Genomic DNA, 115,058 nt, shown 5'->3' with positions numbered 1-115,058 from the left:
CGACGGTGATCACCAGCGACATTATGGCCAGGGTGAGGTAACGTCCGTCGGCCTTCTCAAACGGATTCCGGAGTTCGAGTGGCGGCTGGGTCAGCGGTTCCCAGACAACAATAAAGAACGTGGCCACCGGCCCGAGAAACAGCGAGAGAACGAACCAGTTCCAGCGGGAACGGTTCTTCTGTTCGGCCAGGCCCGCATTCACCAGGGCTAACACGAACCACCCGCCACCGTTCAGCCACCAGTTGTTTTGCTGCACAGTCTGGGTGACGATCTCGCTTACGAAGTTGGGCATGCGTCATGCTCCCACGAATGGCGTCTCACGTGGGCGGGTCAATCCCTTCAGCGCACCACCCGATACGTCACGTGGGTGACCAGCTCTCGCTCCACCGAGCTGACCTGTTCCAGGTTGAGGTGTTCCAGTCCCGCCAGCAAGGGCTCGCCGGCGCCGAGCACCGCCGCCGCTACGTGCAGCCGCAATTCGTCGATCAGCCCGGCGGACAGAAATTGCCGCGCCGTCGCGGCCCCACCCGCAATCGCCACCTCGCGATGGCCCGCAACGGCGCGAGCCTGCTCCAGCGCCGCCAGGATGCCAGCGGTCACGAACGTGAAGGTCGTGCCGCCTTGCATCACGAGCGGAGCCCGCGGGTAGTGCGTCAGTACGAACACCGGCGCGTGGTACGGCGGGTCGTCGCCCCACCAGCCCGTCCACTCGTCGTCCCACTCGCCACGGCCAGGCCCGAACATGTTGCGCCCCATGATGCAGGCGCCCGCGGTCGCTATGGCGGCGATCTCGGCGGCGTTCTCATCGGGCCGCTCGAAACGCCAGCGGGCTAGTCGTTCGCCGTCCTCGCCCAGCGGATGCTGCAGGCTCTGATTCACGCCGGCCGCGTAGCCGTCCTCCGAGACCATCATGTCGCAGGTCACTGTCATTTTTGTGTGCTCCTTTTTATGTGGTGCGGAACGCTTATCGCGGCGTTCGCAACCGAATTGCACCCTTGGCGGTTGACGGGTCGACCACGACGCCGCCCTGGGTGATCTGTAATTCGCCGCGGGCGACCATGCGTCGTGCGGCTCGTCGGGCAGGCTCCATCAGGTCGCGCCACTCCTCGCCGCCGATGGCGCGCGCCGCGTCAGACGGACAGATCGTGGCATCGTGCGCGCTTTTGTGCAGCAATGACACGATGGTCGTTTCGAGCTGGAGGTCTGTCGTGTTGATCCCGTGTGAGCGGCAGGCTGCCGAGCAGTACTTCACCGAGTCCCAATTGTTGGCCCACTTCGCACGCCACTCGATGCGTCGCCCACACGACGCGCAGGTCTTATCCGCCCGGTCGGTTACGGGGTCAGCATCGGAACGGTGCCGTTGACGGTGGGCCATGGCCTCTATCTTGCCCGGAGTCCTGCAATCGTGCCACGTGTGTCTCCCGCACCGTGCCCGGCACGGGCGACCTGCGAGAATGGAACCACCATGAAGACCCTTCTCAACATCATCTGGCTCGTGCTGTCAGGCTTCTGGCTGTTTCTCGGCTACATGCTGGCAGCCGCAATCATGTGCATTCTCATCGTGACGATCCCCTGGGGAATCGCCGCGGCACGCATCGGCGTCTACGCGCTCTGGCCGTTCGGCAAGACCGTGGTCGACGCCCCGGGCGCCGGAGCCGCGTCACTGTTCGGCAATGTCGTCTGGGTGATTCTGGCCGGCTGGTGGATCGCCCTCGAGCACCTGCTCTCGGGCATCGCCCTCTGCGTGACGATCATCGGCATCCCGTTCGGCATCGCCAACTTCAAGCTGATTCCGGTCGCGCTCATGCCGCTCGGCAAGCAGATCGTCGACACGCCCTAACAAAGCGGATGCCGCCTGCTCCGTCGCCAAATCACGCCGGAGCCGGCGAACAACCGGAAGTCAGCGCAGAGGGAACGCCCCCGCCAGCCGGGCCAGGGCGGCCTCTCCCACGATCGGAATTCCGTAGTCGCGGGCCTTGCGCGCCTTGCCCGAGAGCGAGTCCGGGTCGGCGGCCACGAGCAGCGTCACCTTTTTGGTCACCGCACTTTTCGGCGCGAAGCCGCGGGCCAGCAACTCCGACTCCCAGTCGCTGCGGGGTCGGGTCATCTCGCCGGTCAGTACCACGAGGTCGCCGAGGTGCAGTTCGAAGTGTGTACTCGTCACGGTGACGACTGCCGTTTCCGGCTGGTCGAGTGCGGCGTCAAGGGCATCCGCTGAGATGTCGAGCAGGTTGGCGACGTCGACGAGGTCGGCCATCTCATCCGTTGTGAGCACGCCGTCGGCCCAGGCGATGCGGGCGAGCGCGGCGAAATACTCCCCGTGCAGCAGCTCGCACCGGTGGCGGCTGAGGCCGAGCTCCTCGGCGAGCTGTACGAGCGCCTGCGCTTCGTGGGCGGAGAGCTTTCGGTCCAGCAGGCAGCGGTCGAGCAGGGCGAGGTAGTCCTGGTGTTCGGCCGGCCCGGTGATCTCGGGCAGCCGCACACTGATGCGTTCCAGAAAAGCGGATGCCGTCTGCTCTGTCGCGAAATCCGGCCGCGGGTACCACGGGCGCTCCGGCAACGACAGGGTCGGCCAGCGGTAGGCGGCGGCACGGTCGAGGGCGTCGGCCCACAGGATCGGATCGGCGGCACCGGTGATGTAGTGGCTGAGCAGTTGGGCGGTGGCGCAGGTATCAACCGAGGCTCGGTGGGCACCGGTGAGATCGATGTCGTAGGCGGCGCAGCAGTCGGCGAGCGACCGGCCGGTGCCGGGTAGAAAGTCGCGGGCGAGCTGCATAGTGCACAGGCTGATCACCGGTTCGAAAATCGGGTAGCCGGCGCGGGCGAGTTCGGCGAGTAAAAAGCGGGTGTCGAACGCGGCGTTGTGGGCCACAATGACGCGGCCGTCCAGCAGCGCCACGAGCTGTGGGGCAATCTCGACGAAGCTGGGCGCATTCATGACATCGGCGGCGCGCACGCGGTGAATATCCTGACGACCGAGGTCCCGCCCGGGGTTAATGAGCGTCTCCCACTGCCCTTCGATCTGTCCGTCAGCGCTGACATGCGCGACGGCGACCTCGATGGCGCGGTCTTGGCCACCCGCGAAGAGTCCGGTGGTCTCGAAGTCGATGACGGCGAAACCGGGCATGGTACTCCTGAGCTGAGGGTGGTGGTTCTAAGACTGTAGCGAGGAGGCAGGCGCAACCGCGGCCCACAGACGAGGGGCGTCAGCGATTGCGGCGGGGAATTCCACGTTGTCGAAGAATTCGCGGCACTCAGCCGTTTCTCGCCCGAGGTGGTTCTCGTTGTCAGCAATGACGACGTGCCGGTCATTCGACCAAGGGGCAATCGTCTCGGCAATGTCGGCAGACTGGGCGTCAATATGAGGGCGCACGACTTCGTCGTCGAGCAGTTGGCTGAACCCGATGGCAGCGTTGCGGTCCGCCCATTGGGTGCTGAATTCGGCGGTGATCCAGCCTTTGATCTGCAGGTGTTTCGCGAGCGCGACAGTGAAGCCGCTTAGCCAAGGCTCGCTCGGTGGGCCGCCGCATCGAACTCCGCGGTGCGCTGCCGAAGTTGCAGCGACTTAAGTGACTCGGCGAAGGCTCGTTCAAACGCGGCAGCGTCCTTCGAGCGGATGCCGTAGAGCCGACTCGCCCACTCCCCCACGTGCAGCTCGATCCCGCTCCAGAGCAGGCCGCGGGTGACGGTGACAATCTCGACGTCCTCGACCGCGGTCACGATAGGGACGCCGCCCAGGGTGACCGTGATGGTGTCGCCGTGGAGGGCGAGTTTCCAGTCGCCGGAGCTGGTGAGGGCCTTGCCCCAGGCGGACGGCTGCCAAGTCGGCGGCATGCTGGCTGTCCTCTCGCTAGCGCGACGCGCTCGATCCGATTGCATGACGCGGCTGAATGGCCGTGCATTCCAACAATCGTCTTGAGTGCGCGAGGCGGGCTTCAACCCGCACTCCGCACTCTAGTCGACACGTAGCCGGCCCGCGGCCCTCGGACAGGGCTGATTTAGGGAGGTTCTGGCGAATCAGAGCGCCACGGCCTTGATCCCCGCCGACAGGCCCGCAGGCCGCTCATCGCGGAACGGCGCTGGCGCTCACGTAGACGTCGGCGGGCATTTCTCGTTGGAGGCCCCAGGTAATGGCGATCGGTTTTTCGCCCTCATGCTTGAGGTAGTCCACGGGACCGAGACAGGTGTATGTACCGATTATACCCTCGTCGTCTCTGCCGCTGCGGCGGGTGAAAAGTAGGACGCTCGACCCGCCCGGCCGGCCATTGAGGTATCGACTTCCGGTCGCGCTCGCGACCGTCGTCGCATTTTGCGATTCCCAGTGGAACCGGGATGAGTTGAGGGCATAGTCGCGATACATCGTGTTGGGCGAGAAGTCCTTCTCGGACTTATGGAGCGTGACGAGCAGGGCATCCGTCGACGTCTCGGAGCACCACGCAACACCCTCACGGTGGCTGTCGACTCGTCCGCCAGTCTCCAAGTTCGCGTAGCCGAGCGCCGCCAGAATCTCCTCGCGCCGGTATGACGCGTGGCTGAACATGGGTACGTCCTCCAAGCCAGCGCCAAGAGCCAGCGGCACACGCCGAGATGCGTCGGCGCTAAAGGCCACGATCTGTTGAATCTCCGAGCACACCGCTGATGTGGCCCGAAGTTGAACTAGAGCCGCCTCATAGGATGCGAACTTATTGCCGTCGGGCCACAGAGTGAAGACGAGCATGCGCGCATACCGCTGTTCCCGTGTCGACAGCTCCACGTAAGGCGGGCACCCCGGCGTTGACAGGCGCGTGTAGGCATCCGCTCGCTCGGGGTCGTCGACGTGAACGAGGGCAGCCATTCGTTTGAGAAGCGCCTCCTCGACAGCAGACCTGACCGTGTCGTCATCAGTCGGCCCGCTCAGACCGGCTTCGCGGGACAAGTCGGTCCAGGTCCACTTACTGTAAATCTCGCGAATGCCCCGCTCGGCGTCTTCGAGGTACTCCGCGAGCAGGTACTCGTGTGCTGACGGTCGGGTCGCTGCGTGTGAGCGGATGTCCGCCACGACGTCCTTCTTGAACTTGAGTTGGGAGCTGATGCTCTCCAGCACGACTTTGCGCGCGACCCGGTCGAGAACGAGCTGCGACCCCGAGGGCAGAAAAGGGAATCCTGCTGCGGCTTCGCGCTTGAGGCGGCTGCGGCCAAAACCCGTCAATGCCCGATAGCGCGTATCGAGACGATATTCACGCCGGTGCTGCCCAATGTAGTCCAGCACGGTCAAGACGGCCTTGCCGTGCGCACGCCGCAATCCACGCCCGAGCTGTTGCAGGAAAATCGTCGCGCTCTGAGTAGGGCGCAACATCAGGATCGTGTCCACGACCGGTATATCGAGGCCCTCATTGAGCACGTCGACCGCGAAAATGCAATTGATCTCGCCATTGCGCAGGCGGCGCAGGGAGTCCTCGCGCTCCGCAGACGGGGTCGCACCGGTGACGAACGTCGATGTGATGTTCGCCTCGTTGAATTTGCGTGACATGTACGCGGCGTGGGCCACCGAAACGCAGAATCCAAGTGCCCGCATCTGGCGGACATCCGTCACTTTGTCGGCCAGCGTAACCAGAATCTTGGCCGTTCGGGCGTCGTTACCGGTATAAACGGCGTCGAGACCAGCATCGCTGTAACTTCCACGCTTCCATTCAACAGAGGTGAGATCCACGTCGTCGGAGATGCCGAAGTAATGGAACGGGACCAGAATGTCTGCTTCAAGGGCATCCCACAGCCGGAGTTCGGCTGCGGCACGACCCGCAAAGAAGTCATTCTTAACGTCGACGCCATCGGCTCGCTCAGGAGTTGCGGTCAGGCCGAGCAATTCCTTGGGCTTAAGGTGTTCCAGGAGTCGGCGGTAGGTCTTGGCGTCCGCGTGGTGGAACTCGTCGATGACGACAACGTCGAAATGCTGAGGGTCGATATTATCGACCCCGTAGGAAGTCAGGGACTGCACGCTCGCGAAGACGTGGTTCCAACGCTCCGGCTTATCGCCACCGACGAAGAGCTCGCCGAAGGTGCCGTCCATGGGGATTTGGCGGAAGACCCGCTGTGATTGTTGAAGGATCTCCTGCCTGTGTGCAACGAACAAAATCTTCAGGTCTGCGCCTTGAGTCCGAAGCAGATTCTGATAATCGAGCCCGGCGACAATTGTCTTTCCGGTGCCGGTCGCGGCAATGATCAGATTTCGGTGATGGCCGTGCACGTTGCGCTCGGCCTCGAGCGATTCGAGCATTGCCTGCTGGTACGGGTACGGTCGGACTTCGATGTTTGAAAGGTCGACGGAATCGCCGCGGCCATAGTTGGCGCTTCGTCCGAGGGCTTTGTCGAGGCGTTCGGAATCACGGCTCGGATCGTAATTCTCGAACGACGGGTCGTTCCAATAACTGTCGAATGTTGCCGAGAATTTGTGGATTAGTGCCGGCGTGCTGATCTGCGACAGCCGCACGTTCCACTCCAGCCCGTCAATGAGGGCTGAATGGGACAGGTTGGAACTCCCGACGTACGCGGTGTTGAAGCCGGTCTTCCGCCGAAAAAGCCACGCCTTGGCGTGCAAACGTGTGGACTGGGTCTCATAGTTGACTTGCACTTCGGCGCCATATTTGGCTACGAGCTTGTCCAGCGCCTTGCGTTCGGTCGCGCCGACGTAGGTCGTCGTGATGACTCGGAAGGGTATTTCGCGATCGTGCAGTTCGATGAGCGCATCTTCGAGAACACGGATGCCGTGCCAGCGCACGAAAGCACAAAGAAGGTCGACTTCATCCGCGCTCGCGAGCTCGGCCCGTAGTTCAGCGCCAAGACTGGGCTCGTCTCGAGCATTGGTTAGAAGGGCTGAATCGCTCAGCGCCGTCGACGGGCGCTCGATCGCTTTTGCGTCGGTATGGGGAGCACTCAGCTGGAGCAGCTGAAGCAACTCCCCGGCTTCAAAGGATTCATCGGATTGGAGTTCGGCAAGCACACGGTTGACGAGCGCAACACGATCTGCCGGATTGATCCCGGTCAGCGCCCGACGGGCGGCATGAGCGATGAACCGGGCCAGAAACTCCGGAGCTTCCGCGTCGTCGACCTTGTCGGTCGTTTTGTGGGCGGATTCGTCACGGGCTGCCAGTTCCCTCGTGAGAGAACCGGTGAGCAGCGACTCGTAGAGCCCGAAGGGCATCGGCTCGGTCACTGGGTAATTTTCCGACGACCCGCGAGGTCTACCGGTGCAGGCTCGTGGTCGCGGCTCGTTCTCGTACGCGCACTTCTCATGTCGGCATCCCCCAAGAATTTCTTCAGCCCGCTACATCTGCCTACGACCATAGCAACGACCAGGCATTGGCCTCTGTCTAGCCCAACTCTGGTATCCGGGCGCCCTCTTTCAGTTCCGTTGCTGGTACAAATTCAGGTTTCTTTGAGGCATCAGAAATTTCTCATGACGTATTCCGCCAGCGCTATTAGCTGTGGAAGGACAACGAAGACTCCGATAGCGGCCACGGTCGCGATGCTGAGCAGCTTCCAGCTGATGCGCCGAATGCGCGCCGATCGAAACTCGCCGTCCAGCTTCATGTATTGCGCCATCAGACTCGGGGTCGGCGGGGACGTGGAGGCAGACCAGGTAGCTGGCGCATCGACGATCGCAGCGAGCTCGACAATTTCGGCTTCGGCGAGGACCACGGGCCGTTTCAGAAGCCAACGCCGCAAGTTGTTCGCATCCATGACATCGACCCCGCCGGGCTGTTTCTTGATCGTGATCGACGCGGGGCTGACCAGCGCGATCACGGCCTGCGCGGGAGGGAACTGCGGCATCCGTTCTCGGAGCATTTTGGTAACGCGAGTGGCCTCGAATTTGGAGTTGCGAATGTACGGCTGCGTCTGGCCGTTGACTTGGAACGAACCTCCGGCGACCCAGATCTTTTTGCCTCGGTGGTGCTTGGTGTTGATGGTGCAGATTCCGCCCGGGCCGAGCACGAGGTGGTCGATGTCGGCGCCGGCGGTGCCAATGGGGAGAGCGTGGAAGACTCGCCACTCGGGCGGGAGCCGGCTGAGAATCCTGCCGACCTCGATCTCGCCCAAGGCGCCGAGGTACCAGGAGACGCTGTCGGCGGTCAGCGGGGAGTATCCCCAGAACCGGGCAAACGCGGAGCGCGGCGGCACTGACTGCTGCTGGCGTAGCAATTCTTCGATGGCGGATTGGGCGGCGACACGCTCGCGCATGCCCGGTACTTGTGCTGTCATACATCCCCGATTGTTGAGTGCCAATCTAACGGCTGCGGCGCCACCGCTAGGCTCCGAAGATGGCAGACGCAATTGAATGGTTAGTTCCACCCGTGCTGAAAGCCCTCACCGGCCAGCTGAAATTTCTCGGGCTACCCGAGGCCAGGGTGGAAGACTTCTGGCAGTTTGCTCTCGGCGATCTGCGCATGAACAATGCCCGCGGATATCTGGCCGAATATCTCGTGGGCACGGCTCTTGGCATCAAAAAGCTACAACGCATTGAGTGGAATGCGTACGACCTCTTGATGAGCGACATCACGATTGAGGTGAAGTCATCGGCGTAACTGCAGTTGTGGGATCAGAAGAGGCTGAGCACGCTGAAATTTTCGGGTCTGCAAGGCACGCGGTTCAATCCGCACGCACCGGGTGAAGGTGGAGATCCCCTGGGGCGACGTCTGAATGCCGTGGTCTACGTCTTCTGCGTGCAGACGGCGACTGAGCATGATTTGTACGACCAGCTTGATGTGGCCCAGTGGACGTTTTATGTGGTGTCTCGGAGCGACCTTGCCATGACCGGATTAAAGAGTCTCGGGATCGCGCGCGTGGAATTGTTGTCGGGCGGCGCGACCGCCTGGGAGAATCTGAAAGCGGCGGTCACCGCTGCAGCGGTTGGTCAGGGGCGCGAGGATGACGGCGATTGGTGGACCGCATAGGTCTATCGGTGCCGACGTCGAATTGGTCCGTAGGTGCGGTCCAACACCAAGACTGTCCCGACGAGTGCGAAAGCAGTTGGCTAAGACCCGAAATCGTGCATCCCGTACTGGGCAACGCGCTCACCAAGCTGGTTATCCAGGCACAGAAATGGGATCCCGCGCTGTTGCAGTCACGACTGCAGGAGCTCCTCACGTAGCCATTTAGAGGGCGGCAGCTCGGCTGCCCCAAACGTTGAACAGACCGTTGACCAATGCCACGGCTGGGTGGCAAGATCAGCAACAGACGATTAGTAAACTGACCGATAGCACCTGTGTGGCCCCGACCTGGAGCCCTTGGGAAATGGCGAGCTCATGTTGAGCCCGCGTTGTGCCAATGGGGGGTGCGTTTCTGTGCTTGAGTCCGGTAGCTCTGATCCAATTCTGTTGAAGAAGGCCATTCAGCTGTTCAGCTTTCTTGGCAGCGCGCAGAGGCTGAAAGAGCGGCCCGTCTACAGAACTGAAAATTTCGAGAGCTGCTCCTGGTTCGATTCTTTTCCATCCCACCCCGCCATCAGCCTGGGCGCACCGGACGAAGACTCGCCAGGCAACGGGATCATCGCATCGTTCAAGCGCGTGCCACATCTCGTTCCTCCTGAGCCGGGTGACGAGGTGATCAGATGGATAGAGGGCCATTGCACGGACCCCGCCAACCGTCCGAGGATTCGCAACACGATCTACTCCACCTCGGCCCAAGAGAGTGACGACGTCACCCCGCTGATTGAGGATTACTCCGAACACGAGGCCGACGAGGAATCCGCACATGCGGAGTCAATGAACCGCATCGGTACCCGCGCGATCAGTCTCAAAGACCGTCCAGAGGAGCAGACACTTCTTGACACCTGGGCTGCCGAGTGGGACCTCTGGGCTGCGCAGGAATTGCGAAACCGCCCCGCACGGGAGCTTTACGGCTCGATGTTCTCGACGATGGAAAAGGTCGGGAATCACGGTGACGAGTTCGAAGTCGTGCTCGGGATGGTCTGCCTCGCGTGGACCCCTGAAGAACACGAGCCTGTCAGCCGACATCTCCTCACTGCTCCCGTGAGCTTCGAGTGTGACGACGAGACTGGTGAAATCGTCATTGTCCACGACGATTCGCGCGACCCCCTCGCCGTCGAGGTCGACATGCTCGACGCGCGGCTCATCACCAATCCGGAATCCATCGACGAAGTGAAGTCGCTCGCGCGGGCCTTCAGCGGGCATCCGCTAGATCGGAGCGCGGTCGGCGCGATCGCTCGACGGCTCGTCCACCGTCTTGATGCAGAGGCGGAATATGACGAGGAGGCGTTCGCTCGGCCCCAGAGCAAGACACCGAAGGCAGCATTCGCCCCGGCAATCGTTCTGCGTCAGCGTTCTCAGCGCGGTATTGTCGATATCTACGAACGGATCGTCGCACACCTCACCGAATCAGGACAGGTTCCCGACGGCGTCCTTCCGTTGATTGACCCGAATCATCGGCCAGCGGCTTCTCCGGATGTATCCGAGGGTGCCGTCGTTGCACTCGGTACTGACACCTACCTGCCATTACCGGTCAATGAGAAACAACTCCAGGTCATCGAGCACGTCGATCGATTCGCTCAGACATTGGTTCAGGGCCCGCCCGGCACGGGAAAAACCCACACGGCCGCTGCACTGGTATCGCATCTCCTAGCGCAGGGCAAGAGGGTCTTGATCACTGCTCAGACGGATCAGGCTCTCAAGGAGGTGCGTGACAAGCTCCCCCACGACATTCGGCCGCTCGCTGTTTCTGTGATCGGTCAGTCTCGGTCTGACATGTCCGATCTGAAGGTTGCCGTCGAGCGCATTTCGACGAATGCGTCTGAACATGACCCGCGCGCTTCTACAAAACGTATCGAGGCCCTCACCCGCGAAATCGATGTCTTGTATCGAAAGCGCGCAAGCGCATACTCAGAAATGGTCATGGCCCGTGTATCGGAAGTGACTTCCAACGAGCATGCCCGTTATGAAGGGACCCTCGCTGCGATAGCTCGGCAGCACCAAACCGCTAAGCCACTGCATGGCTGGATCAGGGCGTATGAGCCACTTGCCGCCGCGACATCCGCACCGCTTTCGAATGAATCGGCATCAACGTGGCTCCGCCTCCTCAACGATGACGAGCTGATGGGCGACGAGGACGAATCCCAGCTCCAGCTCATCGGCATCACGGATATCCCCGATGGCGAGACGTTCAGTGCGCAAACGCAGCTAGAACGAGATGCTGCGGGTCGAGCACAGGAGCATGAGCATCTAATTGCTCACGTCGCGTTTCAGGCCGTGAGCGAACTCCCAGGCGGAACCCGGACCGAGCTTCAGGATCGAATGCGTCAAGTCTCCAGCGTCGCTCAATCCCTGGAAAGCCGTCGTGAAAGCTGGATGAGCCAGGCTCTGACCGACGTTCGAACGGGACGGGCCTCAATCTGGGATGCTCGCGCACGCGAAGTCGAGCAGCTCCTGGCTCAGGTGATGCCGCTACTCAGCGAAATTGGGTCGACGTCGCAGATCCAAGTCAGTAGCGGCGAGCACGCGGTCCATAAGGGTCAGGCATTGACCCTCCTCGCATATCTGGTAGATGGCGGTAAAATCAAGATTCAGCCTGATGGAACCCCTAGGATCGGCGCTTTCACTGGCAAGGCGATCAAAAACGCCGAATCATTCTTCACTGCAGTTCGGGTCGACGGACTTCCCGCAACAGCCCCTGCAGCAATCCAACTGTTTCTGACGTGGGTTGAGGCTGACAATACGATCGATGCGCTCGATCGAGCCTGGCCAGCTAACGTCGTCATTCCACCTGAAGACACGCTGCGGGAACGAGCGCAGTGGCATCAGACCGAGCTTGAGCAGTTGCGAAAGGTCGTGGCCCTCGGCCGGCAGCTCGACATAGACGCTCGCTGGCTCGATGAACTTGAAATACCGGTGCCCAGCTGGACCGACCTGGGAGAGATCAAGACCTACGCGTCCATGGTGGAGGCCGCTGCCGCGGGCGAAGACTGGGCCGGTGCCACGCTGCCGATTAGGGAGCTTGAGTCCCGGATCGAGGCACTCACGCGCTTGGGAACGTCAGCGCCTGCAGTCCAGACCCTATTGGAAGCCGTGCGCACCCGCAACGAGAGCCTGTATTCGGCAACGCGCAACCGCTTGGGTCGACTGCACCTAGCCCACGACCTCGTGCAAACACGGGATAACTTAGGTCGGCAGCTTCGGAAAGCCGCTCCGGATCTCTTTCACGCGGTCAAGGCCAGCCGTGCGACTCCCGAATGGCGCACGCAGTTCGGCTCTTTCTCCGAAGCTTGGGACTGGATGACGACGGGGACCTGGATTCTTAACCAGGACTCCATAGACGTCAATGTACTTCAAACCCAGATGAATCTGATCGACGGCCGCATCGGCCACAAAGTCGAGGCCCTCGCAGCCGAACGAGCCTGGAACCACGCAGTTTCCACCGATCGGATTGACGGAAGCTCCAGGGCAGCGCTCACTCAGTATGCGCAACTCGTGCAGCGACTGGGCAAGGGGACAGGCAAATACGCCGACGCGCGACGCAAGGAGATCCGCGACGCCATGGATCGCTGCCGATCCTCTGTGCCGGTGTGGATCATGCCCACCTATCGCATTGCAGAACAATTGCGCGTTGAGCCGAACATGTTTGACGTCGTCATTGTGGACGAGGCCTCGCAGGCTGGGCTGGATGCCACCTTCCTTCAATACCTCGCGCCTCGGATAGTCGTAATCGGTGATGACAAGCAGGTGTCACCCACGGCAGTCGGCACCGATCAGCAGAAACTCAGGGATCTCGCTCACCAATACATTGCCGGTGACCCGTACATCGCCTCCTGGCAGGACCCACAACGGAGCCTGTTCGATGAGGCGAAGATGCGATTCGGAGGGCTCATCACCCTCGTCGAGCACCGCCGATGCGTCCCCGAAATCATCGGGTTCTCCAACCGCATCGCCTATGAACCGGACGGCATCCGTCTAATCCCGGTGCGTCAGTATGGCGCAGATCGCCTCGAACCGATTAGACCGGTTCACGTGACCGACGGCTACGAGCAGGGCAAGATCAATCCCGCTGAAGCCGAGGCGATCGTCGAGCAGATCGTCGCGTGCATCGCTGATCCCCGCTACGACGGCAAGTCCTTCGGGGTTATCTCTCTGCTGGGCAAGGACCAATCGAACTACATCAGCAACCTCCTCCTGGATCGAATCGGGCCTGATGAATGGTTCAGCCGCGATCTTCGTTGCGGCGACGCCCCTGACTTCCAAGGGTCAGAGCGCGACGTGATTTTCCTTTCGATGGTCAAGGCGCCGATGGCTGACAAGCGGATCGGTGCGCTCACCCAGAACATGTACGTGCAACGGTTCAACGTCGCGGCGTCCCGCGCGAAGGATCAGCTCTGGGTGTTTCACTCGATGAGCCTGAGTGATCTTGGGAACCCAGAAGACATGCGCTTCGCGCTCCTCGACTATTGCTACGGAGTCCTTGGCCGAAGCGACAATCCGGATGAGCTGGCACTGAGCGAGGTGGTTCCCGAGGATCTGATCGTGGATCCCTTTGACTCGCTGTTCGAACAACGGGTATTCAACCGTTTAATCGACCGCGGCCTCACGGTGATCCCGCAGTTCGACTCAAACGGATACCGCATCGACCTTGTGGTGGTCGGGGGCAAGAACCGACTCGCCATTGAGTGTGACGGCGACCACTGGCATGGGCCCGAACAGTACGAAAAGGACCTGGCACGTCAACGCGACCTGGAAAGATGCGGCTGGACGTTCTTCCGCATTCGGGAGTCCAGTTTCTACGTCGACACAAACGCAGTTCTCGCCAAGCTCTGGGCGAAACTTGAGGAGATGGGTATTAGGCCCTCGTCGTGGGTCGAAGAAGTCAACACCGCCATCGGGCGGGGAGAGTCCAACACTGATCAGTTGAAAGGGAACTTCACGAAAATCCAGATGGATTCGAGCGACGAATCCAATGGCCGCGCGAGATCGATGGACGAACCCACCGACGATGAACGCCGGGTCAGAGCCGATCCCGACCCAGCAGAAGCGCCGGAAGACCTCCTCCGTGCAGCCGCCTCTGAGGACGTTGGTCGAGTGGTTCCCCGTCAGGCTACCTCGCCCGCCTTAAAACTGGATTACTATGAGGAATTCACCAGTTGTCTCCCTCCAGCCTCGACAGCGACAGCTGACGACGTTATCGCAGGCATCCTTCAAATCGTTGAATGCGAAGGCCCAATTGTCGGCCATCGGATTCATGACGTGTACGTTGGAGCGTCAGGCGGCCGGAGAGTGGGCAGCGAGCTGGCGCGGACATTGAATCAAGCCGTGACCACAGCTGTCAAGACGGGTCAACTTATCGCAGACAATCCACTTGGGGAAGCAGGCGTCAAACCCAAGACCTTTAGATTGCCCGGGCAACCCGTCGTTCGACTTCGAGACGTGGGGCCTCGGCCGATCGATCACATGCCACCGTCTGAAACTGCGGCTTTAATGACGCGCCTTGCAAAGCTGTACGGCTGCGAAGGCGAAGCGCTCATGAGAGCGACACTCGAGGAACTGGGCCTGAAGCGCCTAACGTCCAACGTCCAAGAACGGCTTTCGGACATCATGTCTTTGGTCGACGATGACAACGAGATGGACTGGCCGGACGAGCCGGACGATCCGGAGGAGCCGGACGAATCAGACGAAGCAGATGAATTGCGTCTAAGCGCGGAGTCTCTCAAAACGGAAGAATTGCTGAAGAAGAGAACAGCGGGGGCGCTCAAGGCTCTTGAACGCCTTCATGACAGGTCGTCTGAGTTGAATGCGGAGCTGAACTCCGCCCCTTCCGTGTTTGAACAGAAAGCCATTGCCCTGCGACGCGTGGAGCATAACTCCAAAGTTCAGGCGGCCGTCGAAGAGTTCCAGCAATTGCAGATGGCCTCGCTCAACAAGACCACCAAGAGGGAAAGAAGGCTTGTGCGTGAGGAGGCGGCTTACCTCAAGAAAGCTGAGCTGGAAGACAACTTGCTCATCGAGGAGGCCAGAGTCGAAGAAGCTCACTTTCTGGAGGAGAACGAGCGAGACGAAATCCGGTTGTTTGGGACTGCCAGCCAAGATATTGCCTTAGCGCTCGAGGGTCTTTCCCTCAAAGAAGTGAAACTCGAGGGAGCTCGCCTTCTGAAGGAGTCGAAGAGGAGACAAGCGCTGTTGCTTGAGGAGACCAAACGTGAGAACGCGATGTTAATCCAGGAAGCCAATGGAAGGCTTGCTGAGGCAAGGCGCCAGGCGGCGCTTTCGGGGGATGAGTCCAAACGCCGACTCCAGGAGTCCAGGCGCAGGCTCGACGAGGTGAAGCGCGAAACGCGTCGCGGCTACTGACGCTCCGCGAGTGAAGTCTTGTCACCACGGAGCGCTTCCGTGCAGTCTCCCGCATCCCGAATCACAGATCGCCATGTCCTGCACTGGGTGTTCGTAATCCACCCGCTCGACCGACGAACTCACCGCAAGCTTCTCCCCGGGTACGCCGCCATCAACGGCCTCTCGCACCCTTCGCGGTAGATGTCGATGTGGACCCCACTTATTCGGCGGATCTCCGAGCAGCGCGTCGTGCAGGACATCGTGGAGGAATGTCCAAACGAAAAGTTGGACGCCTCGCGCAGTACCCGCCGGCTTTTCGCCGGGTTCTAGTCTCCTTCACTTTCCAACTACGTGATATCGGTGCCGCCCGGTGAACCATTGGCCGGTACTACTCGAGCGCCGGAAGGTACCCAAGATACCAACCGGTCTGACGATAACGTCGACTCGCCAGAAACTTTGACCGATGTCAGGCAATTTCTTCGCTTTCTTCTGCAGCTCGAAGTACCAGGCGTCCATGGTGTTCGTCAGAAATACGGCCCGTCGGTCGCTGCGTGAAAGCACCGAAATCGTCGAAGTCGGGTCGGGCTCCTTGCCCTTCCGGAGTGGCCGGTCAATTGCAGTGGATCCGCCCCTCCTTGAAAGCACTTCGATCCCGACTGCTCCGAGACCGCTTGGACCTCGCTGAGCTCGTATTCCAGCGAGATTGGGCCGCTGTCCCAGCCTTGCCCGGTGAGCCGGACGGGGGCTTCGAGGGCCAGCCGCTAAAATCATCGAACTGGCGGTTGACACTCTGCGTGCGTCGTATCGCGCCGCTCTCGACCCCGAGCGGCCTCTCGGCCCGGAATTCACGCTACCCGAGCTGTTGCGGCTGCACTCCGCGATCGCGGGCGAACCTATCGGCAAGGACACGTTCCGCCGGTGGGTACTGGGCCAGCTCATTGAAACTGATGCTTACAAGCCCGGCCTGATCGGCAAGCCGCGAAGCTGTTTCGGCACGCGGAGCCCTGAACCGCCCGACCAACCGAGTCGTGGTCATGTCGGGGCCGACTCCGGCGGGATGCTGCCAGTCGAACTTGGGAGATACACAAGGGTGGTCTTCTACTACCGAAAGCGCCTGCTGGCTACCGGGCTCATCGAACGCGCGGGGTACGGCAAAGCGGCCTGCGCCATACCGGTCTACGGGAACGCCGATTGACTCGCGTCCCTGACCGCCCTGCATCTGTTGACATTTTATTGTCAATCACTCTATTCACGATCTGTTGCTCCCCGCCGTCCTCACAGATTGGCGGGGCTTTTTTTACGTCGGGATGGGTCAGATACAGCGGCGCTCGGCGTCGGAGCGCTTGTCGTCGGATTGCGGGACGACTGGGAGGCTTTGCTCAGGCGCGGCTAGGCACAATAGAAACCCCAGCCAAACCGAAGGGCCCCCAATGAGCAATTTCCAGCGCATTCTGAGCATGGCAGCAAAAGCCCTTGAACAGAAAGGGCAGCCGTCCTCCGGCGGGTCAGGCAAGACGGATTGGCGCGAGATGGTGCGCACCGCAGCCGACAAGGTCACCGGAGGCAGCAAGCCCCCGGCGAACAACGTGCAGCGCAGCGCCGCTCCCATTGCTGGTTCGAACGTGAACGCCCAAGACCGCGCGGCCATCGCCCGTTACGACTACCTGCTGCAGACCGCGCAGCCGCAGCAGCTCGAGCAGGTTCACCGCGACGCGTTCGCGCGGCTCACGCCGGCGCAACGCGACGAGGTCAACGCTCAGTTGCGCGCAGAGCTGCCCGCCAACGAATATCCGGCATCGACCAGCCCGGACGACTTGGCCCGATCGGCCACCCGCGGCGAAGCCCAGAATCCCGGCTTCCTGAAGAAACTGTTCGCCAAACCGTCCGGCCGAGGAGCTGCCGGCGCACTTGCCGGAGCGGGTGTCGCCGCTGTCGGGATCGGTGCCGGCGGGCTACTCGCCGCCATCGCCGGTGGCGCGGTGCTCAGCACTGTGGCCGGGCCCCTCCTTGAACAGGCGGCGGGATTGGGCGTCGATTTTGAGAGCCTCGCCGGCGGACTCGACGGCGTCACCGGCAGTCTCGAGGGCGTCACCGGCGGACTCGACGGCATCACCGGCGGTCTCGAGGGAGTCACCCAGGGCGTCACCGACGGGGCGGGCGAGTACGCGACCGGCCTCGGCGAGCAGGTGTCCGATCTGGGGTCGAACTTTGAGATCCCCGGTCTCTCAGCACTCGGCAACCTGTTTGGCCGCGACTAGGCAGTACCGCCGAAGGCGGCTTCGCTAGCAGCCGGCCGGGACTTGGCCGGGGTCTCAACCCCAAGGCTCTCGTCTTCTTCCTCGCGTTCATGCCGCAGTTCATCCAGCCGGAACAGCCGCCGCGCCCCCAATATCTCGCACTGACCGTCAGCGTAGTACTGATCGACATCGTCGTGATGTGGCTGTTCTTCGCGGTGGCGGCGAGATCGTTCCAGCGCTTCACGAACACCACTCGCGGCCAGCTCATTCTCAACCGCACGTTCGGCCTGCTGTTCATATCCGTCGCGCTGCTGCTGGCGCTGGTGCACTGAGCGGGTTTACCCGGGCGCGCCTGACCATCAGCGCTCTCGGAATGAGCCAGCCGGTCGTCGTCGGGTCCCCCCGCGGATCGCCGAGCAAGCCTCCGCCCGACCGGTTCCCTACAACGCGAGCGCAGGCTCCCCCAGCGCCCGCATGACCGAGTACAGGTCGGCTTTTCCCTCGAAGCCGATCCCGGGCAGGTTCGGCATCGTGATGAAGCCGTTTACTACTTCCGATCCATCAGGAAAACCGCCGAAGGGCTGGAACAGGTCGGGATAGCTCTCGTTGCCACCGAGGCCGAGGCCGGCCGCGATGTTGAGGGACATCTGGTGGCCGCCGTGCGGGATGCAGCGCGAGCGGGACCATCCGTTCTGCTCGAGCATATTGAGGGTGCGCAGGTATTCCACGAGCCCGTAACTGAGCGCGCAGTCGAACTGCAGCCAGTCTTTCTCGGGTCGCAGGCCTCCGTAGCGAATGAGGTTGCGGGCGTCCTGCATGGAGAACAGGTTCTCGCCGGTAGCGATGGGCTTGTCACATGCGGCGGCAACCGCCGCCTGCGCCTCGAAGTCTAGGGGATCGACGGGCTCTTCGTACCAGAACAGGTCGTACTGCGAGAGCGCCCGAGCGTATTCCACGGCGGTCGCCTGGTCGAAACGACCGTTGGCGTCTACGGCCAGCCGCTGATGCGGTTCAAGCATGCCCAGCACGGCTTCGATGCGCTGCAGGTCGTCGGCAAGCGGCGCTCCGCCGATCTTGGCCTTCACTACGGTGTAGCCGCGGTCGAAATAGCTCTGCATCTCATCGGTCAGGCCGGTGAGGCCGCGCCCGGGCTGGTAGTAGCCGCCGGCGGCGTAGACGAAGACCTCACGGTTGGGCGTTCCCGTACCGAAACGCTCGGCCAGCAGCTGAAACAGCGGCTTCTCCTCGATCTTGGCCACGGCATCCCAGACGGCCATGTCAACCGCGCCCACCGCGACGGATCGCTCACCATGCCCGCCGGGCTTTTCGTTGGCCATCAGGGTGTTCCAGATGCGTTCCGGTTCGAAGTTGTCGCGCACCGGGTCGAGCAGGTCGACCGGGTCGGCCTCGAGCAGGCGCGGCAACAGACGCTCGCGAATGATGGCACCCTGGCCGTAACGCCCGTTGGAGTTGAAGCCATAGCCCACGACCGAGCGGCCATCGCGCACGACGTCGGTGACAACGGCGACCACGCTCAGGGTCATCTTGCTGAAGTCGATGAAGGCGTTGCGAATCGGCGAGCTGATCGGCATGGTTTCTTCGCGTACGTCGACGATTCTCATCGCAGCACAGCCTCGGCGGTCACGGTAGCGAATGCATCGGCGAGGGCGTCGGAAACCTCTTCGGTGGTGGCGCGTCCGCCGAGATCGGGAGTGCGCACATCCGTTTCGAGCAGCACGTGGCCCATGGTGTCGACGAGCGCGGCGCCCGCTTCGGGGTGGCCGAGGTGGTCGAGCATCATCGACGCCGCCCAGACCTGACCGAGCGGGTTGGCCTTTCCTTGACCGGCAATGTCCGGTGCCGAGCCGTGCACCGGCTCGAACATCGAGGGGAACTCGCCCTCGGGGTTGAGGTTGGCCGAGGGCGCGATGCCGATGCTGCCGATGATGGCCGCGCCGAGGTCGGTGAGAATGTCGCCGAACAGGTTGGAGGCCACAATTACGTCGAAGCGGCCCGGGTCCAGCACGAACAAGGCTGCGAGGGCGTCAATGTGGTATTCCGAGATCTCCAGCAACGGATGCTCCTGCCCGAGTTCGCGCAGAATCTCGTCCCAGAACGGCATGGTGTGAATGATGCCGTTGGACTTGGTGGCGCTGGCGAGTCGTCCCTCGCGCTGTTCGGCGAGGTTGATGGCATAGTTCATGGCTCGGGTCACGCCGAATCGGGTGAAGATCGATTCTTGAATAGCGACCTCCTGCGGCAGGCCGCGGTAGAGGCGACCGCCGCTTTCGGAGTACTCGCCCTCGTTGTTTTCGCGCACCACCTGAAAGTCGATGCCCCCGGCGGGCACCTTGCGCAGTGGGCTTTCAATGCCCGGGAGCAGCTTGATGGGACGCAGGTTGATGTATTGCTGGAAGGCGCGGCGGATGGGTATGAGCAGGCCCCACAGCGAGACGTGGTCTGGTACACCGGGAAACCCGACCGCGCCGAGCAAAATCTGGTCGCACTCGGCGAGCTGTTCGATGCCATCGGCGGGCATCATGGCGCCGGTGCGGGCGTAGTACTCGCAGCTCCAGTCAAAATTTTGCCATTCGAAGGCGAACCCGAAACGGTGGCCGGCCAGCTCGAGCAGGCGCTGTGCCGGGGGCATCACTTCGGTGCCGATTCCGTCGCCGGGAATGACGGCGATGCGGTGGGTGGGAATGGTCATGGGGTTACCTCCGAGTTTGGATAGTTCGTTTGGGAAGGGTGAAGATCTGAATGCGCCACATTTCTTAGGCGCCGGCGCCCGAACCACCCTCGTGCACGCTCACGGTCGGCTCGATGCCGTCGGCACCGACCACCTCGCGCCAGGCCTCGAACCCGCCCTGGAACGCTACGATTCCAGCCTCGGGCAGCGAGATCTCGATCGCTTCCAGAATCTCGGTCGCCGACACCCCGAGGTCCAGAGCCACCCTGATGTGGCTTTGGATGTGCCCCTTCGCCGCGCGCATCACCGTGAGGCTCACGATGAAGATGAGCTCCTTGGTGCGCCGGTCCAGGGTGCGCTGGTCGAGGTACGCGGCCGACACCAGGTGGTTCGCGGCCTGCAGCACTGGAAAATCCTGTTTCGCCATCACCTTGTGGTAATCGAGCACATAACCACGCTTGCGGGCCATCTCGTCGATGTAGTCCTGCGGGTTCTCAGACATGATTCACTCCTTCATTTCAGATCGAAGCTCGACCTGGTTGACGACTTCGACATAACGCACGACCTCGGTGTGGTCTAAGGGCACAGTGTGGTCTGACGGCACGGGGTCACCGAGCACCCGGCGGGCCTCGGCGAGCACCCCCACGGTCGTGTCCGTGATCGGCGTGCTCATTCCGGCACCGAGCGCCTGGGCGATCGCCACGTCCTTGAGCATGAGGTCGAGCGAGAAACCGGAATCGAACGTGCCGTTCAATACGTGTTTGGCGTACTTCACCTCGGTGGCCTGGCTGCGCCCGGTCGACGAATTCACTACGTCCAGCATTACCGCAGCGTGGATGCCGAAGCTGCGTGCCACCGTGAAGATCTCGGCCGCAGCCGCGAGATTGGTGGCCGACAACAAATTATTGAGCGCCTTCGCGGCGTGCCCCGACCCGCTCGGCCCCACCACGGTGATGCGGGTGCCGAGCGGAGCCAGGTGCTCCATCGCCCGCTCCCGATCAGCCGCGAGCCCACCCACCATGATCGACAGCTCCCCGATGCTGGCCTTTGCCACCCCGCCGGACACCGGGGCATCCACGAACGCGATCCCGGCGGAAGCGGCCTGCGCGGCCAGCCGTTGCGTGCTCGCCGGCTCTGACGAGCCCATGTCGATCACGAGGGCACCGGGCTCGAGCTGGGCGAGCAGCGCTACCACGACGGATTCGACGATGCGGCTGTTGGGGAGCATCAGGATCACCGTGCGGATGCCCGCCGGAAGCTCCTCGAGCCCGGCCAGTGCCCGACCGCCCACCGCGGCGGCGAGCGTGGCGCTCGCCGCCGCATCCACGTCGTAGAGCAACACGTCACGACCGGGCGCGTAGCGACGAACCATCGGGTCGCCCATTTTGCCGAGGCCGATGAACAGTGTGGTCATAATGTCTCCTTTGACAGTGTGGAAAAGTACAGTGCTCAGGCCACGGGCACCGGGGGCGGAGTGGTTCGAGCCAGCACCACGGCGATGTATCCGGCCACAATCTGCACGGCGCCCACAATGATCCACAGCGCGACCTCGGGCACCGCCGTGTAGAGGAGGCCGAATGCTAGCGGGCCGGCACCGCTGCCGACGTACGTACCGATCTGCATGATGCCCGTCGCGCTTGGCGTAGCCGGACCGGCCACGCGGGACACCACAAAGTGGGTGAGTCCGGGCCAGCCCCAGCCAATGCCGAGAGCCAGCAGCATGCCCACCACGAAGGTCCACTGGGTGTCGACGGCCATCAGCAGCACCCCCACGCCGCCAACACACATCATGGTGGCCACGGTCGCGAGCGCGAATTTGCTGTTTGCCCGATCAGCGATCCGTCCCACGATGACGCGCACGGTGACGCTGAGCAAACCGCCTACGCTCAAGAGGATGCCCGCCCACGCTAGCGGCAGGCCGCGCTCGATGCCGGTGATCACCGCATACGCGGTGACGGCGCCGGTGGCCGCGGCGGAGAGCGTGGTGACGCTCGTCATCAGCAGCAGGTACTTCATCAGCGCCGGCGTCAGCGGCACGTGTGAGCCGCCTCGTCGATGGCGCGAGAGCTCCCCGCGCGGCACCGACCACCAGAACAGCACGCCCACCGCGAGCGCGAACAGGCTCGCCAGACCGAATCCCCAATGCCACCCCAGGGTGAGCGCGAGCGCGGGCACGGCCAGCCCGGCCAGGAACGCGGAGAACGGGATCGCCGATTGCTTAATACCGAACGCGGTCGCGAGCATGCCGCGCCGCACCCGCAGGTTGATCAGCTGATTCGCCGCCGGGTGACTGATGCCATTGGACACCCCACCCACTCCAGCCCACACCAGCAGCCAGGCCCACGACGGCACTAAGAATGCGGCGCCCGCGAGGCTCAGCGCGCCGACGACCAACCCGAGGAGGGTTGCCGAGCGTATGCCCGACCACGACACGAGCCGGCCGGCCAGCAGGGACATCACCGCGGCCGCACCCCAGTAGCTGGCCACCGCCGCGCCGAGCACCCACTGTGGGGCCGGCACATCGCGCTGGATCTGCACGAACAGGGCGCCAAGCAAGAACACCGGCAGCCCGCCAGTGATGGTGGCGCCCGCCGCGAGCACCACCGCACGGGAGCCCGACTCGCGCCGGCGCATCACTTACGCACGAGAGGCAGTGAGGGTATCTCTGGGCACTGCTACGCCTCCGCCGAGCACTGTGGAGTCGTCGAGCTCGGACACGCTTGCGGCCAGTGCCTTCGCCGCGGGCGCCCCGATCAGCCCTTCCGCCTTCTGCACGATGTCGGCCCAGGTTGCCCGGTCGCCCGGCGCCCCACGGAAGGAATTTTCGCTCTTCTCGATCACGGTTCCGTTTCGGAGCACAACCTGCACTTCGGCCTGCCACCGAGCCGGGAATGCGGCCTCGAGCGAGTCGCTGCGATAGCACTCGACCTTTTCCATCCACTCCATGAGCTCCGCGGCCACGGCAGGTGCGTCGTCGAACTGGTCGACAGTGGCGCGCCCGGTTGCGAGCGCGACCGCCGCGCCGAACGGCATATTGAACTGGGCGTCCACCGGCGTGTTGACCACGAGTTTGCGTGCCGCGGGCTCAGAAACGAGCGAGGCACCGGCCCGGATCACGCCGACTCGGATGCGTGCGACATCGTCGATGCCGAGCTCAGGGTTCTGCTCGCGAATATCGCGCAGCAGATCGATGTTGCCGTGCATATAGCGGCAGCAGGGGTAGAACTTGATCGAGGTGTCGAGCGCGCTGCGGCCGAATTCGAGCGCCAGCTGTCGGCCCTCGACCACGCCCGCGCCGTACTGCACGAGAAAGCCGTCTCGGCCTTCGATGGCCGTGGCCGGTGCGGTGAATCCGGCGGCGGCGAGCTTCGCAGCGCGAATACCCGTGGCCGCGGCATGCCCGGCGTTGAGCCGTTTGGTCCATGAGCCGTCGGCCAGAAATTCGAGCGAACCAGACGCCATGTTCGCCGCCAGTCCGAGGGCATGCGCCGTCTGCTCCACCGTGAGACCGAGCAGCCGGGCCGCCGCCGCCGCGGCACCCAGGCAGCCGGCCACCCCCGTGGGGTGAAAGCCGCGCCCGTAGCTCTCGCGGGCACCGAGCAGCACGCCCACCGTGCACATCACGTCGTAGCCCACGATGGCGGCCCGTAGTACCTCACCGGTGAGCGACTGCCGCGTGCTGGCGAGAGCGAGCACTGCCGGGAAGATGACGACGCCGGGGTGCAGCGAGGACTCCTCAAAGGTGTCATCGAGTTCGAGGCCGTGTGCGGTGATGCCGTTCACCAGGGCGGCGCTTTCCACCGTGGCGAAGCCGCTCTTACCAGCTCCATCCACTCCGTGCAGGGCGGCCGGGAAGAAGGCCGTCGGCTGCTCCGATATTTCGACGGCAGCGCGGGCAGCCACCGCCGAGTCGCGGTGAAACCCGCCGCCGGTGATGGCGTGGTAGTCGAGCAGCAGCAGCCGCATCCACTCTGCAAGCTCGGGCGACACTGTGTGGTCGGCCACGGCGTGGACGGCGAGACGGTGTGAGACGGTACTCATGTCGGTGCCTTTCATAGCAATCACGGCAGCAGGCGGGTGGGGCTGAGCCCCACGAAGGTGCGGTCGTCTTTCTGGAAGAAGTCGTTTCCTTTGTCGTCGACCACCAGGAAGGCGGGAAAGTTCTCGACCTCCACGCGGAAGACGGCTTCCATGCCTAGCTCGGCGTAGTCGATGACCTCGACCGAGCGGATGCAGTCCTGCGCCAGCCGCGCGGCGGGGCCGCCAACCGAGCCGAGGTAGAACCCGCCGTTGGCATGGCAGGAGGCGGTGACGGCGGCGGAGCGGTTGCCCTTGGCGAGCATCACCAGCGAGGCCCCGAGCGCCTGAAACTCGGCCACGTAGCCGTCCATGCGGCCGGCCGTCGTTGGCCCAAACGACCCCGACGGCATTCCCTCCGGCGTCTTGGCCGGGCCGGCGTAATAGATGGGGTGCTTGAGCAGGTAGTCGGGCACGCCCTCGCCGCGCGCAATCCGCTCGCGAATCTTCGCGTGCACGATGTCGCGACCCACGATGAGTGTGCCGGTCAGCGAGAGCCGCATGCTCACCGTGCAGGCACTGAGCTGGGCGCGAATCTCCGCCATGGGCACCGTGAGGTCGATGGCAACGGATGCCGACGCGTCCGTTATTTCTGCCAGCCCGGTGCTCGGAATGAACCGGGCCGGGTCGCGTTCGAGTTCTTCGAGGAACACCCCCTCCGGGGTGATACGGCCGAGGACCTGACGGTCGGCCGAGCATGACACCGCGATCGCAATGGGCAGCGAGCCGCCGTGGCGCGGCAGGCGCACCACCCGCACGTCGTGGCAGAAGTACTTTCCGCCGAACTGGGCGCCGAAACCGAGCTGGGTCGTGAGCTCGAACACCTTCTGCTCGAAGTCTTGGTCGCGATAGCCGTGTCCAGCGTCGCTGCCCTGCTCGGGCAGGGTGTCAAGATAGTGGGCCGAGGCGAGCTTGGCGGTTTTCAGGGCGAATTCTGCGCTGGTTCCGCCGATCACGACGGCGAGATGGTACGGCGGGCAGGCCGCGGTTCCGATACTTTCGATCTTCGCCTTCAGGAACTCGAGCATTCTCTTCTCGTCGAGGATCGACTTGGTCTCCTGATAGAGGAACGACTTGTTGGCGCTGCCGCCACCCTTCGCCATGAAGAGAAACTCGTATTCCAGCCCCTGCCCGAGGCCGATCTCGATCTGCGCCGGCAGGTTGTTCTGCGTATTCGCCTCGGTCCACATATCGACCGGGGACATCTGGGAGTAGCGCAGGTTGAGGTCCTGGTACGCCTGATAGACGCCGTGGCTGAGGCTGCGAGCATCCGTTCCGTCGGTCTGGATGCGATGGCCCCGTTTGGCGGAGATGATGGCCGTTCCGGTGTCCTGGCACATGGGCAGCACTCCGCCGGAGGCGACGTTGGCGTTCTGCAGCAGGTCGAGTGCCACATATCGGTCGTTCGCCGAGGACTCCGGGTCGTCGATGATGCGGCGCAGCTGGGCCAGGTGGCTGGGACGCAGAAAGTGGGCCAGGTCGCGAAAGGCCGCATCGGCGAGGGCCTCGATCGCGGACTGGTCTACCTCGAGCACGGCCTCTTCTCCGCTGCCGCGCACCCTGTAGCCGGCCACGTCGAGGCGGCGCATCGGGGTGTCGGTGGGGCCGAGCGGCAACTGATCGACATAGCTGAACTCAGCCATCACAGCACGCCCGCGCCGGTGAGCTCGTCGATGGCGGCGGCGCTGTAGCCGAGGGCGCCAAGGATCGACCGGGTGTCGGCACCCACGTCGGGCACCCGGTCCATGCGCACCGCCTGGCCCACCACGGTCACGGCCGGGAGCAAAGCCCGCACTTGTCCAGCCGAAGTCTCGACGGTGCGCCAGCGGTTTCGCGCGCTGAGCTGCGGGTGAGTGAGGACGTCTTTCACTTCGCGCTGACGTGCAAAGGCCACCGTCGACTCGGCGAGGCGGCGTTCCATCTCCGGCCCATCGTGGGCGGCGAAGACCGCATCGACCACGGCATGCAGCTCGGTGCGGTGGGTTAGGCGCACACTGCTGGTGGCGAAGCGCTCGTCGTTGATCAGATCCGGCCGTTCCAGCACACCGGCGCAGAACGACGCCCACTCGCGGTCATTCTGCACCGAGAGCACGACGTCCACGCCGTCTCCGGCCCGGAACGTGCCGTAGGGGGCGATCGACGCATGGCTGGTGCCAGCACGGGCCGGGGCGGTTCCGCCGTATTCGGTGTAGTAGAGGGGAAAGCCCATCCACTCGACCACGGAATCGAAGAGGCTCACCTCGACCTCTGACCCTTCACCGGTGCGCTCGCGGTGAAACAGGGCGGTGAGAATTCCGGAGAGGGCGTACATGCCAGCGCCAATATCCGCCGTCGGAATACCAGTCTTGGCGGGAGCCTCCGCGGTGCCCGTGATCGCCACGAGTCCGGCCTCGCTCTGAATCAGCAGGTCATAGGCCTTAGCGTCTCGGTAGGGACCACTACTGCCATATCCGCTGATGGAACAGGTAATCAGGGTCGGGTAGCGCTCGCGCAACTCGGCGGCGCCGAGACCGAGGCGAGCCGCCGCATCCGGTGCCAGATTCTGCACGAAGACGTCGGCGGTGGCAAGCAGCTCGTGCATTATCGCCAGGGCCTCTGGCCGTTTCAGGTCGAGGGCGAGGCTCTCCTTGTTGCGGTTGAGCCAGACGAAGTGGCTGGACAGCCCGTTCACCGTCTCGTCGTAGCTGCGGGCGAAATCGCCTGTGCCTAGACGTTCGATCTTGATCACCCTGGCACCCTGGTCGGCGAGGTGGCGGGTGGCCAGGGGAGCAGCCACGGCGTGTTCGCAGGAGATCACCGTGATGCCCTCGAGGGGCAGAGTCTGGGACATATTCAACCTTCAACGCTGACGATAAAATGCATGATTCTCTAAATAATGTATCATTCTGAAACGGAGGCATCTACCCCTCGTCCGGTGGATGCGGTTCGGATAGAGTGAGGCCTTTGACCGCCACCCCGCGAAAAATGCAAGGAAATATGATGGGAATGACCGAGGCGCCCCCCACAAAGCGGGATCAGATCGTCGACGAACTCCGGCGCCTGATTCTCAGCGGTAATCTGCCCCGCGGCGCAAAGCTGCCCCAAGATGAACTAGCCCGCCAGTTCAGCAGCAGCATCACCCCGGTGCGCGAGGCGCTGCGCGCCCTCGAAGCCGAGAACCTTGTGGTGAGCGAACCTCGGCGCGGAGTGCGGGTGGCCGGTATCAATTTCGAGCGGGCCAAAGCGACTTATATTATTCGTCGGCTCACCGAGAGCTACGCCATGCGGCGCGCGGCGATCCGGCTTTCGCCGCTCGAACTGCGCCAGGTCGAACTGCTGCTCGACGAACTGAACGCGGCCACTGCCCGTCACGATTCGGATGCCGTCCGCCAATTGAATAAGCGCTTCCACTTCTTCTTCTACGAGCGCTGCGGCATCCCCAGCCTGGTCGAAGAGATCGATGCTCTCTGGAGAGTATTCCCGTGGGACTTGCTGCTCGACTCCCCCGAACCGGCCGAGGACTCCGAGGCCGAGCACCGAGCGATGCTCGAAGCCGTGCGCGCCGGAGACGCCGAAGCTGCGGGGCTGGCCCTTGAGCATCACGTGTCGCGCAGCTTCATTGCGCTGAACGCGCGTTACACCGGCAAGCCGCCCGCCGACCCTTTCGACATCGCCAACGACTGACGCGCGGTTCGTTGGCCAGGGCGACGAATGCCGTACGTTGTACTGGGCGCACCGCCCGGACACGTTCACGCTTGCGCGGCTTCTGCCCCGCGGCGGGCGAGGATGCGCTCGGCCCGCACGGTGACCGGGCGGTCGATCATCTGTCCGTTCACCTGAGCTGCACCCCCGGTGGCGCCGATCACGCTGCGTGCCCAGTCGATCTCGGCCGGCGTGGGGCGGAACGCGGCCGCCACCGGTTCGAGCTGGGCGGGGTGAATGCAGAGCTTGCCGCCGAAGCCGAACTGCCGGGCGAGGGCAGCCGAATCGGTCACTGCCCCGGTGTCACTAATTTGCACGCTCGGCGAGTCAAGCGGCGCTTCGAGGCCGGCCGCGCGCGAGGCGACGACGATAGCCGACCGGGCGTAGTCGAGCACGCGGTCGCCAGCACCGGCGTTGATATCGAGGGCGTAGTCGATGGCGCCGAAGGCCAACCGAGTCACGCCCGGCACCCGGGCCAGCTCGGGCGCGTTCTGCACGCCGGCGGCGGACTCAATCAGCGCCACGAGCGCGAGCGGCGGTCCGGCAACCCCGGCAAACGCGGCCGCGACCTCGCGGAGCAGTTCGGGGTTTTCGGCCTTGGGCACGACGAGACCGAGCAACCCGTGGCCGGGCCGCGCGGCGAGGTCACGGAGAGCTGCGAGCTCCGCGGGCAAGCTCACAGCCCCCGCGGCGTTGACGCGCACGAGGGCGCGAACCGGGTCGGGGCCGGCGGCAAGGTGCTCAAGGATGGCGGCCAGGGCATTCGCTTTGGACTCAGGCGCGACGGCGTCTTCGAGGTCGATAATCACGACGTCGGCCGCTGAACCGGTGGCCTTGCGAAAGCGCTCTGGCCGGTCGCCGGGCACGAACAGGGCGGTGACGGCGCTAGCCGTGGTGGTACGGGACATAGTGTCTCCTGGATTGATCGGCACGAGACCGGTGACGCTCAGTATGAGCGGGGCAGGCCGAGCACCTTGGTGGCCACGAAACTCTTGATCAGGTTGTTGCTCACCGGAGCGGTCTGGAACATGCGTGTCTCGCGGAACTTGCGCTCCACGTCGTACTCGTCCACGAAGCCGTAGCCGCCGTGGGTGTCGAGGCACGCATTGGCGGCGGCCCAGCTGGCCTCCGAGGAGAGGTGCTTGGCCATGTTGGCCTCGGCGCCGCACGGCGCGCCAGCGTCGAAGAGGCGGGCGGCTTCGTAGCGCATCAGGTCGGCCGCGCGCACCTTCATGTAGGCGTCGGCAATGGGAAACTGCACGCCCTGGTTGCTGCCGATCGGGCGGCCGAAGACCTCGCGGCTGTTCGCGTAGGCGCTGGCCCGGGCACTGAACCAGTAGCCGTCGCCGATAGCCTCGGCCGACAGCAGAATGCGCTCGGCGTTCCAGCCGTCCAGTACGTAGCGGAAGCCGCGGTCGACCTCACCGATCACCGCGCTTTTGGGCACCCGCATGCCGCGGTAGTGCACCTGGTTGGTGGCGTAGTTGAACATGGTACGCACCGGGATGGTTTCAAGGGTATGCGGCTGCTCGGCACGAACCTTGCGCAAGTCGACGAGGAACAGGGTGAGGCCCACGGTCTTGTCGGCGCCCCGGTCGCTCGTGCGGGCCAGCACCATGGCCAGGTCGGAGTCGTTGATGCGGCTGGTCCAGTTCTTGTGGCCGGTGATCACGAAATCATCGCCATCGGCCTCCGCGCGGGTGAGGATGCTCGTGGTGTCCAAACCAGCGACATCCTCGGTGACCGAAAACGCCTGCAGTCGCAGCCGGCCGGCCGCGATCTCCGGCAGATATTCGGCCTTCTGGGCTGCTGTGCCGTGGCGTAGCAGCGCGCCCATGATGTACATCTGGGCGTGACAGGCGGCGGAATGGCCGCCGGAGCGGTTGATCTCCTCCATAATCACGCTGGCCTGGGTGAGGGAGTAGCCGAGGCCACCGTACTCGGTAGGGATGAGGGCGCTGAGCAGGCGGGCCTGGGTGAGGGTCTCCACGAATTCCTGCGGGTAGCTGCGGTCGCGGTCGCTCTGGCGCCAATACTCGTCGGGGAAGCCGGCGCAGAGGTCCCTGGTGAACTGGCGAATTTCGTCGAGCGACAATCCCGGCGAGGCCTGCCGGGTGGCCGGTGCGGTGTCGAGCAGGTCTGTCATGAGGGCTCCTTGTCGAGTATCGGGCGGACCGGACGTTAATAGAGTACATAATATATTAAAACGGCGCCAGAGGTATTTGTCGTGCTTTGAGGAAGCAAATAGCTTGACTTGTCTGTGTTTCTCGCAGAAAATACCCCTAATAGATAATATATTCTGTACAAGGAGATCGACTCATGGCCGAGCACACCCTGACCCCCGAATCCACCGGACGCGTCGTCGCGGGCTGGACCGGACGCCTCTGGGAAGACTTCGCCGTCGGCGATATCTACTACCACCCGTTGGGTAAGACGGTCACCGAAGGTGACAATCAGATGTTCACGCTGATGACGCAAAACGTGGCCAAGACGCACATCGACAGCAACTTCGCGCTACGCACGGAGTACAAGCTGCCGCTCGTGAACTCCACCTTCATCCTCGCGCTCGTCACCGGGCAGTCCACGATCGACCTGTCGATGAACGTGTTCGCCAACCTCGGCTGGGACGAGGTACGAATGCCCAGCCCGGTCTTCGAGGGCGACACAATCTACTCGCGTTCCAAGGTGCTGGCTACGCGCGCCTCGAAGTCGCGCCCCACCCTAGGCCTCGTGACCGTGGCGACCGAGGGCTACAACCAGAACAGCGTCATCGTGATGAGCTACCAGCGCACGTTCATGGTCTACCGCGAGGGGCACCTGCCCGACTTGGAGGACACCCGACCGAACGAGGCGAGTCTGCCGGCGACGCTCGAAAAGAACTAGAGGATGCGCGCGCTGCCGCTGGCCGGGCTCACGGTCGTCTCCCTCGAACAAGCCGTCGCCGCGCCGTTCGCCACCCGGCAGCTCGCCGACCTCGGCGCTCGAGTGATCAAGGTGGAGCGGGACACCGGAGACTTCGCTCGCGGCTACGACGAGACCGTGCACGGCATGTCGAGCTACTTCGTGTGGCTCAACCGCAGCAAAGAAAGCATCGTGCTCGATCTGAAGAGCGACTCGGGCCTGGCCGTGCTGCGTGAACTGGTCAGCCGCGCCGACGTGCTGGTGCAAAATCTCGCTCCGGGGGCTGTGGAACGGCTCGGTCTCGGACCCGACGAGGCCCTCGCCTTCAACCCGCGGCTCATCCACGCCTCTATTTCGGGCTACGGCCGCGGCGGCAGCTATGAGCAGAAGAAAGCCTACGACCTGCTCGTGCAGTGCGAAGCCGGCCTGCTGAGCGTCACTGGCACACCCGAGGACCCTGCCAAGGTCGGCGTCTCCATCGCGGATATCTGCGCCGGCATGTACACCTTCTCGGGAATCCTCACCTCGCTGCTGCAGCGCGCCACGACCGGGCGCGGCGACGTGCTCGAGGTATCGATGCTCGAGGCGCTCGGCGAGTGGATGCAGCAGCCCTACTTCTTCGCCGAGTACGGCGGTACTCCCCCGCAGCGCAACGGCGCACAGCACGCGTCGATCGCGCCCTACGGCCCGTTCGATACTGCGGACGGCACGATCTTCTTCGGTATCCAGAACGAGCGCGAATGGGCGGCATTCTGCACTGATGTGCTGAAACGCCCGCTTCTCGGAGCGGACCCAAATTTTCTGGGCAACGCCCTGCGGGTGCAGAACCGGCCAGCGCTGCACGCCGTGATCCTCGATGTGCTGACCACCCTCACCTCCGTGGAGGTGCTCGCTCGACTGGACCGCGCGAACATCGCCAACGCGCAACTACGTAGCATGCACGACTTCTCGGCGCACCCGCAACTGGCCGAACGCGGCCGATGGCAGAACGTCGACTCACCGGTGGGGCCGGTGCGCAGCCTGATTCCGCCAGTGACGAGCCGTGAGACCGGGTTTCGCATGGACCCGGTGCCGGCGATCGGGCAGCACACCGAGCAGATCCTGGCTGAGCTCGGGCTCGCCCTCTGAACCAAGCATCGTGACCCTGGCTCGGCCCCGGTGATGCCGTAACTTAGGAGTGACCCTGCCCGAGAAAGGACCCGCGATGGCCTCCCGCCGCCCCTCGACCCGCGCGCGCCCCCAGCTGAGCGATGAGGCCTCAGGCTACGTGCGCGGCATGATCATGTCCGGTGAGTTGCCGCCCGGCACGGCCGTGCGCGCCGAGACCATCGGCGCGGCACTCGGCATTTCCACCACGCCGGCACGCGAGGCGCTGCAGGCGCTGCGGGTGGAAGGTTTCCTCGAGCTCGTGCCCCGGCGCGGGTTCCAGGTGGCCGCGCTCACCGGGCAAGACGTTCGGGACCTGTTCACCGTGCAGGCGCTGATCGCGGGCGAGCTCGCCGCACGGGCCGCCGTCGCCGCCACTCCCGAAGATCTCGCCGAGCTCGAGGCCCTGCACCACGAGCTGATCGCGGCGTCCGCGCGCGGCAACCTCGAGCTGCTCGAGGAGAAAAACCACGCCTTCCACCGAGAAATCAACCTGATCGCCGGTGCTCCCAAAATCATCTGGGCGCTCGGCCTGATGACGCGGTATGTGCCCCGGAAGTTCTATTCCAGCATTCCGGGCTGGCCCGAGGCCACGGCGAACGATCACGCCCAGCTCCTGACGGACATCCGTTCCCATGACGCACAGGCCACTCGCGTGGCCATGCAGGCGCACGTCGAGCACGCCGGCGAGTTGCTCGCCGCACACTTCGACGAGCGAACAAGCGCGGCGGCACTTGACGTGACGCCCGGGCCGCCCGATTGAGTCGGGTGGCCCAGGCGTCAACTTAGAGCGCGAAGGTCGAGAGCTGCGGTACAAAGGTCACGATGACGAGGGCGATCAACAACACGCCAACGCTCGGCATAGCCGCCTTCGCAACTCGGAGGATATTCATTCCCGTGAGCCCACTCGCGACGAACAGGTTGAGTCCGAGCGGTGGAGTCATCATGCCGATCTCCAGGTTGAGCACCATGATGATGCCGAAGTGGATCGGGTCGACGCCGAGTTCCATCGCCACCGGCAGCAGCACCGGGGCCAGGATGAGGATGGCGCTCGAGGTCTCCATGAACATGCCCACAACGAGCAGCAGCACGTTCACCATAATCAGGAACATCACCGGGGTGAGCTCTGACGCGAGCAGAGCTTCACTCACCTGGCCCGGGATGCGTTCGGCCGTGAGCACGAACGAGAACAGGATTCCAGAGGCCACGATGAACATCACCATCGACGACGTTCGCGCGGACGCCATCAGAATCGATGGAAGGTCCTTGAGCTTGATCTCCTTGTACACGAAAATCGATACGATCAGGGCGTAGAACACGGCCATGGCTGCGGCTTCGGTGGGGGTGAAGATCCCCGTGTAGATGCCGCCGAGCACGAAGATAGGCAGAAACAGGCTGAGTGAGGCGTCGCGCAGGGCTGTGAAGCGTTCGTATTTGCTCATGCGGATGGCATTCAGGCCCATGCCGTATTTTCTGCGTCTCGAGATGACCACGGCGAGGATGAGCAGCCCGATTCCGGCCATGATTCCCGGCCCGATGCCGGCGACGAACAGGTCGCCGATCGACTGTTCGGTGGAGATTCCATAGACGATGAGCGGAATCGACGGCGGGATCAGAATTCCGAGCGACCCGGAGGTCGTGACGAGCCCGGTGGAGAAGTCCTTGCCATAGCCGCTCTTGATCATGGCCGGAATGATGAGCGTTCCCACGGCCACCACGGTCGCCGGGCTCGAGCCGGAAATGGCCGCGAAGAACATACAGGCGAGCACGGCCGTCATAGCCAGGCCGCCGCGGAACTGACCCACGAGGGCATTGGAGGCCGCGATCAAACGCTTGCTGATTCCGCCGCGGCTCATGAGGTTCGCCGCCACGATGAAAAAGGGGATCGCCATCAAGGGGAACGCATTGAGCGCGTTGAAGAGCCGCTCGGGAACCTGGGTGAGCGGGATGGCCGTGAAGAAGTAGAAGTAGATGAATGATGTGAGCCCCATGGCGACCGCGATGGGTGCGGACGTGAGCAACAGGGCAAACAAGATAACCAGGAGGGCCAGCAGTCCTTCGATCACAGTTTCGCCTCCCCTTCTCCCAGGCCGAGCGCTTCTTCTTCTCGTTCGAACTCGCTTTTGTCTCCGTCAACGGATGCCGGCAGGCCCCGGATGAGTCGCACCAGAATCTCAATCGCTCGCAGCAGCATCAGCGTGAATCCCAGTGGAACAGAGAATTCGACCACCCACAGTGGCAGTTTGAGCGTGGGGGTGACCGTGGAGGTGGAGAACGGTTCGAAGAGCAGCAGCCACGCAAAGAAGCCCACGATGGCGAGGTAGGCAATGGTGACCAGAATGCCGAGGATGTCCATCCGGCGACGGCCGATTCTGCCGAGGAACGGTTCGAAGACCTTCACGGCGATGTGTTCGTTGTGGCGCAGGGTGATGATGGCACCGAGGAAGGTGGAGTAGATGATGAGGTAAACAATGGTCTCCTCACCCCACCAGAGGTGAATGTTAAAGATGGCCCTGAGCAGCACCTGGGCGATGGCAACGAGCGTTGCCACCGCCAGACAGGTGCAGACCAGGAAGTTTTCCACCCGAGTCAAAGCGTGGCTAAACCTGATAATGGGGGCGTCCTTAAGTTGAAGGGCAGCACGACGAAACCCGTGCCGACGGGTGAAAAACGAGGGCGATGGCTAGTCGCGGTTGGCGAGCAGTTCGGCCACGATGTCCGGGCCCAGCACTTCGGAATACTCTTCCCAGACGCTCGGGATGACCGTTGCCATCAGGGCATCGCGCTCCGCGTCGGTCAGCTGAATGATCTCGGTCGACCCTTCGGCGATGATCGCCTGCTTGGCCTCTTCGTTCACCTCGGCCGCGATCTCACGGTTGTAGACACTGGATTCGTCGACGGCGTCGAGAACAAGCTGCTGGAGGTCGTCGGGCAGCGACTCGAAGAAGTCATTGTTGATAGCCGGAATGTAGCCGATGTAGCCGTGGTTGGACTCGGTGATGAAGTCCTGAACCGTGTGCATGCTCTGCGTTTCCATGTTCGACCAGGTGTTCTCCTGACCGTTAATGACGCCCTGTTCAAGCGCGCTGTAGACCTCGGCGAAGGCGAGGATAGAGGGGATGGCGTCCCAGGTTTCGAACTGACTCACCAGCACATCGGCCGGCTGGATGCGAAAGCTCAGCCCGGCCATGTCCGCTGCGGCCCGGATCGGAACGTTGGCCCCCATCTGTTTGAAGCCATTGTCCCAGAGGCCGAGCGGCTTAATCTTCGCCGCGCGCAGGTCCTCGTTCTCGAAGATCGCCTTGCCCACGACGGAGTCACGAGAGGCGATCTCTGCGATGTCCTCGCTGCTCTCAAACAGGAATGGCAGGTCGAGCAGCTGCAGCTGCGGGGCGAGAGTGGTGAACTTGGCACTCGCCGGGGCGATCATCTGGATGCTGTTGGACTGCAAGGCCTGCAGCTCATCCTTGTCGCCGTACAGCGAAGAGTTGGGGTACAGCTCGACCTCGATGCGGCCATCCGAGGATGCCTCGAGGATCTCCTTGAATTTCTCGGCGGCGGCGCCTTTGGGCGTGTTCGTCGTCGTCACATGGGAGAAGCCGATCGTGTAGACCTCGTCCTCGTCTCCGCCCGACGCGGCAGACCCGCGGGCGGATGAACAGGACCCGAGAACGAGGACGACTCCGAGCGCGATGGCCGTTGCCCCGATCAGGCGGGATTTACGGGTATGTTGTTGCATTGTTTCTTCCTTATCGTCATTGATTAGGCGAAACGTGACGAGCATTGCGTCAAGTTCATCCAGAACAACGCTATCAAAAAAAATATGCTCCCAACCAAAATAATGCATTATTTTTATAACGAATGCATTGCTGCGGCTATCGAGTGGTGTGCACCTAGCAGGCGTTCAACGCTGTTTCGACAGCATCAGGTGAGGTGCCGACCACACCGACCTGGGCCAGTGTCTTCGCTGGTGACGCAAGCGGAGGCATCCGCCGTACCCGCGCTACGCTGACATGTGCAACTTTCCCTATGGCTGGCCCTCGTGGGCGCCGGCGTGCTGATCAGCTTCACCCCCGGCGCTGGCGCGATCAACACCATGAACAACTCGCTCACCAGCGGATTTCGCCGTTCGATCTGGGGAATTTTCGGGCAGCAGGCGGCGCTTGTCGTGCACGTGATCGTGGTGGCGCTCGGCGTTGGGGTGCTCGTCACCAGCTCACCCGTACTTTTCAACGTCATTCGGTATGCCGGGGCCGCCTACCTGGTGTTTCTGGGCATCCGTTTAATTCTGCAGAAACCCGACCCGTCTCGAGACCTGGCTGCACCGCGAGCCAGGGAACTCGCCTGGTCGATGTTTCGCCGCGGTCTGTGGGTCAACCTGCTCAACCCCAAGGCTCTCGTCTTCTTCCTCGCGTTCATGCCGCAGTTCATCCAGCCGGAGCAGCCGCTGCTCCCCCAGTATCTGGTACTGACCGTCACCGTGGTGCTGATTGACATCCTGGTGATGTGGTTCTTCTTCGCGGTCGCGGCCAAATCGTTTCAGCGCTTCACGAACACCACTCGCGGCCAGCTCATTCTCAACCGCTTGTTCGGCCTGCTGTTCATATCCGTCGCGCTGCTGCTGGCGCTGGTGCACTGAGCAGTTCACGAGCGGGAACATCGTGCGGGAGCGCGGCAGCTTGAGCGGGGGCGTGCCCAGCCTGGGCGAGGCAGAATAGAAGGATGAGCGACGCCGACGATTTCGTGGATCGCACGCTGCAGTACGAAGCAACCTGGGAACGCGCGGCCGAGTCGCGGGCTCGGTTCGGGACCGAACTGGAGTTCTACGGCGCCTCGGTCGGCGCCGTGCGCGGCACCATCCGCGATCTGGCCCGCCGATACAAGAACATGACGCACGACGAAGTAACGGCGCTGAGCTCTGAATTGTGGAAGTTTCCGGTCTTCGAACGCCGCCTCGCCGCCATCGTGCTGCTGCAATCCAACGTGACCCGACTCGACAACACCGATCTCACCCGCATTGAGGGGTTTCTACGCGGCGCGGTCCTGCCGGAGCTGGTCGATCCGCTCACCCTCGACGTCGTGTTCCCCATGGTGCGGGCGCTCAGCGGGCCGAGTCGTTTGAGAGCGGATGCCACCCTCGAACGTTGGGCGCACGACGGCGACCCCTGGCTGCGTCGCGCCGCCGACGGCGTTAGCGCGAGAATCACGCCATAGGTACAAGCCGGGTGCAGGGATTCCCCAGGCTTCGAAGGCGGCGATCGCCTCAGCGTTGAGCGAGGAACGCACCAGCGGAGTGTCGATGAAGCCAGGCCGACGGCGTTGGTGCGCACGTTCCCCGCGTCTACCGCAACGCCGGAGACCACACCGGTCGTTACAGGCGGGGTCGGCCAGCCCAGCGGGCGGCTTTGAGGGCCAGGTGCAGCTCGAGACGAGCATGCCCACCCAGTGGGTCAACACCCAGCAGAGAACGGATGCGCCGCAGCCTGTTGTACACACTGGTTCGATGCAGGTGCAGGTGCTCGGCGACCTCGGCCACGGAACCGTCCTTGTCGTAGAGCAGCTCGAGCACGGGCAGCAGTTCCCCGTTCCGGTCGAGATCCCTCAACTCGGAGAACAGCGATGACTCGAACGCCGACACCTCTCGACCCACAACGGCCAGAAATTGGTAGACCCCCAGCGCGCGAAACGAGACGACCCTGCCGAGTTGGGCATCCACCCGAGCCGCCTGCACGGCGCTCCGCGCCTCGGCGTAGGCGCCCGGCAGCCCGCGCAGGTCGGTGAAGGGTTCGCTCAGCCCAAGCAGAGCGGGCGCCGCCACCTGGCCCCCACGGCGCGCGACTTCGAGCTCGAACCGTCTCAGAACCTCGGACTGGTCGAAGCCGTCGATCTCGTCGTGCAGCAGCAGCACGGCATGCGTTTCGGTGCCGGCTGAGAACAGCACGGTGTCAATGCCGAGAGTGGAGTGAAGTGCGGAGAGCCGGTGCAGCAGACCACTCTCGGCAGGGTTGCGCTGAACATTGTCACCGCGCTCCAGCAGCGTGGCGAGACGCCAGGGTCCGCGCCCGTGCAAGCATGGCCAACCGCCCACCGCCACCACGGCGTCGCGGTCGCCCAAACAGGCGGCGAGAAATTGCCCTTCGCTGGCGAGACGCCCGTTAGAATCCGCGCTCGAGCGGTTGAGAAGCATCTCCGCGAGGGCATCCAGCTCCGGGCGAATGATGCCCAACTCACGCAGAATGGACTCCGGCGTCTGCTCGTCGTCGAGCTGGAGGACCCACAGATAGCCCACCCGGAATCCACGCGCCAGCAGCGGCACGCACACGCGGCCCAACATTCCGAGATCGGCATTGGCCGGAACGGGAACCGGTTTTACCGCCGTTGCGATACCGTGGCTCAGCTGCCAGGCGCTGACGTCGGGCGGAACCAGCTTGCTCAGCAGAAAATTCGTGCGCACGCGGTCAGCCGTAGGGCGATGCGCACTATACGCAAGCAGCCCGCCGTCGAGGTCTTCGAGCGAGAGAGCACGGCCCAGATGGGCAGCGATAATAACTACCGCCTGGTCGATATCGGCCGCTGTCATAGCTTCAATCCTACGGAGCCGTGTGGACGCCTGGCGACAATCAACGAGCCGTGACGCTACAAATGTCGAGTCGGCCGCGGGGTGTCTGCCGAGTGGGACACATCGGACCCCGGCGGCGACAGCGAAGAACCCCTGTAAAGGCGGCAAATTTGGGGTGGTGAGGCGTGCGAGGACCAGCCCACGGCATCCGCTGCCCGGCCGCCCCGCCGGGAGAGCCGCGAAAACCCGGGCTTATCGTTCTTACGCCGACCAAAGTCGATCGGCCTGCGTCTACCAGGAACAGGAGTTCCCCATGATCATTGGTGTTCCCACCGAAGTTAAGAACAACGAATTCCGTGTGGCCATCACCGCCGCCGGAGTGCACGAAGCCAAGCTGCACGGCCACACCGTGCTGGTGCAGGCCGGCGCCGGTATCGCCTCCGGCTTCGCCGACGCCGACTACATGGCTGCCGGTGCCGTGATCGCCCCGAGCGCCTTCGAGGTGTGGGCAAGCGCCGACATAATCCTCAAGGTGAAAGAGCCGGTCACCGCCGAGTACGCGTATTTTCGTGAGGGCCTGATCCTCTTCACCTACCTGCACCTCGCCGCCGAGCCCGCTCTCGCCGCCGCCCTGCTTGAGGCGGGCGTCACCGCCATCGCCTACGAGACCGTGCAGAAGGCCGACCGCACGCTGCCCCTGCTCGCCCCGATGAGCGAGGTCGCCGGACGCCTGGCCGTTCAGGTCGGCGCCGCGTCGATGACTCGCCCCGGCGGCGGCCCCGGCATGCTGATGGGCGGCGTACCCGGAGTGCGCGCCGCCAAGGTGACCGTCATCGGCGCCGGCGTCGCAGGCTCCAACGCCGCCGCCATGGCGCTCGGCATGGGCGCGGACGTCACCATCCTGGACATCAACATCGACCGCCTGCGCGAACTCGACGCCCTGTACGCCGGACGTCTCAAGACCATCGCCTCCAACGCCTACGAGATCGACCGCTCGCTGACCGAGGCCGACCTCGTAATAGGCTCCGTGCTGATCCCGGGCGCCAAGGCCCCAAAGCTCGTCACCAACGAGCTCGTGTCGCGCATGAAGCGGGGCTCGGTGCTCGTCGACATCGCGGTGGACCAGGGCGGCTGCTTCGAAGGCACCCACGCCACCACTCACGAGGACCCCACGTTCCCCGTGCACGGCTCGATCTTCTATTGCGTCGCCAACATGCCCGGCGCCGTTCCGCAGACCTCGACCCTTGCACTCACGAACGTCACCCTGCCCTACGCTCTGTCAATCGCCGACCGGGGCGTGCGCGCCGCGTTCGAGCGGGACGCCGCCCTCGCCGGAGGGCTTAATATCGCCGCCGGAAAGATCACGAACCGTTCGGTGAGCGTGGCCCTCGACCTGCCGCTCGCGGACTGGACCGATTTGATCAGTCGGGTCGAGCCCACGCTGGTCTGAGAGCGCTGTTTTCAAAGCGCTCTGCAGCGCTGTTTCAACGTGCTGCTCTAGCAGCGCTGCGTAGCGGATGCCGGGCGCGGGCCTATCGGCCGGCCCTGGCATCCGCTGCCCGCTTTGTCTCAGAGTTCGAAAGAACCCGACGCTCTGTCAATCGCCTGGACTACAAGGAAGTAACTCCGATGTCGCAATTGAAAACCAACACTCGACCCGCCCCGAACACGCAGCCACACCTGGCCCGATCGCTCTCGAACCGTCATATCCAGCTGATCGCCATCGGCGGCGCGATCGGAACGGGCCTGTTCATGGGCTCAGGAAAGACCATCTCCCTCGCGGGGCCGTCCGTGATCTTCGTCTATATGATCATCGGCTTCATGCTGTTCTTCGTCATGCGGGCCATGGGCGAGTTGTTGCTCTCCAATCTCGACTACAAGTCATTCAGCGACTTTGCTGGGGACCTGCTCGGGCCGTGGGCCGGCTTCTTCACGAGCTGGACGTACTGGCTTTGCTGGATCGTGACCGCCATCGCCGAGCTGATCGCGATCGCGCTGTATACGAGCTTCTGGTGGCCCGATCTGCCGCTGTGGATTCCGGCCCTCGGTGCCGTGTTGATTCTGCTTGGCTTCAACCTCACGAGCGTCAAGGCGTTCGGCGAGACCGAGTTCTGGTTCGCGCTGATCAAGATCGTCGCGATCGTCACGCTCATCATCGTGGGGCTCGTGATGGTGTTCACAAAGTTCCAGTCCCCCGGCGGCACGCCGGCGAGTTTCAGCAACCTGTGGAACGACGGCGGGATGTTTCCGACCGGTCCGATGGGGTTCATCGCAGGCTTCCAGCTCTCCGTGTTTGCGTTCCTCGGGGTCGAGCTCGTGGGCACGACGGCCGCCGAAGCGCAGCACCCGGAGAAGAACCTTCCCAAGGCCATCAACTCGATCCCCATTCGCATCATGCTGTTCTACGTGCTGGCCCTGATCGTGATCATGGCGGTCACTCCGTGGCGTGAGGTCACCGCCGATGTGAGCCCGTTCGTGGCGATGTTCGCCCTCGCGGGGCTCGGCGCGGCCGCAGCCGTGATCAATTTCGTCGTGCTCACCAGCGCGACATCCTCCGCGAACTCCGGCCTATATTCCACATCGAGAATGCTCTTCGGGCTGTCGGTCGAGGGTACGGCACCGGGGCGTTTTCAACGCCTGAGCCGCCACCGGGTGCCCGCCAACGCGCTGTTGTTCTCCTGCATGTTTTTGCTCGTATCCGCTGTTCTGCTGTACGCGAGCTCGTCGATCATCGCCGTGTTCACCGTGGTGACGACCATGGCATCGGTACTGTTCATCTTCGTGTGGTCCATCATCGTGGTGAGCTACATCGTGTACCGCAAGCGTCGCCCGGCACTGCACGCGGCCTCCAAGTTCAAAATGCCCGGCGGCGTCTACATGTGTTATGTCCTGCTCGCGTTCTTCGTCTTCCTGATCTGGGCGCTCACCCAGAAGGCCGATACCCTGCAGGCGCTGCTCGTGACGCCGGTGTGGTTCATCGGGCTCGGCGTCGTCTGGCTGATTATTCGCCGTCGCCCCGAACTGGCCGGCCATCAGGAACTTCACCGGGCAAATGTGCAGGCCGATCGGGCCGCGGCACTCGCCTTCCGGCGCTGATCCGGCCGGACCAGGGTCACCGTTCGTCACCAACTTCGGAGGGTCGGGCCGCGCCCGAATGATCGGTACGCTGGCGGCATGGAGAACACCGTGAAACCGCAACCGCGCCGCGCCGTCGTGGCGGCTGCCGCGGGCTTCGCGGCCGTGGCCGCCTACGCGATTGTGGGCGCCCTGCAGATTCTGGTGTGGAATCCGTTGGCGGCAGTTCCGGGCGCCACGCTCGGGCAGATCCGCGCTGAGATGGCGCGCGCGGATCAGCCGCTCACCGCGAACTGGGTTCTCGCCTGGGGCATGAGCGGAATCGTGCTCGCCACCGTCGTTCTGCTGGTGACGATCGTACGGATGAACAGCCGGGTCGGGCCGGTGGTCGCGGCCTACCTGGTGCTGTTGGTATTTGCAGCTCCCGGACACTTTTTCGCGGGTTTCGGGCCTGGCATGTCGCTCGCTGACACCTTTTTAGTCTCGGGCGCAGACCACGCGCCCTGGGGCATGTTGCTCTACGTCGTTAGCGCCGCCAGTCTGCTCGCTTTGATCGTGCTGATCATTCGGGCCGGGCGCTCCGCCACCGCTCACGCAGTGAAGCACGGGTAGTTCGAGTCTTCGTCAGTCGACGACTTCGATCTGGGTGCGAATGTATTCCTTCTCACTATCGGAGAGGGCGGCCGGGCCTGGCTCGATAGTCGCGTCACACAGGCGGGCCACTTCGTCCAACGCCTCCGTGCTCAAAGGGGCATCCAGGTTCGCCAGGATCTCGTGCTTGAAGTCGATGTCAAGGTGCGGCCACCAGCGGTCAATGGAGGGCAGAACGGTCGCACTCATGAGAATCTCCTGTTCAGCGGTCAGAGTCGTGAGCCGCAATTCCATGATGCGCCGAGTTCTGCCGTCCCGATAGGGGCGAAGCATCGGTGAAGCGGATGCCCGCCCGACACCTCGGCGCCGTTGGTCGTGTCGTACCCCACGCGTAGGCTGCGAGCATGCGCGCAATTATCGTGAACTCTCCCGGTGGTCCTGAAGCTCTCACCCTGACGACGGTGCCCGATCTCGTTGTCGGGGCCTACGACATCCGTTTGGCGGTGGCTGCGGCAGGTGTGAACCGTGCGGATATCGTGCAACGGCAGGGCCACTACCCCTCGCCGGCCGACGCGCCGCAGTGGCCGGGGCTGGAGGTGTCTGGTCTGGTCATCGAGGTGGGCGAGGACGTGACCCGGTTCGGCGTCGGCGACCGGGTGTGTGCGCTGCTCGCCGGCGGCGGGTATGCCACCGAAGCCGTGGTGCACGAAGATCTGGCACTGCTGGTTCCACTGTCGATGGACCTCATCGACGCCGCGGCCCTGCCGGAAGCCCTCGCCACGGTCTGGTCGAACGTGTTCATGAGCGCTGAACTCGCGCCCGGCGAGACGCTGCTCGTGCACGGCGGCGGGAGCGGAATCGGCACGACCGCCATTCAGCTCGCCCGACTCATGGACGCCCGTGTGGCCGTGACGGCCGGATCCGCCGAGAAACTCGCCGCGTGCGCGAGCCTCGGGGCACAGATTCTGATCAACTACCACGAGCAGGATTTCGTCGCCGAGATCAACACCGCCACCGACGGGCACGGCGCCGACGTGATCCTCGACATCATGGGCGGCGCCTATGCGGCGCGCAATATCGAGGCGGTCGCGGTGAACGGGCGCATCATGGTGCTCGCCAACCAGAGCGGCGAACCGGCCACGTTCGACCCGTTTCGCCTCATGCAGAAGCGCGCCCGCTATTGGGGCACCACCCTGCGATCGCGGCCGCTGGCCGAAAAGATCGCCATTCTGCGTTCCCTGGAGTCGGCGGTCTGGCCGTGGATCGCGTCGGGCGAGTTCCGACCGGTGATCGACGGCCGGTTTTCGTTTGCGAGTGCAGCAGATGCGCACCGGCGGCTGGAAGCATCCACTCACGTCGGCAAGATCGTGCTGGTGCCGTAGCCAGCGCTTACCGGCCGGCGGGCGGCATCCGTTATTGGGATCAGTCGTGCGGTCGAAAGCTGCTCGCGCGGCCGGCCTGCCGGGGGCGCGAGCAGCTTTCGGGCACGGCCCGTTCAGCGGGTGTAGTGCGACTCCTGCAGCTCGTACACCGGAGTGTCGAGCCCCTCCATGCGCGCTTTGATCTGCAGCGCGAGGTAGTTCGAGTAGTGCCGACTCTGGTGCAGGTTTCCGCCGTGAATCCACAGCTGAGGAACGTTTGTGGGCTTCCACATGTTGCGCAGCTCACCCTCCCAGGGCCCAGGATCCTTCGGCGTATCGGACCCGTAACCCCAGCAGCGGCCCACCTGATCGGCAACCTCTGTCGAGACCAGATCGGCTAGCCATCCGTTCATGGAGCCATACCCGGTGGCATACACGATCAGGTCAGCATCCAGCTCGGTGCCGTCCGCGAGCACCACGGACTTGGGCGTAATGTGGTCGAGTTGGCCCGATTTCACAGCGACGCGACCGTCAATGAGCAACTGCGATGCCCCCACATCGATGTAGTATCCCGACCCACGGCGCAGGTATTTCAGGAACAGGCCCGAGCCATCCGTTCCAAAATCCAAATCGAACCCGACTTCGCTGAGCTGGGCATAGAAGTCGGCATCGCGCTCGGCCATCTGCTCGAAGACCGGAATCTGCGCGGACGGCAATATTCGGTAGGGCAGTGACGCGAAAAGCAGGTCGGCCTTTTCCGTGGTCACCCCGTTCGCCAGCGCCTGCTCAGAGTACAGGCCGCCGAGCGCAAGGTCCATGAGCGAGTCGCTGCGGGAGATGTGCGTCGACGAGCGCTGCACCATGGTGACGTCGGCCCCGTGCTCCCAGAGGTCGGCACAGATGTCGTGGGCCGAGTTGTTGGACCCGATCACGACCGCCTTCTTGCCGGTATAGTCCCCTCCTCCCGGGTGCTTCGACGAGTGGTGTTGCTCCCCTTCAAACAACCCAGCGCCATCGAAGACCGGCGTATTTGGGTAGCCCGAGACACCAAGCGCAAAAACCAGTTGCTTGGGTCGCAAGGTGACCGGAGTGCCGTCTCGCACAACCTGCACGACCCACTCCTGGGCGTCCTCGTCGAACGCCGCCTTAGTGCATTCGGTGCTCGACCAATAGTTCACCTCCATGATGCTCGTGTAGTGCTCAAGCCAGTCGCCGATCTTGTCTTTCGAGGCGAAGACCGGCCAGTCCTCGGGAAACTTCAGGTACGGCAGGTGGTCGTACCATACCGGGTCGTGCAGATGCAGCGACTTGTAGCGGTTGCGCCACGAATCCCCGGCCTTCGCGTTCTTCTCGATCACAATCGTGGGAACACCGAGCCGGCGCATGCGGGCAGCCAGGCCAATGCCGCCCTGCCCACCACCCACGATGACGCAATAGGGCTGCTCTTCGTAGCCGAGGCGCGCCTCCTGTGCCGTCTTGTTCTCGAGCCAGGATGTGCGGCCCTTTGTGATTTTGTGGGAGACGCCCTGGTCGCGGTTTCGGCCTTTCTTCTCTTCAAAGCCTTTGAGTTCCTGCATCGTGGTGAGCAGGGTGTAACACAGGCCATCGTTGAGCCGTAGGTGCGCATAGCCGCGGGCCTGGCCGGTTTCAAAGGTCACCCACGCTTCGACGGCACCCGCCGCGCCGGTTGCGGGTTCGGCGAGCGCCCAGCTGTACGGGCGCACTTCGTCGAGGGTGACAGCGAGCATCCGCTCTATGTCGGCCTTGCCCTCGAGAGTTTTCAGGTTCCAGGTAAACGACACGAAATCGCGCCAATAGCACTCGTCCGCGAACAACGCCACTGCGCCATCGATATCGCGGTTTTGTAACGCGGAGTCAAACCGGGCGAGCCAGTTTTCGACCACGGTGGTCGGTGAATCGGGCATGTCACTCCTTTGTGAGCTAGCGGAAGGTGAGCCCATTGTCGGACGCGACCTGTATGTTCAAGTACACGGCCGCAGGGGTTACACAGGCGTTACACCCGGTGCTCCTGCTTGGCGCCATCGTCGGATCCAATGGAGGAGACATCGCATGACCCACGGCCCGAACACCACCGTTCTCACTGCTGACCAGCGTTTCTCCTCCCCCCATGAATACGAACGGATGCTGCGCGCGGCCCATGAGGTAACACTGGCCGGTTCGCCCCCGCTCGGGATCAGCACCGAGGTTTGGGAATCCTGGCAGCGTTCGCTGGCTGCGGGCATCGACCCCGACCGACACCTGCCCCGGCATCTGCACGAGGTGGCCGACGTCGTTGCGCTGCGCCGCGGCCATGCACTAGAGGCCGTGATGCCAGCCCTCAGTGAGCTTCTCTCTGATGAGAGCTCTGATGGGCAGCATCTGCTCGTACTCGCCGACGCGAGTGGAGAGGTGCTGTGGCGGGTCGGCAGCCGCGCGGCATTGCGGCAGGCCGACAGGCTCGAGTTCGTCGAGGGCGCTGACTGGTCCGAGGCCGGGGTAGGAACGAACGCGATCAGCGAAGTCGTCCTGAGTGGGCGCGCCGCACAGTTATTCTCGGCCGAACACCTCGTGCGCACTCACCACGACTGGGCGTGCACAGCTTCACCGATTCGGGACGCGGACAGCGGCGCGGTCATCGGCGTCTTGAATGTATCCGGGCCACTCAACACGGTCACGGCCGACAGCATGCGCATGGTGAAGTGCGGGGTGCGGCTCGCCGAGGAGTTGTTGCGGGCGGCGCGACGAGAACTCAGGCGCGGGTCGCAGTTGATGACTGCTGGGCGCTCAACTGCGGTCTTGTCGGTGGCCTCGTCTGCGCCCACCTCCGTGGCATCGCTCGCTCTGCTCGGTGATAGCCCAGGGGTGGTCGGCGGCGATGGACGCCGAGTGCCGCTCTCGCTGCGCCGCGCGGAGATTCTGGCCTTGCTCGACTCACGGGATCGCGGATGGAGCGCCGACGAACTTGCCTACGCCATTCACGGGGAAACAGGCTTAGCCGCCACCATCCGCATCGAGATGCACCGTATTCGCCACGTGCTCGGCGAGTCACTGGAGTCCACGCCGTATCGCCTCGGCTCCACCCTGCGAGGCTCGTCCGACGTGGGGCGGGTACTGCGGCTCGTGCGCGAGGGCCAGGTTGCCGCGGCCCTCGCGGCGTACTCTGCCCCACTGCTGGTGAGGTCGACCGCCGGGGCCATCGAACCGCTGCGCGCCGAACTCACAAGCGCGGTCGGAGCATCCGTTCGTGCAAGCGGAGACGCCGAGCTGCTGCGCCGCTGGTGCGCGACCGAGATGGGGAGCAATGATCGCGAGGCGGTGCAGGCCCTTGGCAGCTTGGCTGGCATCGACGATGCCGGCTACCTGGCATCGCTCGCGCGCCTGAGCCGCATCGACCGCGAGCTCGGCTGTTAGTTCTGTGGAGGTGACCAACGCTGTATAGACTCACGACACATGTCCGAGCCCTGACCCACAAATAAATCTAGGCAACCGGGTTCAGGTCCTGGGAAATGGACTCCACGGCGGCGCGCAGCGCGGGAATGGCGAGTTCTGCAAACGCATCATCGACCCGGGACACCGGCCCGGAGACGCTGACGGCGGTCGGCGTCGGCGCATCCGGAACCGCCATCGCGAAGCAGCGCACACCAATTTCCTGCTCACCATCGTCGATGGAGTAGCCGCGTTCCCGGATTCGGGCCAGGTCAGCCAGGAGATCGTTCACGCTGCCGATGCTCATCGTCGTGGGAGTGGGCATGCCAGCCCTGGCCACAATGGCGCGCACGGCGTCATCGCTCAGCTGGGCCAGAATCGCTTTGCCGACTCCTGTGGCATGAGTATGCGCGCGTCGGCCGACCTCCGTGAACATGCGCATGGAGTGTTTGGATGGAGCCTGGGCGATGTAAAGCGCCATGTCGGCATCGAGAACAGCCATGTTCGCCGTCTCCCCCAGTTGGTCGACAAGGGCCCGGAGTTGGGCCCCAGCCAGGGCGCCGAGCTGCTTACTGGCTGCCGTTCCGAGGCGAATGAGACCTGGGCCCAGCGCGTAACGCCGATTGGCGAGCTGACGAATGTATCCCTTCGCCACCAGCGTGCGCAGCAGCCGATGAATGGTCGGCAGGGGCAGCTCGGTGGAGGCCGCGAGCTCGCTCAGCATCACCTGCCCGCCAGCGGCCGTGATCAGCTCGAGGAGTTCAAAAACCCGCTCCACGGATTGCACACCGCTGCCAGCCGTGCGTTCTGCCATCTTTATGCCTCCAGGCCATACGTGGCAACGGATATCCGCATTGTGGAAATATCGCCAGGTTACCCAGATTACACAGAAGTTGACGCCGGGCCGCACTGACCGTAGTCTTTCCATATAACAGAAACTAACTTCCACAATACGAAACTTGGTGGAATCAAGTCGCATAATCATCAACTCGAGGAGCGAGGACGCCCCCATGCTGTACACCGTAAACTGCTCCATCCTGCTGACCGAACTGCCGTTGCTCCAGCGCCCAGCCGCGGCCAAAGCCGCCGGATTCGACGCGGTCGAGTTCTGGTGGCCCTTTGCCGCCGCCGTTCCCACCGAAACGCAGATTGCCGACTTTGAGAACGCAATCACGGATGCCGACGTTCGACTGACCGGTTTGAACTTTGCGGCCGGCGACATGCCGGCCGGTGATCGAGGTCTGGTGTCCTGGCCAGCCCGATCCGACGAGTTTCGCGACAATCTGGCCGTCGCCGCTGGCATCGGCGGGCACCTCGGCTGCACGTCCTTCAACGCCCTCTACGGAAACCGTATCGACGGCGTTGCCCCAGAGGAACAAGATGAGCTCGCTATCGAAAATCTCTCCCTCGCCGCACGATTCGTCGCCCCGATCGGTGGCACCGTGTTGCTGGAGCCGGTGAGCGGGGCACCGAAGTATCCCCTGCGCACGGCGGCCGACGTGCTGGCCGTGATCGAACGGGTGAGCATCCAGAGCGGCGACACGAACATCAAACTACTCGCCGATTTTTACCACCTGGCCGTCAACGGCGACGATGTCGAGGCCGTGATCTCCGAGCACGCGCACCGATTCGGACACATCCAGATTGCCGACGCACCCGGGCGCGGCGAACCAGGAACGGGCACGCTACCCATTCACGAATGGCTCGCGCACAGTCACGGTCTCGGCTATGACGGCCCCATCGGGCTGGAATACAAGACGGTCGCAACAAATCCGTTTGCCTGGCTTGAAACCGCCTAACCGACCGCTGCGCATCCAACACCCTTGAGAAAAGGACAAATAAAATGAATAATGTCGCCGTCATCGGCCTGGGAATAATGGGCCTGCCCATGGCAATCAATCTCGTGAAGGCTGGCCACAACGTCGTCGGTTTCAACCGCAGTTCGGCACGAATTGACGAGCTGGTCGCCGCGGGCGGTCGAGGCGCGGCGAGTATCCCCGACGCCGTGCGGGATGCCAACGTCGTGATCACGATGCTGCCAGACTCGCCCGATGTCGAAGACGTCGTCAGCGGCCCGGACGGTGTCTTCGCCCATACGCCGGCCGGCGCCTATTGGATTGACGCCAGCACCATCCGGCCCGACGTTGCCGTTCGCCTGGCCGGAGCTGCGAGGGACGCCGGGCTCAAGCCCGTCGACGCCCCGGTCTCCGGCGGCGAAGCCGGCGCAATTGAGGGCACCCTGTCGATCATGGTCGGCGGGGAGTTCGCCGACGTCGAGGCCATCCGTGGCGTACTCGACGCTATGGGCAGCACCGTGGTCCACGTCGGTCCGGCTGGATCCGGCCAAACGGTCAAGGCCGCCAACCAGCTCATCGTCGCCGGCACCATCCAGCTCGTCGCCGAGGCGCTCGTGTTTCTGGAGGCGCACTCGGTCGATACCGAAGCATCCGTCAAGGTTCTGGCTGGCGGGCTGGCCGGCAATCGCATCCTGGACCGCAAGGCCGCAGGTATGGTGGCGCGCACGTTCGAACCGGGTTTCCGGGTCGACCTGCACCACAAGGACCTCGGCATAGTCACCGCAGCGGCCCGCGCGGCCGGCGTCGCCATTCCGCTTGGTTCGATGGTGGCCCAGCTAATGGGCACCCTGCGCGCCGAAGGCCACGGCTCGCTCGACCACTCCGCATTGCTGCTGTTGGTCGAGCAGATGTCCGGCCGCTCGCACGCCTGAACACCAACTTTTCAGATTCAAGGAGAATCACATGTCTAAAATGCGCGCAGTAGACGTTGCCGTCGCCATCCTCGAAAAGGAGGGGGCCACCCAGACCTTCGGTGTACCGGGGGCTGCCATCAACCCGTTCTACTCGGCCATGCGCGCCCACGGCGGCATCGACCACATCCTCGCCCGCCACGTCGAGGGTGCCTCGCACATGGCCGAGGGATTCACGCGCACGAAGGCCGGAAACATCGGCGTGTGTATCGGTACCTCCGGACCGGCCGGCACCGATATGCTGACCGGCCTCTACTCCGCGTGGGCAGATTCCACGCCCATTCTCTGTATCACCGGCCAGGCTCCGGTGAGCAAGCTGCACAAGGAAGATTTTCAGGGCGTCGACATCGCCTCCATCGCGGCCCCCGTCACGAAGATGGCCGTTACAGTGCTCGAGGCCGGGCAGGTTCCCGGCGTCTTCCAGAAGGCGTTTTATCTGATGCGCTCCGGCCGCCCTGGCCCGGTGTTGATCGACCTGCCGATCGATGTGCAACTTACCGAGATCGAATTCGACATCGACACCTATGAGCCGCTTTCGGTAGCCAAGCCCGCAGCATCCGTTGCCCAGCTCGAAAAGGCGCTCGACATGCTGCTGCTCGCGAAGCGCCCGGTGATCATCGCCGGCGGCGGCGTGATAAACGCGGACGCCTCGGCGGAGCTGGTCGAGCTGGCCGAGGTGCTGAATATTCCGGTGATTCCCACGCTGATGGGCTGGGGCAGCATTCCCGACGACCACCGGCTCGCGGCCGGCATGGTGGGGCTGATGACGTCGCACCGCTACGGCAATGCAACCATGCTCGAATCGGATTTCGTACTCGGCATCGGTAACCGTTGGGCCAACCGGCACACCGGTGGCCTCGACACATATACGAAGGGCCGCACATTCGTCCACATCGACATTGAACCCACACAGATTGGGCGGATTTTCTCGCCGGACTTTGGCATCGTCTCCGACGCCGGTGCAGCACTGCGCGGTCTGGTTGAGCTCGCACGCGAACGCAAGGCCGCCAACGCCCTCCCCGATTGGGAGAGCTGGGTTGAAGACTGCGCGCACCGCAAGGCCACGCTTCAGCGCAAGACGCACTTCGAGAACGTGCCGATAAAACCGCAGCGCGTGTATGAGGAGATGAATCGGGCATTCGGCACCGAAACCCGCTACGTGACCACGATCGGGCTGTCGCAGATTGCGGGAGCACAATTTCTGAACGTCTTCCACCCGCGGCACTGGATCAATTGCGGCCAGGCCGGGCCACTCGGCTGGACGCTTCCCGCCGCCCTCGGCGTGGCCGTGGCCGACCCGTCGAAAACGGTCGTGGGGCTCAGCGGCGACTACGACTTTCAGTTCATGATCGAAGAACTCGCGGTGGGTGCCCAGTTCCACATCCCGTATATACATGTCGTCGTGAACAATTCCTATCTCGGCCTGATCCGTCAGGCGCAGCGCCGCTTCGATATGGATTACCAGGTGTCGCTCGCGTTCGAGAACATCAATTCGCCCGAACTTGAGGGCTATGGCGTCGACCACCTCAAGGTGGCCGAGGGCCTCGGCTGCAAGGCCATCCGGGTGCGCGAAGCCGACGATTTGCAGGCAGCGTTCGCGCAGGCCCAGGCGTGGATGGTCGAGTTCAGGGTTCCCGTTGTCGTCGAAATTATCCTCGAGCGGGTCACAAATATCTCGATGGCCGCCGCCGAGATCGACGCCGTAACCGAGTTCGAAGACCTGGCCGTGACAGCGGCCGATGCGCCCACCTCGCTCTCGCTCATTGTCAGCGCCACCGAATAGTCTGTTTGCACGTGCACGTCGAAAACAAGGGAGTTTTTGTGAGTACAACAACCGTTAGCTCCGAGACTGGCACCGCGATGTTCGGCGCGCTGCGTGCCGCCGTTGGCGACCCGGCTCGGGTGAAAACTCGGGCACTCGACCTCCACGCGAACGCCCACGATGCCTCACACTTTTTGCTTATTCCCCAGGCCGTGGTGGTGGCCACGGATGCCGCGGAGGTCGGCGCCTTGTTGCGCGCCGGCGCCGCGCAGGGCGTGCACCTCACGTTTCGCTCGGGCGGCACCAGCCTGAGCGGCCAGGCCATCACCGACGGTGTGCTGGTCGACGTGCGCCGGAACTTCAAGAACATCGACGTACTCGACGACGGCCTGCGCGTGCGCGTGCAGCCGGGCGTCACGGTGCGGGCGCTCAACACCCGCCTCGCCAAGTACGGGCGCAAGTTCGGACCCGACCCGGCGAGCGAATCCGCCGCCACCATCGGCGGCGTCGTGGCGAATAATTCCTCCGGCATGGCCTGCGGCACCGTGGACAACACCTACCAGACGCTCGAATCGGTCACCGTGGTGCTGCCAAGCGGCACGGTCATCGACACCGGGGCAGCGGATGCCGATGAGCAGTTGCTGAAGCACGAGCCGGTTTTATACAACGGCCTGCTCGAACTCGCGCGGCGCACCCGCGATAACGAGGCATCCGTCGCCACCATTCGTCAGCAATTCTCCATGAAGAACACCATGGGTTACGGCGTGAACTCGCTGCTCGACTTCGACCGTGCCGTGGATATGCTCGCGCACCTGATCGTGGGCAGCGAGGGCACGCTGGGATTCGTGGCCGAGGCGATATTTCGAACGGTTCCCAAACTGCCGCACGTCACCACCGCCCTGCTCGTGTTTCCCGGGCTCGAGGCGGCCACCGCCGCTCTGCCCGCCTTGGTAGCGACCGGTGCGGCCACCCTGGAACTCATGGACGCGCTCTCGCTCATTGTGGGGCAGAAGATGCCGGGGGCGCCCGCGATCGTGGTCGATCTCATGGTGGACCAGCACGCCGCCCTGCTCGTGGAGTACCACGCCGAGTCGCCAGAGAAACTGGCGCAGATGCTCGCGATCGGCATGCAGACCGTCAACACGCTCGGTCTCACCCTGCCAGCCGATTTTACGACCGATGCCGGCATCCGCGGCCAGCTGTGGTACCTGCGCAAGGGGATTATTCCGGCTGTGGGCGGTACCCGGCCGCAGGGCACGAACGCCCTGCTCGAAGACATCGTGGTTCCGGTGCCAGCGCTCGCCCGCACCTGCATGGAGCTCATTCGGCTGTTCGCCAAGTACGAGTATGAGAACTCTATGATTTTCGGTCATGCCAAAGACGGCAACGTGCACTTCATGCTCACCGACGATTTCGGCAGTGCCGTGGGTCTCGAGCGGTTCAGCCGGTTCACCGAAGATCTCGTCGACCTCGTGCTCGCCGAAGGCGGTTCGCTCAAGGCCGAGCATGGCACCGGGCGCGTAATGGCGCCGTATGTGCAGCGCCAGTTCGGCGACGAGCTCTATGACGTGATGCGCCGCATCAAGGTGCTCTTCGACCCGGCTGGCATGCTCAACCCCGGCGTACTCATCAACGACGACCCGAACGCCCACTTGAAAGATCTCAAGGCTATCCCGGCCGTGGCGAAAGAGGTCGACCGCTGCACCGAGTGCGGCTGGTGCGAGCCGGTGTGCCCGAGCCGCAACGTGACGCTCACGCCGCGGCAGCGCATCGTATCGTTGCGTGCAATCGAACAGGCCAGGCTCGACGGTAATCTCGCTCTCGTGGCCGAGATGGAGAAAGACTACGAGTACGACGCCGTGCAGACCTGCGCCGCCGACGGCATGTGTCAAACGGCCTGCCCGGTCAACATCAACACCGGCGACCTCATGAAGAGGCTGCGCCACGACGAGGCGAATCCACTGGAAAGCGCGCTGTGGAATGTGGCCGCCAACAACTGGGGCACGGTCACTCGCGGCGCGGGGCTCGCTCTCAAGGCGATCGCCTCGGTTCCGGTGCCGCTCGTACTCGGCCCCAACCGCCTCGCGCGCACCGTGCTCGGCACCGACACCGTGCCCCTCTACTCGCCCGACCTGCCCGGCGGGGGCCGACCCCGCCACGCCCACTCCGGTCAATCCCAGAAGGAGAATCACCATGGTTGATGCAGTAGTTGCCACCGAGCGGATGCGCCCTGCCCCGCGCCAGGCGCCGGCTGCCGTCTACTTTCCCGCCTGCGTGCAAACGATGTTCGGTCCGGCCGTTGCCGGAACTCCCGGCACGCAATACAGTTTCGAGCAGCTCTGCGAGCGTGCCGGCGTGACCCTACTCGTGCCCGACGGCATCGACGCGCTCTGTTGCGGTACCCCGTGGGCCTCCAAGGGTATGACCCGCGGACTCGCCACGATCGCGGCGAAGACCCTGGCCGCCCTGCGCACCGCGACCCGCGACGGCGAGCTGCTGGTGATCTGTGATGCTTCCTCATGCACCGAAGGGCTGCGGCACATCATCGAGGGTGACCGGAGCGAGCATCCGCTGACGGTCATGGACGCGGTCGAGTTCGCCGCAACGAGCATTCTGCCCGGCCTGCCCGAATATGTGAAGATCGAGTCACTCGCGCTGCACCCCACGTGCTCGTCAACACGGATGGGCGCCAACGCTGCCCTACAGACCGTGGCTTCCAGCGTGGCCGAGCACGTTGAGATACCCGAGAACTGGGGCTGCTGTGCCTTTGCCGGCGACCGCGGCATGCTGCACCCGGAGCTCACCAAATCGGCCACGAAGGCCCAGGCCACTGACGTGCTCGCCATGGACGCCGTGGCGCACGCTTCGTGCAATCGAACCTGCGAGCTCGGCATGACCCGTGCCACCGGCAAGCCGTACCGGCACGTGCTTGAACTGCTCGAAGAGGTCACTCGACCGTAACTTCCAGGGCGCAAAACCGGAGTAGCTGCACGCAGCTACTCCGGTTTTTCGTGTGCTGGGGTCTGACGCGCGCGGGTCCACAAGCCGTCGTCTGTTTCACCTGGCACGACAAAGCGGGCGACAACGGATGTCTCCGCTGCCGCCCGCTCTCGCCTGACTGACTTAGACGCGCTCAGGTTCGGGCGCCAGCACGGCCGCCTTCTGGCGCAGCATCCACCGCACGATGAATCCGAGCGTGCTCATCAGCAGCACGAGCATGATCGTGCCGAGGTTGAAGCCGAGCCCGTAGATAAAGATGAATGAGATCGCTCCCCCGGCGATGCAATAGTACAGCGTGACGAGAATTGTCTTGCGCAGCAGGTCGCCCTCGCGCCCGAGCAGCCCCACCGTGGCTGACGCGGCCACAATGTTGTGGATGGCGATCGGGTTACCGCCAGCGCCGCCGACGGCCTGGGCAGCCACCACCTGCTCCGGGTTCACCCCGATGGCGTTGCCCGTGGAGAACTGGAACTGCGAGAACGTAAGGTTGGACACCGTGTTGGAACCGGCGACGAAGGCTCCGAGCGCACCGATAAATGGGGCGATGAACGGCCACGAGCTGCCCGAGATGGCGGCAGCGCCCTCAGCGAGCGTCACCGGCATGCTCGAGAGACCGGATGCGTTGAGCTCCGGCCCCGACTGGATCAGCACGCGCACGAGCGGCACGGCAAAAAGCAGGGCCACGGCGGTTCCAGCGAGTTGCCTGCCCGATACCTTCCACGTCTCGCGAATCTGTTGGCCATTCATGCCATGAAGTCCATACGCGAACAGCGATGCCAGAATGAGCAGGAAGGCTGGCGAGTAGAACGGCTGCACGGCGGTGGAGATGTCGGTGCCGAGAATGTTGTTGAACGGGATGGCGATACCGGTGAGGAATTCCGTGACCGGTGTAATCACCCGGCTGCCGACCAGCAATACGGCCATCAGCACGTAGGGTGACCAGGCGCTCACGATGCCGATGCGGCGAACGGATGCGGCGGGTTCCGCCGGTTCTATTGTGCCCATCCAACGCGGGCTCCAACTGGCTCGTGGGCCGAAGTCGAAGGTTTTCTTCGGCATCAGGAAGCCCCTACTTGACGTGAACATCACGACGATCAGTCCGAAGAGGCCGCCGAACAACGAGGGGAATTCCGGGCCGAGAAAGCGGGCCACGAGCACGGAGGGAATCGTCATAGCGACCGAGGCGTAGAGCGCGAATGGCCAGATGGCCAGTCCGTCGCGGAAGCGCCGCTCTGGACCGAAGAACCCGGTAAGCATGCACACCAGAATCAACGGGATGAGCAGGCCAACGATCGCGTGGATCGAGGCCACCTGAAAGCCGATCGACGCTATGAACTCGGGCATCGTCACCCCTAGCAGGGAGATTCGCTCGGCGACGGCCGGATCACCGCCGAGCCCACCGCCGACACCCACGATGATCGGCGTGCCCACTGCTCCAAAGCTCACCGGTGTGCTCTGGATAATGAGGCCCACCATCACGGCGGCCATCGCTGGAAAGCCCATCGCCAGCAGCAGTGGGGCGACGACCGCGGCTGGCGTGCCGAAGCCAGATGCTCCCTCGATGAAGCTTCCGAATAGCCAGCCGATGATGACCGCCTGAATGCGCCGGTCGGGCGAGATATTGTTGAATCCGCCGCGGATGGTGGCCATTGCTCCACCGACGGTCAACGTTGACAGCAGCAGAAGCGCCCCGAACACGATGTACAGCAGGGTTGCGGCCGTGATGACACCTTCGAGGGAGGCCGCGATGACTCCCCGAAAGTCCATCTTCCACACCGCGAGGGCCACGATTACCGCGGCGATATAGCCCAGTGGCATGGCGTATTTGGCAGGCCACCGGAATCCGGCGAGCAGTACGCCCACCACAAGAATTGGTGCCAACGCCAGAAGGCTGAGCACAGCAAGATTATCCACGATTAGGTCCTCTCTGACCAATTTTCGCATGGTGAAATTTTATTATTGTGTGGTGGATATCATCGTAGGCGTAACAGCTCTCGGGGTCAACGAATGTGCTCGCTTCGCCACTCCTACCGATTCGCCCCAGCGCATCACGATGTTCCCAATGCGCCCGGACGCGTGGAGTCCAACCGCCTGCTGCACCTGACCGTGGATGCGGCCAATTCGTGGGTTTGTGCCCCAGGTCGTCATCGATGTGTAAGTTGCTTTCCGTGACCATAATTCGTCGCCCAGGGAGTTCTGGGCGCATTCGACCGCAGCCGGAGCCGCGTTTCAGAACGAGCGGTGCCGCCGTTCACGGGCACGGCAAACGTTCCCTGGCGGGCTCCCGCCGAGTTCCTCGTCGGCGGCCTTCGGAATTGATGATTCCCAGCTGAGCCGTGCTGCCGGGGATCTCGCAGCGCCGGTGCACACAGCCACCCTTGAGCTGGGTCCGCACTCTTGCGAGCCCTCGTCGTGGGCATGCTCGCGCTGGTTTGGGCCACCCTGGAGCTCATCGATGCGCATCGTCAGGCAGTGGTGTCCCGCAATCCAGCCTGATTCGATCGGAGTTTTTCGAATATTCATGAAGGCGACTGCTGCCACGGGCGAGAGAATCGCCGTGACGGCGGCTGTACTGGAAATGATCGTGGCCGTCTGAGCGTGAATGGTCGGCCGTCGGCGCTGCGCGGGGTGACCGTGGAGAACGTGGTGGCCGCGGCGCGGCGGGCGGTCGCGCGCAGCATCCGCTTATAAAGGCGGCGGGATCTGCGCGGCCGAAATCTGCTGGCGCACGCGGCCGGCCTGCCGTGCGCTCGAGCAGCTTTCGAGCGCACGCGCTCTCGGAGGCCACCAGAAAAGGGCTTAGCTGGTGCGGGTTGCGCCCCGACCCCTACGATCGAAGCTATGGCACTTCTCTACGACGCCGTCCTGCGGCCCTCCAAGTCTGAGCTCATCGCCGCGTGGGCTCCGACGCAAACGTGGTTTGTGGGCGACGTTGGGGCCGAGGTGGAGCGCGTCGCATCCTTCCGCTTCGACGATCCTGATGGAGGGGTCGGCATCGAAACCATCCTGGTGCGCTTTGGTACCGGGCCGCTGCTGCAGATTCCGCTGACCTATCGCGGCGCGCCACTCGAGGGTGGCGAGAATGAGCTCGTCGGCATTATGTCCCACTCCGTGCTCGGTGACCGCTGGGTCTACGACGCCACCGGCGACCCGGTCTATCTGGCGGCGGTCGCTGCCGCAGCCCTGACCGGCGCGCAGCAGGCCGACCAATTCACGCAAGGGAACGGTGAACTCATTCCGGTCGCACCGACCGCTACCGTGCGCGGCAGCGGCACCCCCGGAACCCCCGTTCCGCAGGGTGCTGCGACCATCGACACCGTCTCTACGGCGGGCACCACGATCGCAACGGCAGGCGCCCTGCGCGTCACCGTCGTGCGGGTACTCGACGGCACATCTGCCAGGGCCCTCGCAACGGATGCCGCCACGGTATTGGGTACTTGGGTCGAGCAGTCCCAGCCCCAGTTGCTCCTGACAGTCGGGGTATCGCCGGACTAAGACGCGGGCCGTCTCACTGCATCCGGGGTTCCAGGACGATTGTTGCCACGTTCTCCACCAGCGGATGCCGATGGTCGCCGGCCCGGACGACTCCCTTCTCCCACCGAATGGTGAGGCCGGCGGAGGTGTCGTCGAGGCTCGCCAGACAGTTGTCGAACCAGGGCCCCTTGATGCCCGCCCAGCGGAACGGCGGCGACGCGACTCCAGCGGAACGAGCCAGCCGGGCACTCAGTCGCGTGGCGATGCCGTAGGCGAGTACGGCGGAGAACGATCGCATGGCCATGGGGAGCGGATTGCGAATCGGCGAGCAGACGGCCTGCACGATGCGGCTCCCCGAGGTTCGCTCGACCTCGGAAACGGTGGAGTAGTGCACGTCGCCCGACAGGAACGTCACCGTATCGGGCGCCATCCCGCGTCGGCCGTCGGCCACCTCGGTGGCCATCCGTGCCACCTCGCGGAAGCTGCGCTGGAAGGCGCCCCAATGCTCCAGGTCGACCAGCTGACGCAGCCGTTCGCCGACCCGCGCGGCCGGCTTGCCCCAGGCTCCTTCGGAAATGGCTTCGTCCCAGGATTCCAGGTGGTGGAGGCCGGGCGGAAGCAGAAACGGCAGCGAGGTGCCGATTAAAAGGTGGCGGAAGCCGCCTCGCATCCGCTCATCGAGCCAGCCGATCTCGTCTTCGTCCAGAAGTGCCCGCCGGGCCGGGTCGAGTTCGCGGGCTGCGCGGGAGTCCACCACGATCAGCCGAACACCGCTGATGTCTCGACAATAACTCCATCGGTAGCTGGTGGGCTGCTGGTCACACCGTTCGGCAAATGCGTCGAGCGCGACGCTCAGGTCGAGTTCATCCGGGCCATCGTGGGCAGCGATCAGGCGCCAGATGTCATCGTCGGCTCGTTCGGCGGGTGACATATTGCCGAGATGCTGATAGACCCAGTAGGAGGCGAGCCCCGCGATGATCCTGCCCCGCCACCACGACGTCGCCTCCATTTGGCGCTTCCAGCTCTGCGAGGTATTCCAGTCGTCGCGAATGTCGTGGTCGTCGAAAATCATCGCGGTCGGCACTGTGGAGAGCAGCCAGCGGTTGGCCTCGTCCGACCAGGCCAGGCGATAGAGGTGCGCGTATTCCTCATAATCTGCCAGCTCTTTGCCGGGAGGCTTCGTGATATCACGCCGCGCCCTGATGAACTTTTGCATCTCCTCGGTAGTCAGGTTGGCATAAACCTGATCGCCCAGAAAGAGGATCAGATCCGGGCGCGGCACGTCGTTGTCGGGCGAGGCCAGGCGCAAAGCGCAGGCCCGCAGAGCGTCAACGCCATGCCTTCGGTTGCCGTCCTCGTCATGGGAAACACTGGTGCGGCAGGATCCAAAAGACATCCGAAGCGGATGCCCGCCGCCGAGCGTCGCGATGACCGCCGCCGGATACGAGGACTTCGAATCGGGCCAGACCGGACGTCCGTCGAACTCCACCGTGTACGGCAGGGTCGTGTTGGGGTGCAGACCGTCGACGTGCACGAGGGCGTAGTGGTGTGCATGCACGGCGAAGGTACGCGCCGCCCAGGAACGACCAGCCGCGGTGACCACGATCCGACCGGCATTTCGAGTCTCTAACCAGATGCTCGCCGAGACATTATCGACGTAGCGCATCATCGGTCCCAGAATCAGAGGTGAACTCGTCATGATTCAGTTGTACCGCTCCAGGAGCGGGTCGCGCGAGATTGCCGACTCGTCGGGGCCGGTAATACGCGGATTCGTGGGGCGTCGCGGCGGTTATACATGGGGGCCTGCACGGCTGCGGAGAATATTGGTCTCAGTGCCGAGAGCTGTTAAGTCGATTCTGACGAAAATCTCCGCTGTTCTGCACGGCAGGTCGGGCAGTCCGGCGCCGTCTAGACTCGGCGCATGCCCCGCCTCGTTGTCGTTCTGCCGCTCACTCCGCTGCAGACCGGCGAGAGCTTCACCGTCGGGAGTTGGCCGCTGCACATTACCGTGCTCGCTCCCTTCAAAACGGATGCTGCGCCCAGCGAGATTGCGCAGGTCATTGCCGCGACGATGGCTGGGTTTCCGGCGCTCACTGTGGCAGTCGGGCCGGACGCCCTGTTTGGCCGCCGACACGATATTCCGGTGACACTCATTGACGACAACGCTTCGCTGACGAGACTGCACGACCGGCTGGTCGAAGCGCTGCTCCCGTTGGCCACAGCCCCGAACGAGCAGGCCTTCTCGGGACCGGAGTTTCGGGCGCACGTCACGGTCAAGCAGCATCGGCGCGTGCACGCGGGCGATGAGCTCGTGCTGGCCCAGATCGCGCTCGTGGATATGGCGCCGCGCGCGGCAGCGAGCGGACGCACGGTGCTCGCGACATTGGACCTGGCTGGCTGAACTAGTCGGACGACCCGAGGCGGCACGGGCGGCGAGTACTCTCGAACTGTGCTGTCCCGCGATCTGATCCGTCTGTACCCCGAGCTCTACCACGTGGCCGCCGATGGCAGTTGGCCAGCCATCGAGCGCCACGGGCTGCTCAGTCCGGCCGCGCTCGTGACCCGCTGGGGAGTCAAACAGGGCGCGCCGCAGGTGGCAATTCTGGGCAAGCGGCGCGGTGAGTCACGCGTGCTCGAGCATGCGGAATTCGGAACCGCGGTCATCCGTCATCAAAAGGCGATTCACGAGCCGTCGCTGGAGGATGCCCTCGACGATATGACGCTCGCCGAGTGGTACTCCGCGCTGAACGACCGGGTGTTCTTTCACCTGCAGCCACGCTTTCTGCAGGAACTTCTGCAGGCCCGGTCGTATCGGGATGATGCCCACACCGTGATCACCCTGAGCACCAAGAGCCTGGTCGCGGCGCACGAAGACGAGATGGAGCTGAGCACGATCAACTCCGGCTTCGCTCAGCGCCACAGCAAAGAGCCGCGCGGGCGCGACACCTTTCGGTCGATCGCGGACTATCAGCATCCGACCCGGTCGCACGCCGCGACCAAGGGGCAGGATGTCGCCGAACTCGCGATCCCGCGCGGCGTGCGCGACCTGCGTGACCACGTCGTGCGCGTCGAACGGATGCGCGAGGGCACCGTTCTCGAGCGCCTCGCCTAAATCTTGCGCCGTCATGGTGGCTAAATCAGGATCTCTGGGTCGATCATGCAGGCGGTGGCCCGAAAACACCGGACACCAGGCTGCCGGTGGTCCCGATTTGCTGATCTAGCCACCATCGCACCCCGCTTCAGGTCACAACTTCTGCAATTTGGAGGAGCGGCAGAAAAGTTGGGCGGAATTCGGCGCATCCGCTTGCGGCCGACCACAATTTGCAGGAGTTATGCCGTCCGCGGCGCCATCAGGGCCAGCCGCGGACGGCGCGCGGCACTCGGGTTAGGGGGCGGCGAGGTACTGGACGGCGGAGACGATGACGGGCAGTGTCACGATCGCCAGCAGGCTGGCGCCCAAGGCGGCGGCGAGAACCGTGAACGTGGTGCGCCGGACGCCGGCGGCCGAAACCTCCTGTTCGAGCGCGGTGAAGCGTGCGTGCAGGTGGTCCGGCGCGCTCGTTCGCACCGGCGTGTGCCACGTGGTCGGGTCGTCAATGACCGCGGTCAGGGTCGCCTGCTGCTCCGCACTAAATTGCCGCGGACGCCCCACCAGCCACCGGCGCAGCCTGGGCGAATCGATGACGGTCACGACGTCGGGCTTGCGATTGAGCCGAATTTTATGCGGGTTGACCAGCACGATCATCGGCTGAACCACGGCCGTTGCCGGCATTGCCCCGGCCAGCAGTGCCGTGATCTGAGTCGACTCGAACCGCGCATCGCGCAGGTAGGGCATGGTGTGATCGCCGACCGGAATCGTGCGCACCGACCCGGTCAGGTCGTGATCCCAGCGTGTTTTGGAGCTCAGCGCGAAAATTCCGCCGGGCCCGACGATGAGGTGATCCACCCAGAACGCGGTATTGCGAATGGGCAGCGAGTGGAAGACGCTGTAGCCCTCGGGCAGCCGGGCGAGAATCTCGCCCACCACCATCTCGGCCTGTACCGCGCGCAACCAGGCCAGGCCATTGGCATCGAGCGGGGAGAGACCGAGGGTGCGGGCTAGCCGGGAGCGCGGAGCGCGATCCTCCTGTTGCCGCAACAATTCTTCCACGAGGGATTGCCCGGCGAACCGCCCGGTGGCCGGTGACGGGTCAGAACAGGGCAGCATCGACACGGCCGGCACCGCCAAAACCACTGGCGCCGGCTCGCTGTCGCCAGCGTGCACACCATTGCCCAGCGTTGCGTTGATCACGTTCTCGCCTCACCTCGGGCTTTCGCCCGATACCATTCTGTCGCCGAGGAGTCCCCGTTCAGGGGTAACAGTCGGCCGGCGCGCGACATTGGTTAGTAAATCGGAGTAATTCTCAGACCGGTTGAGGAAGTGGCGCGCGAGGCTGGCGCGGAGCATCCGCTTGTCAATATAGGGGTACGACCCCGACCGGCGCCTCCCCCACTAAATAGGCCAAGGTCGGCTAGCCTGACAGTCACCCCACCGATTGGATTTGCCCCGTGAAACACCTGACTTTCAACGTTTGCGCCATCGCGGGCCTCGGTTTCAGCGGGATGGCCGTGCTGCTGCTGGTGGGCAACCTGATCTCGGGCAATCAGTTCGTCGACTTCATTTTGCCGGCGGCCGTCGTTTCACTCGTGATCGGCGGCGCGTTCTCGGTGCGGGCGCGCCTGCTCTCCGCGAAGGGAAACGGGCCCAAAAAGCGCTAATTCCGCACGGTACCGGGCCGCGGCAGGATAGACGGACGGATGCCCCAGGTCAGCGGGTTGTCGATGGCGGCGGCCAGTTCCATGCGTTCGATCGGACGCAGCACCTGCGGCCGGGAAGCCAGCCAGTGGCCCAGAGCGCGCGCCCCGAGAACCGCCACCGGAGCAGGACGACCCGGCGCCGCCCAACTCTGCCCAGTTTGGCCCGGGGCCCAGAGCGCGCGGGCGCCGAGCACGACAACGACGGGCTGCACCGCGGTGCGCAGCGGTACCCGCCCGCGCAGCAGCGTGGTGAGTCGTTGCGCGCCAGCCTCGGCGGTGGCCAGGTCGGGGGCCCGACGCCCCGCGACGTGCACGGTCTGGCGATACACCCAGGCGATCCGCCCGTCGCAGAGCTGCGCGTGCAGCGCAAAAACGCCGCCGGGGCCGACGATGAGCCACGCCGCACTTGGGCCGTCGCCGGTCAGGGCAGGCGAGGTGAATGCCGCCCAATGTTCGGGCAGCGTCTCCAGAAAGGTGTCGACGGCCAGCTCGCTGCGGGCTCGTGCCAGCGCCAGGTCGGTGGGCGTGGGTTCGGGTCGGCGCGGGGCGCGATCGAGCAGCCAGGCCAGGCCGGGTGTTGATCGAAGCGCTCCGGTGCGATTCGATTCGGGCAATTCCGGGGGCGTCGCGAAACGCCGCCGCGTGGAGAGTATGTGAGTCATGAGTGCTCCTCGCCGGGTTCTATATCCTGCCAGTGCGGCCCCCGAAAGAAGACCCCCAGAATGGGTGTCTTTTCATCAAACGGATGCCGCGGCCTGACCCGACGGCCGCGGCGCACGCCGTATATTCGAGGGGTCGTGCCTTTGCGGCCAGAAGGAGCACCATGGCCGTCCGTCGCCCGAAGAAGACTTTCGTGATCACGGCGGTGATCGTGGCCGCCCTCGCGGCGATTCTCGTGGGAACGTCGCTCGCGGGGACATCCGTTTCACCGGATCTGGCCGACACCGGAAGTTCCGCAAGTGCGACGCCATCAACGCATGCCACTGCGGAACCGGCCACCGCACAGCCAGCGCCCACGTCCGACTCCGCAGCCCTCGCCGTGCTCGCAACCCTGCCGGTAAAGGGTCGCGCGCCGAAAACCGGCTATGACCGCGCGGAAAGCTTCGGATCAGCCTGGCAAGACGTCGACCAGAACGGATGCGATACCCGCAACGACATCCTGGCCCGCGACCTGACCGTGCTCGTCATTGCGGGCGACTGCGAGGTGCAGAGCGGCACCCTGGTCGGGCCGTTCACGGGCCGGGCCATCGATTTTGTGCGGGGCCAGGCGACCTCCTCGCTCGTGCAGATCGACCACCTCGTTGCCCTGTCGAATGCCTGGCAGACCGGGGCTCAGCAACTGTCGCAGGAGCAGCGGGTGGCGTTGGCGAACGATCCGCTCAATCTGCTCGCCGTCGACGGCGTGACCAATTCGCGCAAGGGAGACGGCGACGCGGCCACCTGGCTGCCGCCGCTGAAAAGCTACCGGTGCACCTACGTGGCCCGGCAGATCTCGGTGAAGGCGACCTACGCGCTGTGGGTGACCGCGGCCGAGCGCGACGCGATGACGCGCATCCTCTCGGATTGCCCCGACGAGCTCGCGAGTACCGGTGAGTCTGCAGTCGTCACGCCGGTCGAGGTCTATTTTCAGAACTGCACCGCCGCTCGGGAGGCCGGCGCGGCGCCGGTGCACTCCGGCGAACCCGGCTACGGCAGCCACCTCGACCGCGACGGTGACGGAACCGGCTGCGAATAGTCTCGGGCTAGGCGCGTGCCAGGGGTAGCGTCAGGACGAAGCGCGCACCCGTCGCGACCGGTTCGAGGCACTCGAGCGTACCGCCGTGCGCGCGGGCGAGGGCCCGGGCGATCGACAGGCCGAGGCCGGAGCCGCCGCGATTGCTGGCCCGTGACGGGTCGAGGCGCACGAACCGTTCGAAGATGCGCTCGCGGTCTGGCGCGGGAACGCCGGCGCCGGAGTCGTTGACCTCCAGCCGGGCGGTGCCATCAACGATTGCCAGGCTGGTGCGGATGCTGCCACCCGGCTCGGTCGCAGTGCGCGCGTTCCCGAGCAGGTTGGTCACGATCTGCGCCAGGCGCTGGGCGTCACCGCTCACCCAAACCTCGGCCGCGACCGCGAGGTCGAATTCGCGGCTGGCCCCGAGCATCCGCTGCTCGGCAACGACGTCGCGGGTGAGCGCGGACAGGTCGACCGGTTCGAAGGCCGCGCCCTCATCGCCCTGGTCCAACCGGGTCATCAGCAGCAGGTCATCGACCAGTCGGGCAGCCCTCTGGGTCTGCTGAATCATGCCGACCGTGAGGCTCTCGCGCTCAGCGCGGGCCGGATTGTCGCGCAGCAGCGTTTCAGCGCTGGCCTGCAGGCCAGCAACCGGGGTGCGCAGTTCGTGCGAGACATCGGCGAGAAGCCGGCGCATCCGTTCCTCGGCGGCAGCCGCGACCTGCGCGGCATCACGGGCCGTGATTTCTGCGGCCTGCGCATCGGCCGCGGCCTGGCGAGAGGTGTTTTCGGCGGTTTCGAGCGCCTGCAGCATGTCGTCGAAGGCGCCGGCGGTGCGCCCGATCTCGGTGCGCGGATTGCTCGGGCGCAGCCGGCCGCCGCGCCCTCCCTGGGTGATGGCGAGCGCGAGCTCGGTCATGCGGGTCAGTGGGCGCAGCGCCACCCCGACCACACCGGTCAGCAGCAGCCCGGTGACGACAATCGTGAGCGCACCGGCGACGACCTCGATCGTGCGCAGCTGGGCCAGGGCCGCGTCGATGCCGGCCTCACTCGAGCTGAGGGTGAGGGTTCCGCCGGCCACGGTCTGGGTGACCGAGAGGCGGTCGCCGCTTTGGGTGACGACGGCGCCCGGCACGGTCTCGGCGTGCGGCGGAGCGCCAGGGCCGCGGTCACCGCGGGGAGTGGGATCGGTGCGGCCATAGACGGTGTCGCCGCCGACCGAGTAGGTCACGGTGACGTCATCGCCGGTCAGCCGGTTGGCCAGGCTCTGCGCCGCCAGACCTTCCTCGGCCAGAATCTGCGCGTAGCCGGCCCGGTCGATCAGGCGCTGCTGCAGGTCGGCCCGCAGCTGGCCGCCGAGCACGACGTTGATCAGAATACCGACCGTGACCAGCACAATCGTGAGCATCGCCAGAACAGCGGCGACGACTCGCAATCGTAGGGACGTGGTCCGCATGAGGGGTGCTTTCTAATGGGAGCGGGAGATAAACGGATGCGGCGAGCAAACGGCATCCGCTGGCCGAGACGAGCCGGTCAGCCCGTGAGGCGGTAGCCGATTCCGCGCACGGTGTGGATGAGGCGCGGACCGTTGGCATCGAGTTTGCGGCGCAGGGTACTCACGTACGCCTCGACCAGGTTGGGATCGTAGTCGTCGTAGCCCCAGACCTGGGTGAGGATCTGGGTTTTGGAGAGGGTACGTCCGCGGTTGTGCACGAGGTAGGTGAGCAGGCGGCGTTCGGTCGCGGTGAGGTCGATCAGCTGGCCAGCCCGGGCGGCCGTGGCGGCCTCCTCATCGACGACGAGGTCGGCGACCTGCATGGTCGGTGAGACCAGGCGGCCGGTGCGGCGGAGCACAGCGGTGACGCGGGCAACAAGCTCGGCCAGCACGAACGGTTTTATGATGTAGTCGTCGGCACCGGCCTCAAAGGCGGCGAGCCGGTCATCGACCGCGTCGCGGGCGGTCACGAACAACACCGGGGTGTTGCCGGCTTCCCGTAGTCGCTGGGCCAGGTGCAGGCCGTTTTCACCGGGCAGCATAATGTCGAGCACCGCGGCATCCGGTCGAAAGCGGGCGATGCGTTCGGAGAAATTCGTGCCGTCCGGCGCGGTATCGACCACGAACCCGGCGTGAGTGAGGGCTTGGCCGATCGCGGTGCGCAGCACGTCTTCATCTTCGACGACGAGGACGCGGGCAGGTTCGGTGGGCACGGTTTAACAGTGCGGGGCCAAGCTGAGCGTTTGCTATGCGCCCGCTGACCGTTTGGCCGCGTCGGGCGGGATTCAGTTCGTCTTCAGATTCGCGCCAAAGGCTGAAAACAGATCCCCCCACTCACTTCATTTCGTCAGGAGACAGTATGACCCGCACCAACGATTCCCAGCCCACCGATCCCGCCGACGGTGCCGACGACACCGTCGAGCCCCGCACCACGCCCGACGCCTTGGACACCAGCGCGGACACGACAGACACTAAGAAGACAGACACTGCCCAGTCCAGTACCGATACCGCCGCGACCGAGGCCTTCGACGCGCAGTCGGACCTGCCGTACGACGCGCAGCAGACCCTGCCCTTTGACTCCAACGCGACTGTTCCCCTAATTGGAACGCCGGTCGACGCGAACGCGACGGTTCCGTTCGCGGCAGCCTCAACCGGCTACGCCACCCCGAGCGTGCCCTTCGATCCCGCCGCGCCGAAGCCCCGCGCCTGGTACCGCAAGCCGGTCGCTATCGGCGGAATCGCCGCCGCGGTCATCATCCTCGGTGGCGCCGGAATAGGCTTCGGCATTGCCGCGAATTCCGGTTCGAACGCCGAACTTGCGTCGAACAATTCCAGCATTTCCGATGGCCCCGGCCACGGTGGCTCCGACTCTGACGGCGGCCCGGGGTCGTCCACCGGAAGGGCCGCCCTCGACGCTTCCGGTCCGAGCATCTCGGGCACCGTGCTGACCGTGTCGGGCGACACCATCACGATCACCGACAACGACGGGTTCGTGCGCACGATCAACGTCACCGACGACACCGAGTACGGCGACGGGCTTGCAGCCGACCTCGACGATGGCACCGACATTCGCGCCACCGGAACGGTCAATGACGATGACACGAGCCTCGATGCGACGTCGATCACCACGGCCTCGGCGGGCCATGGTATCGACGGCGGTATGGGTGATCCCGGCATCGGTGGTCCCGGCATGGGCGGCGGTCACGGCGGCCCCCGGGGAGCGGATGTCGGCACCAGCGTCACCCCGCCGACCGACGGCACCGCACCCGTCGCCCCGACCGACACCCCGAGCACGCCCGCCGCGTAACCGCTCACCGTTTTGCGCCGCTCGGCGGCCCCTCGCCGGGCCGCCGAGCGGTTTCTATTGCCGCCGGGCGGGCAGCTGCAGCCAGGGAATTGGGCCTCCTGACTGGCGACCAGTGAATAGGCTATGGCTTGCTCTCTCACATTAGGGGGTGTATATTACTTCGCTTATGCTGAACCTAGCAACTTGGGCACGGCCGTTCGGTCTCCGGCTTCTGGGGGCACCGACGTAAGGCACTGCACCATGAACAAGAAGAATATTCTCATCGCCACCGCCGCTGGCGTGGTTCTGCTCCTCGGCGGCGCTGGCATTGCCCTCGCCGTGAGCGACAACGACAACGACGGCCCCCTTACCGGTGAGACCCTCGACCGCGCCAGCAACGCCGCCCTGGCCGAGGTCGGCCCCGGCACCGTGACGAACGCCGACCGCAACGACGACGGCGGAAGCGCCTACGACCTCGAGGTGCTTCTGGACGACGGCACGACCGTCGACGTTGAGCTCAACGACGCCTTCGACGTGGTTTGGGTCGGCGATTACGACACCGACGACAGCAACTCATCCTCGTCGAGCGCCGCCCCGAGCGCTTCCGCAATCGCCACTCCGAGTGCCACGGCCGACACCGGCTCCGCCGACCAGGCCGCCAGCGACCGTGCCAGCGCGGAGGCCGCAGCCCTCGCCGCGATCGGCAGCGGTCGCGTCACCGACTTCGACCGCGATGACGACTGGGACCACCTCTACGAGGTTGAGGTCACCCTCGACAACGGCGACGACCGGGACGTCGACCTCGACGCCAACTTCGTCGTCGTGAGCATCGACGACGTTCTGCAGTAATTCCCTTTTTTCCGTGAAGCGCTGAGCGAATTCGCTCAGCGCTTCACGCGTTTAAGGGGTCAGCGCTCGACCAGAATGCCGTCCTCGTCGCAGTACACCGTGCGCCCGGGGGTGAAGACGACGCCGGCGATCTCGACGACGGCATCCGCTACCCCCGAACCGGTCTTGGAACTCTTGCGCGGGTTGCTGCCGAGGGCCTTGACTCCGAGGTCGAGGGCTCCGATGGCGACCCGGTCGCGCACGGCGCCGTTAATGATCGCGCCAGACCAGCCGTTCGCCACGGCGAGGTCGGCGATCATGTCGCCCATGAGCGCTGAGCCCAGCGAACCACCCCCGTCGATGACGAGCACGGCGCCGTCGCCCGGCGTGGACAGGATCGACTTGAGCAGCGCATTGTCCTCGAAGCAGGTGACCGTGCGAATCGGGCCGCTGAACCGGGCCCGCCCGCCGATCGTCTGAAACTGCAGGGGTACGGATTGCAGCTCGTCGCCACGTTCGTCGTACAAATCGGCGGTCAACACGGTCATTGTTCCTCCAGGGTTTCGTTGCTTACAGAGTAGGCCCCGGTCAAGCGTGCGCGTCCACCGAGCTACATGACGCTGTCGAGGAATGCCTTGGTGCGCGGATTCTGCGGATGGTCGAGCACGCTCGCTGGCGGCCCGCTCTCCATGACGACCCCGCCGTCCATGAACACGACCTCGTCGGCGGCACCGCGGGCGAAGCCGATCTCGTGGGTGACCACGACCATCGTCATGCCATCGGCGGCGAGCGCCCGCATCACATCGAGCACATCACCGACCAGCTCCGGGTCGAGCGCGCTCGTCGGCTCATCGAACAGCAACAGCTTCGGATCCATGGCCAGGGCGCGGGCGATCGCGACGCGCTGCTGCTGCCCGCCTGAGAGTTGCGCGGGGTACGACTGCGCCAGGTCGGCGAGTCCGACCCGGTCGAGCAGCTCCCGGCCGCGAGCCAGGGCGGCCGGCTTGGCCAGCCCGCGCACCCCGATCGGCGCCGCCGTGATGTTCTCGAGGGCGGTCATGTGCGGGAACAGGTTGAATCGTTGGAACACCATGCCGATGCCGCCGCGCTGCTTGGCGACCTCGCGCCGGTTCATCTCGAAGATGCGGCCGTGTCTGGCCGCATAGCCGATGAGTTCGCCGTCGACGGAGATGCGGCCGCCGTCGATGCGCTCGAGATGGTTGATGCAGCGCAGAAACGTGCTCTTGCCGGAGCCGGATGGCCCGAGCAGGCACATCACCTGCCCGGCCGCGACCTCGAGCGAGATGCCCTTGAGTACCTCGACACCACCGAAACTCTTGCGAACCTTGCGCGCGCTCAACAAGGGTGCAGAAACGGATGCCGTCGGTACGGCTGTTGTGACGCGCGTATCGGTCATGGGGCATCCGCTCTCGGTGTGGTCGGGCGGGGCGTCGGGCGCAGGACCGCCCAGACCCGTCCGAGTGGGGTCGGCGGCAGCGTGCGGGCGTTGCCGCGGCCGTAGTGGCGTTCCAGGTAGTACTGCGGAATTGACAGCACCGAGGTGAGAAACAGATACCAGCAGCTGACGACCACGAGCAGTTCGACCTGGCGCAGGTTCTGCGAGGAGATCTGGGTGGCGACCGTGTACACCTCGAGTACCGCGATCACCGAGAGCAGCGAGGTGTTCTTGAGCATCGAGATGGTCTCGTTGCCCATCGGCGGAATAATCACCCGCATCGCCTGTGGCAGCACAACCTTGAACAGGGTGAAGGTGGGGCTCATACCGACCGAGTAGGCGGCCTCGTACTGGCCTTCGTCGACCGAGAGCATTCCGGCACGCACGATTTCGGCCGAGTACGCGGCCTGGTTAAGGGTGAGCGCGAGGAGCCCCGCGACAAAGGCTGGAATCAGCGTGTTCGTATCGACCGAGAACAGGCTGAAGTCGGTGAACGGAATTCCGAGCGTGATCTGCGCATAGAGCAGCCCGAGGTAACCCCAGAATACGATCTGAATCAACAGCGGCGTGCCGCGAAAAGCCCAGACGTACAGCCAGGACAGCGCGTTCATCACCGGGTTGTTGGAGAGCCGCATGACGGCCAGCAGCACGGCGAGCACCGTCGACACGACCATCGACACGACGGTGAGCACGAGCGTGAGTACGACGCCGTCGAGAATGCGCCGGTCGAAGATGAACTCGTTGATGGTCGGATGGTTCACATTGTCGTTCTGCCACAGCGACACGGCGACTCCGGCGAACGCGAGCAGGAGCAGCACCGCGATGACCCAACGCCACGGATGCCGCAGTGGCACCGCGTCGATGTCGTCAGGGTCGCGCGCCACTGGGGCTCGCGGGTTGAGCGGGTCCGGATCGCGAGAGTCTCTTTCGCGGGTGGCCACGGCGCGTGGGTTCGGCATCAGGTCACGACCCGAGGTTGAAGCCGGCCTCGTCGAGCCCGTAGTTGGTGAGGTCGTACTTGGCCAGAATCTCGGCGTAGGTGCCGTCGGCGATGGTCGCGACCAGGGCGAGACGGATGGCCTCGCTGAGTTCGCTGTTCTCCTTGAGAATGCCGATTCCGCTGTAGACCGGGCTGTACCCGTTCGGGTTGGCCTCGTCGGTGACGACCTCGAACATCTCACCGTCACCGGCGGTTTGCGCGGTGTAGGCGGCGACGGCGGAGTCGACGACCTCGGCAACGGCCCGGCCGGACCGCACTGCGGTTTGCACCTCAGTCTCGCCGGGCAATTCGGAGATGATCACCGGGCCGGGGCCGGCCGCGGTGCACTCTTCGTCGTAGCCGCGCAGAATATCCGCCTGCACGGTGGCCTTGGGCACTGCGACCTCCTTGCCGCACAGATCGAGCACCCCGGTGATGTTCTCGGGGTTGCCGGCGAGCACGAGAATCGAGAATCCGGCGTGGAAGTAGTCGACAAAGTCGAGGGTGCCCTGCCGTTCCTTGGTGTCGTTCATGCCCGACATGATCACGTCGTTCTTGCCGGCCTGCAGCGACGGAATCGCGGTCGCGAAGGACTGCTTCTGCAGTTCGAACCGCACGCCGAGCTTCACTCCGAGGGCGGCCGCGAGGTCATGGTCGAAACCGGTGATGTTCTGCTCGACGTCGTACATTTCCATCGGTGGGTAGGGAATGTCAGAGGCCGCCCTGATGATTCCGGCCGATTTGATCGATTCGGGCAGGGCGGCCGCGGCGGCCGGGTCGACGTCGCCGGTCACGGCGGCGGGTTCGGTACTGTCGACGGTGGCGGAGCATCCGCTCAGAGCCAGGCCCAGGGCCAGGCCGAGCACCGGCCAGGTCAGCCGGCGGTGCGAGCGAGTTTCGAGCTTCACGTGCAGGGTCATGACGGTCTCCTGTTGTTGGGTAAGGCTAGAAACGGATGCTGTCGGTGCTGGCGGTGACGCTGGCCAGCACCTCGGGCAATACCTCAACGCCGATGCCGGGCCCGGTGGGCACCCGCAGGTGCCCGTTTTCGAGCTCGAACGGTGCGGTGAGATCCTGCGCGAAGTAGCGGTTAGAGGCCGAGGTATCCCCCGGCAGCACGAAGTTCGGCAGCGCGGCGAGGGCCACGTTCGCGGCCCGACCGACGCCGGTTTCGAGCATGCCGCCACACCAGACCGGCACGCCGTGTGCCGCTGCGACATCGTGGATGCGCCGAGCTTCAAGGTAGCCGCCGACTCGGGCGGGCTTGACGTTGATAATGCTGCAGGCACCGAGGGTGATCGCCGTTGCGGCGTCTCTGGCCGATTCGATCGACTCGTCGAGGCAGATCGGCGTGGAGATGAGCTTGGCCAGATTGGCGTGGCCGAGCATGTCGTCCTCCTTCATCGGCTGTTCCATCAGCAGCAGGTCGAAGGGGTCGAGCAGGGCGAGGTGGCGGGCATCGGCGAGGGTGTACGCGGTGTTCGCGTCGACCTGCAGCAGAATGTCTGGCCCGAAGCGTTCGCGCACCGCGCGCACCGGGGCGAGGTCCCAACCCGGTTCGATTTTGAGTTTGATGCGTAGGTAGCCTTCGGCGAGGTAGCCGGCGACCGCGTCAAGCAGCTCGGGGATTGAGTCCATGATGCCGACAGAGACGCCGGCCGGAACGGTGTCCCGCACGGCGCCGAGGTAGCCGCCGAAGGACACCCCGGTGGTCTTGAGCTGCGCGTCGAGAATGGCCGTTTCGAGGACGGCCTTGCTCATCATGTGCCCCTTGACCGGTTCAAGCGCCGTGGCAACCAATTCGGCTGTGAGCCGGTTGCCGAGCGCCTGCAGCCGGGGCACAAGGTGGTCGCGAATGACCAGGTCGCTCGCGTCCAGAAATTCGGAGCTGTAGAGGGGGTGGGCGTCGGCGGCGCACTCGGCCCAGCCCTCGGCATCCGCTGTGATGACACGTACCAGCGTCACTTCACGCTCGGTCGACGTGCCGAACGAGGTACGGAACGGCCGCACCAGCGGCAGGTGTACACGGCGTAGCTCGATGGTCTCGATTTTCATGCTGTTCCTCCTGGTGCGAGTCGGTACCAGCCGTCACGGCTGACCCCACGGGCTATATGCCCCGAAGCGAATACGTCGGTAAAAATAGAACGGATGCTGCGCCGCCACTCGGCCGCGAGCTGCGGGTTTTGCGCGCGCAACGCCACAATGTCGGTCGGAACCCGGCACCACAGGGCGCCGGCCGCCATTACGAGCACGGGGTCGCCGTCGGGTCCTACTCCGAGCACATCGCTCGGGCCGTAGGAGGGGCCGTCGATCGGGGCCTGGCGGTTCTCGCTGCAGGCAGTCGATTGCGCGCTCGTGAGCGGCCAGACCGCGACCAGTCGGTCACTCTCGTCGTTCGCGTTCATCTCGCCCTGCATCGGGCCGTAAAAGTCGACGGCGTACTCGCCCGCCGAGGCGCCGAGTTTGGTGAGGTTGAAGCGCGCGTTGCGGCTGACCAGGGGGTCGAAGGTCCAGGTCATTTCGGTCAGGTCGCGCGCCAGGCCCCAGGCCCGCTGGTGCTGCTTTAGGGCGAAACCGACGCCGCGGTCGCTGATTCCGGGCAGAACCCCGGCAATAAGGGAGTACATCGACGCGGACTTCGGACTAACGATGGCCGCAGCGGCGCCCACGAGGCGGCCGGTCTGGTCGCGGGCCGCCGTCACGTTGCAGCCGGCGTGGCTAATGCTGCGCAAGAGTTCGGAGGGGATGGCGCTCTCGCCGGGCGGCAGCAGCCAGACCGTATTGAACAGCTGCTCGACCTCGAGAAAGCCAGCCAGGCTGGCCTCGTCACTCACCCGTACCCCGGCCGATTCGGCGGCGACCCGGGCCGCCTGCTGGGCCTGGTCCGTGAGTGCGGCGAGGGGCCGGTGCGGGGACATCTGCCTAGTGTGGTCGGGTCGCAGCCTCCGATCTTTAGCGGGCAGCACCAAGAAAGAGCATAGTTATGGTCGTGCAGCACAAAGCGGATGGGTATGGTGAACGAATGACTACCCTGGGATTGCCGGTCGGTGACCTGTTCGCGCTGGCAAATGCGATCGCCGCGATGGTCGGCGGCGCGACCGCGATCGAAGATCTGCAGACTCGGGTCCTCGCGTATTCCACGCTGCCAGACCAGCCGATCGATGACACCAGGCGCGACGGCATTCTGGGCCGTCAGGTGCCCGACCTACCCGATAACGCAGAGGCCTACGCCGCACTGTTTCGGGCATCCGGCGCGGTTCGGCTACCCGGAGCGATGACACCGAGCCTGCCCGGCGAACCCGCCGTGCCGGTGGGGCTGGCCCGACTGGCGGTCGCCGTGCGGGCCGGCGCCGAGCCCCTTGGGTCGATCTGGGTCGTCGACGTCACCGGCTCGCTCGACGATGCTGCTGCCACCGAGCTTGAACGCGCCGCAGCCATCGCGGCGCTGCATATTCTGCGCGCCCGCAGCGCGGCCGACCTGGCTCGGGCGCAACGCGCTGTGCTCCTGCGTCGGCTGCTCGACGGCGATGCGGATGCCCGACTCGTCGCCGCTCAGCTCGACCTCGACTTGGCCGGCCCGTTCGTGGCTCTGGCCTTTCAACCGCAGTTCGGCCCCGCGGGCGACGAGCTGCGCCTGAACCGGCTGGTTGATCTGGTGGCGATGGCCTGCGAAGCGCACCAGAGCGGCACGGAGTGTGTGGCCATCGGCACCACGGTCTATGCCCTTTTTTTCGGCGGTCAGCTCGACGACACGCAGCTGATCGGCATCGAGGCAATGGCAGCTCGATTGGTGACCCGGGCTACGGGAGCGATGCGGATCGTGCTGCGGGCATCCGTTGGGTCGCGGGTGACCGGTGTCGACACGATCAGCCGGTCGCGGCGGGACGCGGATTTGGTCCTCCTGTTGACGGACCATTCAGCCGATACCGGCCAGGTCGTCAGCGCGCGGAACGTCGGCAGCCGATTGAGTCTGCTCGAACTCGGGCAGGTTCTTCGGGATACCCCGCGGCTCTTTTCGGCACAGGCGCAGGCGGTGCTCAACCTCGATGCTCGCTCCGGCACCGAGTATGCCGCAACCCTGCGCAGCTACCTCGACTGCGGGCGAGACTCGGCCAGAACGGCCACCTTGCTGTCGGTGCACCAGAACACGCTGCGCTACCGACTGCGGCGGGTGCAGGAACTGTTCGGCATCGACCTCGACAACGCCGACGACACACTCATGCTGTGGCTGAGCCTGCGGGTGGGCGACTAGCTGTGCGGAGCAGAATAGTCCCGTGATACGTAAACGAGTGCTGGCCCACGGCGAGGTTCAGGGCGTCGGATTTCGTTACCACGCTACTGCCCAGGCCCGGCATCTGGGACTCGTCGGATATTGCCGCAACCGCCCGGACGGAACGGTGGAACTCGAGATCGAGGGTCGGGAGGCATCCGTTTCGCGCATGCTGCGCTGGCTCGAAACCGGCCCGCGATATGCCGTCGTGACGGCGCTCGACGTGAGCGACATCGCCGCGACCGGCGCAAGCGACTTTCAGATCACCGACTAGGGTCAAAACGCCCTTAACGCTGGCGTAGCGTTGCATTATGACCGCGCGCGAAAGCCCCGCCGGGGGACGCCAATGACGACGCGCACAGCGTTCGCTCTGGCGCGCCTCGGCCTGGCCGCAGCCGGAATATTCGCTCTGAGCGGTTATTTCTACTACACACTCGGTGTCGCAACCTTTGCCATCGCGAATTTCTTCAGCTATTTCACCGTGCAAAGCGCCATCGCAGCGGTCGCCGTGATCGTCACTGCAGCCATCGTGGCTCTGCGGCGACCGACCGACCCGGTCTGGGTCGACATGCTGCGCGCCATGGTAACGACCTACATTCTGGTCTCCGGAGTGGTCTACGGAATCATCGTCTGGCAGTCCTCCAGCGCCAATTACTCAATCGAGGTGCCGTGGTCGAGCCAACTGCTGCACTTCGTCATTCCGGCCTGCGCCCTGATCGACTGGATGGTCGACCCGTTCAAGGCTCGCCTGCCGTGGAAATATCTCGGCTGGGCCATCGTGTTTCCGGTGTTCTGGCTGTTGTTCACGCTCATTCGCGGGCCGATCGTCGGCTGGTATCCCTACTTCTTCCTCGACGCCCGGCAGGTCAGCGGCCCCGGTGAGACCGTGTTCTACTGTCTGATCATCGTGGCGATCATCACCGGAATCGCAGCGTTGCTCACCTGGATCACCCGATTGAAGCGGATGCCGCGGCACCTGCTGCCGCCGTGGGGTTCGTCCCTCTGAGCCGCGCGCCTATTCGTCAGAAACTGCCGCGTCGGGAACGGCCAGGAACGGCTCGAGCGCGGTGAGCGCCGCGGAGAGAAACTCGTCGTCATCGAGCTCGGACAGCCGAGTGGCGTTCTCGGCGGCCACGACCCCCATGAGAATGGGCTCCCCGGTGAGCGGCATCATGTTCACCCAGACCGGAAAATCGGCGTCTTCGCCGACGATGGTCCATAGCCGGGCCTCGGTGTCCCAGAACGGCTCGTCGAAGCGCAGCCAGACCTTGTCGAGTACCCCCATTCCCAGGGCAGCAATGGCACCGCGATGCGCGAAGGGCAGCGCCGGCGAAAATTCGATCGCGGCAGTCTGCAACACGCCAAGCGGCACTGTGAGAATGACCCGGTCGGCCGAGAGCGACTCGCCGGTGCCGAGACGCAGACTCACGCCACCGTCGTCGTGGGCGACCCGGTTGACCACGCTCGATAGCAATAGCTCCAGACCGTCGGCGTCACTTTTCAGCAGAGTGGAATAGCCGCCGATCACGATCTGGTCGTCGTCGGCGCTGCCCATGTCGGTGGTGTACCAGGCGGACTGCTGACTCGGCGTTGCCCCGGTTTCAACCTTGAGTTTCGTGGCGATCTCGTACTCGAGCCAGTCGGAATCCGACAGGCCGTCGGCGTTGGGCGTGCTCGAAAGTTTCGCTTCACCCGAATCGATCAGGGCACGTTCAACCGAGACATCCTGCTGCTGATCGGCTGCCCAGTCGAGGGCACCGGCGACAGCCTCGGCGCCCAGCGTCGACACCTCGACGACGGCCCCGGCCCGGGTGCGCACCTCCGGGGTGCGCACGAACGGCAGCAGGCTGACCCCGAGCGTGGTCAGTTCATCGTCGAGAAAATTGTCAGAAGTGCGGTGCACAAAAGAGGGCCCACGTTCGATCGGAAAGGGCCAGTCGCTGCTGACGGTGTCGATGCGCCCACCGATACGGTCGCGCGCCTCGACCACGACGACGTCGTAGCCGGCATTGACGAGTTGGCGGGCCGCTGTGATGCCGGCAATCCCGGCGCCGACGATGGTGATGCGTTCGCCGGGAGCCGCGACATCCTGCACCCGTCCGGCCGCAAGCAGGCCGGACGCGCGGGCGCCCTGCACCGTGCCGGGCGCGTCCACTGCTGTGGCTTCACCGGCGAAAAAAACCCGGGCATCGACGGCCTGACCGAGCGCAACGCGGTGTTCCGGGGTGGCCCCAACGGCGGCGTAGCTGAAGGATCCGCGCGAGAAGGGGTCGGTCGACCAGTTGGTGCGGGAGACGGCGAGCGGCTGAGGAACCAGTGAGGGCGTGAGCGTGGTTGGCGCCGGGGATGCCGTCGGAACCGGCGCCGGGGACACGCACGCGGCGAGAGCCAACACGGAAAAACCCGACGCCGTGCCGAGCAGAAAAGTGCGCCGCTTCACGATCGGTCTGCTTTAGAACGGCGGATCCCGGGCGCGCGCCCGCAGAGCTTCAGTACGGCGCCAGTCATGAGACCAAACTACCGCAGACCGTGCCGCTTGACATTTTCTTCTCGAGGGCGACTGGTTACCGTCGCTCCTCGGCCACGGAGTTACCGCCGTCGACGACGATCACCTGCCCGGTGACGTAGGCGGCTCCTGGCGAGGCAAGAAACGCGATGACGGAGGCGACCTCCCCCGGCGTGCCGCTTCGGCCGGCCGGAACCAGCGCACCCTCCAGAGCCTCGCTCGTGAGCTGGGAGCCGGTCGAGATCCAGCCGGGCGCGACGGCGTTCGCCGTGATGCCCACTTCGGCCTCGTCCACTGCGAGCGCCCGCACCAGCCCGACCAGCCCGGCCTTCGCTGCGGCGTAGGCGACATCATTGCGGCAGGCCATGATCGACCCGCTCACGCTCGACACCATCACGATACGACCCCATCCGGCCGCGCGCATGAACCGGATCACCGTGCGAGTGGCATGAAATGCTGTGGACAGGTTGATGGCGAGGCCGTGTTCCCACTCGGCCGGACTGGTCAGGATATCTCCGTGGCCCATCTCGGCGTCGCCGACCGCGACCATGCCCGCGTTGTTCACGAGAATCGTCGGCTCGCTCCCAGTCGCGGCGAGCGCCACCCGCAGTCCCTCGGCACCGTCGACCGAGTCGAGGGAACAGACGATTCCGCTCGCATCGAGTCCGTGTGCCGTCAGTTCGCGCGCCCGGTCGTGCACCCGCGCCGTCGTGCCGGTGAGGATCACCCGGCAACCGAGTTCACCCAGCATCCGTGCTGCGGCGAAGCCGATACCGGTGGCGCTGCCCGCCCCGGTGATGAGTGCGGTGTGCCCGCCGAGGTTGAAGGCGGCCGGGAGCGCGGGTGCGGGAGTCATGGCGTCAGGTTAGTGCCCTCTCACCGCAGACCGTGCCGGTTGACATTTTCCCCTGAAGGCAACTAGTTAGTCACATGACCAACTAACCAGTGAACCGGCGGGGGCTGGGAATCGGGCAGCAGCATCCACTGAAAGCAGACAGTCCTTGATCGAAGCGGGCAAACCGATCTTCGTGCAGATCGCGGAGCAGATCGAGAACGACATCGTTGATGGCGTCCTTGAGGAAGAAATATCCGTTCCGTCGACCAACGAATTCGCGGCCTTTCACCGCATCAATCCGGCGAGAGCTGACAAGGGCGTCAACCGTCTGGTCGAAGACGGCATTCTCTGCAAGAGGCGAGGAATAGGAATGTTTGTAGCAACCGGAGCTCGGCAACGACTGGTCGTCGCCCGCACCGAACAGTTTCGGGCCAACTTCGTCGGCCCCCTGCTGAGTGAAGCCGCCAAGCTCGGCATCACCCCGGAACAGGCAGGCCATCTCCTTCGGATTTCCGCTCGTGCTCGGTTTCGGCGTCACCCGCCGGGACTTCTACCTCGGAACAGCGCTGCTGTTCGTACTGATCTCGGCCGCCAACGCCCTCGCGTTCGCCCTGCTGACCCAGCTCGAACAGCTGACCGAGGAGTGGTTCATCGACACCTATATGTTCAACGCGCTCTGGCTCGGCATCGACGGGTTCTGGGTTGACCTTTTCTCGTTCTTCGTGATGCAGCTGCTCGTGTTCTTCATCGGGGCGTCGATCGCGACCATCTATATGCGCTGGCGCATGCCCGGCATGCTCGTGTTCTGGAGCTCGCTGGCCTTGGCCATCATCGGCGCGGTCACGATCATCACCTTCACGAGCAGCTGGCCGGCAGTTGCTATCTGGTTCGGCGCCCAGGGAATCGGCGGCATCTTCGCCTGGCTGCTTCTGCCCGCAGCAGTCGCCGGATTCGGCGGCTTCCTGGCTCTGCGCCGCGCGACCCCCAAGAACTAGCTACTTCAGGAAGCCGTCGACGAGCAGGGCGCGCACCTTGGGCAGCAGTTCGGCGGCAAGCGCTGGCTCGTCGGCGTCGAGCAGCTGGGCGAGCGCGCCGATGATGGCACCGACCGCGAGGTCGCCGTCGCAGGCACCGACCAATCCGGCCAGGGCCGTGTCGAGCGGAACCGAGCGGCCGAATCCGCTGCCCTGGTGCAGGGTCATGAGCGTCGGATCCGACTGGCCGGGCCAGTAGTGGCGCTCTTCGGTGACGTCGGAGGCCACTGTGAGGTTCGTGCGCAACAGGCGCGCATCATCCGTTTGAGCCTGCCAGTCGTGCGCGGCGAGACACTCGGCGAGGTGCGCGCCGAGCCCGGCCGGGTTGTGGCCCAGGGCATCGGGCAGGCGCTCGAGGCGACGCAGCGTCGGGGCGGAGATGGGCGCCTCACCGCCAGCGGCGGGTGCATCGCCGGCGGGCAGGCGCAACAGCAGGTATCCAAACCCGACGCGGCGCACGCCGCGCGCTTCGAAGTCGTTCAGCCAGGCGTTGTACAGCCGGTCGAAGTCGGGGCCGGGTCGGGTGCCGCCGTCGCGGATCCAAGTCTCGGCGTACTCGCCCGGCGTCTGCACCTCGCGCTCAATGATCCACGCGTCGAGGGCACCCGGCGTGAGCCAGCGCTCGAGTCGTTCGAAGGCATCCGTTTCATCGTGGTATTCCCAGTTGCCGAGCAGCTGCACGACGCCGCCGGGGGTGAGATGGTCGGCGGCCCCGCGCACGACGGCCTCGACCAGGGCGTCGCCGACCATTCCGCCGTCCCGATACTCGTAGCTCGGCACACCCTCGGCGCGCGGCGTGATCACGAACGGCGGGTTCGAGATAATGTGATCGAACCGCTCCCCCACCACCGGCTCGAACAGGCTGCCAAAGCGAAACTCGATATTGTCGATCTCGTTGAGCTCGACGTTCAGCGCCGCAAGCTCGAGCGCCCGCACCGAAATGTCGGTCGCGACGACCTGCTCGGCGTGCCGCGAGGCGTGCATGGCCTGGATTCCGCAGCCGGTTCCGATGTCGAGCGCCCGCTCCACCGCCGTCGGCATCATGAGTCCGCTGAGGGTGCGCGAGGCTCCGCCGATGCCGAGAACGTGCGTTTCGCCCAGCGGATGCCCGAGCGCCAGCTCCCCCAGATCGCTCACGATCCACCAGCTGCCGGCGCCGTGCGCGTCGATGAAGCTGTACGGGCGCAGGTCGACGAGCGGGCATACGTCGGCCGAACCGTCCGCCGCCACGAGACCGAGCTCCGCGGCGCCGACCGCCCCGAGCGTCGGAAGCGCGGCGTCGAGGTCGGCTCGCGGCACCGCGTCGCCGAGCAGGAACAGCCGGGCGAGGGTCGCGGCGGGCTCGTTCCGGCCGAGCTTCGCGGCGAGCGTGGCGAGCGCCCGCTGGGCCGGAACCCGCTGGTTGCGGCGGAGGGCAGCATCCGCTTCAATGCCCCATAATCCGGTCAGGCCGGGAACCGAGAAGTGGGCGGCAGCGAGGTCGGTGCGGAGGCGGGGAACGAGAGTTGCAGAAGTCACCCGTCTATTCAACTCGATCTGCGGCCCACGCCCGAACGTCAGGCCGGTGAATCTGCGCCCCGCTGAGCGGAGCCGGCATGTCGTGCATTAGACCGGCGACCTACCCGTCAGGTCACAGCCAGCGCATCGTGAACGCGCGGGCGACGAGTTCGTTGGCCGGCGGCAGGGTGAGCGAACGCACGAGGGCGTTGCGCGCACCGAGCCGCAGGCCACGGGCCGGCCGACCCATATTCATGTTGAATCCGGCCTGCACGGCCGCGCGGTGAGCGGCACTCCGGCGGGACCGGTCATAACCACCCAGAACGGATGCCGCCACCGCCGGCTCGAGCAGCGCCCGCTGCAGGGCCGGCGCGAGCGCAACGGCGTCGAGCCAGCCCAGGTTCATGCCCTGCCCGCCGATCGGACTAATCTGATGCGCTGCATCGCCGACCAGCACGATGCGGCCCGCCTGCATGCGCCCTGCAAGCCGCTGCTGCACTCCGAAGGCGCTCGCTGCCCCGAGCGGTTCGGCCACCCTGACGTCGGTTCGATGACGGACGAGCGCGGCCAGGTCGGCGCTGTCGGCTTCCGTGGCGAGAAAATCGGTCATCGCCACCCAACGGCGCCGGCCGCCGGGCAGTGGGAAGGACTCCACCACGCCGCCGCGCTCGAAATAGAGCACCGCACCGGTGTCGCCCGGATCAGGGTCGGCGAAGTCGCCCATGAGATAGGTTTCGCTGCGGCCGAGCTGCCGCCAGGTGATGCCGGCAGCCGCCCGCACCTGGCTGCGGGCGCCGTCCGCGCCAATCACATAGCGCGCCTCGATTGGGCCGGCGTCGGTCGAGAGCACGACGGCATCGCCGCGATCGTGCACTCCGGTGACCGTCACACCGCTGCGATACTGCCCCGGCCTGAGCTGGTCGAACCGGGCGCGCAACAGGGCCTCCGTCTCGTATTGCGGCACCGCGACCACGAATGGATATTCCGGCGCTGCCCGCTCGAACGACAGCTGCCCGAGCCTGCGGCCGTCGCAGCGTACCTCCCCATGGTGAATGCGTACCGCCCGGTCGAGCAGGGCGTCGGCGACACCGATAGAGGCGAGGGCGCGCAGCGACGGCGGGTGGATGCCGATCGCCCGCGAGCGCAGCGACGGCAGCTCGCGCTGCTCGACCACCTCAACATCGAGCCCGCCGACTGCGAATACGCAGGCGAGCATCGTACCGACCGGCCCGCCACCCACGATGACAACGTCACGCATCAGGCCGCATCCCAGCCCAGCACGAGCCGCGATGGCCTGCCGCGCGAAACGGTCCATCCGACCGGAACCGCGGCCCGCAGCTCGACGGCGGTGTAGCTGCGTTGAATCGAGGTGAGCCCGTCCGGCCGAATATAGGAGTGTCGAAAGAACGGCCAGGTAGCCGCCGCGAACCCGAGGTAGGCGAAGTTCGAGCGTTCGAGATCGGCGTGCAGCACCCGACGCCGTGCGAGCGATTCGGAGTCCACGAGCAGCCCCTTGAGCTCGTCGACGCTCAGGTGGTGCAGCACATGGTTGGAGACCACGAAGTCATAGTGCTCGCCCTCCGCGACAAGATCCGAGCTCAGCGCCCGCCGAAAAGTCAGCCCGGCAATCTTCGGCTGCGACGTCGCGAACACGTGCGCGCGGGCATCCGGGTCGATGCCGGTCACCCTCAGCCGCAGGCCGTCACGCACCGCCCAGCCGGCCAGCGCCCGCGACACATCGCCGCCGCCCGATCCGACATCGAGCAGCGTCAGTTCGGTCGTGGTTGACAGGGCGGGGCGGATGCTGCGGCGATAGATCCCCCACCAGCCCGAGACGACCGCATTGACCACCCGAAAATCCTGATAGGTGCGGGTGAGCATGGTCGGGTCACAGAGCGGGGAATCCATGATCTCCACCGCGTCGTGGGCGCGCACGCGCAGGGAGGGAAGGACCATTCAGCCCTCGATCACGGTCATCAGGCCGGACTCCACGGTGAGTCCGGGGCCGAACGCCATGGCGCAGACCCGCTCGCCGTCGGCCGTGGCCGGACCATCCAGAATAGCCTTCATCACGAACAAAATGGTCGCGCTGCTCATATTGCCGTTGGTGCGCAGCGTCTGGCGCGAAGGCAGCAGCTGGTCGGGGCGCAGCTCGAGCTTCGCCTCGGTCTTGTCGAGAATGCTGCGGCCGCCGGGGTGGATCGCCCAATGCTCGATCACCGAACTGAGCGAGGCGGGGGGCGCGAGGGTGAGCACTGCCGCGCCCAGAGTCGAGCCGACGGCATCCGCTTCGAGGGAAGCAGTGGCTGCGAGCTGCCCGGTGATCGACACATCGCGGGCGAACAGTGGGGCGAGCGCGCCCTCGATGTGCTCGTCGATGATGTGCGGAACGTAGGTGCTCAGAATCATCTCGAAGCCCTCGTCGCCGATTTTCCAGGCCATGTCGCCCTCGCCGACCGGCGTGATCACCGTTTCGAACAGGTCGAGGCCCAAGGCCTTCTCGCCCGCGAGCGGGGCCCGCGCGCTGACGATGCCGGCGGCCGCGCCGTCGGAGAATAGCGAGGAGGCAACGATGGTATCTGGATCGCTCGAGGTACGCAGGTGCAGCGAGCAGAGTTCGGCGCTGACCACCAGCACGACCGCGTTCGGGTCGGCCTCAACGAACTGCTTCGCGATGCGGAGGGCCGGCATCGCTGCGTAGCAGCCCATGAATCCCAGGTGATAGCGCTGCGTGCTGGCGTTCAGGCCAAGCTCCCGCACGAGCATATAGTCGGGGCCGGGCGCGTAGAATCCGGTGCAGGAAACGGTGACAACGTGCGTTATGTCTTCGGGACGAATGTCGGGGCAGGCGGCGAGCGCCCGGCGGCCGGCCTCGACGAACAGTTTGGTGGCCTCTTCGATGTAGAGCTCGTTGCGCACCCGGGTGCTCGGCATGAGCAGCAGCTGTTTGTGCGCGTCGAAGAACTGCGGTTCGGTCGAATCGTTGTCGAGGGTCAGCTCGGCGATCACGGTATGTCGCGTCTCGATACCCGACACGTTGAAACTGGTGCTGACCAGCCGTTGAGCTAGTCGGCTAAGTCCGGGCTGGGCGGCGAAGATATCGCGCACCTGCTCTTGGATCAGAATCGTCGGGGGTACTACGGTCTGGAGCGCTCTCAGCGTGACGGCCATAAATCAGTGTTGCACGCGACTTCTGTTCCGTACAGCCCTAGTGCGCCGAAAAATCGGCCCGCCACAGCTTTTCGGGGGCGCCAGGCCACAGAATTCCCAGCTGCCGTGCATAACTGCGGAGATTGTCGGAACACCCTCTGCGTCAAGCTGGTTGTGAACGGGCAGCGAGCGAAATCTACGGAAGGCGGGCGAACAGCCGCGTTCCGCTGAGCGCAAGCAGCAGGCCTGCGGTAACGATGGCCGCGACGCCACCGAAATAGGCGACGACGGTGCCCAGCGTTCCGACGCTGTCGAACAGGCTGCTGTTCACCACGAGGGTAGCGACAAAGGCCAGCACGGAGACAGCACCGAAGCCGACCGACAGCCAGCGAATAACGCGAATGGTGGATCGGCGCAGGCCGATGAAGGCGGGCCACCGTGAGCTGGAGCCGTCGCCGGCGGCGCGGGGCAGCGCCCCGACCCGCGGCCAGGCCAGCACGGCACCGGCCAGGCAGCCCCAGAAGGCAACCCAGAGCAGCCCGGCAATCACGTCACTGGGCCGATGCCACTGGTTGGCGAGCGTTGCGACCCCGGCCAGCACGGCGAAGGCGGTGCCCCAGCCGGCGACTATTGGCCGGGTGCGCGGGCTCGCCACCAGAAACACCACGAGAGCGGATGCCGCCGCCACCGTCGTATGCCCCGACGGGAAAGAGTTTCCGGCGTAGCCCTCGACGGCCAGATCGGGGCGGGCCAGGATGCCGTACTTGAGCAGCTGCGCGGTCGCCGTCGCTGCCCCGGCCGCCACCAGGGCGACGAGCAGGGTGCGCCAGTTGCGGCGCACGAGCGCGATGATCGCGGTCAGCACGACGCCGAACACCACGGCCACATCGGGCACAGAGTCGAGCACCCGACCGGTGAACGGGGTGATGCTGCGGCGGCCGAATTCGGCGCCGTTATAGGCGAGCTGGTCGGCCTCCTGGCCGGCATGGCCCCGCACGAAAAATAGGTAGAGACCGACGAATACGAGCGCGATCAGCGCGGCTCCGGCGAGGTAGCCATACGCCCCCTGTAGCGGAGCGTTCGGTTTGAATCTGGTGCGCACGGTCAAGCATGCCACAACCGGCTGGGAGCCCGAGCGGGTCGGCCTGGAACGGCCACGTCTCCGGAACAAATCGCAGACCAGCCAGCGCGCCGCGCCGGCGAGCCCCTTTCCCGGCCAGGAACGGCCGGACCGCGGCCCCGAGCACCCGGGACTCGCCTACCGGGTCGCGAGCACGACCTTGCCGCGCAGGTGCCCGGCCATCAGGTGACGGTAGGCGCCCTGCACCTGCTCGAGCGGAAACACCCGGTCGATCGGCAGCACGATCTCCCCGCTCCCGATCAGCGCGGAGAGGGCACGGAGGTCATCAATATCCGCGGCCTGACCGCCCACCTCGGTGATGCCGGCGCCAGCCCGGTGGCCACGCGCGGCGATCGTGTTGATCCGACCGCCGGGAACGCCCAGCTCGAGTGCCGCATCGATGGTCGCAGCGCCGTTGCAGTCGAGGGCGGCAGCCACAACCGGCGCGGCTGCTCGTCGTGCACGATGGTCAGAACGCTGGGCCACCAAATTCCTCAATGCGTACGTATCGAGCCATGCGGCCAGCCTCGGGTACGGATCCTGAGCACGATTCAATGACGGCACTTGCCCATTTACCCCGACCGATGCAGGATTAAGGTGTGGCGTACACCGGTTGTTCAAGTACATCTGATCGAATAGGTCCAAACATCGTGAAAGCGCGCCGGCAAAGCGCGTCCGCGACAAACGAATGGACGCTCCGTGAGCTTTCGAACGGCTGAATACCCCCGGCCGGATCATTTCCTGTTACACCTGAGCGACACCCACCTGCTGGCGGGGGGCTCGAAACTCTATGGCAGCGTCAACGTTGAAGCCCACCTGGCCGAGCTGTTCGCCGAGGTCGAGGCCTCCGGAGCCCAGCCAGAGGCCATCGTCGTCACCGGTGATCTCGCCGACAAGGGTGAGCCCGGCGCCTACCAGCTGCTGCGTCAGATCGTGGAGCCGGTCGCTGAGCGTCTCGGCGCCCGAATCGTCTGGGTCATGGGCAACCACGACAATCGCTCGGCTTTTCGCATCGAACTGTTCGGTGAGGTGGCCAGCGACGCGCCGATCGACCGGTCCTACGACCTCAACGGCCTGCGCCTGATCACCCTCGACACCTCGGTGCCCGGTCACCACTACGGAACAGTGACCGACCAACAGCTGCAGTGGCTCGCTGAAGAGCTGCGCGTACCGGCCCCCGACGGCACGATTCTGGCGATGCATCACCCGCCCATTCCGAGCGTGCTCGACCTGGCCACCGCCGTCGAGCTGCGCGACCAGGACCGTCTGGCCGACGTGCTGCGCGGCACCGATGTGCGCAGCATCATTGCCGGCCACCTGCACTATTCATCGATGGCCATGTTCGCCGGCATCCCCGTGTCGGTAGCGTCGGCAACCTGCTACACGCAAGACCTCAACGTTCCCATCGGCGGAACCCTCGGGCGCGATGGCGCCCGAGCGTTCAACCTGGTGCACGTCTACCCCGGCACGGTTTTGCACTCAGTTGTTCCGCTCGGCCACTACCCAACGCTCGACTACGTGGATGCCGCCGAAAGCGCGCGTCGTCTGCACGCTTCCGGCGTCGAGATTACGCCGTCGGAAACTCTGCCTGCACTGCGTGAGCCGCCAATGACACGGCCGATTCCGGTTCTGCGCTAGCGGCTAGGCTGGTCCGCTCCCACGGTGCCACGATCGGAAAGTACAGGTTCAGAAACGCAGTTACCGCGTCCCGGCGCACATCGGGCGTGATTTCCGGGTGGCTCCCATCATTGAGACAGAACATGTCCTGATCGCGGTGCTTGCGCAAATGGTTCATCTGCCGCAGGGCGATGCGCAGGGTCGTCTCGACGTAGAGCGAGCGCACCTGGGTCTGCGCAACCGCACGGCCGGTCATCAATGCGTAGTAGTGATACAGCGAATTGGTGACCGAGATGTCGGTCGCCGAGCGGAACCGGCTGGCTGCCGTGCGGCTGAAGTCCTCGGGAAACTCCCGCTCCAACTCAAGCAGCACGCTTTTGCGCATAGGCGCCGGCGTGTGCTCAAGGTGGCGGGTAGTGACTTTGCCGAAGCGGCCACGAAGCAGGGCACGGTTTACCCGTGCGGCGTTCTCAAACCCGCTGCGCGTCGGGTCGTTCTCGCCTAGACCGATTCGAGTGGCTGCTTCCACAAACTTGGTCACGCCGCCCGGCGAGAAGAACAGCTCGGGCCCGACCGGACGGCCGAAGAACATGTCATCGTTCGAATACAGAAAGTGCTCCGCAAGCCCCGGAATGTGCTGCAGCTGGCTTTCCACGGCGTGCGAATTGTGGATGGGCAGCACGCTCGTGTCGACGAAGAAATCTTCGCTGCGCATGATCGTCACGCGCGGATGCTCAGCGAGCCACTCCGGTGCCGGAGAATCGGTCGCGATGAAAATGCGACGAATCCACGGGGCGAACATGTAAACACTGCGGAGGGCGTACTTGAGCTCGTCGATCTGGCGAAAACGGGCATCCGAATCGTCGCCCTCGCCAACGACATAGGCCTGCATGCGCTTGGCACGTTCCCGCTGAAACTCGTCGCTCGAGCCGTCGACCCAGCTGAATACGAGATCGATGTCAAATGTGACGTCACTCGCCAGGTCGTCGAACATGTTTTGCAGGGTCAGCCAGGTGCGCCCGTACAGGTCGATCGTCGTTTCGCGGGCCTCGGAGCGCGGCAGCCGGGTGCGCATGAGTGCGTTCTCGACCGGCGCGATGATTTCGTCTTCACCGAAACGCCACAATTCGAGCTGAAACGCGGTCTGAGCCCCGTAGCGCAGGCGTCCAATCGGTTCGATCCGCGGGCGGTAGACCCGAAAAACCGACGACTTGCGTAACACCGTAAGAGCGCCGTCGGCGAGGAGAAATTGCTGGTTCACGTTGCCGCCCTGCGGCTTGGCGTAGAAGGGCTCATTGGCGAACGCCTCGCTAAGCACCTGGGTGATTTCCTTGCGACGCTTGCGGTCAACAGCGATGACCGGACGGTTGTGGTCGCCGCGCACGAGCAGAAAGTCGATTCCACCGCGGGTGAGGGCGTCGTAGACGGCGACGAGGTCTTTGACCATGGACTCGTGTGGCGTGTAGTGGCCATTGATCAACGCGATCTCGCCCTTGCGCACGACTACGTCATCCCGGTTGAAGCGGCGGGTGCGGGCATCCGGTGTGATCAACACCAATTCGGGCTCGTTGCTCAGGGAAAGAGTCGGGATCAAGCCGGTGTTCGTTGGCGGTTCGGGTTCGTTCGAGTCGTAGCCGACGGAGTCGGGGCGAAAAGCGTCGGTATCAAAAATGTCACCGCCGGAGGAATCGGGGTAACCGACTTTTGGGGATTCCGTGCGCGCATCCGGTTGTGCGTCTGGAATATCGAGTGTCGCCATGGTCCTCCTTGAAAAAGTGGAGCACTCAAACACGGGGCAATTCGAGCCTGTCCCGGGGAGTGCGGCCGAAAAAGCCGGCATGAACGCTGCTCTGCCTGTGTCTCGAACAGCTGATTCGCAGGAAACATGGTGCCGCCGAGATTCTCGATGAGCGACCAGCGGCCGGTGACACGCAGGGGCGTTCTCCTCAGTGTACGTCCCTGATGCCGGTAGTTTGCTGCACCCGCGCAACGGCGGGCGGGCCTCAAAAACGGATGCTGCGGCATCCGTTTCGCACAGTTGGTGCACGTTAGAGGGCGGAGATGCCGAACAGGCCGATAATCAAGGCCATGAGCAGAATGGTCACGAGTTCGTGGGCCAGGTTGAGCACGGTGAGGCCGGCCGGGCGGCGGTCGAAGGCGTCGTGGGTGACCATGCGGGCTGCGGTGAATCCGACCCAGAGGATGAGCCCGGTGAGCAGGGTGTTGAACAGAAAGTTGCCGCCGTAGAAGTTCTGGGCGATCGCCGCGGCGCCGGCCAGCACGGAGGCGGTGACGAAGCTGACGATGACCGTGATGATAATAGCGCCGGTGCCGCTGCCCTTCATGCTTTCCTGGGTGTGTCCGACGGCTTTCATCCAGTACCGGCCGAAGACCGCGCGGGTGTACCAGATCAAGCCGACGACCATGCTCGATGCGGTGGCCAGGAGCACAGCCCAGATGTTGATTTCGGGAACCATGAGGGATCCTTTCGGCTGGTCCTGAACGTGGGGCGTAGGCGGTATCCCGATGTTAGTGCTTGTGTGGCCCGCCCAATTGTTGCTGTTCAGCGGCAATTTTGGCCAGAAGCGCGGCGGTGGCGTCGATCGGCGGCAGTTGAGCCGGGTCGGTGACCGGCAGTTGGCAGACGAAGTCGCGGCAGAGGTACGCGGTGGGCTGGCCGGTCTGCGCTGTTCGCGCGGCAAAGAGATCGAATCCCGCGTCGTCGAAGGCGCAGGCCTGCGATTCGGTCACGGCGACGACTACGCCAGCCGGATGGCGCCGGGCGAGGTCGAGCAGGGTGGGGTTGAGGCCGGTGGCGCCGTGGGCGGTGGCGTCAGGGTTGGTGGGGTTGGTGGGGTCGGCGCGGACTCCGTCTGGCTCGTCTGGCTCGTCTGGCGAGACGATGACGAGCTGCTGGATCGGGGCGTTGAGCTCGTCGAAGAGGCGCAGCGCGGCGCCGAAGGCGAGCGGACGCTGCGGAGCGAGGGTGGCGACCAGGCTGAGTCCAGCCGTCGCGGCTCGGCGGTAGCGGTCGTCGCCGGTGAGCTGGTGGAGTAGTACGGCCGCGTCGACCGTGGCGGATAGTCCGGAGGGGTAGGCGCCCTCCGACGGGTCAATGGCGCTGACCAGGCCCTGCGCGGTGAGTACGGTATCCGAGCCGTGCGGCGGGCGAAAAGCGGGGCTCGATGCCGTCGTGCTGACACCGGGGTCGGTCACTGCACCGGCCCAATCAGCAGCGTCGGTGGTGTCCGATAGCGTTCTGTCGAGCAGGTGACGAGCCCGGGTGGCGTATGTGACGTCACCGGTGACGAGAGCAAGTTCAAGGAGTCCCCGTGAGTACATGCCGTAGTCCTCCAACGTGGCCTTCGCATCCGAGGAACGTTCGCCGGAGGCAGATCCGCTGACGGAGGCCCGTACCAGCGTGCCATCAGCGCGCTCGTGGCGCACGCGCAGATAGTCGGCCGCGCGGCGGGCGGCGGCGATCAGGTCGGGCTGGTCGAAGGCGAAGCCGGCTCGGGCCAGTGCTTGGATGGCGAGGCCGTTCCAGCCGGTGAGCACCTTCTCGTCGCGGGCTGGCGGGGTCTGCCGGAGGCGGTCGCTCGCTTCGAGGGCGTAGTAGCCGCCCTCGACGCGCTGGCCGTCGACTGTGCTCTCCGAATCCTGGGCACTCGCGAAACCGCCGCTCGGCAGCTGCATCACGTCGCAGAGAAAGCGTGCGATTCCCTCGGCGACGTGGCGTGCCCACGGCGCTTCGGTGAGCATCCAGGCGCGGGTGTAGAGGCCGAGCAGTTGAGCGTTGTCGTAGAGCATGCGTTCGTAGTGCGGATCGCTCCAATCGCGATTGACGGCGTACCGAAAGAAGCCGCCCTCGATCGGGTCCCGCAGGGGTGACGCTCCCATGAGTTTGAGCGTGCGCACGGCGAGCTCGGGGCCTGGGTCGTCGATCCCACCGTGCCCGAGCAGAAAGGAGAGTGCCGGCGCCACCGGAAACTTCGGCGCGCCGCCGAAGCCGCCGAACGAAGCGTCCTCGTAGGCGACCAGTTCGGCCACCGCCTGGTCGAGCCGGTCGGCATCGGGTCCAGCACCGGGCCCGCCGCCGGACGCGGAGCCGACTCCCGCGGCCAGGTCACGCGCCGACTCGGCGAGCATCTCTGCGACCCGAGCCGCGCCCGCAGTCAGGTCCGCGCGGCGCGTGAGCCACGCATCCGTCACCGCGGTCAGTACGTCGCGAAATGACGGATGCCCCGGCTGCCCGACCGGCGGAAAGTAGGTTCCGGCATGAAAGGCCCGCCCGTCGGGCGTGACGAACACGTTGAGCGGCCAGCCGAGCCCGTCGATAAACGCGCTTGCCGCGGCCAGGTAGCTCGCGTCGACGTCGGGGTGCTCCTCACGGTCGACCTTGATGCTCACGAAGTGGGCGTTGAGGTACTCCGCGATGGCCGGGTCGCTGAAGCTCTCCCTGGCCATGACATGACACCAATGGCAGGTGGAATAGCCGATCGAGACAAGCACCGGCACGTCCCGCTCGAGCGCTTCGGCGAAGGCCTGCTCGCCCCAGCCGAACCACTCCACCGGGTTGTCAGCGTGACTGCGGAGGTAGGGGCTGATGGCGTCGGCGAGGTGATTGGGCATGTTCCATTCTGCTCCCGCTTGGCCAATTCGAGCGAGCCGGGCCTAAACGACGCCGAGTAGTGCACTCCGGCGGCGTTGTACCCGCACCCAGACGATGAACCCGATGATGGTGAACGCCCCGTAGAACAGATACAGCACGGCGGATGCATAGTAGCCGGCGCTGATCAGCAGCGGCACCCCGACTACGTCGACGGCCACCCAGATCAGCCAGAACTCGGTCCACCCCTTGGCCATACCATAGGTCGCGAGCAGCGAACCCGTGAAGATCCAGGCATCTGCCCAGACCGGTTCGAACGAGCCGAGCGCACGAAAAATCGGGGTGAGCACGAGGGTGCCGGCGATCAGCCCAGCGGCGAGCAGAATGCGGGTGCGGTTGCCAGCCCAGTGCGGCGCGACGGCAACGTGCACGGCGGAATTGCGGCTGCGCTGCCACTGCACCCAGCCGAAGATCGACACGACGATGAACATGATCTGACGGCCGGCCTGCCCAAGCAGGTTGACCGGGTTCGGCGTCCCGAACACGGCGCCGAGGAACACTGTGAACAACAGCACGTTGCCGACGATCCCGACCGGCCAGGCCCAGATCTTGCGGCGCATGCCCCCGACGGCGCTCGCAATTCCGAAGGCGTTGCCGATGACCTCGCGCCAGAGAATGGTCTGGGTGCCAAGCTGCAGCTGCGCGTCGAATAGCCATTCAATAGGATTCATGGGATCTTTTCTGCCAAACGGCACGCGCTCGCGCACCGGCGCGGGGAAAACGCAGCACACCCCAATGTACGCCGTTGCACAGCCGTGGCCCCACGGACCGTCGGTCGCCGGGGCCACTCATAAGCGGATGCTGCGGGCTAGTTCACCTCGTTAAGGTGAGCCGAGTCGCGGGCCAACCCGCCGCGCTCCCGCGACCTGGCTAGTTCACCTCGTTGGGGTGAGCCGAGACTCGGCCGGCGCGCTCGAGCGCGGAGATCATGGTCACCTCGGTGTGGGTCAGTTCGAAGTCGAACACGTCGAAGTTCTCCGTCATGCGCGTGAGGCGGTTCGACTTGGGGAACAGAATGTTGCCGATCTGCAGGTGCCAGCGAATGACGACCTGCGCTGGCGACTTGCCGTGCGCGTCGGCAGCATCCGCTATCACCTGCTCGTCGAACAGGGGATACTTGCCCTGGCCGAGCGGGCCCCAGGCCTCAATGTTGATGCCGTTTTCGCGAGCGAAAGCGATGACCTCCGGCTGCTGATGTGCCGGGTGCAGCTCGATCTGGTTGACGGCGGGCACGATGCTGGTCTCGTGCAGCAGCCGGTCGAGGTGCGGCACCAGAAAGTTGGACACGCCGATGGAACGGGAACGGCCCGACTCCTGAATCTTTTCGAGGGCCTTCCAGCTCTCGACAAACTTGTCGTTGGCCGGAGCCGGCCAGTGAATGAGGTACAGGTCGACGTAGTCGAGGCCGAGCTTCTCGAGGCTCTCCTCGAAAGCGTCAAAGGCTGATTGGGCGCCCTGACGGTCGTTCCACAATTTGGTTGTGATGAACAGCTCGGAACGGTCGATGGCCGAAGCGGCGAGTGCCTTGCCCACACCCTCCTCGTTACCGTAGATGGCAGCGGTGTCGATGTGGCGGTACCCGACCGACAGCGCGTCGGCCACAATGCGGGTGGTTTCGTCGGGCTCGACCTTGAACACGCCGAAACCGAGCTGAGGAATCGTGTGGCCGTCGTTGAGGGTGATGGTGGGAACAGATTTCGTCATCGCCCCAGCCTATAAGCCGGGGTCCTCGACACTCTCTCCCAACCCCCAATGTTCACTGACCGCGAAAGCGCCCGCGCTGGCCAGCACGGGCACTTTCACGTCGCGGGTGGGGGCGAAGTAATATTGAGACTTCATGGAAACGCTCAATATCACCTTCCCGCCCGAACTGCCGGTCAGCCAGCGCCGGGAGGACATCGCCCGCGCGATTCGCGACAACCAGGTCGTGATCGTCGCCGGATCGACCGGGTCGGGCAAGACCACCCAGCTGCCCAAGATCTGCCTCGAGCTCGGCCGCAAGAACATCGGCCACACCCAGCCGCGCCGGCTCGCCGCGCGCACCATTGCCGAGCGCATTGCCGAGGAGCTCGGCCAGGAGGTCGGGCAGCTCGTCGGCTACCAGGTGCGGTTCACCGACAAGGTCGGCGCGGATACCCGCATTAAGTTGATGACCGACGGCATCCTCTTGAATGAAATTCACCGCGACCGGATGCTGCGCAAGTACGACACGATCATCATCGACGAGGCGCATGAGCGCAGCCTCAATATTGACTTTCTGCTCGGGTATTTGCGGCAGTTGCTGCCCAAGCGACCCGATCTCAAACTCATCATCACCTCGGCGACGATCGACCCGGCCAGTTTCGCGAAGCATTTCGCGGCCGCCGACGGTACCCCGGCGCCCGTCGTCGAGGTGTCAGGGCGCACCTTCCCGGTGGAGATTCGCTACCGCCCGCTCGTGGCCGAGCCCGGCATCGACGACGATGACGACACGACGGATGCCGCTCCCCCGGTTGACCGCGACTACATCGAGGGCATCACCACGGCTCTCGACGAGCTCGAGCGGGAGTCGAATGGTGACGTGCTGGTCTTCCTTTCCGGCGAGACCGAGATTCGCGACGCCGCCGACGCGCTGCAGGGCAAGTACGCCTCCTCTGCCAGCCGCAATCCCACCGAGGTGCTGCCGCTGTACGGCCGGTTGTCGTCGGCGGACCAGCACCGGGTGTTCCAGCCGTCGACCGTGGCCGGGGTCAAACGACGCATCGTGCTCGCGACCAACGTGGCCGAGACCAGTCTGACGGTGCCGGGCATCCGTTATGTGATCGACGCCGGAACGGCGCGGATCAGCCGCTACAGCGTGCGGTCCAAGGTGCAGCGGTTGCCGATCGAAGCGATCTCGCAGGCCTCTGGCAACCAGCGCAGCGGCCGCAGCGGCCGCACCAGCGACGGTATTGCGATTCGGTTATATTCCGAAGAAGACTATATGCGCCGCCCGGAATATACCGAGCCGGAGATTCTGCGCACGAACCTCGCCGCGGTCATTCTGCAGATGATCTCGCTCGGCCTCGGCGATATTGCCTCGTTCCCGTTTCTCACCCCGCCGGACAGCCGCAATATCAAGGACGGCCTCGACCTGCTCGCCGAACTAGGCGCCATCGAGGCGGAGGGTACCGGTCGCACCAAGAGCGGTCGCCGCCCGGTTGAAACGGATGCCGCCCACGCCACCGGCCCGGCCACCCCGCGCCTGACCCGCATCGGCCAGCAGCTCGCGCAGCTGCCGATCGATCCGCGCTTTGGCCGCATGGTGATCGAGTCGAAAACGCAGGGAACCAGTAGGGAAGTCATGGCGATCGTCGCCGGGCTGACCATTCAGGATCCGCGGGAGCGCCCACTCGAACGGCGCGCGCAAGCCGACCAGTTTCACGCTCGGTTCGCCGACCCGACGAGCGACTTTCTCAGCCTGCTCAACCTTTGGAACTACCTCGAGAAGCAACAGTCCGAACTCGGCTCGAGCGCCTTCCGTCGACTGTGCAAGAACGAGTACCTGAACTACCTGCGGGTGCGCGAATGGCAAGACGTCTTGCGCCAGTTGCGCCAGCTCGCCAAGCCGCTCGGCCTGCACCTCGGTGAACCGAGCGCCAACCCCGACGGCGTGCACAGGTCGCTGCTGGCCGGACTGCTCTCGCACATCGGGCTGAAGGACGTCGCCAAGAAGGACTATGTCGGCGCCAGACAGCAGCGCTTCGTGCTGTTTCCCGGCTCAACCCTGGCCAAGAAGCAGCCGAACGCGGTGATGAGCGCCGAACTGGTCGAAACCAGCCGGTTGTTCGCCCGCATGAACGCGGTCGTCGACCCGGCCTGGGCCGAACCGCTCGCCGGCAACCTGTGCAAACGCAGCTACTCCGAACCGCACTGGGAGATGAAGCAGGGCGCCGCCGTCGTCTACGAACGGGTCACCCTGTACGGCGTACCGATCGTGGCCCGCCGCCGGGTGCAGTTCTCCCGGATCGACCCGGCGTATGCCCGCGAGCTGTTCATTCGGCACGCGCTGGTCGAGGGCGAGTGGGACCGCGCGTCTGGACCGCAGTCTGCTTCCGCCGAGAAGGAAGCGGATCGTGGCTCCCGCGGACCATCCCGCAACGAACGCGTCAGCATCTCAACCGACGGCGGCGACGCCAGTGGTGGGCGCGGCGCTGGCCGCGCACCCGCCGTCGGCTCGAGCGCCAGCCGCGGCGGACGTCCCGGCCAGACGGGCGACCCCGGCATGTGGGCGTTCGAACGGGCCAATGCTCGGCTGCGGGAGGAACTGGCCGAGCTGGAGGAGCGCACCCGGCGCCGGGACATCCTCGTTGAGGATGAAGCGGTGTTCGACTTCTATCAGCGTCGCATTCCGGCCGACGTGTCGTCGACCAAGAGCTTCGAGGGCTGGTGGCGCACTGCCCGGTTCGACACCCCCGACCTCCTGACCATGACCGCCGACGCGCTCGTCGCCGAGGACTCCCCCGAGATCGACGAGGGGCTCTTTCCGCCGAGCTGGCAGCAGGGTGACCAGCGTCTGACCCTCGGCTACCGCTTCGAACCCGGCGAAGAAGACGACGGCGTGACCGTACGCATTCCGCTCGCGCTGCTCGCCCGCCTCTCGCCGAACGGTTTCGACTGGCAGGTGCCCGGCCTCCGCGCCGAGCTCGTGACCGCCATGATCAAGTCGCTGCCGAAAAGCATCCGGCGCAATGTCGTGCCCGCCGCCGACTGGGCAGCTCGGCTGCTCGGCGAGCTGCCGAGCGAGCCCGGAATCGTGGAGGCGCTGCCGACGCCGGTGCCGCAAGGCTCGTTCGCCGAGACGCTCGCCGCGCTGATTCAGAAGCTCACCTATGTGCCGGTTTCCGCGCGCGACTTCGAGCTGGGCCGGGTTCCGTCGCACCTGCGCATGACCTTCGTCGTCACCGACGAACGTGGGCGCACGGTCGCCGCCGACAAGGACCTCGCCGACCTGCAACGGCGGCTCGGTACCCGCGTTCGGGAGAGCGTCGCGAAGGCGACGAGCGCCGCGGCTCCCAGCAACGCGATCGAGCGCGGCGGCATCACCACCTGGGACCTCGGCGAGCTCCCGCGCTTTCTCGACACGAAGCAGGGTGACAACACGATTCGCGGGTATCCGACGCTGGTCGATGATGGGGCATCCGTTTCTATTCGCATGATGAGCACCGAGTTGGAGCAGGCGCGCGCGCTGCCCCGCGGGGTGCGCCGGCTGCTGCTGCTGGCGACGCCGTCGCCGGCCGCGTATGTGCAGCAACATCTGACCGCCGCCGAGAAGCTTTCGCTCGCGACCAGCCCGTATAAGAGCACGCAAGCCCTGTTCGAGGATTGCCTCGCCGCCGCGGTCGACGACGTGCTGTTTCGGGTGCGGCCCGACGGGCAGGTGTTCATGAAGGCCGAGTTCGACACCATCCGCGACCGGGTGTCGGGAGTCGTGATGGACTCCATGTTCGAAACGGTCGGCCTGGTCGCCCGCATTTTGACCGCTCATCGACTGGCCGACAAGGCGCTCAAGGCCACGACCAGCATGGCCTTGCTGCCCGGAATCAGCGATGCCCGCCAACAGCTGACGGCCCTGGTCTACCCGGGATTCGTCAGCGAGACCGGTCTGGCCCAGCTGCGGCACCTGCCGCGCTACCTCAGCGGAATCAGCGCCCGGGTGCCGAAACTGGTCGACAACCCCAGTCGCGACCGGGTCTGGATGAACGAGACCCAGGCCGCGACCACGCGGTTCGAGAACGCCGGCGGCTCGATGCCGCTCAAAGCGGATGCCGCGGCGCCGGTCCTGCGCGCCCGCTGGATGATCGAGGAGCTGCGCATCAGCCTGTTCGCGCAGGAACTCAAGGCCGCAGAATCCGTGTCGCTGCAGCGCATCCAAAAGGTGCTCGCCGGGTAGTTTGCCGCTACGGCCGTATTCTGCTGCCCAGGCCCACCTTACGAAACCGGGCCCGGGCCCGGAAAGGAGAGAGCGGGGGCTAGAGGACCTTGGAAAGGAAGGCCTGGGTGCGATGGTGCTGGGGGTTGGCGAGCACCTCGGTGGGGATACCGCTCTCGACGACGACTCCGCCGTCCATGAAGACAAGCGAGTCGGCGACCTCGCGGGCGAAGCCCATCTCGTGGGTGACCACGATCATGGTCATGCCATCGCGGGCCAGGCCCTGCATGACGTCAAGCACCTCACCGACGAGCTCGGGGTCGAGCGCGCTGGTCGGCTCGTCGAACAGCATGAGCTTGGGTTCCATCGCGAGGGCGCGGGCGATCGCGACCCGCTGCTGCTGGCCGCCGGAGAGGTGCGCAGGGTAGTAGTCGGCGCGGTTGGCGAGGCCTACCCGGGCCAGCAGTGCACGCGCGCTGGACTCCACGGCCGCTTTGGAGAGACCCTTGACCCGAATCGGTGCTTCCATCACGTTCTGCAGCGCCGTCATGTGCGGAAACAGGTTGAAGCGCTGAAAAACCATGCCGATGTTTCGGCGCTGCATGGCAGCGGCTTTCGGGTGCATCTCGAAGAGCTTTCCCTTGCTCTCCGTATACCCGATGAGTTCACCATCGACACTCAGTCGACCCGCCGACACCACCTCGAGGTGGTTGATGCAGCGCAGGAACGTTGACTTGCCCGACCCACTGGGTCCGACAAGGCACATCACCTCTCCACGCTTCACCTCGAGGGAAATGCTCTTGAGCACCTCGTTTGAGCCGAAGCTCTTGGAGACGGCCTCGGCGAGCACCATGGGAACGTCTGCGGTAGCGCGTGGCCCTGCCGTGGCAGTCATCGGGTGTCTCCGTTGTTCGTGGTGGGCGGGTTCTGGCCCGTCGGCGGCTGAACGACCGTGGGCTGGCCACCACCGATCACCGGCAGTACACCGGTCAGGGCACCGGTGGCGTCGTCTGCTTTGCGATCGGGACGTCGGTCGCCGATGCCGCGCGCAAAACGCTTCTCGAGAAAGTACTGGCCAACCATCAAAATGGAGGTGAAGAACAGGTACCAGATCGAGGCCACAATGAGGAGAGGAACCGGGTTGAAGATCGCGGCCGAAATGTCCCGAGACCGAGTGTAAAGCTCAAGAGTAAAAGGAATTGCCGTCACAAGCGAGGTCGTCTTGAGCATCGAAATGACTTCGTTGCCGGCAGGGGGAATGATCACGCGCATCGACTGCGGAATGATGACGCGCATCATCGTCTGTGCCCAGCTCATGCCCAGCGCGGTGGCTGCCTCCTCCTGACCGCCGTCCACCGACAGCAATCCGGCGCGCACGATCTCCGCCATATACGCGGCCTCATTCAGTGCCAGCCCAATCACGGCGAGCATGAACGCACTGACCGCCACTTTGGTGGGGAATGACGCCCAGGGCTCGGTGAACGGAAGGCCGATGTCGATCGTCTGGTAGATGGTTGCCACCAGGCCCCAGAATGCCAGTTGCACATAAACCGGAGTACCGCGAAAGATCCAGAGGTACACCCAGGCGATGCTGCTCACAACCGGGTTGGGAGACAGCCGCATTACGGCGAGCGTCACGCCGAGAATGATCGCGATAACCATGCTGTAAATCGTGAGTTGCAGGGTGACGAACGCGGCCTGCGAGATGCGCTGGTCGAAGAGAAACTTGCCGACGGACGGCCAGTCGTAGGCGGGGCGCTGTGCGGCATCGAGCACAAAGAGTGCCAGAACGAGCAGCAACACGACGGCGAAAACATTCCGCCACGGGTGACGAAGGCGAATCGCCTTGATTGCGGGAGAGCGGTCAGAGCCGTTGGGCGGGATTGACCCCGCCCAACGGTTCACAACTGTTTCGGCCATGATGTTGCTCGCTTACGCTCTAGCCGTTGGAAGCGGCGTTGATGGTGATCGTGTCGATGCCTCCGTCGGTGACACCCCACTTGTCGAGGATCTTGCCGTATGAACCGTCGTCAACCATGGACTGCAGCGCAGCCTGCACGGCCTTGGTGAGTTCGGAATCCTTGTTCACGACGATTCCGTAGGGGGCGACGTCAAAGCTCTCGCCAGCGGCCTCAAGCTTGCCCTCCGTCTTCGAGATGGCGTACAGGGCCACCGGGGAGTCGGCGCTGAGCGCATCCGCTTTGCCGAGCACGACGGCGTTGGTCGCTTCGTCCTGCGAGGTATAGGGCAAGACCTCGATGGCGGGCTTGCCGGCCGCGGCGCAGGCCGCGTTCTTGGCGGGAAGTTCGTCGGTGTCCTGAACCGTGTTGGACTGCACGGCCACGGTGAGGCCACACGCATCGTTGGGGTCGATCGTGCTGCCGGTCTTGGCGGCCCAGAGAATTCCGGCGTTGAAGTAGTTGACGAAGTCGACCTGCTTCTCACGCTCCAGGTTGTCGGTGAACGACGACTCGCCGATGTCGACGGTGCCACCGGTAATGCTCGGAATGATGTTGTCGAAGTCGGCGATTTGATACTTGGTCTTCAGGCCAAGCTTGGCGGCGATGCCGTTGGAGAGTTCGATTCCCCAGCCGATGGGTGCGCCGGCATCGTCCTTGAACTCGTTCGGCGGGTAGGCCGCGTCGGTGCCGATAATAAGCTCGCCGGAGCTTTTGATCTCGGCGGGGAGCAGCGCGACGGCTGCGGCATCCACTTCGATGGTGGCAGCGGCGTCGGTGGGGGTATCGGCGGCTGGGGTCGAGTTGTCGACACAGCCGGTGAGCAGCAGAACGGCTGCCGCAGCGAAAGCCGGAACGATGTAGCGTGCGCGCATGGCACTTCCTTCTTCATTTGGTCGAAAATGCGTGGATTCTACGGTGAATCCACACGCGAGTAAGACCTAACGAGCCTAGTGCAACCGCAGCCGACTGTTTTCGAGCCCCTGGCATTCAAGCGATTTTGACCAGTGGATGCTGCGGATCTATCGTCAAAAGGTGCCCAACTTGAGACCGAACATCCTGTACACCTCACCGACCGACCCGCTCGCGGCAACGCTGGTGGCCGAACTCTCGCGGGAGTATGACGAGCGCTACGGCCTGAACAACGGGATTCCCGCGTCGGTCGAGCTCAGCCGGTATCCGGCCCGGCGCTTTCAGCCGATCGATGGCGGCACCTTTTTGCTGCTCGTCGAGAACAGAAAAGCGATTGCCGGCGGCGCGTTCATGCGGGGCGAGAATGATTCCGTCGAGGTGAAGAGAGTCTGGACGCACTCCGCGCATCGCCGCCGTGGCCTGGCCCGCCAGGTGATGGCCGAGCTGGAGGCCGAGGCGGGGCGGCGGCGCATCCGTTCTATTGTGCTGACCACGGGAGCACGACAACCCGAGGCCGTGGCGCTGTACCTCTCGCTCGGGTATGAGCCGCAGTTCGACCTTGACGACGATTGGGAATCGATCGGGTATTTGGAGTTTCGCAAGCAGCTCGCCGTGGTCGACGAGCAGTTCAGCTAATACATGCTGAATACGGAATATGTGTACGAGGCAGCCGATTCGGCGGCTTCGAGCAGCTGCACGGTCTGGTCGACGACCTCGGTGAAGGGCAGGTTGTGCGCCAAGAGTGTGCACAGCGGGCACCAGCCCGGTGGTTGACCGGCCAGCCGGGCCCTGCAGCTATGCGGCGTGCAGCGCCTCGATAGCGAGAATCTCAAGCAAGAGCGCGACGACCCGGTCGGCCGCATTCGAGAGCCGGTCCTTGGCCGAACCACCGGGGTTGCTTCCTTCGAGCTTGACCAGCACTCGGGCCGGCAGCCCGGCGGCGAGCACCCGCAACTCAACCAACGGGGTATTACCCACAAGGCCAGCGACGCTCGCGAGCACGTCTTCGCGCAGCGGTTCTTCCGCCGACGGTATCGGTGCCGCGAGGTGCGCGGTACTGCTCACCTCTCCATGGTAAATCTCCCGGCGCACACTGACCCCAGGGGTGCGACTGTTGCCGGCACGCCGAAAACGGATGCCGCGGCGCCTGCTGGTTTACGCTGCATCCGTTCTGAGAAAAGTTACTGAATTGCGGCGGAGAGCAGGGCGACGTAGTCGTCGAGTCCCCAGCTCAGCGAGAGTCCGGTGGGCGGAGAAACGGACGAGATGAAGGCCGCGCCGACCGGGCTTGCGACAGTGCCGGCCTGCACCTGCGGCATGGCCTGGGCGTAGCTCGCGTTCAGGAACGCGTCGGACTCTTCCTGGGTGGAGCCGAAGTTGACCAGCAGGTCGCTGTCGAGCTGGTCGAGCTGCTCGTAGCTGAGCGTGTAGTAGAAGCTCGCCTCGTCGGTCGCGAGGTCGTCGACGGCGGGAGCGCTGACGAAGCCGAGGTCGAGGGTGAAGTCGACGCGCGGGTCTTCCTTCTTATAGATGTAGAAAGTTCCGGCGCTGTCGCTGGTGAGGGCGATGGTCTTGCCGGCGAATTCGGGGTGCGCGGCGGCCTGATCGGCGATTTCGGTGTCGATCGATGCGAGCAATTTGTCGGCCTCGTCGGTCTTGCCGAGCGCGGTTCCGGTGATTTCGATCAGTTCGCGCCACGGGGTGGCCCAGGCGTCGCCCGGGTAGGCGACGACCGGGGCGATCTCGCTGAGCAGGTCGTATTCCTGCTCGGTGATGCCGGAGTACGCGGCGAGAATCACGTCCGGCGCGGACGCGGCGATGTCTTCGTAGGGCGGCTCCTGGGTGTCGGGCAGAATGACGGGCATCTCTTCGCCTTCGAGCGCCTCGTTGATCCACGGCAGCACGCCGTTTTCATCGCCGGCGTAGCTTTGGAACGGCATCGCCACCGGAGTCACGCCGAGCGCGATCGCGTCGTCGGCGCTGCCCCAGCCCCAGGTCACGACGCGGGTCGGCTGCTCGTCGATCGTGGTTTCGCCGAAGGCGTGCTCGATGGTGACGGGAAAGCTGCCGGATGCCGCGGTGTCCGCGGCAGGGTCGGTCGCGTCATCCGCGGCGGCCGTGCAACCGCTCAGGGTCAGAGCGAGAATGCTGGCGGCGGCAGCCAATGTGACGGTGAGGCGTCGGGACACGAAAATCTCCAGTTCGTCGGGCGCGGGCGACATTCTCGCCCTGCGTGATAAGGGTAGCCTACCCTAAATTCAAACGCTTTCGATTTGTCGGGATTCGGGCGCAGCCTCTGGGACCGCTGTCGGAGGGGCAGCAGGCGAAGCGCTGGGGACAGCGCTGTCCGACCCTGAAGCCGGCGCCCGGCCGTGGAACCGACCGATCGGTACGACCATGGGCGAGCCGCAGACCGGGTCGGGTCTGATGAGCGCCTCAAGGTCGAAGGCCTCGCGCACGATCTCGGCCGTGAGCGTCTCGGCCGGCGCGCCATTGGCGACGATGCGTCCAGCCCGCATAACGACAAGGTGATCGGCATAACGGGCGGCCAGGTTGAGGTCGTGCAGCACCATCACAACGGTCGTGCCGCGCTCACGATTGCGTTCGAGCAGTAGGTCGAGCACCTCGATCTGGTGGGTGACATCGAGAAAGGTGGTCGGTTCGTCGAGCAGCAGAATCTCGGGATCCTGCGCAAGCGCCATGGCAATCCAGACGCGTTGGCGCTGGCCGCCGGAGAGGTCCTCAAGGCGGCGGGAGGCGAGCTGGTCGGTGTTGGTGGCGGCCATTGCCGCGGCGACGGTCTCTCCGTCGGTGCTTGACCACTGCCGAAACCAGCCCTGGTGCGGGTAGCGTCCACGCCCGACGAGGTCGGCCACGGTGATGCCGTCCGGGGCGACCGGCTGCTGGGGCAGCAGGCCCACGACGGTCGCGACCTTCTTGCCGGGGAGCGCGGCGATGTTGCGACCATTCAGGGTGACCTGGCCGGCATCCGGCTTCAGCAGCCTGGCGAGGCCCTTGAGTAGTGTGGATTTGCCGGACGCGTTGGCCCCGACGATGACGGTGATCGCGCCGGGAATCACCTCGAGGTCGACGTCGTCGATGATGCGGGTCTGGTCGTAGCCGAGGCTGACGCCCTCGGCGCGCAGGAGCTGGGTCATCAGGCGCCCTTTCCGGTTTTATTGCTGGTGGCGAGCAGCCAGAGCAGGTAGGGGGCGCCGATCGCGCCCGTGATGATTCCGGCCGGCAGTTCAAGCTGCCCCGGCAGCAGGTGTTGGGCGGCGAAGTCGGCGACCGTGGTGATCAGCGCTCCGATCAAGGCGGCCGAAATTAAGACGAGCCCCCCGGAGCCAACGATGCGACGGGCGATCGGCGCCGCGACGAACGCCACAAAGACGAGCGGGCCGACCGCCGCTGTCGCCGTCGCGGCGAGGGCGACCGCGATCACGAGCAGCACGAGTCGGGTGCGTTCGGCGCCAACGCCGAGGCTCGTCGCAAGATCGTCACCAAGCTGCAGGGCGCGCAGGCGGCCACTCAGCAGCCGAATGATGGGCAGCAGCACGAGCAGCACCACGGCGACGACCGAAATATCCTGCCAGCGGGCACCGCTCACACTGCCGACCAGCCAGAGCAGGGCGCCCTGCGCGTCATTCAGGTCGGCGCGGGAGAGCAGATAACCGAGCAGCCCTTGCACCATGAACGCGACCCCGACACCGATCAGTACAAAGCGGTAGCCGACGACTCCGCCGCGCCAGGCCAGCAGATAGATAGCGCAGGCGACGATAATGGCCCCGGCAAACGCCGCGAGCGAGGTCGCGACGGCACCGAAGCCGAGAATGAGCATGCCGAACACTGCCGCGGCGCTCGCTCCCCCGGTCACTCCGATAATGTCGGGGCTCGCGAGCGGGTTGCGCAGCACGGTCTGGAACAGTGCGCCCGAGATTGCGAACGCCACGCCGACGAGCACGGCGAGGGTCAGCCGCGGCAGACGCAGCGACAGCACGATGAAGTTCTCGCTCTGCGTTCCCTGCCCGGTGAGCGTGCGCAGCAGGTCGGGCACGCTGAGCGAATACGCTCCGATCGCGAGGCTGAAGGCACCGACGATGACGAGGGCACCGAGCAGCCCGAGCACGATCCGGCGCTCGCGTCTGCGGAGCTGCGCGCGCGTGTGGGCCAGCGGTGCGGCATCCGCTTTTAAACCGAATGCTGTCGTCCCGGCCATCACAGGCCGGCCAGTTTCACTCGGCGCACGAGCGCAATGAGTACCGGCGCGCCGAGGAAGGCGACGACGAGGCCGGCCTCGATTTCGCCGGGCTGGGCGATGATGCGGCCGAGCACATCCGCCGCGACGAGCAGGGTGGGGCCCAACAACGCGGAAAACGCAATAATGAGGCGGTAGTCCGGGCCGGTGATCCAGCGTGCCACGTGCGGCACAGCGAGTCCGACGAACACAATCGGGCCGGCCATCGCGGTCGCCGAGCCGCACAGCAGCACGATCGCGACGGCGCAGACGATGCGAGCGGTGACCAGATTTTGGCCGAGACCACGGGCGAGATCGTCCCCGAGGGCGAGGGCATTGAGCATACGTGCGGCCACGATGGCGAGAATCGCGCCGACCAGAATGAACGGGGCCAGCGGCAGGGCAGCGTCGAGGCCACGCGCGACGAGGGAGCCAGCCGCCCAGAACCGGTAGCGGTCGAAGGCCTCCGAGTCGGCCAGCAGCACGATGGTAATGAGCGAGGTGAACGCCGCCGTCAGCGCGGTTCCGGCGAGGGCCAGCTTGACCGGGGTGGCGCCTTCACGGCCGAGCGAGCCGATTAGATAGACGATCGTCGCGGCCACCGCGGCGCCGGTAAAGGCGAACCAGACGTAGCCGAGCGCGGTGGTGACACCGAACCAGCCGATGCCGGCGACGACGAACAGGGAGGCGCCGGCGTTGACGCCGAGCAGACCCGGGTCGGCGAGCGGGTTGCGAGTGACACCCTGCATGAGGGCCCCGGCCAGGCCGAGGGCCAGGCCGGCGAGCAGTCCGACGACGGTGCGCGGCACGCGCAGGTCCAGGATGACGGTGCGGTCAGTCAGCGCAGTGTCGGTCAGGGTTCGATCGGGGTCGATCAGGGCATCGAGCACGGTGCCGAGGGCGATCTCCCGGGTGCCGACGACGAGCGACGCGGCGATGGTCAGAACGAGCAGCGCGAGCGCGAGGGCGAAGCCGATGACGACGCGGCGCGGCCGGGTTCGGGTTCGCTCCGGCCGTGCCAGAACCAGAGTCACTGAGCTTCGGACCGGCCGAGCCGCCAGTAGCCCATGAAGGCCACGCGCTTTCGGTCGATGCCGGTTTCACTCACCAGAAAACGGCGCAGCAGCTTGATCATGCAGGATTCACCCGCGAGCCAGGCGTAGAAACCGGTGCCGGTTTCATCGTTGGGCGATTCCCAGAGCAGGTCGCAGTCCACGTCGATGTCCGCCCAGGGCTGCGGGGTGGCGGCGACCGCCGTCTTGACGAGCGAACGATTGTTCGCCACCCAGCCGCGCACCGCGGCGTCGAGTCGCTCACCGTGCGGGGCGGTGTCGCGAGCCAGCCAGGTGATTTCGCAACCGGAGGGGAGGTCGAGGGGTGGGGCATCCGCTTCGGTGGGCACTTCGACGAAGGCGCGCGCGCGGCGGCCGGCCGGGAGACTCTCGAGGATGCTGCAGATGGCTGGAGCTGCGGTTTCGTCGCCGGCCAGCAGCAATTCGGTCGCCTGCGCCGGGTGCCAGTCGAGGCCGATGGCGCGGCCCGGGCTACGCTCGTCGGGCCCGATGATGAGCACGTCACTGCCGACCGACGCCGTGTACAGCCAGCGCGCAGCCGGGCCGAGCGAGCCGTGACCGTTGTGGGTGACGAAATCCACGTCGATTTCACGCAGTTCGGGGCGCACAGCGCGAACCGTGTAGGTGCGAAACGGGTTGCGATCGGCGTCCGGCAGCGCGCGCCAGCGGGCGTACCAGCTTCCGTCGGCGATGGTGGACTCGTCGTTTGCACCAATGTCGGACAGGCCACGGCCGAGCAGCGGCAACACGATCTTGACCCTCTGGTCGAGCCCGGCGGTACTGAAGGTGTCAAACTGCTCACCGAAGAAGGTCACCCGAGTGAAATGCTTACTCAGGGAACGGATGCCCACTACCGTGGCCCGATAGGGTCGATAGGCCGGACGATCCAGGACCGCAGTCGCACTCTCGTTCGGTAAGGTAAGCATTGCCTTAGTATGGCATGCCTTAGCTGGGGTTTGTCCAGCACCGCAATTTTCGCGGTCAGCTGCCCGCCCCGGTTTTCAATCGGCCCCGCCGTAGACTGAAATCGTGAAAAGCTACTGGACCCTTCTGCGCACGCCCGGCGTATCCCGCCTTATCGCTGCGCAGTTGACGGCCCGTTTTCCCTTCGGAATGCTCTCCCTCGCTTTTCTCATTCACATTGAGCGGATCTTTGATTCCTACGGCGCGGCCGGACTGGTTCTCGGTGCCATGAGCATCGGTCAGGCCATCGCCGGGCCGCTCACCAGCCGACTGATGGGCCGACTCGGTATGCGCCCGGTGATTATCGCCACCATGTTCATCTGCGCGGTGTCGATCATCGTGATGGCGCTGATTTCGCTGTCGGTGCTGAACCTCATGCTGATCGGATTCGTCGCCGGCCTGTCCACCCCGCCGATTCAACCGGCCGTGCGCACGATTTACCCCAAAATCGTCAACTCCCGCCAGCTCACCCCGCTCTTCTCGCTGGATGCCTCGGCGCAGGAGATCATCTGGGTGCTCGGCCCGGTGATCGCTACCTTCGTGGCGCTGCAGGTATCGACGACCGCGGGCATCCTGCTCGCCGCATTTTTCCTGGTCGCCGGCGGAATCTGGTTCGTCGCCCTGCCCGAGGTAGGCCGGGTGCGCATCCCGCGCAGCCGCCGCAAGCTCGGCGTTGTGCTCAAAAAACCCGAGGTGCTGCTCAGCACGGTCGTTGGTTTCACGCTCGTTGCCGCCTGCGCCGCGGTCGAAGCCGGTGTGGTTGCGGTGTTCGGCCACGGCAGCGCCGACGCCGGCTGGGTGCTCGGCATCTTCGCGATCGGTTCGCTCATCGGCGGCCTGGCACTCGGACACGCTCCGATCGGCCCTTGGGCCCTCGCCGCCCGCATGCTCATCGTCACCATCGGGTTAATTCTGGCCAGCCTGTGGCTCACCTTTTGGTGGCTCTCCCTCGCGCTGCTCCTGGCCGGGGTCGGCATCGCGCCCGCCTTCGCTGTTCTTTTCGGCATCGTCTCGGCGAGCGTGAAATTCAGCGACACCGCCGAAGCCTATGGCTGGGTCGGTACCGGCCAGCTGATCGGCGCAGCCATGGGCTCCGCCATCGCCGGGTTCTCGATCGACCATTCCGGCCCGGTGTCGGCGATCTACGTCGCCGCCGGTTTCGCGGGCCTCGGCTGCATCATCCCAGCGCTCGGCCGCCGCTGGCACCCGGACCTGCGCGGGCGCGATATCAGCCCCATTCCCGACACCGAGCCCATCCAGGTGCAGGTCTCGTAACATTGAGGGATGACTTCCCTCAGGTTCAATGACGGCCACGTGATTCCGCAGCTCGGTCTCGGGGTGTACAAGGTAGCGGATGCCATCGCCGCCGACACCGTGCAGGTCGCGCTCGAGGCCGGGTACCGTCACGTCGACACCGCAGCACTCTATGAGAACGAGGTCGGCGTCGGGCAGGGGCTCGCGCGTTCCGGGGTGCCCCGGGAGGACGTGTTCGTCACGACCAAGGTGTGGAATGACCGCCACGGCTACGACGAAACGATGAAGGCCTTCGACGAGAGCCTGGCCAAGCTGGGCCTGGACTACGTCGATCTGTACCTGATCCACTGGCCGGCACCGCAGCAGAACCGCTACGTCGAAACCTATCGCGCCCTCGAAGCCCTGCGCGCCGACGGCCGGGCCCGCTCGATCGGGGTCTCGAATTTTCACCCGCACCACCTCGACCGACTCCTGGCCGAAACCGACGTCGTGCCGGTGCTCAACCAGGTGGAGTTGCACCCGTGGCTGCCGCAAACGGAGGTTCGCGCTTATGACGCGGCCCACGGCATCCGTACCGAAGCGTGGTCGCCTCTGGCCCGCGGGCGCGCAATCGGCAACCCGATCCTCGATGCGATCGGCGCCCGGCACGGCAAATCAGCCGCGCAGATCGTGATCGCCTGGCACCTCGCGCTCGGCAACATCGTCATTCCCAAGTCGGTCACCCCGGCGCGCATTCGCGCCAATATCGACGTGTTCGACATTGTGCTCGAGCCGGACGATCTTGCGCAGATTGCGGCGCTCGAAAGCGGCGAGCGCACCGGCACGGACCCCGACGACCTCGACTGAACTAGAGGTGATCGGCCGACGTATTACCAGCGCGGGTGAATCTGCTCCCGCAGGAGCCGGTCATAGATGTCCTGAACGCCCTCGTTGAAGGCGATGTCGAGCGGTTCGGCTACGCCAGCGGTCGCGTTTCCCTGCGCCTGGGCGACCGAGCGGGCTCCCGGAATGACGGCGCTCACCCCGTCGATCTGGGCTACCCAGGCCAGGGCGGCCTGGGCTGGCGTGAGGCCGACGGGGGCCAGGGCTGCGAACTCCGTGGCGGCCTGCAGGCCCACCTCGAAGTCGACGCCGGAGAAGGTCTCCCCGACGTCGAAGTGGCTGCCGTCCCGGTTGAAGTTGCGGTGGTCGCTCTCGGCGAAGACCGTGTCGGCGGTGTATTTGCCGGTCAGCAGCCCGCTGGCCAGCGGAACCCGGGCGATGATGCCCACCCCGGCGGCGCGTGCGGCCGGCAGCACCTCGTCGAGCGGTTTGAGGCGAAAAGCGTTCAGGATGATCTGCACCGTGGCGATGCCGGGGTGGCTGATAGCGGCGAGGGCCTGGTCGCAGGTCTCGACGCTCACCCCGTAATTGGCGATGACGCCCTCGTCGACGAGGGTGTCGAGCGCGTCGTAGACCTCGCCGGAGTCGAACACCGCGCTCGGCGGGCAGTGCAGCTGCACCAGGTCGAGGGTGTCCATGCCGAGGTTGACCCTGGACCGATCGGTCCACTCACGAAAGTTAGCGAGAACGAAGTTCTCCGGCACCTGTTGCGCGCGACGACCCATCTTCGTGGCGACCGTGATCTCTACGCCCGGGGCATCATTCGCGAGAAAATTCCCGATCAGTCGCTCGCTGCGGCCGTCACCGTAGACATCCGCTGTGTCAAAAAAGGTGATGCCGGCATCAGCGGATGCAGCCAGCACGCCGGTCGCGTCGGCGTCAGAAACGGCGCCCCAGTCGGCGCCCAGCTGCCAGGTGCCCAGGCCGATCACGGAAACGGTGCGGCCGGTACGTCCAAGGGTGCGTTTTTGCATATCCCTAGCTTAGGCACCCGCCGCACATCGCTGCCGCACCATTTGGCCGTAGCGACGCAATGTGACGCGGTCACACGCGGTGCGCCACGACAATGCGAACCCTACGGGCGCCACCCCCTGGACCGCAGCGCCGCATGAACTGGCACCACGCCGAGATCGGCTCGAGCACCGGCAGCCCCGCCACGCTGCTCAATCCCGGAGGATTCGCCGCGCGGTGTCCGCTGACCCCGGCTGTTTGCAGAGTCCGATCCGCGTCAACCAACTGAGGTGCCACCTTCTGCCCCATCGACCTCACCTCCCCACGCGAGGTGCCACCTTTAGCCCCATAAACGCTCGTCAAGGGGCTCGTCGAGGGGCCAATAGTGGCACCTCACAAAATACCAAGGGGCCAAAGATGGCACCACACACCCTGAGACTCGTGTGGCGAGCCCCCCCCATATGTGTCGAGCGGACGCTGCTAGCGACTCCCGATCCGCTCCGCGATTAGCGAACCGCCATCCTGCACGGGCTCCCCCACGTCGCCGATGCGCCAGGCACCCTCAACGGCCTCGAGCGCACGGGCGAACCGGGCGGGCTCGTCGGCGCTCAGCGTGAACAGCGGCTGGCCCTTCACCACGGTGTCGCCGGGCTTGGCGTGCAGGTCGATTCCGGCGGCATGCTGCACCGGATCCTGCTTACGGGCGCGCCCGGCACCGAGTCGCCAGGCACCGATACCAAAAGGCAGCGCCTGCTGTTCCACCAGCACGCCGCTCCGCTCGGCGAGCACAACGTGAGTCTCGCGCGCGACCGGCAACGCGGCATCCGGGTCGCCACCCTGCGCGCGAATCACGGCCCGCCATTTGTCCATGGCTCGGCCATCCTTCAGAGCCGCGCCCACATCGACACCGGTGATTCCGGCGAGCGAGAGCATCTCCTCGGCCAGCGCCACGGTGAGTTCAACCACGTCGGCGGGCCCGCCGCCGGCGAGCACCTCCACCGATTCGCGCACCTCGTTGGCATTGCCGATGGCAAACCCAAGCGGAACGTTCATATTGGTCAGCATTGCGGATGTCGCCACCCCGGCATCCTCGCCCAGCTCGACCATCGTGCGGGCCAATTCCCGCGACCGCTCGATGTCCTGGAGAAAGGCGCCCGAGCCGAACTTAACGTCGAGTACGAGGGCCTGAGTACCCTCGGCGATCTTCTTCGACATGATCGACGATGCGATCAGCGGGATCGCCTCGACCGTTCCGGTGATGTCACGCAGGGCGTAGAGCTTGCCGTCGGCCGGCGCCAGGCCGCTGCCGGCCGCGCAGACCACGCCGCCGAGCTCCTGCAGCTGCTGAAGCATTTCGGCGTTGCTCAGGTTGGCGCGCCAGCCCGGAATCGACTCGAGCTTGTCGAGCGTTCCGCCCGTGTGACCGAGGCCACGGCCGGACAGCTGCGGCACGGCCGCGCCGAAGACGGCGACGAGCGGCATCAGGGGCAGCGTGATCTTGTCACCGACGCCTCCGGTGGAGTGCTTATCGGTGGTCGGCTTGCCGAGGCCGTCGAAGCTCATCCGCTCACCGCTCGCGAGCATTGCCATGGTCAGAGCCCGAATCTCGCTGCGGCTCATGCCGTTCAGAAAGATCGCCATGGTCATGGCGGCCATCTGCTCGTCGCCGACGTAGCCACGGGTGTACGCGTCGATCAGCCAGTCAATTTGCGGTGTGGTCAGCTCGCCGCGGTCGCGCTTGGTGTGAATTAGGTCGACGGCGTCAAACGCTTCGATGGTGCTCATGGTGCACTCCTTCAGAGCTGATTACACAATGGAAAATCCTCACGACCGGGCTGAACGAGCCCAACGGCTACGACGAAGCTGCGCTGGCGCGATAGTCGGCGAGTTGGCGCGGCCCGAAGGCATCCGGCAGCACCTCGTCGATGGTTTTGACGCCGGAGACCGTTTCGAGCAGCATGCCCGGCGCGGAGTGTTCGTAGAGCAACTGGCGGCAGCGGCCGCACGGCATGAGGATGCCGCCATTTCCGTCGACACAGGTGAACGCGACGAGCTGGCCGCCACCACTGAGGTGCAGCGCGGAGACCAGGCCGCACTCCGCGCAGAGGGTGAGGCCGTAGGAGGCATTCTCCACGTTGCATCCGCTGATCACTCGCCCGTCATCGACGAGCGCCGCGACGCCGACCGGAAACTTCGAGTACGGCACATAAGCTGTGGCCATAGCGGCGAGGGCTTGCGCGCGCAGCAGCGGCCAGTCGATGCTCACATCACTCACTTGATGTACGGCTTTCCGTCAGCGGCGGGTGCCCTTGAGCGGCCGACGAACCCGGCAACGGCGAAGATCGTCACGACGTAGGGCAGCATGAGCATGAATTCGCTCGGTACCGGCGAGCCGATGATGCCCAGTACGTTCTGCAGGTTCGTCGCGAATCCGAACAGAAGCGCTGCGAGGGTCGCCTTGATCGGATGCCACTGGCCGAAGATCACCGCGGCGAGGGCGATGAAGCCCATGCCGTTGGTCATCTCCTTGTTGAACGCACCGACCGCGCCGAGGGTGAAGTACGCCCCGCCGAAGCCCGAGATGACACCGCCGAGGGTGACGGCAATGAAGCGAGTGCGGTTGACGTTGATGCCAACCGTATCGGCGGCCTGTGGATGTTCACCCACGGCGCGCACGCGCAGGCCCCACTTGGTGCGAAACAGGGCAAAGAACACGAGCGCGACCGCAACGTACATGGCGTAGACGATGATGGTCTGGCGAAACAGCACCGGGCCAATGATGGGGATTTCGCTGAGCAACGGAATGTTCAGCCGGGGAAAGACGTCCGGTGAGTTGAGGGTGGCGCTGGGTGCGAGCACCTGCGAGTACAAAAAGCTGGTGAGCCCGATCACGAGAACGTTGAGCACGACACCGACGATGACCTGGTCGACGAGGTACTTGAGCGCGAACCCGGCCAGCACCATGGAGACGAGCGCCCCAGCCACCATCGCCGCAAGCAGGCCGAGGTAGGGGTTCCCCGTGGCGGATGCGACGACCGCGGAGCTGAAGGCTCCGGCCAGGAGCTGCGCCTCGATGGCCACATTGACGACGCCGGCGCGTTCGGACAGCACCCCGCCGAGGGCACCGAAGATGAGTGGGGCGCTCAGGGTGACCGTTCCAATCAGCAGTCCGGGCACCGGAATGGTCGAACCCGATGCCGCCCAGGCCAGAAAGCCCACCAGGAATAGCAACGCGAACAGGATGGTCAAAACGATCGGGATCTTGGTGTGACGATAGACCAGCCAGGCCGACGCCACAGCCATGAGCACGAGCGCGATGGCCACGAACACTCCGGTAGCCAAGGTTGGCAGGGCCACCTCTGGCAATTGGATCAGGTCGCGCGCTTCCGAGAGGCGGAACGTGCTCAGCTCACCGCGCTGGCCGCGTCCGAGGAACACGAACAGGATCAGCGACAGCGCGGCAAATCCGCCGAAGGTGATCGGAATCTTCCAGCTGCGAATCTGCGCCGTCAGCTTCACGATCGGGGCCGAAGCCGGAGTGGGGGTCTGTGTGATCGTGCTCATTTCGCCACCACCTCGTTGGTCTTGCGAATCCTGGGTTTCTTGGTGGTGCCCGGTGTCGGAAGGTGGAACATGGCACGCACCAGCGGCGGCGCGGCGATGAACAGCACGATCAGCGCCTGCACGACGACGACGATGTCGATTGGCACACCCTCAGCCGCCTGCATGGCGAACCCGCCGGCCTTGAACGCACCAAAGAGAATGCCGGCGGCGAAGATACCCCAGGGCTTTGAACGACCGAGCAGGGCGACGGTGATGGCGTCGAAGCCGATGCCGGCGTCGATTCCGGAACTGAAGCCCGTGGTCAGGGTCCCCAGCACCTGGTTGACGCCGGCCAGGCCGACGAGCGCTCCCGAGATGGCCATGGCGTAGAAGTAGACGTTCTTCACGTTGATGCCGGCGACCCTGGCTGCGCCGGGGTTCTGCCCGACGGCACGAAACTGAAACCCGAGGTTTGAGCGGCTGAGTAGCCACCAGACGAAGATGGTGGCCGCGATGACGGTGAGAAAACCGGCGTGCAGGTTGTAGCGCGGCCCGAACAGATCGGGGAACACCGCGGTCGCTGCCATGGCCGGTGTCTTCGGGTTGTTACTGCCAGGCGCCTGCAGCGCACCGGGGGTGCGCAGCAGGAACTGAATCAGGTACAGCGCGACGAAGTTGAGCATGATCGTGACGATCACCTCGTGGGCACCGGTACGAGCCTTGAGCAAGCCCACGATGCCGCCCCAGATAGCCCCACCAAGCAGGCCGGCCAGAACGGCGACGATCAAGTGGATACCGGCTGGCAGCTCAACCGCGAAAGCGACCCAGCCAGCGGCCCCAGCGGCGATGAGCATCTGCCCACGACCACCGATGTTAAACATGCCCACGCGAAAAGCGAGCCCCACACCGAGCCCGGCCGCGATCAGCGGCGTCGCAAAGGTGAGTGTCTCGGTCAGCGGGCGAATCGCGGTGAGAAAGCTGCTCGCCCGGAAGTTGTAGATTGCCCCCTGGAACAGCGCGGAATAGGCGCCCGCGACGGAGTCCCAGACAGCCTGCAGCAGGTCGGTCGGTCGGGAGAAGAAATATCCGGCCGTCTCCTGCACGCGTTCGTTGGTGAACGCGATCAGAATCGCCCCAACCACGAGAGCGACGAGGACGGCCAGTACAGAGATCATGGCGCTGCCGCCGGTGATGTCGCGCAGGGTTTGGTTCCAGCGCTCGGACCCATCCTTCCTTCCCTCGCCGGACCCGGGAGCGACCGGAGCCGCCGGTACGGTGGCGTCGCTCACAGCGCGCCCTCCATCTCCGGAGCGTGCTCGCCGGCCATCATGAGGCCGAGCGTGGCGCGGGGGGTGTTGCCTGGCACGATTCCAACGATCTCTCCTCGATACATCACCGCGATGCGGTCTGCGAGAGCGACGACCTCGTCGAGCTCGGTGGATACCACGATGACCGGAATTCCGGAGTCGCGAGTTTCGATAATGCGGGTGTGCACGAATTCGATCGAACCCACGTCAAGACCGCGGGTCGGCTGGGCCGCAACGAACAAACGCAGATCACGGCTCAGTTCACGAGCGAGCACGACCTTCTGCTGGTT

General features: G+C 64.9%; 101 protein-coding genes and 3 pseudogenes (2 of these 104 cut by a window edge). 40 read left to right on the top strand and 64 right to left on the bottom strand.

Features of this window, described 5'->3' with window-relative positions; genetic code table 11:
- The 3 genes in view from E3T41_RS18265 to E3T41_RS15720 are tightly spaced (at most 47 nt apart) and all read right to left on the bottom strand, a layout consistent with a single transcriptional unit that may run on beyond the window.
- Positions 1-292, bottom strand: partial view of a hypothetical protein gene (locus E3T41_RS18265; protein ID WP_198415519.1) — the 5' portion only. Its footprint begins 149 nt before the window's first position; only the first 292 of its 441 coding nucleotides appear in the window; it begins with the start codon at positions 290-292; its stop codon lies off the left edge, out of view.
- Positions 293-339: 47 nt separating this feature from the next.
- Entirely contained in the window at positions 340-930 is a 591-nt protein-coding gene (locus E3T41_RS15725; RefSeq protein WP_134479323.1) for a dihydrofolate reductase family protein, read from the bottom strand.
- Positions 931-964: 34 nt separating this feature from the next.
- Positions 965-1,375: a DUF2256 and DUF3253 domain-containing protein gene (locus tag E3T41_RS15720; RefSeq protein ID WP_092448822.1), complete on the bottom strand. Its 411-nt coding sequence runs from the start codon at positions 1,373-1,375 to the stop codon at positions 965-967.
- 90 nt (positions 1,376-1,465) lie between these two features.
- Between E3T41_RS15720 and E3T41_RS15715 the strand changes: the two genes are divergently transcribed.
- Positions 1,466-1,840 (top strand): YccF domain-containing protein, encoded by a 375-nt coding sequence (locus E3T41_RS15715; RefSeq protein WP_104133257.1) that lies wholly within the window; start codon positions 1,466-1,468, stop codon positions 1,838-1,840.
- 60 nt (positions 1,841-1,900) lie between these two features.
- Here E3T41_RS15715 and E3T41_RS15710 read toward each other — a convergent pair whose 3' ends face one another.
- Entirely contained in the window at positions 1,901-3,127 is a 1,227-nt protein-coding gene (locus E3T41_RS15710; protein ID WP_104133258.1) for an exonuclease domain-containing protein, read from the bottom strand.
- Positions 3,128-3,361: 234 nt separating this feature from the next.
- On the opposite strand from E3T41_RS15710, the gene E3T41_RS18040 reads away from it, so the two are divergent.
- Entirely contained in the window at positions 3,362-3,502 is a 141-nt protein-coding gene (locus E3T41_RS18040) for a hypothetical protein (RefSeq protein WP_166791595.1), read from the top strand.
- Here E3T41_RS18040 and E3T41_RS15700 read toward each other — a convergent pair.
- The 3 genes from E3T41_RS15700 to E3T41_RS15690 all read right to left on the bottom strand — a co-directional run bounded on the left by E3T41_RS15700 (position 3,499) and on the right by E3T41_RS15690 (position 8,235).
- Complete coding sequence (locus tag E3T41_RS15700; RefSeq protein ID WP_166791594.1) at positions 3,499-3,834, bottom strand: hypothetical protein; 336 nt, start codon at positions 3,832-3,834, stop codon at positions 3,499-3,501. The genes E3T41_RS18040 and E3T41_RS15700 overlap by 4 nt on opposite strands.
- Positions 3,835-4,063: 229 nt before the next feature.
- Positions 4,064-7,177, bottom strand: coding sequence for a DUF3427 domain-containing protein (locus E3T41_RS15695; protein WP_134479383.1), 3,114 nt, complete (start codon positions 7,175-7,177; stop codon positions 4,064-4,066).
- Positions 7,178-7,419: 242 nt separating this feature from the next.
- Complete coding sequence (locus E3T41_RS15690; RefSeq protein WP_134479320.1) at positions 7,420-8,235, bottom strand: nuclease-related domain-containing protein; 816 nt, start codon at positions 8,233-8,235, stop codon at positions 7,420-7,422.
- Positions 8,236-8,294: 59 nt separating this feature from the next.
- Between E3T41_RS15690 and E3T41_RS15685 the strand changes: the two genes are divergently transcribed.
- The 6 genes and pseudogenes from E3T41_RS15685 to E3T41_RS15665 form a co-directional block, all read left to right on the top strand.
- Positions 8,295-8,558, top strand: coding sequence for a hypothetical protein (locus E3T41_RS15685; RefSeq protein ID WP_134479319.1), 264 nt, complete (start codon positions 8,295-8,297; stop codon positions 8,556-8,558).
- A 6-nt stretch (positions 8,559-8,564) separates the two neighbouring features.
- Positions 8,565-8,927, top strand: coding sequence for a hypothetical protein (locus tag E3T41_RS15680; protein ID WP_134479318.1), 363 nt, complete (start codon positions 8,565-8,567; stop codon positions 8,925-8,927).
- A 423-nt stretch (positions 8,928-9,350) separates the two neighbouring features.
- Entirely contained in the window at positions 9,351-15,320 is a 5,970-nt protein-coding gene (locus E3T41_RS15675; protein ID WP_241991199.1) for an AAA domain-containing protein, read from the top strand.
- An 841-nt stretch (positions 15,321-16,161) separates the two neighbouring features.
- Positions 16,162-16,494: a hypothetical protein gene (locus E3T41_RS18035; protein WP_166791593.1), complete on the top strand. Its 333-nt coding sequence runs from the start codon at positions 16,162-16,164 to the stop codon at positions 16,492-16,494.
- A 235-nt stretch (positions 16,495-16,729) separates the two neighbouring features.
- Positions 16,730-17,557, top strand: a complete 828-nt coding sequence (locus tag E3T41_RS15670) for a hypothetical protein (protein WP_134479317.1) — start codon at positions 16,730-16,732, stop codon at positions 17,555-17,557.
- Positions 17,558-17,610: 53 nt separating this feature from the next.
- A pseudogene (locus E3T41_RS15665) lies at positions 17,611-17,868 on the top strand (LysE family transporter); the annotation flags it as partial.
- Positions 17,869-17,976: 108 nt separating this feature from the next.
- Here E3T41_RS15665 and E3T41_RS15660 read toward each other — a convergent pair.
- The 8 genes from E3T41_RS15660 to E3T41_RS15625 all read right to left on the bottom strand — a co-directional run bounded on the left by E3T41_RS15660 (position 17,977) and on the right by E3T41_RS15625 (position 27,132).
- Positions 17,977-19,158 carry a mandelate racemase/muconate lactonizing enzyme family protein gene (locus E3T41_RS15660; protein ID WP_134479316.1) on the bottom strand — a complete coding sequence of 394 codons (1,182 nt, stop codon included), beginning with the start codon at positions 19,156-19,158 and terminating at the stop codon, positions 17,977-17,979.
- Positions 19,155-20,246, bottom strand: a complete 1,092-nt coding sequence (locus E3T41_RS15655) for a tartrate dehydrogenase (RefSeq protein ID WP_174775305.1) — start codon at positions 20,244-20,246, stop codon at positions 19,155-19,157. Before E3T41_RS15655 ends, E3T41_RS15660 begins: the two co-directional genes overlap by 4 nt.
- Positions 20,247-20,310: 64 nt before the next feature.
- Entirely contained in the window at positions 20,311-20,727 is a 417-nt protein-coding gene (locus E3T41_RS15650) for a carboxymuconolactone decarboxylase family protein (RefSeq protein WP_092448838.1), read from the bottom strand.
- Positions 20,728-20,730: 3 nt separating this feature from the next.
- Positions 20,731-21,639 (bottom strand): NAD(P)-dependent oxidoreductase, encoded by a 909-nt coding sequence (locus E3T41_RS15645; RefSeq protein WP_092448839.1) that lies wholly within the window; start codon positions 21,637-21,639, stop codon positions 20,731-20,733.
- A 35-nt stretch (positions 21,640-21,674) separates the two neighbouring features.
- Positions 21,675-22,859, bottom strand: a complete 1,185-nt coding sequence (locus tag E3T41_RS15640) for a CynX/NimT family MFS transporter (protein ID WP_241991210.1) — start codon at positions 22,857-22,859, stop codon at positions 21,675-21,677.
- 3 nt (positions 22,860-22,862) lie between these two features.
- The gene (locus tag E3T41_RS15635; RefSeq protein ID WP_092448841.1) at positions 22,863-24,266 is read right to left on the bottom strand and encodes an MmgE/PrpD family protein; all 1,404 of its coding nucleotides are present in this window, start codon (positions 24,264-24,266) and stop codon (positions 22,863-22,865) included.
- Positions 24,267-24,286: 20 nt separating this feature from the next.
- Positions 24,287-25,945 carry a FumA C-terminus/TtdB family hydratase beta subunit gene (locus E3T41_RS15630; RefSeq protein WP_092448842.1) on the bottom strand — a complete coding sequence of 553 codons (1,659 nt, stop codon included), beginning with the start codon at positions 25,943-25,945 and terminating at the stop codon, positions 24,287-24,289.
- On the bottom strand, positions 25,945-27,132 hold the full coding sequence (locus E3T41_RS15625) for a CaiB/BaiF CoA-transferase family protein (RefSeq protein ID WP_092448843.1): 1,188 nt from the start codon (positions 27,130-27,132) through the stop codon (positions 25,945-25,947). Before E3T41_RS15625 ends, E3T41_RS15630 begins: the two co-directional genes overlap by 1 nt.
- A 155-nt stretch (positions 27,133-27,287) precedes the next feature.
- Between E3T41_RS15625 and E3T41_RS15620 the strand changes: the two genes are divergently transcribed.
- Complete coding sequence (locus tag E3T41_RS15620; protein ID WP_194087756.1) at positions 27,288-27,965, top strand: GntR family transcriptional regulator; 678 nt, start codon at positions 27,288-27,290, stop codon at positions 27,963-27,965.
- Between the two features lie 65 nt (positions 27,966-28,030).
- Here the strand turns inward: E3T41_RS15620 and E3T41_RS15615 are convergent, their stop codons facing one another.
- Together E3T41_RS15615 and E3T41_RS15610 are read right to left on the bottom strand one after the other, a co-directional pair.
- Positions 28,031-28,891: a CoA ester lyase gene (locus E3T41_RS15615; protein WP_092448845.1), complete on the bottom strand. Its 861-nt coding sequence runs from the start codon at positions 28,889-28,891 to the stop codon at positions 28,031-28,033.
- Between the two features lie 38 nt (positions 28,892-28,929).
- A complete protein-coding gene (locus E3T41_RS15610; protein ID WP_134479312.1) occupies positions 28,930-30,129 on the bottom strand; it encodes an acyl-CoA dehydrogenase family protein in 1,200 nt (399 codons plus the stop codon).
- A 173-nt stretch (positions 30,130-30,302) separates the two neighbouring features.
- Here E3T41_RS15610 and E3T41_RS15605 point away from each other — a divergent pair, with 173 nt between their 5' ends.
- The 3 genes from E3T41_RS15605 to E3T41_RS15595 all read left to right on the top strand — a co-directional run bounded on the left by E3T41_RS15605 (position 30,303) and on the right by E3T41_RS15595 (position 32,793).
- Complete coding sequence (locus E3T41_RS15605) at positions 30,303-30,866, top strand: MaoC family dehydratase (RefSeq protein ID WP_092448847.1); 564 nt, start codon at positions 30,303-30,305, stop codon at positions 30,864-30,866.
- A 3-nt stretch (positions 30,867-30,869) separates the two neighbouring features.
- Positions 30,870-32,012: a CaiB/BaiF CoA-transferase family protein gene (locus E3T41_RS15600; protein WP_134479311.1), complete on the top strand. Its 1,143-nt coding sequence runs from the start codon at positions 30,870-30,872 to the stop codon at positions 32,010-32,012.
- A gap of 76 nt (positions 32,013-32,088) precedes the next feature.
- On the top strand, positions 32,089-32,793 hold the full coding sequence (locus E3T41_RS15595) for a GntR family transcriptional regulator (RefSeq protein ID WP_134479310.1): 705 nt from the start codon (positions 32,089-32,091) through the stop codon (positions 32,791-32,793).
- Between the two features lie 22 nt (positions 32,794-32,815).
- Here the strand turns inward: E3T41_RS15595 and E3T41_RS15590 are convergent, their stop codons facing one another.
- From E3T41_RS15590 to E3T41_RS15580, 3 genes are all read right to left on the bottom strand, one after another.
- On the bottom strand, positions 32,816-34,096 hold the full coding sequence (locus E3T41_RS15590; RefSeq protein ID WP_198415523.1) for a TRAP transporter large permease: 1,281 nt from the start codon (positions 34,094-34,096) through the stop codon (positions 32,816-32,818).
- Positions 34,093-34,614 (bottom strand): TRAP transporter small permease, encoded by a 522-nt coding sequence (locus tag E3T41_RS15585; RefSeq protein ID WP_158251701.1) that lies wholly within the window; start codon positions 34,612-34,614, stop codon positions 34,093-34,095. Before E3T41_RS15585 ends, E3T41_RS15590 begins: the two co-directional genes overlap by 4 nt.
- A gap of 99 nt (positions 34,615-34,713) precedes the next feature.
- Complete coding sequence (locus E3T41_RS15580) at positions 34,714-35,769, bottom strand: DctP family TRAP transporter solute-binding subunit (RefSeq protein ID WP_166791592.1); 1,056 nt, start codon at positions 35,767-35,769, stop codon at positions 34,714-34,716.
- Positions 35,770-36,045: 276 nt separating this feature from the next.
- Between E3T41_RS15580 and E3T41_RS15575 the strand changes: the two genes are divergently transcribed.
- Positions 36,046-36,669 carry a LysE family transporter gene (locus E3T41_RS15575; protein WP_104133277.1) on the top strand — a complete coding sequence of 208 codons (624 nt, stop codon included), beginning with the start codon at positions 36,046-36,048 and terminating at the stop codon, positions 36,667-36,669.
- A gap of 83 nt (positions 36,670-36,752) precedes the next feature.
- Positions 36,753-37,244 carry a DNA alkylation repair protein gene (locus tag E3T41_RS15570; protein ID WP_134479308.1) on the top strand — a complete coding sequence of 164 codons (492 nt, stop codon included), beginning with the start codon at positions 36,753-36,755 and terminating at the stop codon, positions 37,242-37,244.
- A gap of 157 nt (positions 37,245-37,401) precedes the next feature.
- On the opposite strand, the gene E3T41_RS15565 is transcribed toward E3T41_RS15570, so the two are convergent.
- The gene (locus tag E3T41_RS15565) at positions 37,402-38,610 is read right to left on the bottom strand and encodes a CdaR family transcriptional regulator (RefSeq protein ID WP_104133278.1); all 1,209 of its coding nucleotides are present in this window, start codon (positions 38,608-38,610) and stop codon (positions 37,402-37,404) included.
- Positions 38,611-38,902: 292 nt separating this feature from the next.
- Between E3T41_RS15565 and ald the strand changes: the two genes are divergently transcribed.
- The 3 genes from ald (at position 38,903) to E3T41_RS15550 (ending at position 42,276) form a co-directional block, all read left to right on the top strand.
- On the top strand, positions 38,903-40,039 hold the full coding sequence (ald, locus tag E3T41_RS15560) for an alanine dehydrogenase (protein WP_134479307.1): 1,137 nt from the start codon (positions 38,903-38,905) through the stop codon (positions 40,037-40,039).
- A gap of 179 nt (positions 40,040-40,218) precedes the next feature.
- Complete coding sequence (gene cycA / locus E3T41_RS15555) at positions 40,219-41,685, top strand: D-serine/D-alanine/glycine transporter (RefSeq protein ID WP_092448856.1); 1,467 nt, start codon at positions 40,219-40,221, stop codon at positions 41,683-41,685.
- A gap of 78 nt (positions 41,686-41,763) precedes the next feature.
- Complete coding sequence (locus tag E3T41_RS15550; protein ID WP_241991198.1) at positions 41,764-42,276, top strand: hypothetical protein; 513 nt, start codon at positions 41,764-41,766, stop codon at positions 42,274-42,276.
- Positions 42,277-42,288: 12 nt separating this feature from the next.
- On the opposite strand, the gene E3T41_RS15545 is transcribed toward E3T41_RS15550, so the two are convergent.
- Positions 42,289-42,504, bottom strand: coding sequence for a hypothetical protein (locus E3T41_RS15545; protein ID WP_134479306.1), 216 nt, complete (start codon positions 42,502-42,504; stop codon positions 42,289-42,291).
- Between the two features lie 155 nt (positions 42,505-42,659).
- Here E3T41_RS15545 and E3T41_RS15540 point away from each other — a divergent pair, with 155 nt between their 5' ends.
- Positions 42,660-43,637 carry an NAD(P)H-quinone oxidoreductase gene (locus E3T41_RS15540; RefSeq protein WP_092448858.1) on the top strand — a complete coding sequence of 326 codons (978 nt, stop codon included), beginning with the start codon at positions 42,660-42,662 and terminating at the stop codon, positions 43,635-43,637.
- Between the two features lie 113 nt (positions 43,638-43,750).
- Here E3T41_RS15540 and E3T41_RS15535 read toward each other — a convergent pair whose 3' ends face one another.
- Positions 43,751-45,541, bottom strand: a complete 1,791-nt coding sequence (locus tag E3T41_RS15535) for an NAD(P)/FAD-dependent oxidoreductase (protein WP_134479305.1) — start codon at positions 45,539-45,541, stop codon at positions 43,751-43,753.
- Between the two features lie 145 nt (positions 45,542-45,686).
- On the opposite strand from E3T41_RS15535, the gene E3T41_RS15530 reads away from it, so the two are divergent.
- Positions 45,687-47,027, top strand: coding sequence for a transcriptional regulator (locus tag E3T41_RS15530; RefSeq protein WP_134479304.1), 1,341 nt, complete (start codon positions 45,687-45,689; stop codon positions 47,025-47,027).
- A 67-nt stretch (positions 47,028-47,094) separates the two neighbouring features.
- Here the strand turns inward: E3T41_RS15530 and E3T41_RS15525 are convergent, their stop codons facing one another.
- On the bottom strand, positions 47,095-47,856 hold the full coding sequence (locus tag E3T41_RS15525; protein ID WP_092448861.1) for an IclR family transcriptional regulator: 762 nt from the start codon (positions 47,854-47,856) through the stop codon (positions 47,095-47,097).
- Positions 47,857-48,052: 196 nt separating this feature from the next.
- Here E3T41_RS15525 and E3T41_RS15520 point away from each other — a divergent pair, with 196 nt between their 5' ends.
- The 4 genes and pseudogenes from E3T41_RS15520 to E3T41_RS15505 all read left to right on the top strand — a co-directional run bounded on the left by E3T41_RS15520 (position 48,053) and on the right by E3T41_RS15505 (position 54,532).
- On the top strand, positions 48,053-48,841 hold the full coding sequence (locus E3T41_RS15520; RefSeq protein WP_092448978.1) for a hydroxypyruvate isomerase family protein: 789 nt from the start codon (positions 48,053-48,055) through the stop codon (positions 48,839-48,841).
- Positions 48,842-48,885: 44 nt separating this feature from the next.
- On the top strand, positions 48,886-49,770 hold the full coding sequence (locus E3T41_RS15515; protein WP_092448862.1) for a 2-hydroxy-3-oxopropionate reductase: 885 nt from the start codon (positions 48,886-48,888) through the stop codon (positions 49,768-49,770).
- 31 nt (positions 49,771-49,801) lie between these two features.
- Entirely contained in the window at positions 49,802-51,592 is a 1,791-nt protein-coding gene (gcl, locus tag E3T41_RS15510; protein ID WP_092448863.1) for a glyoxylate carboligase, read from the top strand.
- A gap of 77 nt (positions 51,593-51,669) precedes the next feature.
- A pseudogene (locus E3T41_RS15505) lies at positions 51,670-54,532 on the top strand (FAD-binding and (Fe-S)-binding domain-containing protein).
- A gap of 162 nt (positions 54,533-54,694) precedes the next feature.
- On the opposite strand, the gene E3T41_RS15500 reads toward E3T41_RS15505, so the two are convergent.
- The gene (locus tag E3T41_RS15500; protein ID WP_092448864.1) at positions 54,695-56,485 is read right to left on the bottom strand and encodes an L-lactate permease; all 1,791 of its coding nucleotides are present in this window, start codon (positions 56,483-56,485) and stop codon (positions 54,695-54,697) included.
- Between the two features lie 927 nt (positions 56,486-57,412).
- Here E3T41_RS15500 and E3T41_RS15495 point away from each other — a divergent pair.
- Complete coding sequence (locus E3T41_RS15495; protein WP_134479303.1) at positions 57,413-58,066, top strand: hypothetical protein; 654 nt, start codon at positions 57,413-57,415, stop codon at positions 58,064-58,066.
- 13 nt (positions 58,067-58,079) lie between these two features.
- Here the strand turns inward: E3T41_RS15495 and E3T41_RS15490 are convergent, their stop codons facing one another.
- The gene (locus E3T41_RS15490) at positions 58,080-59,744 is read right to left on the bottom strand and encodes an alkaline phosphatase D family protein (RefSeq protein ID WP_134479302.1); all 1,665 of its coding nucleotides are present in this window, start codon (positions 59,742-59,744) and stop codon (positions 58,080-58,082) included.
- A 222-nt stretch (positions 59,745-59,966) separates the two neighbouring features.
- Between E3T41_RS15490 and E3T41_RS15485 the strand changes: the two genes are divergently transcribed.
- Both E3T41_RS15485 and E3T41_RS15480 read left to right on the top strand, forming a co-directional pair.
- Positions 59,967-60,446: a 2'-5' RNA ligase family protein gene (locus E3T41_RS15485; protein WP_092448867.1), complete on the top strand. Its 480-nt coding sequence runs from the start codon at positions 59,967-59,969 to the stop codon at positions 60,444-60,446.
- A 48-nt stretch (positions 60,447-60,494) separates the two neighbouring features.
- The gene (locus tag E3T41_RS15480; protein ID WP_092448868.1) at positions 60,495-61,157 is read left to right on the top strand and encodes a hypothetical protein; all 663 of its coding nucleotides are present in this window, start codon (positions 60,495-60,497) and stop codon (positions 61,155-61,157) included.
- Between the two features lie 273 nt (positions 61,158-61,430).
- On the opposite strand, the gene E3T41_RS15475 is transcribed toward E3T41_RS15480, so the two are convergent.
- Entirely contained in the window at positions 61,431-62,336 is a 906-nt protein-coding gene (locus tag E3T41_RS15475) for a nuclease-related domain-containing protein (protein WP_092448869.1), read from the bottom strand.
- Between the two features lie 257 nt (positions 62,337-62,593).
- Here E3T41_RS15475 and E3T41_RS15470 point away from each other — a divergent pair, with 257 nt between their 5' ends.
- The gene (locus tag E3T41_RS15470; protein ID WP_092448870.1) at positions 62,594-62,803 is read left to right on the top strand and encodes a hypothetical protein; all 210 of its coding nucleotides are present in this window, start codon (positions 62,594-62,596) and stop codon (positions 62,801-62,803) included.
- Here E3T41_RS15470 and E3T41_RS15465 read toward each other — a convergent pair.
- Complete coding sequence (locus E3T41_RS15465; RefSeq protein WP_092448871.1) at positions 62,800-63,504, bottom strand: hypothetical protein; 705 nt, start codon at positions 63,502-63,504, stop codon at positions 62,800-62,802. The genes E3T41_RS15470 and E3T41_RS15465 overlap by 4 nt on opposite strands.
- Positions 63,505-63,665: 161 nt before the next feature.
- Here E3T41_RS15465 and E3T41_RS15460 point away from each other — a divergent pair, with 161 nt between their 5' ends.
- A complete protein-coding gene (locus tag E3T41_RS15460; protein WP_134479301.1) occupies positions 63,666-64,577 on the top strand; it encodes a DUF1524 domain-containing protein in 912 nt (303 codons plus the stop codon).
- 7 nt (positions 64,578-64,584) lie between these two features.
- Here the strand turns inward: E3T41_RS15460 and E3T41_RS15455 are convergent, their stop codons facing one another.
- Together E3T41_RS15455 and E3T41_RS15450 are read right to left on the bottom strand one after the other, a co-directional pair.
- A complete protein-coding gene (locus E3T41_RS15455; RefSeq protein WP_134479300.1) occupies positions 64,585-66,012 on the bottom strand; it encodes a cell wall metabolism sensor histidine kinase WalK in 1,428 nt (475 codons plus the stop codon).
- Between the two features lie 77 nt (positions 66,013-66,089).
- Positions 66,090-66,764, bottom strand: coding sequence for a response regulator transcription factor (locus E3T41_RS15450; RefSeq protein ID WP_134479299.1), 675 nt, complete (start codon positions 66,762-66,764; stop codon positions 66,090-66,092).
- Between the two features lie 146 nt (positions 66,765-66,910).
- Here E3T41_RS15450 and E3T41_RS15445 point away from each other — a divergent pair, with 146 nt between their 5' ends.
- Together E3T41_RS15445 and E3T41_RS15440 are read left to right on the top strand one after the other, a co-directional pair.
- Positions 66,911-67,858: a hypothetical protein gene (locus E3T41_RS15445; protein ID WP_134479298.1), complete on the top strand. Its 948-nt coding sequence runs from the start codon at positions 66,911-66,913 to the stop codon at positions 67,856-67,858.
- A 240-nt stretch (positions 67,859-68,098) separates the two neighbouring features.
- A complete protein-coding gene (locus E3T41_RS15440; RefSeq protein WP_166791591.1) occupies positions 68,099-68,686 on the top strand; it encodes a PepSY domain-containing protein in 588 nt (195 codons plus the stop codon).
- Between the two features lie 59 nt (positions 68,687-68,745).
- On the opposite strand, the gene rraA is transcribed toward E3T41_RS15440, so the two are convergent.
- From rraA to E3T41_RS15410, 6 genes are all read right to left on the bottom strand, one after another.
- The gene (gene rraA, locus E3T41_RS15435; RefSeq protein ID WP_092448877.1) at positions 68,746-69,213 is read right to left on the bottom strand and encodes a ribonuclease E activity regulator RraA; all 468 of its coding nucleotides are present in this window, start codon (positions 69,211-69,213) and stop codon (positions 68,746-68,748) included.
- A 62-nt stretch (positions 69,214-69,275) separates the two neighbouring features.
- Entirely contained in the window at positions 69,276-70,082 is an 807-nt protein-coding gene (locus tag E3T41_RS15430; RefSeq protein WP_134479296.1) for an amino acid ABC transporter ATP-binding protein, read from the bottom strand.
- Complete coding sequence (locus tag E3T41_RS15425; protein ID WP_092448879.1) at positions 70,079-71,080, bottom strand: amino acid ABC transporter permease; 1,002 nt, start codon at positions 71,078-71,080, stop codon at positions 70,079-70,081. The genes E3T41_RS15430 and E3T41_RS15425 overlap by 4 nt, the downstream gene beginning before the upstream one ends.
- Positions 71,081-71,084: 4 nt before the next feature.
- Complete coding sequence (locus tag E3T41_RS15420) at positions 71,085-72,020, bottom strand: ABC transporter substrate-binding protein (RefSeq protein WP_134479295.1); 936 nt, start codon at positions 72,018-72,020, stop codon at positions 71,085-71,087.
- A gap of 25 nt (positions 72,021-72,045) precedes the next feature.
- Positions 72,046-73,155 (bottom strand): o-succinylbenzoate synthase, encoded by a 1,110-nt coding sequence (menC, locus tag E3T41_RS15415; RefSeq protein ID WP_092448881.1) that lies wholly within the window; start codon positions 73,153-73,155, stop codon positions 72,046-72,048.
- The gene (locus tag E3T41_RS15410; protein ID WP_134479294.1) at positions 73,152-74,018 is read right to left on the bottom strand and encodes a chorismate synthase; all 867 of its coding nucleotides are present in this window, start codon (positions 74,016-74,018) and stop codon (positions 73,152-73,154) included. The genes menC and E3T41_RS15410 overlap by 4 nt, the downstream gene beginning before the upstream one ends.
- Before the next feature lie 104 nt (positions 74,019-74,122).
- On the opposite strand from E3T41_RS15410, the gene E3T41_RS15405 reads away from it, so the two are divergent.
- From E3T41_RS15405 to E3T41_RS15395, 3 genes are all read left to right on the top strand, one after another.
- Positions 74,123-75,352 carry a CdaR family transcriptional regulator gene (locus tag E3T41_RS15405; RefSeq protein ID WP_134479293.1) on the top strand — a complete coding sequence of 410 codons (1,230 nt, stop codon included), beginning with the start codon at positions 74,123-74,125 and terminating at the stop codon, positions 75,350-75,352.
- 22 nt (positions 75,353-75,374) lie between these two features.
- On the top strand, positions 75,375-75,644 hold the full coding sequence (locus E3T41_RS15400) for an acylphosphatase (protein ID WP_092448884.1): 270 nt from the start codon (positions 75,375-75,377) through the stop codon (positions 75,642-75,644).
- A 72-nt stretch (positions 75,645-75,716) separates the two neighbouring features.
- On the top strand, positions 75,717-76,376 hold the full coding sequence (locus E3T41_RS15395) for a Pr6Pr family membrane protein (RefSeq protein WP_092448885.1): 660 nt from the start codon (positions 75,717-75,719) through the stop codon (positions 76,374-76,376).
- Between the two features lie 9 nt (positions 76,377-76,385).
- Here the strand turns inward: E3T41_RS15395 and E3T41_RS15390 are convergent, their stop codons facing one another.
- Both E3T41_RS15390 and E3T41_RS15385 read right to left on the bottom strand, forming a co-directional pair.
- Positions 76,386-77,810, bottom strand: a complete 1,425-nt coding sequence (locus tag E3T41_RS15390; protein ID WP_092448886.1) for an NAD(P)/FAD-dependent oxidoreductase — start codon at positions 77,808-77,810, stop codon at positions 76,386-76,388.
- Positions 77,811-77,934: 124 nt separating this feature from the next.
- Positions 77,935-78,732, bottom strand: coding sequence for an SDR family NAD(P)-dependent oxidoreductase (locus E3T41_RS15385; protein ID WP_092448887.1), 798 nt, complete (start codon positions 78,730-78,732; stop codon positions 77,935-77,937).
- Between the two features lie 145 nt (positions 78,733-78,877).
- Here E3T41_RS15385 and E3T41_RS18625 point away from each other — a divergent pair.
- Together E3T41_RS18625 and E3T41_RS18030 are read left to right on the top strand one after the other, a co-directional pair.
- Positions 78,878-79,228, top strand: a pseudogene (locus E3T41_RS18625) (GntR family transcriptional regulator); the annotation flags it as partial.
- A 1-nt stretch (position 79,229) separates the two neighbouring features.
- The gene (locus E3T41_RS18030; RefSeq protein ID WP_241991212.1) at positions 79,230-79,706 is read left to right on the top strand and encodes a hypothetical protein; all 477 of its coding nucleotides are present in this window, start codon (positions 79,230-79,232) and stop codon (positions 79,704-79,706) included.
- Here the strand turns inward: E3T41_RS18030 and E3T41_RS15375 are convergent, their stop codons facing one another.
- The 6 genes from E3T41_RS15375 to E3T41_RS18025 all read right to left on the bottom strand — a co-directional run bounded on the left by E3T41_RS15375 (position 79,707) and on the right by E3T41_RS18025 (position 85,998).
- A complete protein-coding gene (locus E3T41_RS15375) occupies positions 79,707-81,263 on the bottom strand; it encodes a methyltransferase (RefSeq protein ID WP_134479291.1) in 1,557 nt (518 codons plus the stop codon). It lies immediately after the preceding gene.
- Positions 81,264-81,375: 112 nt separating this feature from the next.
- Positions 81,376-82,500, bottom strand: a complete 1,125-nt coding sequence (locus E3T41_RS15370; protein WP_166791589.1) for an NAD(P)/FAD-dependent oxidoreductase — start codon at positions 82,498-82,500, stop codon at positions 81,376-81,378.
- Positions 82,500-83,198 (bottom strand): class I SAM-dependent methyltransferase, encoded by a 699-nt coding sequence (locus tag E3T41_RS15365; protein WP_092448891.1) that lies wholly within the window; start codon positions 83,196-83,198, stop codon positions 82,500-82,502. Before E3T41_RS15365 ends, E3T41_RS15370 begins: the two co-directional genes overlap by 1 nt.
- Positions 83,199-84,413 carry a type III polyketide synthase gene (locus tag E3T41_RS15360; RefSeq protein WP_104133298.1) on the bottom strand — a complete coding sequence of 405 codons (1,215 nt, stop codon included), beginning with the start codon at positions 84,411-84,413 and terminating at the stop codon, positions 83,199-83,201.
- Positions 84,414-84,588: 175 nt separating this feature from the next.
- Positions 84,589-85,494, bottom strand: a complete 906-nt coding sequence (locus E3T41_RS15355; RefSeq protein WP_166791588.1) for a phosphatase PAP2 family protein — start codon at positions 85,492-85,494, stop codon at positions 84,589-84,591.
- A 156-nt stretch (positions 85,495-85,650) separates the two neighbouring features.
- Complete coding sequence (locus tag E3T41_RS18025) at positions 85,651-85,998, bottom strand: zinc-binding dehydrogenase (protein ID WP_166787448.1); 348 nt, start codon at positions 85,996-85,998, stop codon at positions 85,651-85,653.
- A 213-nt stretch (positions 85,999-86,211) separates the two neighbouring features.
- On the opposite strand from E3T41_RS18025, the gene E3T41_RS15345 reads away from it, so the two are divergent.
- Positions 86,212-87,150 carry a phosphodiesterase gene (locus E3T41_RS15345; RefSeq protein WP_092448894.1) on the top strand — a complete coding sequence of 313 codons (939 nt, stop codon included), beginning with the start codon at positions 86,212-86,214 and terminating at the stop codon, positions 87,148-87,150.
- On the opposite strand, the gene E3T41_RS15340 is transcribed toward E3T41_RS15345, so the two are convergent.
- From E3T41_RS15340 to E3T41_RS15320, 5 genes are all read right to left on the bottom strand, one after another.
- Positions 87,080-88,888, bottom strand: coding sequence for a stealth family protein (locus tag E3T41_RS15340; RefSeq protein WP_092448895.1), 1,809 nt, complete (start codon positions 88,886-88,888; stop codon positions 87,080-87,082). The genes E3T41_RS15345 and E3T41_RS15340 overlap by 71 nt on opposite strands.
- Positions 88,889-89,177: 289 nt before the next feature.
- Positions 89,178-89,606 (bottom strand): DUF1761 domain-containing protein, encoded by a 429-nt coding sequence (locus E3T41_RS15335; protein WP_134479288.1) that lies wholly within the window; start codon positions 89,604-89,606, stop codon positions 89,178-89,180.
- Between the two features lie 52 nt (positions 89,607-89,658).
- Positions 89,659-91,761: a thioredoxin domain-containing protein gene (locus E3T41_RS15330; RefSeq protein WP_134479287.1), complete on the bottom strand. Its 2,103-nt coding sequence runs from the start codon at positions 91,759-91,761 to the stop codon at positions 89,659-89,661.
- Between the two features lie 42 nt (positions 91,762-91,803).
- Positions 91,804-92,469 carry a nicotinamide riboside transporter PnuC gene (pnuC, locus tag E3T41_RS15325; protein WP_092448898.1) on the bottom strand — a complete coding sequence of 222 codons (666 nt, stop codon included), beginning with the start codon at positions 92,467-92,469 and terminating at the stop codon, positions 91,804-91,806.
- A gap of 199 nt (positions 92,470-92,668) precedes the next feature.
- The gene (locus E3T41_RS15320; RefSeq protein WP_092448899.1) at positions 92,669-93,502 is read right to left on the bottom strand and encodes an aldo/keto reductase; all 834 of its coding nucleotides are present in this window, start codon (positions 93,500-93,502) and stop codon (positions 92,669-92,671) included.
- 133 nt (positions 93,503-93,635) lie between these two features.
- On the opposite strand from E3T41_RS15320, the gene hrpA reads away from it, so the two are divergent.
- Positions 93,636-97,709, top strand: a complete 4,074-nt coding sequence (gene hrpA / locus E3T41_RS18260; RefSeq protein WP_198416438.1) for an ATP-dependent RNA helicase HrpA — start codon at positions 93,636-93,638, stop codon at positions 97,707-97,709.
- A gap of 79 nt (positions 97,710-97,788) precedes the next feature.
- On the opposite strand, the gene E3T41_RS15305 is transcribed toward hrpA, so the two are convergent.
- The 3 genes from E3T41_RS15305 to E3T41_RS15295 are packed head-to-tail and all read right to left on the bottom strand — an operon-like array spanning position 97,789 to position 100,521.
- On the bottom strand, positions 97,789-98,541 hold the full coding sequence (locus E3T41_RS15305) for an amino acid ABC transporter ATP-binding protein (RefSeq protein WP_134479379.1): 753 nt from the start codon (positions 98,539-98,541) through the stop codon (positions 97,789-97,791).
- 38 nt (positions 98,542-98,579) lie between these two features.
- Entirely contained in the window at positions 98,580-99,608 is a 1,029-nt protein-coding gene (locus E3T41_RS15300; protein ID WP_134479286.1) for an amino acid ABC transporter permease, read from the bottom strand.
- Positions 99,609-99,627: 19 nt separating this feature from the next.
- Positions 99,628-100,521, bottom strand: a complete 894-nt coding sequence (locus tag E3T41_RS15295; RefSeq protein WP_134479285.1) for an ABC transporter substrate-binding protein — start codon at positions 100,519-100,521, stop codon at positions 99,628-99,630.
- Positions 100,522-100,681: 160 nt separating this feature from the next.
- Here E3T41_RS15295 and E3T41_RS15290 point away from each other — a divergent pair, with 160 nt between their 5' ends.
- Positions 100,682-101,194: a GNAT family N-acetyltransferase gene (locus E3T41_RS15290; RefSeq protein ID WP_370257845.1), complete on the top strand. Its 513-nt coding sequence runs from the start codon at positions 100,682-100,684 to the stop codon at positions 101,192-101,194.
- 159 nt (positions 101,195-101,353) lie between these two features.
- On the opposite strand, the gene E3T41_RS18255 is transcribed toward E3T41_RS15290, so the two are convergent.
- The 6 genes from E3T41_RS18255 to E3T41_RS15260 all read right to left on the bottom strand — a co-directional run bounded on the left by E3T41_RS18255 (position 101,354) and on the right by E3T41_RS15260 (position 106,794).
- Positions 101,354-101,623, bottom strand: coding sequence for a pyridoxal-phosphate dependent enzyme (locus E3T41_RS18255; protein ID WP_198416436.1), 270 nt, complete (start codon positions 101,621-101,623; stop codon positions 101,354-101,356).
- 116 nt (positions 101,624-101,739) lie between these two features.
- Positions 101,740-102,780, bottom strand: a complete 1,041-nt coding sequence (locus tag E3T41_RS15280; protein ID WP_092448905.1) for an iron-siderophore ABC transporter substrate-binding protein — start codon at positions 102,778-102,780, stop codon at positions 101,740-101,742.
- Positions 102,781-102,816: 36 nt separating this feature from the next.
- Positions 102,817-103,716: an ABC transporter ATP-binding protein gene (locus E3T41_RS15275; RefSeq protein ID WP_134479283.1), complete on the bottom strand. Its 900-nt coding sequence runs from the start codon at positions 103,714-103,716 to the stop codon at positions 102,817-102,819.
- Positions 103,716-104,777 (bottom strand): iron chelate uptake ABC transporter family permease subunit, encoded by a 1,062-nt coding sequence (locus E3T41_RS15270; RefSeq protein ID WP_134479377.1) that lies wholly within the window; start codon positions 104,775-104,777, stop codon positions 103,716-103,718. The genes E3T41_RS15275 and E3T41_RS15270 overlap by 1 nt, the downstream gene beginning before the upstream one ends.
- Positions 104,777-105,829 (bottom strand): iron ABC transporter permease, encoded by a 1,053-nt coding sequence (locus E3T41_RS15265; protein WP_134479282.1) that lies wholly within the window; start codon positions 105,827-105,829, stop codon positions 104,777-104,779. Before E3T41_RS15265 ends, E3T41_RS15270 begins: the two co-directional genes overlap by 1 nt.
- Positions 105,826-106,794, bottom strand: coding sequence for a siderophore-interacting protein (locus tag E3T41_RS15260; protein WP_092448909.1), 969 nt, complete (start codon positions 106,792-106,794; stop codon positions 105,826-105,828). The genes E3T41_RS15265 and E3T41_RS15260 overlap by 4 nt, the downstream gene beginning before the upstream one ends.
- 103 nt (positions 106,795-106,897) lie before the next feature.
- On the opposite strand from E3T41_RS15260, the gene E3T41_RS15255 reads away from it, so the two are divergent.
- Entirely contained in the window at positions 106,898-108,106 is a 1,209-nt protein-coding gene (locus tag E3T41_RS15255; RefSeq protein ID WP_092448910.1) for an MFS transporter, read from the top strand.
- Positions 108,107-108,115: 9 nt separating this feature from the next.
- On the top strand, positions 108,116-108,931 hold the full coding sequence (locus E3T41_RS15250; protein ID WP_104133312.1) for an aldo/keto reductase: 816 nt from the start codon (positions 108,116-108,118) through the stop codon (positions 108,929-108,931).
- A gap of 23 nt (positions 108,932-108,954) precedes the next feature.
- Here E3T41_RS15250 and E3T41_RS15245 read toward each other — a convergent pair whose 3' ends face one another.
- From E3T41_RS15245 to E3T41_RS15220, 6 genes are all read right to left on the bottom strand, one after another.
- Complete coding sequence (locus tag E3T41_RS15245; protein WP_092448912.1) at positions 108,955-109,941, bottom strand: aldo/keto reductase; 987 nt, start codon at positions 109,939-109,941, stop codon at positions 108,955-108,957.
- A gap of 457 nt (positions 109,942-110,398) precedes the next feature.
- Positions 110,399-111,703: a thymidine phosphorylase gene (locus tag E3T41_RS15240; RefSeq protein ID WP_092448913.1), complete on the bottom strand. Its 1,305-nt coding sequence runs from the start codon at positions 111,701-111,703 to the stop codon at positions 110,399-110,401.
- A 67-nt stretch (positions 111,704-111,770) separates the two neighbouring features.
- Complete coding sequence (locus E3T41_RS15235) at positions 111,771-112,184, bottom strand: cytidine deaminase (RefSeq protein ID WP_092448981.1); 414 nt, start codon at positions 112,182-112,184, stop codon at positions 111,771-111,773.
- Positions 112,185-112,189: 5 nt separating this feature from the next.
- The gene (locus tag E3T41_RS15230; protein ID WP_092448914.1) at positions 112,190-113,482 is read right to left on the bottom strand and encodes an ABC transporter permease; all 1,293 of its coding nucleotides are present in this window, start codon (positions 113,480-113,482) and stop codon (positions 112,190-112,192) included.
- Entirely contained in the window at positions 113,479-114,750 is a 1,272-nt protein-coding gene (locus tag E3T41_RS15225) for an ABC transporter permease (protein WP_233195452.1), read from the bottom strand. The genes E3T41_RS15230 and E3T41_RS15225 overlap by 4 nt, the downstream gene beginning before the upstream one ends.
- Positions 114,747-115,058, bottom strand: partial view of an ABC transporter ATP-binding protein gene (locus tag E3T41_RS15220; RefSeq protein WP_092448915.1) — the end only. Its footprint extends 1,209 nt past the window's final position; 312 of the gene's 1,521 nt are visible here — the last part of the coding sequence; the start codon falls outside the window, past its right edge; its stop codon occupies positions 114,747-114,749. The genes E3T41_RS15225 and E3T41_RS15220 overlap by 4 nt, the downstream gene beginning before the upstream one ends.

It is taken from the genome of Cryobacterium sp. Hh38 (assembly GCF_004403235.1).
Lineage (GTDB): Bacteria > Actinomycetota > Actinomycetes > Actinomycetales > Microbacteriaceae > Cryobacterium > Cryobacterium levicorallinum.
The sequence above is the reverse complement of the archived record's forward strand: the minus strand, read 5'-3'. Positions and strand labels throughout refer to the sequence as shown.

Excerpts from the sequence above, each read along its gene's own strand:
- hrpA (WP_198416438.1), top strand. The coding sequence starts at position 93,636 with ATGGAAACGCTCAATATCACCTTCCCGCCCGAACTGCCGGTCAGCCAG.
- E3T41_RS15385 (WP_092448887.1), bottom strand. The coding sequence starts at position 78,732 with ATGACTCCCGCACCCGCGCTCCCGGCCGCCTTCAACCTCGGCGGGCAC.
- E3T41_RS15430 (WP_134479296.1), bottom strand. The coding sequence starts at position 70,082 with ATGACCGATACGCGCGTCACAACAGCCGTACCGACGGCATCCGTTTCT.
- E3T41_RS15700 (WP_166791594.1), bottom strand. The coding sequence starts at position 3,834 with ATGCCGCCGACTTGGCAGCCGTCCGCCTGGGGCAAGGCCCTCACCAGC.
- E3T41_RS15630 (WP_092448842.1), bottom strand. The coding sequence starts at position 25,945 with ATGGCTGAGTTCAGCTATGTCGATCAGTTGCCGCTCGGCCCCACCGAC.
- E3T41_RS15465 (WP_092448871.1), bottom strand. The coding sequence starts at position 63,504 with ATGACTCACATACTCTCCACGCGGCGGCGTTTCGCGACGCCCCCGGAA.
- E3T41_RS15580 (WP_166791592.1), bottom strand. The coding sequence starts at position 35,769 with ATGCAACAACATACCCGTAAATCCCGCCTGATCGGGGCAACGGCCATC.
- E3T41_RS15685 (WP_134479319.1), top strand. The coding sequence starts at position 8,295 with ATGGCAGACGCAATTGAATGGTTAGTTCCACCCGTGCTGAAAGCCCTC.
- E3T41_RS15600 (WP_134479311.1), top strand. The coding sequence starts at position 30,870 with ATGCGCGCGCTGCCGCTGGCCGGGCTCACGGTCGTCTCCCTCGAACAA.
- E3T41_RS15655 (WP_174775305.1), bottom strand. The coding sequence starts at position 20,246 with ATGACCATTCCCACCCACCGCATCGCCGTCATTCCCGGCGACGGAATC.
- E3T41_RS15340 (WP_092448895.1), bottom strand. The coding sequence starts at position 88,888 with ATGGCGACACTCGATATTCCAGACGCACAACCGGATGCGCGCACGGAA.
- ald (WP_134479307.1), top strand. The coding sequence starts at position 38,903 with ATGATCATTGGTGTTCCCACCGAAGTTAAGAACAACGAATTCCGTGTG.
- E3T41_RS15535 (WP_134479305.1), bottom strand. The coding sequence starts at position 45,541 with ATGCCCGATTCACCGACCACCGTGGTCGAAAACTGGCTCGCCCGGTTT.
- E3T41_RS15245 (WP_092448912.1), bottom strand. The coding sequence starts at position 109,941 with ATGCAAAAACGCACCCTTGGACGTACCGGCCGCACCGTTTCCGTGATC.
- E3T41_RS15495 (WP_134479303.1), top strand. The coding sequence starts at position 57,413 with ATGGCACTTCTCTACGACGCCGTCCTGCGGCCCTCCAAGTCTGAGCTC.
- E3T41_RS15250 (WP_104133312.1), top strand. The coding sequence starts at position 108,116 with ATGACTTCCCTCAGGTTCAATGACGGCCACGTGATTCCGCAGCTCGGT.
- E3T41_RS15670 (WP_134479317.1), top strand. The coding sequence starts at position 16,730 with ATGAGCAATTTCCAGCGCATTCTGAGCATGGCAGCAAAAGCCCTTGAA.
- E3T41_RS15455 (WP_134479300.1), bottom strand. The coding sequence starts at position 66,012 with ATGCGGACCACGTCCCTACGATTGCGAGTCGTCGCCGCTGTTCTGGCG.
- E3T41_RS15365 (WP_092448891.1), bottom strand. The coding sequence starts at position 83,198 with ATGGTCCTTCCCTCCCTGCGCGTGCGCGCCCACGACGCGGTGGAGATC.
- E3T41_RS15300 (WP_134479286.1), bottom strand. The coding sequence starts at position 99,608 with ATGGCCGAAACAGTTGTGAACCGTTGGGCGGGGTCAATCCCGCCCAAC.
- E3T41_RS15625 (WP_092448843.1), bottom strand. The coding sequence starts at position 27,132 with ATGTCCCAGACTCTGCCCCTCGAGGGCATCACGGTGATCTCCTGCGAA.
- E3T41_RS15515 (WP_092448862.1), top strand. The coding sequence starts at position 48,886 with ATGAATAATGTCGCCGTCATCGGCCTGGGAATAATGGGCCTGCCCATG.
- E3T41_RS15230 (WP_092448914.1), bottom strand. The coding sequence starts at position 113,482 with ATGAGCACGATCACACAGACCCCCACTCCGGCTTCGGCCCCGATCGTG.
- E3T41_RS15240 (WP_092448913.1), bottom strand. The coding sequence starts at position 111,703 with ATGAGCACCATCGAAGCGTTTGACGCCGTCGACCTAATTCACACCAAG.
- E3T41_RS15360 (WP_104133298.1), bottom strand. The coding sequence starts at position 84,413 with ATGGCCGTCACGCTGAGAGCGCTCCAGACCGTAGTACCCCCGACGATT.
- E3T41_RS15280 (WP_092448905.1), bottom strand. The coding sequence starts at position 102,780 with ATGTCGCCCGCGCCCGACGAACTGGAGATTTTCGTGTCCCGACGCCTC.
- menC (WP_092448881.1), bottom strand. The coding sequence starts at position 73,155 with ATGAAAATCGAGACCATCGAGCTACGCCGTGTACACCTGCCGCTGGTG.
- E3T41_RS15275 (WP_134479283.1), bottom strand. The coding sequence starts at position 103,716 with ATGACCCAGCTCCTGCGCGCCGAGGGCGTCAGCCTCGGCTACGACCAG.
- E3T41_RS15615 (WP_092448845.1), bottom strand. The coding sequence starts at position 28,891 with ATGTCCCGTACCACCACGGCTAGCGCCGTCACCGCCCTGTTCGTGCCC.
- E3T41_RS15610 (WP_134479312.1), bottom strand. The coding sequence starts at position 30,129 with ATGACAGACCTGCTCGACACCGCACCGGCCACCCGGCAGGCCTCGCCG.
- E3T41_RS15295 (WP_134479285.1), bottom strand. The coding sequence starts at position 100,521 with ATGCGCGCACGCTACATCGTTCCGGCTTTCGCTGCGGCAGCCGTTCTG.
- E3T41_RS15545 (WP_134479306.1), bottom strand. The coding sequence starts at position 42,504 with ATGAGTGCGACCGTTCTGCCCTCCATTGACCGCTGGTGGCCGCACCTT.
- E3T41_RS15540 (WP_092448858.1), top strand. The coding sequence starts at position 42,660 with ATGCGCGCAATTATCGTGAACTCTCCCGGTGGTCCTGAAGCTCTCACC.
- E3T41_RS15650 (WP_092448838.1), bottom strand. The coding sequence starts at position 20,727 with ATGTCTGAGAACCCGCAGGACTACATCGACGAGATGGCCCGCAAGCGT.
- E3T41_RS15460 (WP_134479301.1), top strand. The coding sequence starts at position 63,666 with ATGGCCGTCCGTCGCCCGAAGAAGACTTTCGTGATCACGGCGGTGATC.
- E3T41_RS15605 (WP_092448847.1), top strand. The coding sequence starts at position 30,303 with ATGGCCGAGCACACCCTGACCCCCGAATCCACCGGACGCGTCGTCGCG.
- E3T41_RS15320 (WP_092448899.1), bottom strand. The coding sequence starts at position 93,502 with ATGACGAAATCTGTTCCCACCATCACCCTCAACGACGGCCACACGATT.
- E3T41_RS15720 (WP_092448822.1), bottom strand. The coding sequence starts at position 1,375 with ATGGCCCACCGTCAACGGCACCGTTCCGATGCTGACCCCGTAACCGAC.
- E3T41_RS15485 (WP_092448867.1), top strand. The coding sequence starts at position 59,967 with ATGCCCCGCCTCGTTGTCGTTCTGCCGCTCACTCCGCTGCAGACCGGC.
- E3T41_RS15690 (WP_134479320.1), bottom strand. The coding sequence starts at position 8,235 with ATGACAGCACAAGTACCGGGCATGCGCGAGCGTGTCGCCGCCCAATCC.
- E3T41_RS15335 (WP_134479288.1), bottom strand. The coding sequence starts at position 89,606 with ATGGTTCCCGAAATCAACATCTGGGCTGTGCTCCTGGCCACCGCATCG.
- E3T41_RS15445 (WP_134479298.1), top strand. The coding sequence starts at position 66,911 with ATGACCCGCACCAACGATTCCCAGCCCACCGATCCCGCCGACGGTGCC.
- E3T41_RS15305 (WP_134479379.1), bottom strand. The coding sequence starts at position 98,541 with ATGGTGCTCGCCGAGGCCGTCTCCAAGAGCTTCGGCTCAAACGAGGTG.
- E3T41_RS15635 (WP_092448841.1), bottom strand. The coding sequence starts at position 24,266 with ATGAGTACCGTCTCACACCGTCTCGCCGTCCACGCCGTGGCCGACCAC.
- E3T41_RS15715 (WP_104133257.1), top strand. The coding sequence starts at position 1,466 with ATGAAGACCCTTCTCAACATCATCTGGCTCGTGCTGTCAGGCTTCTGG.
- E3T41_RS15565 (WP_104133278.1), bottom strand. The coding sequence starts at position 38,610 with ATGACAGCGGCCGATATCGACCAGGCGGTAGTTATTATCGCTGCCCAT.
- E3T41_RS15695 (WP_134479383.1), bottom strand. The coding sequence starts at position 7,177 with ATGCCCTTCGGGCTCTACGAGTCGCTGCTCACCGGTTCTCTCACGAGG.
- E3T41_RS15530 (WP_134479304.1), top strand. The coding sequence starts at position 45,687 with ATGACCCACGGCCCGAACACCACCGTTCTCACTGCTGACCAGCGTTTC.
- E3T41_RS15260 (WP_092448909.1), bottom strand. The coding sequence starts at position 106,794 with ATGCTTACCTTACCGAACGAGAGTGCGACTGCGGTCCTGGATCGTCCG.
- E3T41_RS15420 (WP_134479295.1), bottom strand. The coding sequence starts at position 72,020 with ATGACCCTGCACGTGAAGCTCGAAACTCGCTCGCACCGCCGGCTGACC.
- E3T41_RS15640 (WP_241991210.1), bottom strand. The coding sequence starts at position 22,859 with ATGCGCCGGCGCGAGTCGGGCTCCCGTGCGGTGGTGCTCGCGGCGGGC.
- E3T41_RS15405 (WP_134479293.1), top strand. The coding sequence starts at position 74,123 with ATGACTACCCTGGGATTGCCGGTCGGTGACCTGTTCGCGCTGGCAAAT.
- E3T41_RS15490 (WP_134479302.1), bottom strand. The coding sequence starts at position 59,744 with ATGACGAGTTCACCTCTGATTCTGGGACCGATGATGCGCTACGTCGAT.
- E3T41_RS15525 (WP_092448861.1), bottom strand. The coding sequence starts at position 47,856 with ATGGCAGAACGCACGGCTGGCAGCGGTGTGCAATCCGTGGAGCGGGTT.
- E3T41_RS15410 (WP_134479294.1), bottom strand. The coding sequence starts at position 74,018 with ATGTCCCCGCACCGGCCCCTCGCCGCACTCACGGACCAGGCCCAGCAG.
- E3T41_RS15660 (WP_134479316.1), bottom strand. The coding sequence starts at position 19,158 with ATGAGAATCGTCGACGTACGCGAAGAAACCATGCCGATCAGCTCGCCG.
- E3T41_RS15645 (WP_092448839.1), bottom strand. The coding sequence starts at position 21,639 with ATGACCACACTGTTCATCGGCCTCGGCAAAATGGGCGACCCGATGGTT.
- rraA (WP_092448877.1), bottom strand. The coding sequence starts at position 69,213 with ATGACCGTGTTGACCGCCGATTTGTACGACGAACGTGGCGACGAGCTG.
- gcl (WP_092448863.1), top strand. The coding sequence starts at position 49,802 with ATGTCTAAAATGCGCGCAGTAGACGTTGCCGTCGCCATCCTCGAAAAG.
- E3T41_RS15370 (WP_166791589.1), bottom strand. The coding sequence starts at position 82,500 with ATGCGTGACGTTGTCATCGTGGGTGGCGGGCCGGTCGGTACGATGCTC.
- E3T41_RS15425 (WP_092448879.1), bottom strand. The coding sequence starts at position 71,080 with ATGCCGAACCCACGCGCCGTGGCCACCCGCGAAAGAGACTCTCGCGAT.
- E3T41_RS15330 (WP_134479287.1), bottom strand. The coding sequence starts at position 91,761 with ATGCCCAATCACCTCGCCGACGCCATCAGCCCCTACCTCCGCAGTCAC.
- E3T41_RS15595 (WP_134479310.1), top strand. The coding sequence starts at position 32,089 with ATGGCCTCCCGCCGCCCCTCGACCCGCGCGCGCCCCCAGCTGAGCGAT.
- E3T41_RS18040 (WP_166791595.1), top strand. The coding sequence starts at position 3,362 with ATGAGGGCGCACGACTTCGTCGTCGAGCAGTTGGCTGAACCCGATGGC.
- pnuC (WP_092448898.1), bottom strand. The coding sequence starts at position 92,469 with ATGAATCCTATTGAATGGCTATTCGACGCGCAGCTGCAGCTTGGCACC.
- E3T41_RS15395 (WP_092448885.1), top strand. The coding sequence starts at position 75,717 with ATGACGACGCGCACAGCGTTCGCTCTGGCGCGCCTCGGCCTGGCCGCA.
- E3T41_RS15570 (WP_134479308.1), top strand. The coding sequence starts at position 36,753 with ATGAGCGACGCCGACGATTTCGTGGATCGCACGCTGCAGTACGAAGCA.
- E3T41_RS15520 (WP_092448978.1), top strand. The coding sequence starts at position 48,053 with ATGCTGTACACCGTAAACTGCTCCATCCTGCTGACCGAACTGCCGTTG.
- cycA (WP_092448856.1), top strand. The coding sequence starts at position 40,219 with ATGTCGCAATTGAAAACCAACACTCGACCCGCCCCGAACACGCAGCCA.
- E3T41_RS15550 (WP_241991198.1), top strand. The coding sequence starts at position 41,764 with ATGGAGAACACCGTGAAACCGCAACCGCGCCGCGCCGTCGTGGCGGCT.
- E3T41_RS15440 (WP_166791591.1), top strand. The coding sequence starts at position 68,099 with ATGAACAAGAAGAATATTCTCATCGCCACCGCCGCTGGCGTGGTTCTG.
- E3T41_RS15710 (WP_104133258.1), bottom strand. The coding sequence starts at position 3,127 with ATGCCCGGTTTCGCCGTCATCGACTTCGAGACCACCGGACTCTTCGCG.
- E3T41_RS15725 (WP_134479323.1), bottom strand. The coding sequence starts at position 930 with ATGACAGTGACCTGCGACATGATGGTCTCGGAGGACGGCTACGCGGCC.
- E3T41_RS15270 (WP_134479377.1), bottom strand. The coding sequence starts at position 104,777 with ATGGCCGGGACGACAGCATTCGGTTTAAAAGCGGATGCCGCACCGCTG.
- E3T41_RS15620 (WP_194087756.1), top strand. The coding sequence starts at position 27,288 with ATGACCGAGGCGCCCCCCACAAAGCGGGATCAGATCGTCGACGAACTC.